This is a genomic window from Castellaniella sp. S9, from assembly GCF_027257175.1.
GTDB lineage: Bacteria > Pseudomonadota > Gammaproteobacteria > Burkholderiales > Burkholderiaceae_B > Castellaniella.
Window position 1 is genome coordinate 57,672 of record NZ_JAPFGD010000010.1, and the last position, 90,573, is coordinate 148,244.

Consider the following 90,573-nt stretch of genomic DNA (forward strand, 5'->3'; position numbering starts at 1 on the left):
GGTCGGCAGGTCGGCGCGGCGCGTCATCAGCGCCGTCGATGCGCGGTGCTCGAGCCCGCCGTAGCCGTCTCCTGTGGCCATGACCATGAAGACATAGCGTTCGGCGCTGTCGAGGAAAGGCACGCGCCGCGTCAGGGGTTCGAAGAACTCGATCTGCGCGGCGCAGATGCGCCGCACGTCGGCGGCGATGCGCGCCAGGTCCAGGTTGGGCAGGACGCCGGTGAACACCATGTCGTGGATCGCCCCGTGCACCTCGAAGCTCACGCACTGCGGCGTGCCGATCTCGACCGGATGGTCGATCAGCGCGTCGTAGTCGGGCGCCAGGTACAGGCCGAAGCCGCGCGGCCGGGCGCAGCCCGGATGGCCATGCGCGGGCGGCAGGCTGGTGTGGACGCGCCAGCCGCGCGCGTGGGCGGGCGGTGTGAGCTCGAGCAGGCAGGGGCGGTCCTCCTGGCCGTGGACGGCGAGGAACAGGCTGGTGCCGTTGAAGAACGCATGGCTTTCGTCGAAATGGGCGCCGCGCACCGACAAGTCCCAGGCGTAGACGACGTACTCGACCTCCAGCGGGCCCGCGGACGGCGCGCAGCGCCAGGTGTGGCTGTCGGTCTTGCTGACCTCGACCGGACCCTGCGGGCCGCGTACGTGCAAGGTTTCGATCTGTCGGGCAAAATCACGGATCAGGTAGCTGCCGGGGATCCAGGCCGGGAGGCTCAGGGCCTGACCTTCGGGCGCGGCTTGCGGTATCGTGAGGCGTATGGCGTATCGGTGCCCGGCGGGGTCGGCCAGGCGCACGCGGTAGCGGATCAGATCGTTTTCCATCCCGATAGTTTACATTTGGAGGCATTATGAGCGAGTCGCTGGTGAAAGTTGAAGTCCGGGGCCGGGTGGGCATCCTCACCCTGAACCGTCCCAAGGTCCTGAATGCGCTGAACAACGCGGTGATCGACGAGCTCGCCGACGCGGCGCGGGCCTTCGACGCCGACGATGGCATCGGCGCCATGGTGCTGACCGGCAACGAAAAGGTTTTTGCCGCCGGCGCCGATATCGGCGCCATGGCCGAATGGTCGTACATGGATGTCTACAAGGCCAATTACCTTGCGGGCAACTGGGACGCGTTGCGCCATATCCGCAAGCCCATCATCGCGGCGGTCGCCGGCTATGCGCTGGGCGGCGGCTGCGAGCTCGCCATGCTGTGCGACTTCATCATCGCGGCGGACAATGCGCGCTTCGGCCAGCCCGAGATCAAGCTCGGCGCGATCCCGGGCTATGGCGGCACGCAGCGCCTGCCGCGCGCGGTCGGCAAGGCCAAGGCGATGGACCTGGTGCTGACGGCGCGCATGATGGACGCCGCCGAGGCCGAGCGCGCCGGCCTGGTGTCGCGCATCGTGCCGCCCGAGCGCCTGCTGGACGAGGCCGTCGAGGCGGCCACCGTGATCGCCTCCATGTCGCTGCCCTCGGTGATGATGGCCAAGGAATGCGTCAATCGCGCCTTCGAGGGTACGCTTGCCGAGTCGCTGCTCTTCGAACGCCGCACTTTCCATGCGCTGTTCGCCACCGAGGATCAAAAGGAAGGCATGCGCGCCTTCGTGGAAAAGCGCAAGCCCGACTTCAAGCACGGCTGATCGAACTGGGTTAAAATAGCTGGCCTTTTCAGGGGCAAGTTTGAACGCAACCTGAAAACACAGCTATAATTCAATAGTTTGACCATTGCGCGGCGCGCGATCTTTTTACGGTCCTTTGGGCTTTAAAGAACGTGCGCCGGTACGGCCAGGGAATGGACGCACACAGCACAACAGGGGGCGACGGCCAGGGGCCGGATGCACCCGAGGCCCTGGTCCTGACGGACCAGGAACGCGCGATCATCGCCAGGCGGGCACGGGTCGGATTGCTCCGGGCATTGGGCGCGCAGGCATTCACGGGGATGCTGGTGGTCCTGGTGTCCTGGGGCGTTGCAGGTTTTGACGCAGGGGCTTCCGCCTTCGCTGGGGCGGCGGCCTATTTTGTACCCAACGCGCTGTTCGCCTTGCGGCTGCTGCTCGGGTACTTCGGGCCCCGGCGCCCGGGATCCCTCGCCTTCTTCTGGGGCGAGGCGCTCAAGCTCCTGGCAGCGGCGGGCGTGGTGGTCCTGGTGGCGTGGCAGGCGGGGGATCGGCTGGTGTGGCCGGCGTTCCTGCTGGGCCTGCTGGGCGTCATGAAGGGGTACGTGGTGTTGCTGGCGATGCGCCGCATGCCATGACATTGGTTTTCGTTTAAGGGCATTCAGATGACCGACGTAGTTTCGACGCCTCAGTCCGAATATATTCAGCACCACCTGGTGCACCTGAACAACATCGGCGAAAAGCAAGCCGTCATTGCGAACTTCGACGTCATCAACTACGACTCCCTGTTCTGGTCCATCCTGATGGGTGCGATCGTCGTCTATTTCCTCTGGCGCGCCGCGAGCCGGGCCACCACCGACGTGCCGGGCCGTTTCCAGATGTCGGTCGAGATGCTCGCCGGCATGGTCCACGAGGAAGCCAAGGGCATCATCCCCAACGAGACCACGCGCAAATTCGCCGCGCCGCTGGCCTTGACGGTGTTCCTCTGGATCACCCTGATGAACGCCCTGGATCTCATCCCCGTCGATTTCATCCCCTGGATCCTCAAGATGACCGGCCTGGGGGCGCATCATGGCGACCCGCTGTACTACCACCGCATCCTGCCGACCGCCGACCTGAACATCCCGATGGGCATGTCCCTGGGCGTGCTCGTGCTGATGCTGTACTACGGGATCAAGATCAAGCACCCGGGCGGTTTCGTCAAGGAACTGTTCACCGCGCCCTTCCATGCGCACGGCGTCGCCGCGCTGATCCTGGCCCCTTTCAATTTCCTGCTGAACCTGATCGAGTATGCCGCGAAGTGCGTTTCGCTGGGCATGCGGCTGTTCGGCAACATGTATGCGGGCGAACTGCTGTTCATGCTGATCGCCCTGCTGGGCGGCGCCTGGACCGGAATGAATGCTTACAGCCTCAGTCTTGGGTTCGGACACGTGCTGGCTGGTGCGGCATGGGCGATCTTCCACATTCTGATCGTGCTGCTGCAGGCGTTCATCTTCATGATGCTGACGCTGGTCTACGTGGGGCAGGCCCACGAAGGCCACTAGTAATTCGCCCGGGTCCGCCCGGGCGGGCTCGCGGGGCTCGCCCTGCACTCTGGTTCTTGATTTCCTGATTAATACACAACGTTTACTTACCAAGGAGTTGTTATGACCAACGTTGCATTCGTTGCTCTTGCTTGCGGTCTGATCATCGGTCTGGGTGCCATCGGCGCTTGCATCGGCATCGGTATGATGGGTGGCAAGTACCTCGAAGCCTCCGCGCGCCAGCCCGAACTGATGAACACCCTGCAAACCAAGATGTTCCTGCTGGTCGGCCTGATCGACGCCGCCTTCCTGATCGGCGTCGGCCTGGCCATGCTGTTCGCCTTCGCCAACCCCTTCGTGGGCTGAGGTCCGGCGATGGCCCGCAGCGTGCGGGCCAGGCTGTCGTCCGGACGGCGCTTGCGCCTGGCGGACGGCTTGGTTCGGTGTCTCGCGGAATCGCCGCGGGACACACAGGGTAAATAAGGGATACGACCGTGAATTTAAACGCGACTCTCTTCTTCCAGATGATCGTGTTTTTCGTTCTGGGCTGGTTCACGATGAAATTCGTGTGGCCGCCCCTGACGAAGGCAATGGATGATCGTCGCCAGAAAATCGCCGATGGGCTGGCCGCCGCCGAAAAAGGCAAGGCCGACCTGGCGCAGGCTCAGGCACGCGTCAGCCTGATGGAGGCCGCCTCGAAGACGGAAAACCACGCGCGTCTGGCCGAGGCCGAAAAGCAGGCCGCGGCGCTGATCGACCAGGCCCGTCGCGAAGGCGAGGCTGAAAAGGCGCGTATCGTGGCGCAAGCCCGCCAGGATGCCCTCCAGGAGGCCCAGCGCGTGCGCGAGGGCCTGCGGGGCGAAGTGGCCGTGCTGGCGGTCAAGGGCGCCGAACAGATTCTTCGCCGCGAAGTCGATGCGAAGGCGCACGCCGAGCTGCTCGACCAGCTCAAGGCGCAACTCTGAATCAGGGCGAGTCATGGCTGAACACTCTACAATTGCGCGGCCTTACGCCGAGGCCTTGTTCGAATCGGTGCGCGACGACGCGCGCGGGCTGGAATACTGGTCCGAGGTGATGTCGCTGCTGGCGCAGGTCTCCGGCATGGAGGACGTGCGCGAGGCCCTGGGCGATCCCCGCCTCGAGGACGCCCAGCGCATCGACCTGCTCACCGGCCTGGTGCCGCAGGCGCTGCCCGAGCAGGCGGCGAATCTCGTCGCCCTGGTGGTCCAGAACGGCCGCGTCGAGGTTCTGCCGCAGATCGCCGAACAATTCGAGCTGCTGCGCAACCGCCACGAGGGTACGGCACTCGCTCGCATCTCCAGCGCCTTCCCGATGGACGAGGCGCAGGTGGCCTCGCTGGTCGCCGGTCTGGAAAAGAAATTCGGCCTCAAGCTCAAGTCCGTGGTCACGGTCGATCCGGACCTGATCGGCGGCGTGCGTGTCGCGGTGGGCGACCACGTGCTCGACACTTCCGTGCAGGCCAGGCTGGCCAGCCTGCGCGATTCGCTGGCCGCGTGATGGCGGGCCACATAACAGGATTCCAGGAGTCTTACCATGCAACTTAACCCGTCCGAGATCAGCGAACTGCTGAAATCCCGCATCGAAGGCCTGGGCGCGTCGACCGACGTCCGCACGCAGGGCACGGTCGTTTCCGTCACCGACGGCATCACCCGCATCCACGGCCTGTCCGACGTGATGCAGGGCGAAATGCTCGAATTCCCCAACAATGTCTACGGCCTGGCCCTCAACCTCGAGCGCGACTCCGTCGGCGCCGTGATTCTGGGCGACTACATCGGCGTGTCCGAGGGCGACTCGGTCAAGACCACCGGCCGCATTCTGGCCGTGCCGGTCGGCCCCGAGCTGCGCGGCCGCGTGGTCGACGCGCTGGGCAACCCGATCGACGGCAAGGGTCCGATCGAGGCCAAGGAAACCGACGTGATCGAAAAGGTCGCGCCGGGCGTGATCGCGCGCCAGTCCGTGTCGCAGCCGCTGCAGACCGGCCAGAAGGCCATCGACTCGATGGTGCCCATCGGCCGCGGCCAGCGCGAACTCATCATCGGCGACCGCCAGACCGGCAAGACCGCCGTCGCGGTCGACACCATCATCAACCAGAAGGGCAAGGGCGTCACCTGCGTGTATGTCGCCATCGGGCAGAAGGCCTCCACGATCAACAACGTGGTGCGCAAGCTCGAGGAACACGGCGCGCTGGAATACACCATCGTGGTGGCTGCCGCCGCCTCCGAATCCGCCGCCATGCAATACCTGGCCGCCTATTCGGGCTGCACCATGGGCGAATACTTCCGCGACCGCGGCGAGGACGCCCTGATCGTGTATGACGACCTGACCAAGCAGGCCTGGGCCTATCGCCAGGTGTCCCTGCTGTTGCGCCGCCCGCCCGGCCGCGAAGCCTACCCCGGCGACGTGTTCTACCTGCACTCGCGCCTGCTCGAGCGTGCCGCCCGCGTCAACGCGGAATACGTGGAAAAGTTCACCAACGGCGCCGTCAAGGGCCAGACCGGCTCCCTGACCGCCCTGCCCATCATCGAGACGCAGGCGGGCGACGTGTCCGCCTTCGTGCCGACCAACGTGATTTCCATCACCGACGGCCAGATCTTCCTGGAAAGCGACCTGTTCAACGCCGGCATCCGTCCCGCCATCAACGCCGGGATCTCGGTGTCGCGGGTGGGCGGCTCGGCCCAGACCAAGGTGATCAAGAAGCTTTCCGGCGGCATCCGGACCGACCTGGCCCAGTACCGTGAACTGGCGGCCTTCGCGCAATTCGCCTCCGACCTGGACGACGCCACCCGCCGCCAGCTCGAGCGCGGCAAGCGCGTGGTGGAACTGCTCAAGCAGCCTCAGTACCAGCCGCAGCAGGTCTGGGAACTGGCCGTCGCGCTGTATTCGGTCAACAACGGCCACCTCGACGACCTCGAGGTCGGCCAGGTGCTGTCCTTCGAGAAGGCCCTGAAGGATTACCTCAAGTCCAAGCACGAAGCCCTGATCCAGCGCATCGAAGACGTCAAGGAACTCTCCAAGGAAGACGACGAAGCGCTGGGCGCCGCGATTCAGGAATTCAAGAAGCACGGCACGTTTTAAGCAGCGGTCCGAGGGGCCCGGGCTCGCGCCCGCCCCGGTCTGCCCAGACAGGAAAGTGTAATGGCCGGAATCAAGGAAATTCGAACCAAGATCAAGAGCGTGCAAAACACGAGCAAGATCACCAAGGCGATGGAGATGGTCGCCGCATCCAAGATGCGCAAGGCGCAGGAACGGATGCGGGCCGGGCGCCCCTATGCGCGCAAGGTGCGGGCGATCGCGTCCCACCTGATGCAGGCGAACCCTGATTACACCCACCCTTACATGGTCGAACGCGCCAAGCTCAATGCCGTGGGCATCGTGCTGGTGACCACCGACAAGGGCTTGTGCGGTGGCCTGAATACCAACATCTCGCGGCTGGTGCTGGCGCGGATCAAGGAATTCGAGCAACAGGGCGTGCGTGTGCAGGCGACGGCGCTGGGCAGCAAGGGCGCCGGCCTGCTCAATCGCATCAGGGCCAACGTGGTGTCCTCCGAGGTGCAGCTGGGCGATGCGCCCAACCTCGAACGTCTGATCGGCGCCATCAAGGTCCAGATCGACGATTTCATCGCCGGAAAGATCGATGCGGTGTACCTGGCGAACACCCGGTTCGTCAACACGATGCGGCAGGAACCCAGCTTCATCCGCCTGCTGCCCTTGCCGACCGGCCTCGAGGATCCCTTCCAGTCCGACTCCGAGGGCGAGGAGCGCCTCGAGACCAAGTACGGCTGGGATTATCTCTACGAGCCCGATTCCAAGACCGTCATCGACGATCTGCTGATGCGCTACGTCGAGGGCCTGATCTACCAGGCGGTGGCCGAGAACATGGCCTCGGAGCAATCCGCGCGGATGGTGGCCATGAAGGCGGCCTCGGACAACGCCAAGAAAGTCATCGGCGACCTCCAGCTGGTCTACAACAAGACCCGCCAGGCGGCCATCACCAAGGAAATTTCGGAAATCGTGGGCGGCGCCGCCGCTGTCTGATCTTCGGACACCCGGGCAACCCAAGGATATTTAGCAAGGACTAGACATGAGCAACGGTACCATCGTTCAGTGCATCGGCGCAGTGGTGGATATTCAGTTCCCCCGCGACAACATTCCCAAGGTGTACGACGCACTCACCCTGACCGACGAGTCTTCCGACTATGCGGAAAAAGGCCTGACGTTCGAGGTCCAGCAGCAGCTTGGCGACGGTGTCGTGCGCACCATCGCCATGGGCTCCAGCGACGGCCTGCGCCGCGGCATGGCGGTCTCCTCCACCGGCGCGCCGATCTCGGTGCCCGTGGGCGCCGGCACCCTGGGCCGCATCATGGACGTGCTGGGCCGCCCCATCGACGAGCGCGGTCCGATCGCCTCGGACGAAAAGCGCGCCATCCACCAGGACGCCCCGAAATTCGACGAACTCTCGCCGTCCGTCGAGCTGCTGGAAACCGGCATCAAGGTGATCGACCTGGTGTGCCCGTTTGCCAAGGGCGGCAAGGTCGGCCTGTTCGGCGGCGCCGGTGTGGGCAAGACCGTCAACATGCTGGAACTGATCAACAACATCGCCAAGGCGCACAGCGGCCTGTCCGTGTTCGCCGGCGTGGGCGAGCGCACCCGCGAGGGCAACGACTTCTATCATGAAATGTCGGATGCCGGCGTCATCAAGCTCGACGACCTGCCCGAATCCAAAGTCTCGATGGTCTTCGGCCAGATGAACGAGCCCCCCGGCAACCGCCTGCGCGTGGCCCTGTCCGGCCTGACCATGGCGGAAAAATTCCGCGACGAGGGCCGCGACGTGCTGTTCTTCGTCGACAACATCTACCGCTATACCCTGGCCGGCACCGAGGTGTCCGCGCTGCTGGGCCGCATGCCCTCCGCCGTGGGCTACCAGCCGACGCTGGCCGAGGAAATGGGCAAGCTCCAGGAGCGCATCACCTCGACCAAGACCGGTTCCATCACCTCGATCCAGGCCGTGTACGTGCCGGCGGACGACTTGACCGACCCGTCGCCCGCCACGACCTTCCTGCACTTGGACTCGACCGTGGTGCTGTCGCGCGACATCGCCGCGCTGGGGATCTACCCGGCCGTCGACCCCCTGGATTCGACCAGTCGCCAGCTGGATCCCCAGGTCGTCGGCGAGGAGCACTACAACGTCGCGCGCGGCGTCCAGCAGACGCTGCAACGCTACAAGGAACTGCGCGACATCATCGCGATTCTGGGCATGGACGAACTGTCGCCCGAGGACAAGCAGGCCGTGGCTCGCGCCCGCAAGATCCAGCGCTTCCTGTCCCAGCCCTTCCACGTGGCCGAGGTGTTCACCGGCTCGCCTGGCAAGTACGTGCCGCTGTCCGAGACGCTGCGCGGCTTCAAGATGATCGTCGAGGGCGAGTGCGACGCGCTGCCCGAGCAGGCGTTCTACATGGTTGGCTCGATCGACGAGGCATTCGAGAAAGCCAAGACCCTCCAATAAGGATTGCAAATGGCTACTCTCCACGTTGATGTGGTCAGTGCGGAGGAATCGATCTTCTCCGGCGAGGCGACTTTCGTCGCCCTGCCGGGAGAATCGGGCGACCTGGGCATCCTGCCGGGCCATACTCCCCTGATCTCGCGCATCCGCCCCGGCACGCTGAAGGTCAAGCTGGCCGGCGGCGGCGAGGAAAACATCTTTGTCGCCGGCGGCATCCTCGAGGTCCAGCCGGGTTCGGTGACCGTCCTGTCCGACACCGCCATCCGCGCGGCCGACCTGGACGAGGCCAAGGCGGTCGAGGCGCGCCAGCGCGCCGAGGAAGCCCTGCGCAACACCAAGGACAAGGCCGACATCGCAGTCGTCGAGGCCGAACTCGCCATGCTGGCGGCCCAGGCCGCCGCGGCACGCAAGCTCAGCCACAAGCGCAGCTCGCACTGATACGGTTGATCCGATCGTGCCCGCCGTTTCGTCGGGCCAGGAAAAACGCCCCGCGGATTGGACCCAGCCAATCCCGGGGCGTTTTCATAGACAGTTTGCCGGCGTGTCGTCGGGGGTGACGGCGTAGTCCTGCCGGGCGGTGGGCAATTCCCCCAATGCGTTCAGCCCCTCACCCTTCGTTCGGCCCTTCACTCCTCGTTTAGCGATGTCGCATACGCTGCGCCGGCGCCAGCCATTCGCCCCGGCTGTCGTTTGCGATGCTGCGGCCCGACCGGTCGGTGTAGTTGACCAGGTACGGAGGATCGGTGAGGACCAGATCGACACAGCGATCTGGGAATGTGGGCATGACGGCGAGACAATCTTGGGAAACCTCACAGCCAGTAGACCACCCTCCCATAAAAGTTGCATGTAACGTGGCGACCATATACAATGTTGCATGTAACGAAATCGGGAGCTACTATGGCCGCCACACACGTGAACACTCGCGTTCAAAAGCATCGCGCCGCGCTGCGCATGGCCGGACTGCGGCCGGTGCAGATCTGGGTGCCCGATACCCGGCGCCCTGGCTTTGATGAAGAATGTCGCCGCCAGTGCCTTCTGGCCGCTCAAGCAGACCAGGCGGACGTCGATCTACAGGAATTCATGGATGATGCCCTGTCCGACGTTGACGGTTGGACTGAATGATGGTGGGCAGGCATGCACGCGGTGATTTCGTGGCAATTGCCGTGCAGGGGGACTTCGGCAAGCCGAGACCAGCGCTGGTCATTCAAGCTGCTCAATTCAGTGAACACACCAGTGTCACGGTCCTGCCCGTATCCAGCACGCTGGTCGCAGCTCCATTGCTGCGCATCACCATCGAGCCGACCACGGAGAACGGACTGCAGAAGCGCTCTCAGGTCATGATCGACAAAGCGGTGACAGTCAAGCGGGAGAAATTAGGTCCGCCCATTGGACGCATCGATGCCGATGTCATGGTGGAGGTTGAGCGGTGTTTGGCCGTGTTTCTTGGAATTGCCAAGTAGAATAGAGGCAAGCGCAATAGCTGGTGAGTCCAAGTGACAATAGTGCTTGCCGTCGAGCTTCGGTTCCGCCAAAAGCGGAGGTAACGGATTCCAGACTACGGGGCCCCTTCACTGGGGCCTTCGTTTTTTATGTGCGCCCAGGAGTGCGTTCTTACCTGGGGAACCCTCGTTTTGTGCCTGAAAGGGTGCCTCAACCAGCTGGCCGTCGGCTTGGCGTGCCAGCAAAGTGCCTGCTGACGGTTCGTTTTCGACGTTGAGAAAGGGAGATGGTTGAAACAGCTTGAACTGCATGGCGCGCTCCTGACGGATCCGGGCAGCAGGGCCGCATACCCCACACGACGCGTAATGCATTGATATTGAAGGTGTTTGTCGGAAAATGTATAATCAAAGGATGGACAAACGCGCACACTTCGGCGGCGCCGCGGCCGCGCTGGCACTCTACGCGATACGGTCCTCGAGGCGTGCTGCGCGGCGTCGACGCACGTCGGTCACATCGGTTTTTGTGCAGCGCGCGCTCGCGCGACGCGCGGGAGTCGTTTTCCGACCGTTGTACGTCGACCGGTGGGCCGAGGCGGTCACACGCCTGGCCGGTGATGAGATCCGCAGCGACGCGACCGACAATCGTCTCGTCGCATTGGCGCGGGCGGGCAGGATCTCGGGCGCCGAGCAGCTGCGCCTGCTCGCAGCACATCATCGCAGTGTCCGAGGCGTTTGACCACGACGGCCCAGCCCCCTGGCTGACCCACGACGTGCGCCCCGCGCACGGCGCCAGCTACCGAGACATCCCCGCCTCCAGCGCCCCCGTCAGCGCCTGGTGAAACGACGCCAGCCGGCCCTGCAGGCGGGCGCGTCGGGCCTCCCAGGCCGCCAGCCGGGCTGGGTCGGACGTGGGTGCGGACCATGGCGACGCTGGAAAGAAGGGATCCTCGCGCCAGCGCGGGACGATGTGCCAGTGCAGGTGCGGGACCTGGTTGCCCAGGCTGGCGAGATTGATCTTGTCGGGATGCAGGCAGCCGCGCAGCGCGTCCTCGACCAGCCAGACGGCGCGCATCAGCTGCGCGCGGGCGGCGGCGTCCAGATCGGACATCTCGGCGGTGTGGGCGCTCCAGACGACGCGGGTAAAGCCGGGGATCGGCGTGTCGTCCACCCGCAAGACGCGCAGGGTGTCGTTGCGCCAGAGGGTGCCGGGCAGATCCGCCGCGCACAGGGGGCAGGCCGCATCGGTCCTGACGGCATCCGCCGTGCCGGCAGCCCCGCAAGCCCCGGAATCGGGCTGGGCGGGGCGGCTCATTGGGCGAAGAACAATTCGAACAGTGCCGCGCCCGGATCCTCGGCGCGCATGAAGGCCTCACCCACCAGGAAAGCCTCGACGCCGTGTTCGCGCATGAGGGCGACGTCGGCCGGCGAGAGGATGCCGCTTTCGGTGATGACGCGCTTGCCCTCGGGGATGTCGGCCAGCATGGCCAGGGTCGTGTCCAGGGAGGTGTCGAAGCTGCGCAGGTTGCGGTTGTTGATGCCCAGCAGCGGGGTGTGCAGCGCAAGGGCCAGATCGAGTTCCGCGCGGTCGTGGACCTCGACCAGGACGTCCATGCCCAGCTCCAGGGCCACGGCCTCGAGTTCGCGCAACTGGTCGGGTTCCAGGGCGGCGACGATCAGCAGGACACAATCGGCGCCGAGGGCGCGCGCATGGATGACCTGATAGGGATCGATCAGAAAGTCCTTGCGCAGCACGGGCAGCGTGCAGGCCGCCCGCGCCTGGCGCAGGTAGTCATAGCCGCCCTGGAAGTACTGCACATCGGTGAGCACGGACAGGCATGCGGCCCCATGCGCGGAATAGCTGGCGGCGATGTCGGCCGGCCTGAAGTCCTCGCGGATGACGCCCTTGGAGGGCGAGGCTTTTTTGATCTCGGCGATCACCGCGGGCTTGCCCTGGGCGATCTTGTCCTCGATGGCGCGTGCGAAGCCGCGCAAGTCTTTGCGGCTCTTGGCTTCGCGCATGAGTTCGGACTCGCTGCGCATCTGGCGCGCGGTGGCGACTTCCGTCTTCTTGGTCTCGAGGATGCGGGCAAGGATGTCGGTCATGATGCGAATCGTTCGGTATGGCGGCGGAATTGCTCGAGCTTGTCGCGGGCGGCGCCGCTGGCGATGAGTTCGAAGGCCTGCCGGATGCCCTCGTGGATCGAAGGCGCGCGATTGCCAGCGTACAGGGCGAGGCCGGCGTTCAGGCCCACGATATCACGCGCGGCCCCCGGGGTGTTGTCCAGCACCTCGCGCACGATTCCTGCGGACGCCTCGCGATCGTCGACCTTGAGGTTGCGGTTGGAGACCATGGACATGCCGAAATCCTCGGGGTGGATTTCGTACTCGCTGACCTTGCCGTCCTTGAGTTCGCCCACCAGGGTGGAGGCCCCCAGGGAGGCTTCGTCCATGCCGTCCTTGCCGTGGACGATCAGCACGTGGCGCGAGCCCAGCCGCTGCAGCACCCGGACCTGGATGCCGACCAGGTCGGCGTGAAAGACGCCCATGAGCTGATTGCCCGCGCCGGCGGGATTGGTCAGCGGGCCGAGGATGTTGAAGATCGTGCGCACGCCGAGTTCCTTGCGCACCGCGGCGACGTTCTTCATTGCGCCATGATGGGCCGGTGCGAACATGAAGCCGATGCCGGTCGCCTCGATGGATTCGGCGACTTGTTCAGGGGTCGCGGTGATGCGAATGCCCAGGGCCTCGAGGACGTCGGCGCTGCCTGAGGAGGAGGACGCACTGCGCCCGCCGTGCTTGGCGATCCGGGCGCCGCCGGCCGCGGCCACGAACATGGCGGCCGTGGAGATATTGAAGGTGCGCGAGCCGTCCCCCCCGGTGCCGCACATGTCCAGCAGGTCGTCGGGGTCGGGCACCTGCACGGTCAGGGCGAATTCGCGCATGACCTGGGCCGCCGCCGTGATCTCGCCCACGGTTTCCTTCTTGACGCGCAAGCCCATGATCAGCGCGCTGGCGATCTGCGGGCTGAGTTCGCCGCGCATGAGCATGCGCATGAGCTCCAGCATTTCGTCGTGAAAGATTTCCCGGTGCTCGATGCAGCGGACCAGGGCTTCTGTGGGAGTGATGATGGGCATGGGGATGTCCTTGTTCTTGGTCTTGGAGGAAGGGGTCAGAGTTCCAGGAAGTTCCGCAGCAGGGCGTGGCCATGCTCGCTGAGGATGGATTCGGGATGGAACTGCACGCCGTATACGGGCAGGGTCTTGTGGGCCACGCCCATGATCTCGCCATCCGCGGTCTCGGCGGTGACCGCCAGGCAGTCGGGCAGCGTCGCGCGTTCGATCGCCAGCGAATGATAGCGGGTGACCGTGTAGGGCGAGGGCAGGCCGGCAAAGACGTCCGTTCCCGTGTGGGTCACGGGCGAGACCTTGCCATGCATGATTTCACGCGCACGCACGATGGTGCCGCCATAGGCGGCGCCGATGGCCTGGTGGCCCAGGCAGACGCCCAGGATGGGCTTGCGGCCCGCGAAATGGCGAATGAGGTCGACCGAGATGCCCGCCTCGCTGGGCGTGCAGGGGCCTGGCGAGACGCAGATCCGGTCGGGGTCCATGGCCTCGATCTCGTCGAGCGTGACCTGGTCGTTGCGCACGGTGTCGACCTGCGCGCCCAGTTCGCCGAAGTACTGCACCAGGTTGTAGGTAAAGGAATCGTAGTTGTCGAGCATCAGCAGCTTCATGGTCGGGTCGTCCTGGTCAGTGTCGGCAAACGGGCACGCGCGCCGACGCCGGTCGCGGAAGCTGGATGATGCGGGGGAAGGGCGATACGGTCATGGTCTTCCTTGGTTCAGGAGCCGCCGCACCGGGAGACAGATTCGTAGAGACCTTTGCCTGCCAGAACGGCGGCAAGGTTGCGATGAATCACGCACGGAGATGCCGCCTCCTAGGGGAGGCGCCACCAAGTCGATGCATGCATGGTCGCGTGGGAGTTCATGCCGCGATTTTACCGTGGGAAGACACATCTGTCGATATGGCGGGATGCGGAACGTAGGGCAAGCCATCATTTGTGGTATTACCAATTTTCGACTCGCAGGCTACCCGGCTCCCTATGATAAAGGATTGACCGTATAAATATCAGCCTTCTATAATCGGCAGAATTTTTAATGAAAGAGTCAAATGGTCAGGCCTTTTTCAAAATGAATGAGCGGCTTGCCGAGGGTTCAAGCTTGAGGGTTCGAGCCGCCATGCGCCTCTCGGACCGTCTTGCCGAACAGTTGCTGGCCCTGATCGACGAACAGGGCCTGGCGCCGGGCGACCGCCTGCCGGCGGAGCGCCGCTTGGCGCAGGATCTGGGCGCCTCGCGCCCGTCGGTGCGCGAGGCCATCCAGCAGTTGGCCAGCCAGGGCGTGTTGCGCAGCCGCCATGGCGGCGGAACCTATGTGCAGGCGCTGCCGCCGGCCGCGGGGACCGGTGCTCATCATCCCCTGGCGGGTGCGCTCGATGAGCTGGTGTCGGTCGATCCCGAGTACCGGTATGACGTCCTCGAGGCGCGCCACGCCCTCGAGGGTGGGACGGCGTGGCACGCGGCCTTGCGCGCCACGGCCGAGGACAAGGCCCGGATCGAGGCCCGTTTCCAGGACATGCTGCGGTTCCAGGGCAGCGGGGATCCGGACTTGTCCGCGCAGGCCGATGCCCAGTTCCACCTGGCGATTGCCGAGGCCTCGCACAATGCGGTGCTGTTGCAGATGATGCGCAGCATGTTCGAGTTGCTGCGCGCGACGGTGACGGAAAGCCGCCAGCGCCTGTATACCCTGCGGCATACCAGCCGGCAACTCACGGCGCAGCACCGCGACTTGATGGACGCGATCTTGCGAGGGGATGCCGAGGCCGCCCGGGCGACGGTCTGGCAGCACCTCGAATACGTGCACCACAGCGTGCGCACCCTCGACGAGGACGAGGCGCGCCGTGCGCGCTCTTCCCGCCTGCCACCCTTCCCGGAGCGACCATGATCATTTCCGCGTCCACCGACTACCGCCGCGCCGCCCAGCGCCGTGTGCCGCCTTTCCTGTTCCATTATGCGGATGGCGGGGCGTATGCCGAATACACCTTGCAGCACAATGTCAGCGACCTGGCCGGCGTGGCCTTGCGCCAGCGCGTGCTGAACGACATGTCGCAGCTGGATCTGTCCACACGCCTGTTCGATGAAACCCTGTCCATGCCGGTGGCCCTGGCGCCCGTGGGCCTGACAGGGATGTATGCCCGCCGCGGCGAGGTGCAGGCGGCGCGGGCCGCGGATCGCAAGGGCATCCCCTACACCCTGTCCACCGTGTCGGTGTGCCCGATCGAGGAAGTCGCCGCCGCCATCGGGCGGCCGATGTGGTTCCAGCTCTATGTGCTGAAGGATCGCGGCTTCATGCGCAGCGTGCTCGAGCGCGCGCAGGCCGCGGGCGTTTCGACGCTGGTGTTCACCGTCGACATGCCGGTGCCGGGGGCCCGCTATCGCGATGCCCATGCGGGGATGAGCGGCCCGCGCGCGGCCTTGCGCCGCTATGTCCAGGCCGTCATGCACCCGCGCTGGGCCTGGGACGTGGGCCTGCGGGGCCGTCCGCACGACCTGGGCAATGTGTCCAAGTATCTGGGCAAGCCCACCGGGCTCGAGGATTACATCGGCTGGCTGGGCGCGAACTTCGATCCCTCGATTTCCTGGAAGGATCTGGAGTGGATCCGGGAGTTCTGGAAGGGGCCGATGGTCATCAAGGGCATCCTGGACCCGGACGATGCGCGCGATGCCGTGCGCTTCGGCGCCGATGGCATCGTGGTGTCCAATCACGGCGGCCGGCAGCTGGACGGCGTGCTGTCCACGGCCCGCGCATTGCCCGCGATCGCCGATGCGGTCAAGGGGCAACTGAGCATCCTGGCCGATTCGGGCGTGCGCACCGGACTGGACGTGGTGCGCATGCTGGCGCTGGGGGCCGATGCCGTGTTGCTGGGCCGGGCCTGGCTCTATGCGCTGGCGACGAACGGCGAGGCGGGCGTCGCCAACCTGCTGGACCTGGTCGAAAAGGAAATGCGCGTCGCCATGACGCTGACCGGCGCGCGCACGATCGCCGACATCACCCCCGAATTGCTGGCGCGCGCCTGAGCGCCCCCGTGGGGGGCAGCAAGCCGCAGGCGCAGCGTGGGGGCTGTCTTCAGATTGGCTCGTCCAGGCCGAATTGCACCTGTTCGGCGGCGCGCAGCATGGCGCGCGCCTTGGCCTCGGTCTCCTGCCATTCTTTCTCGGGATCGGAATCCGCGACGATGCCGGCGGCGGCCTGGACGTACAGCATGCCGTCCTGGATCACGCCGGTCCGGATGGCGATCGCCAGGTCCATCTCGCCGCCATAGCTCAGATAGCCCGCCGCGCCGCCATAGATGCCCCGGCGCACGGGTTCGAGTTCGTCGATCAGTTCCATGGCGCGGACCTTGGGCGCCCCGGTGAGGGTGCCCGCGGGGAAGGTGGCGCGCAGCACGTCCATGTTGCTCATGCCTTCGTTGAGCTCGCCGCGCACGTTCGAGACCAGGTGCATGACGTGTGAATAGCGCTCGATCGTCATGGTGTCGGTGACTTCGACGCTGCCGACCTTGGAGACCCGTCCGATGTCGTTGCGGGCCAGGTCGATCAGCATGACATGCTCGGCGCGCTCTTTCGGGTCGGCCAGCAGCTCCTGTTCGAGGTGCTGGTCTTCTTCGGTGGTGGCGCCGCGCTTGCGGGTGCCCGCCAGGGGGCGGATGGTGACCAGTTCGCGCTCGCGGCCTTGGTCGACGTCCTTTTCCTGGCGCACCAGGATCTCGGGCGAGGCGCCCACGACGTGGAACTTGTCGAAGTTCCAGTAGTACATGTAGGGCGAGGGATTCAGCGAGCGCAGCGCACGGTACAGCGACAGCGGCGCGTCGCGGAAGGGCTTGGCGATGACCTGGCCGACCTGGACCTGCATGAGGTCGCCCGCGGCGATGTAGTCCTTGGCCTTGCGCACAGCGGCCAGGTAGTCGTCCTTCTTGAAGTCGCGCTGGGCCGTGGTCTGCATGCTGGCGTAGGCATAGGGAATGACCACGGGGGTGCGCAGCTTTTCGCGCAGGGTCTTGAGGCGGCGCTTGGCCAGCGCGAAGGCCTCGGCCTGTTGCGGATCGGCGTATACGATCAGGTAGGTGCGGCCGGCCAGGTTGTCGACGATGACGAGCTCGTCGACCTGCATCAGCATGATGTCCGGCGTGCGGTCGTCCTGGCCGGCCGGCCCCGGCTTGACGCTGGGTCCCAGGCGCGGCTCGATGTGGCGCACGGCCTCGTAGCCGAAATAGCCCGCCAGCCCCCCCGCGAAGCGGGGCATGCCGGGCCGCAGGGCGACGCGAAAGCGCGCCTGGTAGGATTCGATGAAGGCCAGCGGGTCGCCCTCGTGGGTCTCGACGACCTGGCCTTGGGTGACGACCTCCGTGATGTTGCCGGTCGCGCGCAGGATGGTCTTGGCGGGCAGGCCGATGAAGGAATAACGGCCGAAGCGCTCGCCGCCCACCACGGATTCCAGCAGGCAGCTGTTGCGCCCGCCCTCGGGGCCCGCGTGCGCCAGCTTCAGATAGATGGCCAACGGCGTGTCCAGGTCCGCGTAGGTCTCGGCGATCAGGGGGATCCGGTTGTAGCCCTGGGCGGCCAGCGCATTGAATTCGATTTCTGTCATGGGACTCTCTGTAGGGTTTGCATACAGGCCGGGACAGGAATCAAAAAAGCCCGGCCGTCGTTCGGATCCGGGCTGTCTGGGATGGGCGGCGCAATGTTGCAAGCGTGCGCCGGGTGATCGCATTACCCGGAATACGGACGCCACCAGCGCCATGCGGCGCCGGTGGTGATCGGGTAATAGCGGATCGTGTTCATGCGTTTTCGGTCAGGGGCGTGGCATCGGCGGCCCATTGGGCGGCCGACACGAGGGAATCCACTATAGCATCCACCGGTAAAGTCTGCACGGGGCGGCCCTCGTTGTAGCCGTAGGGCAGGGCCAGCACGCGGACGCCGGCGGCGTTGGCGGCCTCGGCGTCGTTGATCGAGTCGCCGATGAACAGGGCCTCGCCGGGTTTGACGTCGAGGAGCCGGCAGGCGTGCTGGACGGGCATGGGGTCGGGCTTGCGCCGTTCGCAGGTGTCGCCGCAGACGACGGCATCGAAGAAATGCGCGATGCCGTATTGTTCCAGGAGAGGGCCAGTGAACTCGGTGAGCTTGTTGGTGACGACGGCGAGTTTGGCGCCACTGTCGCGAAAGGCCTGCAGGCCTTCCAGGGCCTCGGGGAAAAGCCGCGCGCGCCGGCCATTGAAGGCGCGGTAGTGATCGCGGTAGCGCGCCATGCCCCGCATGACGGTCTGGACGTCGGCGGGCTGGCCTTCGTGGGACAGCGCGCGAATCACCAGATGCTCGAAGCCCTGGCCCACGTAGGTGGCGAGAATGTCCTCGGCGATGGGGGGCAGGCCCATGTCCTGGCGCATTGCATTGGCAGAGTCGGCCAGGTCGGGGATGGTGTCCAGGATGGTGCCGTCGAGATCGAACAGGATTGCGGTGAATTGCATGGCGAGGGTTGGAGACGAAGTGTTCCGGCCGCGGGCTGAGCCAGCCACGGCATGGAGGTTTGATCTGCAAACGTCATCGTAGCATTTGTTGCAGCGCGAGGCAGTACTGGCACGGCATGGCGGGATGACGCCTGGGCGGCATGGTGTCAGCCGTGCCGCAGTGCATCGCCCTGGGCGATGCCGGCCCGCAGGTCGCTGATCACCCGGGCGTAGTCGGGCTGGCCGAAGATCGCCGAGCCCGCTACGAAGGCATCCGCGCCGGCTGCGCGGATCGCGGCGATGTTGTCGACCTTGACACCGCCGTCCACCTCGAGCGCGATCGCCTGGCCGCCGTCTTCGCGCCAGCGGTCGATGCGCTGCCGCGCCTCGGAGAGCTTGGCCAGCGTGCGGGGGATGAAGGCCTGGCCCCCGTATCCCGGGTTGACCGACATCAACAGCACCAGGTCGAGCTTTTCCATCACGTGATCCATCCAGGCCAGCGGCGTGGCCGGGTTGAAGACGAGGCCGGCCCGGCAGCCCTGGTCGCGGATCAGGGACAACGTGCGGTCGACGTGGCGCGAGGCCTCGGGGTGGAAGCTGATGATGTCGGCCCCCGCCTTGGCGAAGGCGGGGACGAGTTCGTCGACGGGTTCGACCATCAGGTGGACGTCGATGGGCGCGGTCGTGTGGGGGCGCAGGGCGGCACAGACCATGGGGCCCACCGTCAGGTTGGGGACGTAATGGTTGTCCATCACGTCCAGGTGGATCCAGTCGGCGCCCGCGGCGACGACGGCGCGGACCTCTTCGCCCAGGCGGGCGAAGTCCGCCGAGAGCAGGCTGGGCGAGAGACGGGCGGGAGGCAGTTCGGTCATGGTTAAATGGCGTCCGGATATGTCATGATTGTGGCTTGTGCCGTGTCGTGCGGCCATTTTAGAGCACCCGTCTGCCGATGAAGAAAATCCTGCCCGCCCTTGGCATCCTGGCCCTGCTGGCCGCGTGTTCCTCGGTCCCCCTCGAAGAACCCGGCGCGCCCGCGCCCGGCGCCCCTGCCGAGGACATCGCCCTGCGGCCCCTGGTGGTGCCGCCGCTGTCGGCGCTGCCCGAGACGCCCGCCCGCGCCTTGCAGGGCCGGTTCGCGGCGGCCGATTGGTCTGGTCTGCCGGGCTGGCGCGAGGACGACCTGCGGCATGTCTGGAAGGCCTTTCTCAACAACTGCAAGGGCCTGATGCGGCCGGTGGCGGGCACCTTGTCCCAGCCCGCCCGCGCGGCGCCCCGCGTCTGGCAGCCCGTCTGCGAGGCCGCGTCCCGCACGGGGCTTGCGCCCGAGTCGGGGGGCGAATCCGTGCGCGCGTTTCTGCAGGCGCATCTGCGGCCCTGGCGGGTGCTGGATGGGGCCGGGCGGCCGGCCAGCGGCACCGTCACCGGCTATTACGAACCCCTCATCCGGGCCTCGCGCCGGCAGGGGGACGCCTATCAATGGCCCCTGTATGCGCCGCCCGCGGATCTGCTCACCATCGACCTGGGGTCGGTCTATCCCGAGCTCGCCGGCAAGCGCATCCGCGGCAAGCTCGTCGGGCGTCGCGTGGTGCCTTACGACACCCGTGCGCAAATCGCCGCCGATCCGTCGCGCCAGCCGCCGGCGATCGTCTGGGCTGATGACCCGGTCGAGGCCTTTTTCCTGCAAATCCAGGGCTCCGGGCGCGCGCTCCTGCCCGACGGCACGGTGATTCGGCTGGCCTATGCCGACCACAACGGCAGGCCCTATGCCTCGATCGGGCAATGGCTCGCGCGCCAGGGCGAAATGCCGCTGGCCCAGGCCTCCATGCAGAACATCAAGCGCTGGGCGCGCACGCATCCGGATCGCGTCCAGCAGATGCTCAACGTCAACCCGGCGATGGTGTTCTTCAAGGAAGAGCCGGTCGTCGATCCGGAACTCGGACCCAAGGGGGCCTATGGCATCCCCCTGATGGCGCAGCGGGCGATCGCGGTCGATGCCGGCTTCGTGCCCTTGGGATCGCCGGCCTACCTCGCCACTCAGTTGCCTGGGGGCGCGGGACCCTTGCGCCGGCTGGTGTTTGCCCAGGATACGGGCGCTGCGATCCGCGGTGCGGCGCGCGCGGACTTTTACTGGGGATTCGGCGACGAGGCGGGGCAGCAAGCCGGTCGCATGAAGCAGGCCGGCCAGATGTGGGTCCTGTGGCCCGCGGCGGCGGGCGCGCCGACTGCGCGCTGAATCCGTCGGCGGGGACGGCGCGCGGCCCGTGCCCGCCGACGGCGCGGCGCGTTAATATAGCCTGATCATGAAAAAGGAATCCATCATCGTCTGCGGAACCGGGATCGCGGGGCTCGCCTGCGCCCTGGGTCTTGCGCGCGAAGGCCATTCGGCCAGCCTGCTGGGCCCGCGCCATGAGCCGCCGCGCCAGGATCCCGATACCTACCATCCCCGGGTCTATGCCTTGTCGCCCGCCAGCCAGGCGCTGCTGCAGCGCCTGGGCGCCTGGCGCCTGATGGATGCCGCGCGGATCACGCCGGTCGAGGCCATGGAGGTCTATGGCGACGGCGGCGGCGCGCTGGATCTGTCCGCCTGGCAGGACGCCCGCGACACCCTGGCGTGGATCGTCGAGTCCGGCGAGATCGAGCGCGCCTTGCAGCAGCTCGTCCACGTCATCGGCGTGCCCTGGTTCGAGGATGGGTTCGAAGGCTTGGAGGCCCTGCAGGCTGGGGTGCGCATCCGCACGAGCGGCGGCAAGGTGATGCAGGCCGGGCTGCTGGTGGGTGCCGACGGCGCGCGTTCGCGCGTGCGCGAGGCCGCCGGCATCCATCATCGCTACACGCCGTACGGCGACATGGGCGTGGTCGCCCACCTCGATGCCGAGATCCCCCATCAGGGCAAGGCCCTGCAATGGTTCACCGGCGACAGCGTGCTGGCCCTGCTGCCCATGCCCGATACGGCCGACGGCCCGCAGGTGTCCATGGTCTGGTCGCTGCCCGAGGGCCGCGCGCGCGAGTTCCTTGCGCTGGACGCCGAGGCCCGGCAGGCCTTTCTCGCCGGCCGGCTGCTGGCCATCACCGGCGCGCGCCTGGGCCGCTTGCGCATGCGCAGCCAGCCCCACGGATTTCCGCTCAGCCTCGAACGCACGGGTATGGTCGGGTCGGCGGTCGCCCTGGTAGGCGATGCCGCCCATCGTGTACACCCCCTGGCGGGCCAGGGGCTGAACCTGGGCCTGGGCGACGTCGAGGCGCTGATCGAGATCCTGCGCGCGCGCGAGCCTTTCCGCGCGGTGGGCGAGCCGCGGGTGCTGGCCCGCTACCGGCGCGTGCGCGCCGAGCCGGTCCTGGCAATGGGGCTGGTGACCGACGGCCTGCATCGCCTGTTCGGCGCCGAATGCACGCCGGTTGCGTGGGCGCGCAACGAAGGCATGCGACTGGTCGACCGCCTTCCCTTCATCAAGCGCCGCCTGATCCGCGCAGCCGCGGGCCGGTAGGGCCGCCCTCCATCGTTTAGCGTCGCCCCCCATCGTTTTCACTGAGGTTCATCATGCGAGTTTCTTTCTTGTTGCCGGCCGTGCTGCTGGCGTTCAGCGCGCAGGCCGCGGCGCAGTCGGCCGACCAGGTGACCCGCACCCAGGATGCGCAGGCATCGACCGAGGCGGCATCACAGCGTTCGGGGGACAAGGTCCTGAGCACGGCCGCTCTCGAACCCGCCGAGGCGCAGTCGGTCCGTCAGCATTTCGAGGCGCGGTTCCCGGGCATCCAGGTGACCCTGGTGCGCGCCACCCCCCTGGCCGGAATATACGAGGTCCAGGTGGGCATGGACCTGCTCTATACCGATGCCGATGCCAACTATGTGCTGCAGGGCTCGCTGATCGATGCCCGGGCGCGCAGGGACCTGACGGCCGAGCGTGTCGAGGTGCTGCAGCAGGTGGCTTTCGACAGCCTGCCGCTGGACAAGGCGATCAAGCAGGTCAAGGGCGACGGTTCGCGGCAGGTCGCGGTGTTCGAGGATCCGAATTGCGGCTATTGCAAGCAGCTGCACCGGACATTGCGCGACGTGGACGATGTGACGGTCTATACCTTCCTGTTCCCGATCCTCGCGCCCGACTCGACGACCAAGGCGCGCGACATCTGGTGCGCCGACGATCCGGCGCAGGCCTGGAAGGATTGGATGCTGGATGGCAAGGTCCCGGCCACGGCGCAGTGCGAGACGCCCATCCGGGAAACCCTCGCCCTGGGCCGCAAACTCAATGTCCAGGGCACACCCGCCTTGTTCTTTGCGGACGGGTCGCGGATCAACGGTGCGCTGCCGCTGGCGGCCCTGCAAAAGAAACTCGACGCGCTGGGCGGCTGAGGCCGCCCGCACGGCGACCGGGCGGCACCGCCCGGCCCGCCATCATTTCAGCAGCGTCCAGGCCCCGTTCTTGACGGTGATGAGCTCGCGGCCGCGCTCGTCGAATCCGCTGTGATCCTCGGGGCTCATGTTGTAGACGCCCTGCGTGGCCACCAGTTCGCGGGTGTGCTCCAGCGCATCGCGCAGGGCGGCGCGGAATTCCGGGGTGCCCGGTTGAGCGGACCGGGCCGCGATCGGGAGAGCGTGCTGCAGCAGCAGGCCGGCGTCATACACGTTGGCGCCGAAGGTCGCGGGGCGTTCGCCGTACATCGCCTCGTAGCGCTGGATGTAGTCCTGCGCGATGGCCTTGGACGGGTTGCTGTCGGGCACCTCGGGCAGCACCAGCATCAGGCCGGCAGCGAGGATGGTGCCTTCGACCGCCTGGCCGCCGAGTTTCAGGAAGGCCGGCAGCGCGGCGCCGTGCGTCTGGTAGAACAGGCCCTGGTAGCCCTGTTGCTTGAGTGTGGTCTGCGGCAGCGCGGCCGCCGCCCCCGTGCCCGCGACGAGGATGGCGTCGGGCCGGGCGGCGAGCAGCTTCAGCGCCTGTCCCGTGACCGAGCTGTCCGAGCGCTGATAGCGCTCGGAGGCGATCAGATCCAGGTGGTTCCGGGCGGCGAGCGCGCTGAACACCCGATGCCAGTCGTCGCCGTAGGCATCGCCGAAACCGATGAAACCGACGGTCTTGATGCCGCGGCGGACCATGTCCTCGACCAGCGCCCGGGCGATGATGTCGGTGTTCTGCGTGGTCTTGAACGCCCATTTCTTTTGATCGTCCATCGGCAGCACGATGGAGGCGGCGCCCACGGGCGCCAGCATCGGCGTGCCGGATTCCGCGGCGAACTGCAGCACGCTCATGGAGTTGGGCGAACCGGTCGGCCCGATCAAGGCGTCGACCTTGTCCTCGTTGATGAGTTTCTTGAACGCCGTGACCGTTTGCGTCGGATCGCTGGCATCGTCCAGGGCGATGTACTGGATATCCAGGTCGCCGGCCTTGGTGGGCAGCAGCGGCACGGTGTTCTTTTGGGGGATGCCGACCAGGGCGGTGGGCCCGGTGGCCGAGGCGACCACGCCGACCTTGACCTGTGCGAGGGCCGGCTGGATGCCGAGGGCGCCCAGCAGGGCGAGGGCGATGACGAGGTGTCGAGCAGCCACGGTGTTCTCCGGGAAAGGGCACGTGACTGGATTGTAATCAGAATTCCGTCCATTCTTCCGTCGAAGGCGCCGGGGCGCGCAGGGCGACCGGCGGCTGCGCCTTGGCAGGTGCGGCGGGCGCGGGCTTGGGGCGCTGCGGCGGCGGGCTGACGACTTTCTCGGGTGGGGTGGGCAGGCGCGCGGGCTGGGCGGCGGCGGCCGGGTCGGCGGGTTCGGCCTGGGCGGTCGGCCCCGCGGCCTGGCCGCTGAGATGGAAGGTGGCCACCAGCCGCGCCAGCGCGTCGGCCTGCTCCTGCAGGCTGGTGGCCGCCGCGGCGGATTGCTCGACCAGGCTCGCGTTCTGGCGCGTGACGTCGTCCATTTGGGTGACGGCCGCGTTGACCTCCTCGATGCCGGTGGTCTGCTCGCGGTTGGCCGCGCTGATCTCGCCCATGATATCGGTGACGCGGTTGATGCCCGCCACCACCTCCTCCATGGTCTTGCCGGCCTGGGCGGCCTGCTCGTTGCCCGCGGCGGTGGCCGAGACCGAAGCGTCGATCAGCGCCTTGATTTCCTTGGCCGCCGAGGCGCTGCGCTGGGCCAGCGCCCGCACCTCGGAGGCCACCACGGCGAAGCCGCGGCCTTGCTCGCCGGCGCGCGCGGCCTCGACAGCGGCATTCAATGCCAGGATGTTGGTCTGGAAGGCGATGCTGTCGATCACGCCGATGATGTCGGCGACCTGCTGGGAGGTGGTGTTGATCTGGGCCATGGTCTTGACGACCTGGGCGACGACGCTGCCGCCCTCGGTGGCGATGTGCGAGGCCGAGCTGGCCAGGGTGTTGGCCTGCTGGGCGTTGTCGGCGTTCTGGCGCACGGTGGCGGTGAGTTCCTCCATGGTGGCGGCGGTCTGGGCCAGGGAGCTGGCCTGCTGCTCGGTGCGCGAGGACAGATCCAGGTTGCCGGAGGTGATCTGGGCGGCGGCCGAGGCGATGGAGTTGGCGCCGCTGCGCACCTCGCCGACGGTGTCGTTGAGACCGCGCACCATGCTGCGCAGGGCGTGTTCGAGGCTGGCCAATTCATCCTTGCCCCGGGGGTCGACGTGCTGGTCGAGGTTGCGCTTGGCCACGGCCTCGGCCACGCCCACGGCATGGTGCAGGGGCCGGGTGATCGAGCGTGTCACGCGCCAGGCGAACAGCGGCCCCAGCAGCAGCGCCAGCAGCGTGGCGGCGCCCAGGATGATCATGCCCAGGCGGTTGGCTTCCTGCGAGGTGAGGAACAATTCGTGGACGTATCGGTTCTGGAACGCGCTGAGCTTGTCGATCTCGGTGATGTACTGCTGGGTGAGCAGGGGCATTTCCTTGTTGAAGAAAGTGTCCGCCTTGGCGTATTCCCCGTGGTCGAGATTTTCGAAGGCCTGTGTCCGCCCCTCGACATAGGTATTCTGGGTCTGGAGGACCTGCTGGTAGAGGGCGGCCGCCTCGGGCTGCTGGAGCAGGGGTTCGAGTTCTTTGCGGATTTGCGCGCCCCGTTCGTCGGACGTCTGCAGGCCTTGCTTGAACACGGCCAGCACGTCGGGGTTGGTCAGGTTGGCCGCGGCCAGGGCCTGGTTGGCGTTGACCTCGACCTGGCGCGCCCATTGCAGGATCAGTGCGTTGGCCTTCTGGCGGCCCTCCAGGTTCACGTTGGATGCGGTGCCGTCCATCATGCGCCACAATCCGATGCCGGACATGATGACGAGCAAAATGATGATGAATCCGAAGCCCAGCGCGAGCCGGGTACCGATCTTGATGTTCCTCATGTCATCCTCGTGGAGTGGGTCGGCCTGTTGCCTCCACGGGTCAACGGCACCCCGCGGCCGTTCTTTATGCATGAACGATGAACTTTCCGCGAACGCCTCGGGTGGCGCTCCGGGCACGGACGAGCGGCGCGGGTCGGAATTGATGTAGGCTGGTGCCGGGTTTCCCTTCATTGTCCAGGAGTACGCCATGGGTACGATTTCATTATTGATCGGCGGCCAAGGCCGCCAGGCCGCCGGAGGCGGGACCTTCGAGCGGCGCAATCCCCTCGATGGCGCCGTGGCCACCACGGCGCCGGCCGCCACGCCAGCGGATGCCCGCGCCGCGGTCGAGGCCGCGGCCGCCGCCTTTGTCGAGTGGTCCCGCACCGGGCCGGGGCGGCGGCGCGACCTGCTCGCCCGCGCCGCCGACGCCCTCGAGGCCAAGTCGTCGGCTTTTGCCGATGCCATGGCGGCCGAGACCGGCGCCTCGGCCATGTGGGCGGGTTTCAACGTCCAGCTGGCCGCCGGCATGCTGCGCGAGGCCGCGGGCCTGACCACGCAGGTCGGCGGCGAGGTGATTCCTTCGGACGTGCCCGGCAATCTGGCCATGGGGCTGCGCGTGCCCGCCGGCGTGGTGGTCGGCATGGCGCCGTGGAACGCGCCCGTCATCCTGGGCGTGCGCGCCGTCGCGGCGCCGCTGGCTTGCGGCAATACCGTGGTGCTGAAAGGCTCGGAAATGTGCCCGGCCACGCATGGCCTGATCATCGAGGCCCTGCAAGAGGCCGGCCTGCCCGACGGAGTGGTGAACTTCATCACCAATGCGCCCTCGGATGCGGCGGCGGTGGTCGAAGCCCTGGTCGCGCATCCGGCGACGCGCCGCGTGAATTTCACCGGCTCGACCCGGGTCGGGCGGATCATCGCCAAGCTGTGCGCCGAGCATCTCAAGCCCGTCGTGCTCGAACTGGGCGGCAAGGCGCCGCTGGTGGTGCTGGATGATGCCGACCTGGACGTCGCCGTCAATGCCGCCGCCTTCGGGGCCTTCGCCAACTCGGGGCAGATCTGCATGTCGACCGAGCGCATCATCGTCGACGAACGCATCGCCGATGCCTTCGTGGCGCGCCTGGCCGAAAAGGCCAGCGCACTGCCGGTGGGGGATCCGCGTCAGGGGCCGGTCGTGCTGGGATCAGTGGTGGACATGGCCACCGTGCATCGCTGCAACGAGATGATCGACGATGCACTGGCCAAGGGCGCCACGCTGTTGTGCGGCGGCAAGTCCGACGACACGCTGATGCCGGCGACGCTGCTGGACCGTGTCACGGCGGACATGCGGATCTATGGCGAGGAGACCTTCGCCCCGGTCAAGGCCATCGTGCGCGTGGCGGACGAGGACGCGGCGGTCGCCTGCGCCAACGACAGCGCCTATGGCCTGTCGGCCGCGGTGATCGGCGCGGACGTGGCGCGGGCCCTGCGCGTGGCCGGCCGGGTGCAGTCGGGCATCTGCCACGTCAATGGCCCCACGGTCCACGACGAGCCGCAGATGCCGTTCGGCGGCGTCAAGGACAGCGGGTATGGCCGCTTTGGCGGCAAGGCCGGCATCGAGGCCTTTACCGAATTGCGCTGGGTCACGGTCCAGACCTCGCCGCGCGAGTATCCTTTTTAAGGCGAGGCCTCACGCGGTGCGCCCGCCGTCCACCGGCAATTCGACGCCGGTCACCATCGAGGCCGCGTCCGAGGCCAGGTAGACCGCCGCGCCGGCGATGTCCGCGGCGGTGGACAGGCGCCCCAGCGGAATCGTCGCCAGGAAGCGTTCACGGTTTTCGGGGGTGTCGGGCATGCCCATGAAGGCCTCGGTGAGGCCTGTGGCGCCCAGCACGGGCAGGATGGCGTTGACCCGGATGCGATCCGGGCCCAGTTCCAGGGCCATGGACCGGGTCAAGGTGTTGACCGCGCCTTTGGTGCCGTTGTACCAGGTGAGGCCCGGCCGCGGGCGGATGCCGGCCGTCGAGCTGACGTTGATGATGCAGCCGCCCGTGCCGCGCGCCCGCAGGCGCGGAACCAGCGCGCGTGCCGTCAGGTAGATCGATTTGACGTTCACGGCGTAGATCCGGTCGAAGGTGTCCTCGTCCACGTCCAGCATGGGCTGGTTGCGATGGGTGATGCCCGCATTGTTGACCAGGATGTCGGGCGTGCCGAAGGATCGCACGGCATCCTCGATCATGCGGTCGACCTCGTCGGCCCGGCTGACGTCGCACAACAGGGGCAGGGCTTGTTCCTCGAGTTCGTCGGCGATGCGCCGGATGCCCTCGGGGCGTATGTCGGCCAGCACCACGTGCGCGCCTTCGCGCGCAAAGGCGCGGGCGATGCCTTCGCCGAAGCCGCTGCCGGCGCCGGTGACGATTGCGATTCTTCCTTGCAACAGGCTCATGATGGCTCCTGGCTTGTGGATGTGGGTTCGTCGTCCTTGGGATAGCCGGTCGGATGACGGGATTGCCAGCGCCAGGCGTCCTCCATCATCCGGTCCAGGCCGAGCCCCGCCCGCCAGCCCAGTTCGCGCCCGGCCTTGGCGGGATCCGACCAGCACTGGGCCACGTCGCCGGGCCGGCGCGGGGCGATCTCGTAGGGCACGGGCCGCCCCGAGGCGCGCTCGAAGGCCTCGATCATCTGCAGCACCGAATAACCCGTGCCGGTTCCGAGGTTCCAGGCGTGGATGCCGGGATGCGCGGCGAGGAAGTCCAGGGCGGCGACGTGGCCGCGCGCCAGGTCGACCACATGGATGTAGTCGCGCACGCCCGTGCCGTCGGGCGTGGGGTAGTCGTCGCCGAACACGGCGAGGCGCTCGAGCCGGCCGACGGCGACCTGGGCGATGTAGGGCAGCAGGTTGTTGGGAATACCTTCGGGATCCTCGCCGATCAGGCCGCTGGGATGGGCGCCCACCGGATTGAAGTAGCGCAGCAGCGCGATCGACCAGCGTGGGTCGGAGGCCGCCAGGTCGCGCAGCAGGTCCTCGACCATGCGCTTGGATTGGCCATAGGGATTGGTCGGGACGCCGATCGGGCAGGCCTCGGAGATCGGCATCCGGGCGGGATCGCCGTAGACGGTCGCCGACGAACTGAATGCGAGGCGGTAAACCCCGGCGCGCGCCATGGCCTGGCACAGCGCGATGCTGCCGCCGACGTTGTTGTCATAGTAGTCCAGGGGACGGCGGACGCTCTCGCCCACGGCCTTGAGGCCGGCGAAATGCACGACCGCCTCGATCGGGTGCTGGGCGAAGATGCGGTCCAGCAGGCGCGCGTCGCGCACGTCGCCCTCGACCAGTTGCGGCGTGCGGCCGGTGATCCGGGCCACGCGCCGCAGGGAGGCCCGTGAACTGTTGGCGAGGTTGTCCAGCACGATGGTTTCGTGCCCCGCCTCCAGGAGTTCGACGACGGTGTGCGAGCCGATGTAGCCGGCGCCGCCAGTGATGAGCAATGCCATGGGGATATCAAGGAAAGGGAGGGACCGCCGTGTGGGCGGCGTGGGACCCGGCCGCGCGGCCGGCCGATGGTGTGCGCTGGGCGGTCAGCCGATAGACCGACGTATCCAGGCGATCGAGCCCCCGTTCGGCAAAGCGCGGTTCTTGTTCGAGAATGCTGCGGGTCTCGAGCCTGTCGATGCGCCAGTCCGGCGTGTACAGTCGATGGACTTCGTCCTCGCCGACGGCAAACGGCGGGCCGTCCATCCGGGCCTGCGCGTAATCCAGCGTCAGCAGCAGCCCGCGGCAGCCGTTCGGCAGGCCGCCATAGACATGGTCGGCGTAGTGCCGCCGCATGTCGGAGGGCAGCGCAATCAGCGCCGCCCGGTCGTAGCAGCCGCCGCATTCGGCCAGGGTCGCGGCATCCAGGTCGAAGACATCGCCGCAGATGAACTCGATGCGTCCGGCGCTGTAGTGGCGCCCCAGCACGGAATCGCGAATCGAGGGCGCCAGCCTCTGTTCGGCAAAGAATTGTTCGACGGCGATCGCCGAGATTTCGATGGCCAGCACGTGATGGCCTTGCTGGGCCAGCCAGGCCACGTCCAGGGATTTTCCGGCCAGCGGGACCAGTACGCGGCTGTCCGCCGGCAGGCCCAGCGCGGGCCAGTGCTTTTGCAGCAGCGGCATGACCCGGGACTGGTGAAAGCCGATCTGGCCTTGGTGCCAGCGCTGCTGCCAGAACTCCTTGTCCATCCCATGCCCCGTCCGGAAGTGTCGATCCATGCAGTGTAGCCCTCGGCCGCGGCCTTGTCCCGAGCCTGCGGCCGTGGCATGCCGATACAGGATCACACACAGCGAAACTTGAGACGGGGGTGTGCCTGAACCATCATGGAAGCATTGTCAATCTGCCTCAGGAGGTGTCATGAACCAGGGCATGAAAGCATTTCTGGGCGCTTCGGTGATTGCGTTGGGTCTGGCCGGCCCGATCGCCGTGGCGCAGGATGGGGTCGGCGCGAGCACCGCCGCGACCCAGGATGTCATCGACCGGCCGACCGACGACCAGCTGCGTCGCTATGCGGGCGCGGTCAAGAAGGTCAGCGCCGTGGCCGCCGAGTATCAACCGCAGTTGCAGGCCGCTACGACCGAGCCGGAACGCCAGGCGGTGCGTGCCGAGGCGGACCGGCACATGGTGGCTCAGGTCGAGGCCGACGGCATGAGTGTCGACGAATACAACGGAATCAGCCGCGCCGTCCAGCGCGATCCGGAACTGCGCAAGAAGGTCGAATACCTGGTCAACCAGTAGGTCGCCCGCCCCGGGGGCGGGCACCCCGGGGATTTCGGGCTACGATGGCGGCTTGATCGACTCGTGCCGCCTGTCCGATGCTGCCCGTCCTGGACCCTCTGTTTTATCTGCTGGCCGTGCCGGCTGTGCTGCTGGCGGGCATATCCAAGGGCGGCTTTGCCGGCGGCCTGGGCATGCTGGCCGTGCCGTTGATGGCCCTGGTGATCTCGCCGATGCAGGCGGCCGGCATCATGCTGCCCATTCTGTGCGTCATGGATGTCACGGGATTTCGCATCTGGGCCCATCGCTGTGATCGCGCCTTGCTGCTGCGCCTGCTGCCCGGCGCGCTCATCGGGATCCTGCTCGGTTCGCTGAGCTTTCATTTCGTCAGCGAGGCCATGCTCAAGCTGATGGTGGGCGGGCTGGCCCTGGCATTCACCCTGAACCATTGGCTCAAGGGCCGCCTGCGGGCGCCGCTGCGCCTGCCCGATGCGGCCAGCGCGACGATCTGGTCCGGGCTGTCCGGGTTCACGAGCTTCATGGCCCATGCGGGCGGGCCGCCCATCATGATCTACCTGTTGCCGCGCGGGCTCGATCGCGCCGTGCTGGTGGGCACCGCGACGATCTACTTCGCGGTGGTCAATTACGCCAAGCTGCTGCCCTACGCCCTGCTGGGTGAACTGGACGTGCGCAACCTGTCCACCTCGCTGGTGCTCGCGCCGCTGGCTGTGGTGGGGGTCAAGCTCGGCGCCTGGCTGCATGAGCGCATGGATCCCCAGGTTTTCTTCCGCGTCCTGTATGCCTTCCTGTTCCTGACCGGCATCAAGCTGTGCTGGGACGGCCTCGGCTTTTAGGGCGCGCCTGCCCGTTTTCAAAACACGGATGACGCTCGCGACGCGGGCTAGGTGTTTATACCTAATATGTTGTACATATATTTCCAATATGCTAGTCTGAATCGACGCCGGCCATGGTCTGTGCTCGGTGCAGTAGGGCGTTCTCAGTCATAAAAGAATTTTTGAAGAATTGAAAAATCCGAAAGGGAGAAAACGATGAAAATCAAGCAGTCGTTTCGTTTGACCGGCATTGCGGCCACCTTGTTTCTGGCGACGGGCCTGTACTCTGGCAGCGCGGTGTCCCAGGAAGTGAACTGGCGCGCCGTGAGCCACCAACTGCCGGGGACCGCCCGCTTCGATGGCACGGTCAAGCCGTTTGCCGAATGCGTCAGCGCGGCATCCGGCGGCCGGATGAACATCCAGGTCTTCGGCGGCGGCGTGCTGCATCCGGTCAGCGAAAGCCTGGACGCCGTGCGCAATGGGGTCGTGCAAATGGGGATGATCTGGTCCGGATACTGGGCGGGCAAGAACCCCGTCTTTGCCCTGGCCGGCAGCCGCCCGGGCGATCCCATCAATTCGTTCAGCGAAAACTTCTATCGCGCCGAAAAGCTCGAGCCCATCGTCGCAGCCGCCTATGAAAAGGAAGGCGTCAAGAGCCTGGGTGCGTTCGACTTCGGTCCGGCTGAAATACTGAACTCCGTGGTCGAAGTGCGCAGCCTGGAGGACTTCAAGGGCAAGAAGGTTCGCGCGGGTGGCATCGGCGCCAGCTACTACACGGCGCTGGGCGCCTCGGCGGTCACCCTCACGGGGACCGAGATTTACCAGGCGCTGCAGCTCGGCACCGTCGACATGGCCGAATACAATGACTGGCTCGTCAACAAAGAGATGGGCTTCCATGAGGTCAGCAAGTACGTCATCGAGCCCGTCCTGCATACCGGTGCCACCGATGACAAAGAGCTGATCGTCAATCCCGATGCCTGGGAGAAGCTGCCCGATGATCTCAGGGGCGTGGTCTACGCCTGCAGGGACCAGGCACGGTACCTGTCTGCGATCAATTATGACATCGGCAATCAAAAGGCCAAGAACGAATGGCTTGCGGGTGGTGTACAGATCATCCAGCTGCCCGAGGCCGACGTGCTGGAAGCGCGCAAGATCGGCGCCAAGGTCATGCTTGAGTTCGCTCAAAAGAGCCCCGAGGCGGCCGAATACCTCAAGACCTATGCCCAAGTCCTGACTGATCTTGGCTATACGGAACTGGCGGAAACCTTGACCGCCAAGTAAGGTTGGATCTTTTGGGTAGCGCAAGGGAGCTTATATGACTGAAATCACGGTAGGCATACTGGGAATCGGCCGGCTGGGGGAGGCGCTGGCAAAGGCGGTCCTCCTGCACCCGGGGATAAGCTCCCTTCGCGTCAGCCGGCGAAATGCCGGGCGAGTGGAAAATCTGGTCAAGCAGGACTCGCGCGTCCAGCCGACCGATCCGGAACAGATGATCGACGAGTGCGATTATGTGATCCTTGCCTTGCTGCCCGATGTGGCGCGCCAACTGCTGCCGACCCTCAAATTCGAGGCGCGGCATCACATCATCAGCGCCATCGCCGAAATCAGCCACACGGAACTCCAGGCGCTGACCCAAGGCGCCGGTAGTGTGTGCCGCTTGCTGGCCCTGCCGGCTATCGCGGGCGGACAACAAACCTTGCCCATGTATCCCCACAGCGCATCGGCGGAGTTGCTGTTCGGACAACACAACCATCTGTTTCCAACCTCAAGCGAAAAAGAGTTCCTGACGCTCTGGTCGACCACCGGGATCTTGTCCGCCGTCATGATGGTCGGGAAGGTTGCCGCAGACTGGATGGCCGCCGCCGGCATCGATCCGAAACGGGCGGATAGCTACGCCAGAATACTATTCTCGGAGGTTTACGGGGCGACCGCGGATGGGATCGACCATGGCATCGAGCACGTGTCGACCCCGGGCGGCTTGAATGCCATGACCTACCAGTATCTAAAGGACACTGGCTGCGAGGGTCATGTGAGGGACAACCTCCAGAACATTTTCAATCGCTTGCTTGCAAACAACAAGATCACGCCTGAGTAAACGGGTCTGCGCAACGGCCCGCAGACAGCCTTTCCGGTTCAAATTCGTCACGAAGTTTCGACGCGCGTGCTTTAGGCGCACTTTCTAAAGACAGGCATCCAAATGAATAAATTCATCCAAGCGGTCGACGGTCTGTCGGAATATTCCGGGCGGATTGTCGCGTATCTGATCATCCCCCTGATCCTGACGATCGTCTATTCAACCCTGATCAGGTTTTTTTTCAATATCGTGGTGGACTGGGCGTTTGAAATGTCCATGTTCATGAACGGCATCATGGTCATGGTGGGCGGCGCGTACACTTTGAAGTACAAGGCGCACGTGAGGGTCGACGTGATCACGCATTATCTGGGGCCGGCCATGAACCGGCGCCTGGACATCCTCAGTTTCGTCATCATCATCGCCGTCTGCCTCGTGCTGACCTATTTTGGCGGCAAGGCGGCCTGGGCCTCGACCCTCAGGCTTGAATACTCGTCCCTGCAAACCCCATTCAACCCCCAGATCTGGTGGTACAAGTGGTTCATTCCATTCTCCGCCAGCTTGCTGGCCCTGCAGGCGCTGGTCGAGTGCATGCGGACGATCAAGAGTAAAGACCAATAAGGCACCTGGGGGAATTTTCAGCTATGGATGGCAATACGATTTCATTGTTCATGTTCGTGGCACTGCTCGGGGTGCTGGTTCTGGGCATGCATATTTCTTTCGGCCTGTATGCGGTGGCGATAGGCTTCACCTATTTTCTGTGGGGCACTCCGGCCCTGAATACGACGATCATGTCGATATGGGGGATGATGAATAACTTCCCGCTCGTCGCCGTGCCGCTGTTCATATTCATGGCAATGATCATGGAGAAATCCGACCTCGTCGCCGACATGTACGATTGTTTTTACAAGTGGTCGGGATCCGCATTCAGGGGGGGCTTGGCGATTGCGACGATCTTTGCCGGCGCCCTGATCGGCGCGGTATCGGGTGTCGTCGCCGCCGGCGTGATCGGCCTGGGTGTCATTGCCTTGCCGCAGATGGCCAAATACGGCTACGACCGCGGCGTCAACATGGGCTCGATCCTGGCGGGCGGCACGTTGGGCCAGATCATACCGCCGTCGCTGGTCATGATCATCTATTGCGCCGTCAGCAACGTGTCGGTGGGCAAGCTGTTTGCCGCGGGCGTCAGCGCCGGCCTGCTGCTGGTGGCCTTGTTCAGCATCTATATCCTGGTTCGCGCCTATATACAAAAGGACTTTTGCCCCGCGCTGCCCGCTGACAAGACGGTGAGCTGGAAGGAAAAATTCATCTCGCTGCGTGTCCTGATCCTGCCGGGCATCCTGATCGTGGGAACCGTGGGCTCCATTCTGTCCGGCATGGCGACCCCGACGGAAGGGGCGGGCTTCGGGGCGTTCGGCGCCGTCTTGTTCAGCATCATCACCGGGCGCTTCAAGTTTCGCATGCTCAGGGACACCATGTTCGAGACGCTCAAGGTGTCCAGCATGATCGCCTGGATGGTGGGGGGCGCCGCCAGCTTCAGTTCCGTGTTCGCGGGCATCGGCGGCAATCAGGTCATCACCAATATGGCCATGAACATGCCGGGCGGCAAATGGGGTGTCTTGCTGCTCTTTGTGGCCTTTATATTCGTGCTGGGCATGTTCCTGGAAACCATGGCGATCATCCTGCTGGCGGCGCCCATCGTGTCTCCCATTATTGTGCAGCTTGGGTTCGATCCTCTGTGGTGGGCCATCATTTTCATGACACTGCTGCAGGCGGCCTATCTGACGCCGCCATTCGGCCTGTCGCTGTTCTATCTCAAGGGCGTCACGCCGCCGGACATTCGCCTTGCGGATATTTATACGGCGTCCCTCCCATTTGTCGCCATGCAGATGGTCGGTGTGGCCTTGATCATCCTCTTTCCGGTCATGGGGCTGTGGCTGCCATGGATGCTGTACGGGCAGTAGCCGAAATAAATAGCCGGGCCCATGGCCCGGCGCTTGCAAACACAGAGGCCCGCACGCCAAGACGTGCGGGCCTCTGTGTTTGCAGGACCGATTAGATTTCTATGACCCGATGGGTGAACGCGGCCAGGCTGTCCATCAGGGCATCGGCACCGTCCGAGGCGGCGGTCGCGTCGCCGTTGAAGATGCCTTCGGCCAGCATCAGGTGACAGGCGGCGCCGCGCTCCAGGTCGCCCTCATGCTGGAAGGCATACCAGAAACGCCGGCATTGGATGATCATGGGCACGATGGCCTGCACGGCATATGGATTGCGACAGGCCTCGTGGTTCACGCGGTCCAGGGCTTGGTCGGCGTCCATGTAGCCCGCCAGGTCGCCCTGGCGGGCGCTTTCCACCATGTCGCGTGCGCAGTTCAGCAGGGCGTCGCGCTGGCCTCGGGTGGCGCGCTTGGCCGACGCGACGGCGATGAGGCGCTCAAGGACGCGGCGGGTTTCGATCAGCGTCAGGTGCTCGGCGATGCGGATCTCGCTGACCCGCAGGCCCCTGCGGGGCTGCTGTTCGATCAGGCCGCTGGCCACGAGCTGCATCAGCGCCTCGCGGATGGGTGTGCGCCCCAGTCCGGTAATCTGGATCAGCTCACTCTCGACGATGGGTTGGTTCGGCTCGAGCTTGAGCGTGGCGATCATGGTTTCGATGGCGTCGTAGGCGGTTTCGGTTGCGCGAGTCTTGACGGCCGGTGCTCCGTGAGGCATTGGTTTTCCTGCGTGGGATATCTTGTTATCTGTATGTGCCGGATATTTTTCCTGGATATCCATGTCATCCCTTCGATTTTACGCCATGCCAGGGGTTCGGGGCCCCGGTCATGGCTGGATGCCCCATTGGAACGGGTCGTCCTCGTGCAGAATCAGGCTGCCTTGCGCGCTGATGTGCGCACGCCCGCGCACTGTCGGGATGATGGTCTCGCCGTCGATCCTGTAGCTGGCCTCGAATTCGCTGCCGATGATGCTGGCCTGCCGCCAGATCTGGCCGGGTTCGAGCGTGCCGTCGGCAGCCAGGCAGGCCAGCTTTGCGCTGGTGCCGGTGCCGCAGGGCGAGCGGTCATAGGCCTTGCCGGGACACAGCACGAAATTGCGGCTGTCGGCCCGATCATCAGCGGCGAACAATTCGATGTGATCGATCAGCGCGCCGTCCCGGCCGCAGACGCCTTGGTCTTCCAGCGCCTGGCGCAATGCCCAGGTGAATTCGGTGAGCGCCTCGATATTGTCGCTGGCGATGCGTTGGCCGTGATCGCTCACGAGGAAGAACCAGTTCCCGCCCCAGGCGACGTCGCCCGTGATGCGGCCATGTCCCGGCAGGTCCACCTCGACGGCGTGATGCAGCCGGTAGGAGGGGACATTTTCGATACTGACGGATCCGTCGCCGAGCAGGCTGGCGGCGACATTGCCGACCGGTGTTTCAATGACATGGCGGCCCGTTGCGATGCGTCCCAGGTAGGCCAGGGACGCGATCACGCCGATGGTGCCGTGGCCGCACATGCCCAGGTAGCCGGTGTTGTTGAAAAAGATGACCCCTGCCGCGTGTGCGGGGTCGACCGGCTCGCACAGCAGGGCGCCGACCATGACATCGCTGCCGCGCGGCTCCAGCACCGTGGCCCTGCGCCATGCGTCGTAGCGTTCGGACAGGATGGCCTTGCGCTGGGCCATGCTGCCTTGGCCCAGTGAGGGGAAGCCATCCAGGACGAGCCGCGTAGGCTCGCCGCCGGTGTGGGAATCGAGAATGGAGATGCATGCCATGTTCGGCCCCTGGTGCGGAAAGTTGGATCAGCTATTGACGTACCAGATGGTCTTGATCTGCTGGTACTGGTCGAGTGCCTCCATGCCCTTGTCGCGCCCGCCGAAGCCCGATTGCTTGTATCCGCCAAAGGGCGTCGTGATGTCGCCTTCGGAAAAGCCGTTGACGGACACGGTGCCCGCGCGGATCGCCGAGGCGACGCGCTGCGCCCGCCGGACATCCAGGGTATAGAGCGATGCGGCCAAGCCGTAAGCACTGTCGTTCGCCAGGCGGATGGCTTCTTCTTCGGTCTCGAAGGTCGTGACGGCCAGGATCGGACCGAAGACCTCCTCGCGGAACAGGCGGGATTCGGGTTTCACATCATCGAAGATCGTCGGTTCGATATACCAGCCGCTGCCCAGCTCGCTGTGGACGCGTCCGCCATGGGCCAGGCGCGCGCCTTCGCTGACCGCCTCGTCCATGAAGCTGCGCACCTTGTCGAAATGGGCGCGTTCGACCATGGGGCCGATGTGGGTCGCTGCGTCCGTGGGCAGGCCCACCTTCCATTGGCCGAGCCGGTCCTTGAGCTTGGCGAGCAGCGCATCCTTGATGCTGCTGTGGGCGATCAGGCGCGAGCCGCAGCTGCAGTTCTCGCTCATGTTCCAGAACGCCGCGGCCAGCACGTGGTCGAGGATGTCGTCCAGGGCCGCGTCCTCGAAAATCACCTGGGGGCTCTTGCCGCCGCATTCCAGGACGATCTCCTTCAGGTTGCTCTCGGCCGAGTACTTGAGGAAGTAGCGCCCCACCTCCGTCGAGCCGGTGAAGGACACCATGTCGACGTCCATGTGGCGGCCCAGGGGTTCGCCGGCGGATTCGCCCAGTCCGGTGACCAGGGTCAATGTGCCCGGCGGGATGCCGGCCTCGTGGGCCAGCTGCGTCATCCGGTAGGCGCTCAGCGAGGTCAGCTCGGCGGGCTTGACGATGACGGCGTTGCCCGCGGCCAGTGCGGGGCCGACTTTCCAGGCGTACATCAGCGCGGGGAAGTTCCACGGCAGGACCACGCCGACCACGCCGATAGCCTCCTTGACGATCAGACCCAGGGCATCGGACCCGGTTGGGGAGATGCGCCCAAAGCATTTGTCGATGGCTTCGGCGTACCAGCGCAAGGTATCCAGCGTGGCGGGCAGGTCCGTGTTCAGGCATTCGCTGATCGGCTTGCCGGCGTCCACGCAATCCAGCGCGGCGAGTTCTTCGGCGTGCTCGGTGAGCAGGTCGGTCCAGCGCAGCATGATCTGCTTGCGCTCGGCCGGGGCCAGGCGCGACCACTCGCCGGATTCGAAGCTCTTGCGCGCCGCGAGGACCGCCGCGTCGACATCCGCGCGGGCGCCATCGGCGATGTGCCCGATCGTGCTGTTGTCGATGGGTGTCGTGTTGACGATGCGTGCCGTGCCCGCCGCATGTCCTGGAATCAGGTGGCCGGCCCACAGGGAGCCTGCGCGTGCCTGTTCAAAGATGGTTTGCACAATGGGGGACATGTCGACTCCTTAGTGTTTGTAGGCGTCCAGGAGCTGCTGGAAGGCTTGGGCTTGCCCGGCGGTCAGGGGGGCCAGGGGCCGGCGGATTTCACCGGGTTCGATGCCATGGCGCTTGGCGGCCAGTTTGGCTTTCTGGTTGAAATCGCTGGATTCCATGTCGTGGATGACCGGATACATGGCGGACAGGAGATCGCGGACCTCGTCCAGCCTGCCGGCCTTCGCCGCCTCGATCATGGCCACTTGCTCGGCGGGGAAGACGTTGGCGCTGCCGCTGATCCAGGCGCGTACGCCCCAGAACAGGAAGTCGGCCGCCTGCTCGTCGCAGCCGCACACGACTTCGAAGTCGGGGAGCTTGGCCTGGATCAGGGCCAGGGCCCGGCCGAAATCGCCGCTGCTTTCCTTGATGCCGACGATATTGGGGACTTTGGCGAGCTCGACGACGGTGTCGAACTCCAGGTCCACGCCCACTCGGTCGGGGAAGTTGTACATGATGATGGGCAGCGGCGTCGCCGCGGCGACCTCGCGGAAGTGCGTGATGACGCCATCCTGGCTGGGCAGGCAGTAGGGCGGGGCGGTCAGCATCAGGCCGTCATAGCCCAGTTCCTCGGCCTGCTTGGCGCGCTCGATGGAACCCTGGGTCGAAAAGGCGCTGATGCCCGCCACCAGGCTGACGCGGCCCTTGCCGACGGCGGCGATGGTTTCCATGACCTGGCGGCGTTCTTCTTCGGTGAACGCATAGTATTCCCCGGTCGTGCCGCAGGCGATGAGGCTGGTCACGCCCTGAGCAATGAAGTGCTCGGCGAGTTTGGCCAAGGCCTGGGTATCGACACCGCCATCGCGGGTGCTGGGGGTGATCATGGGGACGAAAACACCTTCGAGTTTCATGGTATGGCTTCCTTGTTGTGGAAAGTATTTCTCACCTGTGAATGCTTGGATCAGGGAGGCGAAAACCTGGTGTAACCCAGTTGAAAAAGAGCGTGAATCAAGGCCTGGGCGCGTCAGTGTCCGCGAAAGCGCCCTGGCCGATAGGGCGCGAGCGGGATGGCCGGCGGCTGGTCCAGGGCGATATCGCGTACCATCCGCGCCGTGGCCGCCGCCTGGGTCAGGCCCAGGTGGCCATGGCCAAAGGCATAGATGAAGGCAGGCTGGCGCGCCGACCGTCCAATGGCGGGCAGCGTATCCGGCAGGCTGGGCCGAAAGCCCATCCATTGTTTGCCGCCTTCGGCCTTGAGGCCTGGCAGGAATGCCTGGGCTTTCCGTAGCATGGTCGCCGAGCGGCGAAAGTCGGGCGCCCGCGAGAGGCCGCCGAACTCCACCGCGCCCCCGATGCGCAGGCCGCAGCTGAGCGGCGTGACGACGAAACCGTGCTGGCTGAAGGTCAGCTGGCGGCGCACGTCGAACGCGCCGGCCGGCAGCGTCGTGTTGTAGCCGCGCTCGGTCTCCAGCGGAATGCGGTCGCCGATCTGGCGCGCGAGGTGGTGTGACCACGCGCCCGCGGCGATGACCGTCTGCTGGGCGTCCAGCGTCTGCCCGTCGTCGAATGTGAGGCGCGTGCCGGCCGGGCCGCCGCCGATGGCGACCACCTCCCGTTGCAGGTAGACGGCGCCCCGGTCCAGGGCGCTTTGACCCACCGATACGGCGAATTCATGGGGGTCATCCACGGTCTGCCAGCCGGGGATGAAGGTGCCGTGGGTGAACCGGGGCGCGAGGCCGGGCTGCAGTTCGGCCAGGGCGTCGCCCTGGACATGGCGGATCTCGATGCCGTTTTGCTCGCGCCAGCGGGCCCCGGCCAGCGAAGCCTGGAATTCGCGTTCGCCCTCGTAGAGTTCCAGCGCGCCGTCCGAGTGCACCTGGGGTGCGAGCCCAGTGCGCAGCAGCATGGCGGACATTTCCTCGCGCGCCAAGGCCATGAGCTGGACCTGTGCCGCGACGGCGGCGTGAAAACGGTCGGCGCGGCTGGCGCGCCATAGGCGCAGCAGCCAGGGCGCAATCTGAGGCAGGTAGCCCGGTGGGATGGACAAGGGGCCCAGCGGATCGAAAAGCCATTTGATCGCCTTGCGGATCAAACCCGGCGACGCCAGGGGCATGATCTCGGCGAAACCCAGCGCCCCGGCATTGCCGAAGCTCGCTTCCAGCGCCTGGCCCCTGCGGTCGATCACCACCACGCGCTGACCGGCTTCGGCCAGGCTCAGCGCCGTCGTCAGTCCGACGATGCCCGCGCCGATGATGGCGACACTGTAGTCCGTATGCGTCAATTCACGTCTCCCTGAGCTTGCTTCCTTTTTCTGATGCGCAAGTAGGTCGATATTTACATATATGCTCGCAATATGCAAGCAATATATTAAAAACGAAGCCGCTCTCCTGGATATCCCTGAGTTGCGGCGGGATGGCGGTGTGAGGCTGCGAGCAGCCTGGCGGAATCACGCCGTGGGCTGACGTGTGGGGGTCAGTTCAGGGGCGCCTTTATTCCAGGGCCCAGCGGCGTGCCATCATGGCGCGTTCCAGCTGGCCGATGTATTGCTGGATGGCGATCTGCTTGTTGGTCCCGAGGTTGAAGTATTTGCAGGCCACGGTCTGCGTGGCCTTGCCGCTCTCGGGCGTGATCTCGGCGGTGCGCAGGACGCGCAGGCCGACTTCGATGGTCTGGACGCCGGGCATGTCCAGGCGGCCCATGTAGATTTTACCGACGGTCTCGCCCAGCAGGTGGTCTTTGTCGACCAGGCGCAGGCCGCCCGCACTGATGTCGTGCACGGGGAAGACGGCCTTGGCGCCCTCCATGGGCGGATCCAGGACCGTGAAGACGGCCGGATTCTTGGTGGGCACCTCGACGCGAAAGAACTCGCGCCGTTGCAGGCGGTACAGGCTTTGGGGCCGTGCCATGAGGAACGCCGGGCTGTCCTCCCATTGTGTGGGCGACAGGGTGCCGTGGAACTCGATCAGGATGCGGTCCAGTGTGGCCTGGAAGCGCACGGACGGTGCCGCCAGCAGCCGGGTGTTGACGTCGGCGGCCGCGGCATTGTCCAGGTACAGATCGCCCGAGGCCCCCTCGATGTCGAGGATGGTCGAGATCACCGCCGTGGCGTGGTCGGGCACGTCCAGGCGCACCAGGGTGCGCTTGCGCCGCAGGGCGTTCAGGATCGACTGGATTTCGAGGGGCTGAGAGACCAGGTACTGGTCGTCGCGTCTGTGCATGGCGGCATCGGGCGTGGATCGGGGCGGCTTATTCTACTCGACGCGTCCACGGGCGCCGCCGCCGCATGGCGGCGACGGCGCCCGTGGGCTCATTCGAGGGTCTTGACCATGTCCTCCAGGACTTTCTTGGCGTCGCCAAAGACCATCATGGTCTTGTCCATGTAGAACAGCTCGTTGTCCAGGCCCGCGTAGCCGGCCGCCATCGAGCGCTTGTTGACGATGACGGTGCGCGCCTTGTAGGCCTCGAGGATGGGCATGCCGGCGATCGGCGAATTGGGATCGTTCTTGGCCGCCGGGTTGACCACGTCGTTGGCGCCCAGCACCAGCACCACGTCCGTCTGGCTGAACTCGCTGTTGATGTCGTCCATTTCGAACACCTGGTCGTAGGGGACCTCGGCCTCGGCCAGCAGCACGTTCATGTGGCCGGGCATGCGGCCGGCCACCGGATGAATGGCGTACTTGACCGTGACGCCCTGGTCCGAGAGCTTGGCCGCCAGTTCCTTGAGGGCGTGCTGCGCCCGGGCCACCGCCAGGCCGTAGCCCGGGACGATGGTGACCGATTCGGCGTTGCTCATGAGGAAGGCGGCATCGTCGGGGCTGCCCGACTTGACGCTGCGCTGGGCGCCGTCGCCGGCCCCGGCCGCCGCGGAGGGCTCGGCGCCGAAGCCGCCCAGGATCACGTTGAAGAACGACCGGTTCATCGCCTTGCACATGATGTAGGACAGGATGGCACCCGACGAACCCACCAGCGAACCGGCGATGATCAGCATGGGGTTGTTGAGCGAAAACCCGATGCCCGCCGCCGCCCAGCCCGAGTAGCTGTTGAGCATCGAGATCACCACGGGCATGTCCGCACCGCCGATCGGGATGATGATCAGCACCCCCAGGACGAAGGCGATCGCCGTCATCAGCACGAAGGGCAGCCAGGACTGCGTGGCCATGAACCAGAAGCCGCAGGCCAGCATGGCGACGGCCAGGGCCAGGTTGAGCATGTGCTGGCCGGGGAAAACCACCGGAGCGCCCTGGAACAGGCGGAACTTGTATTTCCCCGATAGCTTGCCGAAGGCGATCACCGATCCCGAGAACGTGATCGCGCCCACGAAGGTGCCGATGAACAGTTCGAGCCGGTTGCCGGTGGGGATGGGCGCGCCGGCCGCCGCGATGCCGAAGGCGTGCGGTTCGGCGACCACGGCGATGGCGATGGCCACGGCCGCCAGGCCGATCATGCTGTGCATGAAGGCGATGAGCTCGGGCATCTTGGTCATTTCGACCTTGCGCGCGAGCAGCGTGCCGACGGTGCCGCCGATCAGCAGGCCGAGAACGACGCGTCCCAGGCCCAGCGCGCCCGCGCCGTCGCGCGCGAGGCTGATGATCAATGCCGCCGTGGTGAGGATGGCGATGGCCATCCCGACCATGCCGAACACGTTGCCGCGCCGCGAGGTCGTTGGATGCGAGAGGCCCTTGAGCGCCTGGATGAAGCAGACCGAGGCGACCAGGTAAAGCAGGGTGACGAGGTCCATCGAGATCATCGCTGGCCTCCCTTGCGTTCCTTTTTCTTGAACATCTCGAGCATGCGCTGGGTGACCAGGAAGCCGCCGAATACGTTGACGGCGGCCAGTGCCACGGCGAACACGCCCATGGATTGGGCGAGCGAGCCTTCGGTCAGGCCGGTGGCCAGCATGGCGCCGACGATGACGATGGCCGAGATGGCGTTGGTGACCGCCATCAGCGGGGTATGCAAGGCGGGGGTGACGTTCCACACCACGTGGAAGCCCACGTAGACGGCCAGCACGAAGATGATGATGTTGACGAGTGTCGGATTGACGGCTTCCATTAGGCGCTCCTGAGAACCTGGCCGTCCTTGCAGACCATGCAGGCTTTGATGATCTCGTCGTCCTCGGCCAGGGCCGGGCGGCCCTCGGCGTCGGCGACCAGCTTCATGAAATCGAGGATGTTGCGGGCATACAGCGCGGATGCATCCGTGGGCAGCAGGGCCGGCAGGTTGGCGAGCCCGACCAGCGTGACGCCGCCGTGCCGCACGATCTGGTCGCGCACCGAGAGCGGGCAATTGCCGCCGCGCTCGACCGCAAGGTCGACGATGACCGAGCCCGGCTTCATGGCCTCGACCGTTTCCGGCTGGATGAGGGTCGGCGCCGGCCGCCCCGGGATCAGGGCGGTGGTGATGACGATGTCGGCCTGCTTGCAGCGCTCGGCCACCAGGGCCGCCTGGCGCGTCATCCAGGCCGCGGGCATGGGGCGCGCGTAGCCGCCCACGCCCTCGGCGATCTCGCGTTCCTCGTCGGTTTCGTAGGGCACGTCGATGAACTTGGCCCCCAGGGACTCGACCTGCTCGCGGGCGGCCGGACGCACGTCCGAGGCCTCGACCACCGCACCCAGGCGGCGCGCCGTGGCGATGGCCTGCAGGCCGGCCACGCCGGCGCCCAGGATCACGGCGCGCGCGGCCTTGAGCGTGCCGGCTGCCGTCATCATCATCGGGAAGATGCGGCCGTAGTATTGCGTGGCCAGCAGCACCGCCTTGTAGCCGGCCAGGTTCGCCTGCGAGGACAGCACGTCCAGGCTCTGGGCGCGGGTGATGCGGGGGGCGGCCTCCAGCGCGAAGGCCGTCAGTCCCGCCTCGGCCATGGCCTGCAGGTTGTCGCGGTCGAACGGATCGAGCATGCCCACGAGCAGGGTGCCGCGCCGCATCTGCGCGCGCTCGGCCGCATCGGGCGCGCGCACCTTGAAGACCAGTTCGCTGGACAGCGCCGTGGCCGCATCGACGAGCTGGGCGCCGGCCTGCTCGTAGTCCGCGTCCGGATAGTGCGCGGCCTCGCCGGCGCCCCGTTCGATGCGGACGTCGTGGCCGGATTTGACGAGCTTTTTGACGGTCTCGGGCGTGGTGGCGACACGGGTTTCGCCGGGTGTTGTCTCGCGTGGGATCCCTATCTGCATGGTCCCCCCGCCGCTGCGCTGTTCATTGGACGGTTCCTCCTGTGATGAATTATCGGCTGGCGGCCAGTGCCTGGTCCAGGTCGGCCAGGATATCGTCGATGTGCTCGATGCCGATCGACAGCCGGATCATATCCTCGCCCACGCCGGCGCTGGCCAGTTCCTCGGGGCTGAGCTGGCGGTGCGTGGTCGAGGCCGGGTGGCAGGCCAGGGACTTGGCGTCGCCGATGTTCACCAGCCGCAGGATGAGCTGCAGCGCGTCGATGAACTTGGCGCCGGCCTCGATCCCGCCCTTGATGCCGAAGGACAGGATGCTGGCCGGCGGGCCGCCCATGTATTTGCGCGCGAGGGCGTGCTCGGGGTGGCTTTCGAGGCCCGCGTAGTTCACCCAGGCGACGTTCGGGTGCGCATCGAGGAAGCGCGCCACCGCCAGTGCGTTGCTGTTGTGGCGCTCCATGCGCAGGGCCAGGGTCTCGATGCCCTGCAGGATCAGGAAGGCATTGAAGGGCGACAGGGCCCCACCGGTGTTGCGCAGGGGCACCACGCGGCAGCGCCCGATGAAGGCCGCCGGACCGAAGGCCTCGGTGTAGACCACGCCGTGGTAGGACGGGTCGGGCTCGTTGAGCATGGGGAAGCGGTCCTTGTGCTCGGTCCAGGGGAAGGTGCCGCCGTCGACGATGGCGCCGGCGATGCTGTTGCCGTGTCCGCCCATGTACTTGGTGAGCGCATGCACCACGATGTCCGCGCCCCATTCGAAGGGCCGGCACAGCGCCGGCGAGGCCACGGTGTTGTCGACGATCAGGGGAACGCCGTGGCGGTGGGCGGCCTGGGCGATGGCCTCGATGTCGACGATGTTGCCGGCCGGATTGCCGATGGTCTCGCAGAACACCGCCTTGGTCTTGCCATCGATCAGCGCCTCGATCGCGGCCACGTCGTCGTGCGGCGCGAAGCGCACCTCGAGCCCCTGGCGCGGGAAGGTATGGGCGAACAGATTGTAGGTGCCGCCGTAGAGCTTGCTGGTCGCGACGATATTGTCGCCGGCCTGGGCGATCGTCTGGATGGCGTAGGTCACAGCGGTCATGCCCGAGGCGACGGCCAGCGCGGCCACGCGCTTTTCGAGGACGTCAGTCGTCGGGTTCATGATCCGGGTATAGATATTGCCTGCGACCTTCAGGTCGAACAGGTCGGCGCCGTGTTGCGTGTCATCGAAGGCATAGGAGGTGGTCTGGTAGATGGGCACCGCCACCGCCTTGGTCGTGGGGTCGGGCGTATATCCGGCGTGAATGGCGAGGGTGTCGAATTTGTGGCTCATTGGGGTGTCCTGTCGTGTTCCGGGTCTGGCGCCGTGAGGGCGAACGTTCAATCGTAACGGCTACGAACCCTCATGGGCAGAAATTTCTTGAATGTCTTTATTCCTACGGGTTATATACAACAGTCCAGACACTGCTGTCGATAGCAGTGGAAGGCGAAACAAGGTGTATGCGAGCCGCCTGGGCGTCGTACGCAGCCGCGCCATGGGTTAGCATGCTGGAGTATTGCCTGCTGGACGGCGGGCCGTAGCCATTGGGTGAGCGCAGGATTCATATGAATGTTTGGTTGAAGCGGATCGTATTCGGTCTGGTCGTCGTCGTGATCGCCGCGACCGTCGGGCTGGCCATTTTCCTGTTGACCTTCAATCCGAACGCCTACAAGGACAAGCTCCAGAGCCTCGTCTACGCCCATTATCAGCGCACCCTGACGATCGACGGCGACATCAGCCTGTCCCTGTTTCCGCGTATCGGCCTGTCGGTGGGCGACGTGGCCCTGTCCAACCGCGACGGCAAGGATGTCTTCGTCTCCATCGAGAGCGCGCGCTTTGCCGTGGCGATCTGGCCCTTGCTGTCCAACCGGCTGGTGGTCGACCACGTGGCGGTCAATGGCCTGAAGGCCTGGGTCACCCGCGATGCCGAGGGCCGGTTCAACTTCAGCGATCTGATCGGCTCCGAGGCGGCGGCCGGCGCGCCGTCCGCGGCGGGGGTGGCCGTGGCGCCGGTGGCGTTGGCGGCCGGCGCCCAGCGTGCCGAGCTGGACATCGATATCGCGGGCCTGGAGCTCAAGGATGGCCAGGTCCACTACCTGGACCAGCGCGACGGCATGTCGGCCACGATCACCGGTATCGAGGCGGCGACCGGCCGGGTGACCTACGACCAGCCCTTCGACGTCTCGGTCAAAGGCGACCTGGCGGGCCACGATCCGGCGCTGGATGCGCATTTCGAGGCGCAGGCGCTGCTGCGGCTGAATCCCGCCGTGAGCGGCTACGGGGCCCAAAAGATCAACGTCCAGTTCACGGGGCGCGCCGGCAACCTGGACAAGGCCGCGGCGGCGCTCAGGGGCAACCTGGCCTACAACGGGACCGAGCGCACGTTCTCCGCCGGAAACCTGGAGCTGACGGTGTCCGGCGACGTGCTAGGCGCCCATCCCGTCAGTGGCCTCAAGGCCACCCTGTCCGCGCCCCGGATCCGGCTGGACCAGCGCAACGCCGAGCTGCAGATCGACAAGCTCGCGCTGCGCGCATCCGGCAAGGACGAGCTGGGCGACGTAGAGCTGGCGTTCGATGCGCCCGCGCTGTCGATTTCGCCTGAGTCCGCGCAGGGCGACCCGGTGACGGGCACGGTCAAGGTATCCGGCAGGAACACGCTTGCGCTCGCCTTCAAGCTCGAGGGCCTGTCGGGCAATGCCAACGAGCTGCGCCTGCGGACGATGACGCTGGACGGCGGCATCACTCAGGGGGATCGGCTGACGCAGCTGCAGCTCACCTCGCCCCTGACCTGGGACCGGTCGCTGCGCAAGGGATCGCTGTCGGCGATCAAGGGCGACCTGAGCATCCGGGATGCGGCCTCCGAGGCGCCCGTGTTCGAGTTCCCCTTGATCGGCAGCGTCCATCTGGACCAGGTCAAGGACACTCTGGATGCCGACATCAACGCGGTGATCGAGGGCGGCCAGTTCGGCTTCAAGTCCCAGACGCAGCGACTGGCCGACCCGCAGACCCGGTTCGCGCTGACGGCCGATCGGCTCGACCTGAACCGCTGGCTGGCGCCCCCGCCCAGTCCCGCCAAGGCGGAAAAGGGCGCCGCAAAAGCGGCCTCCGACGGCGAATCGGCCGCTGAGGCATCCCCGGCGCCGTCCGCGCCGCAGCCGGCCCAGCAGGCCGCGGACAGCGAACGGATCGACCTGTCCTTCCTCGAGGACCAGGACATTGCGGGCACCATCGCGATCAACGACTTGCGCGTCCGTGACGTCCAGTTGCGCGACTTGTCGGCGAACCTGAGCGTCCAGAACGACGCGCTCGAGGTCTCCAAGCTCGCGGCCAAGCTTTACGAGGGCACCCTGACCGGTGGATTCAGCGCGACCGCCGACCAGGCGTTCGCCGCGCAGCTGGCGCTCGACAAAGTGGCGGTCGAGCCCTTCATGCGGGCCCTGATCGGCCAGGGCCACCTGTCGGGCACCGCGGGCGCGCGCGCCGACGTGCGTGCCCGCGGCGCCACGGTCGATGACCTCCTGCGCTCGTTCGAGGGACGCGTGACCTGGCAGGTTCGCGACGGCGCCGTGCACGGCATCAGCGCCTCGCAGTCGCTGGAGGACGCCTCGGCGGTCCTGCTCAACGTCCTGAAGGGCCAGCCCGGCTCGATGCACAACCCTTTCGAGGCGGGCCGCCGCACGGCCTTCAGCGCGTTTGACGGCCGAATCGATTTCCAGCGGGGGCAAGGAAAGGTGTCCAAGCTCTCGCTGGTCTCCGATCTGGTGCGGGTCAGCGAGGACAAGCCGGCCCTCATCGACCTGCCGGGGCGGCGGCTGGATCTCATGCTCAAGGCCCAGGTCACCAGCCGGCCGCCCAAGGCGCTGGCCGGCGTCATCGGGCCTTTGCTGGGCGCCACCGTGCCGGTGCGGATCTCGGGGCCATTCGAACACCTGGCCTATGGCGTGCAGTGGTCGAGCGTGCGCAACCAGGCCATCAAGGACGCCCTCAAGACGGGGCTGATGGATCTGCTCCCCAGCGGCATCGTCCCACCGGGGGCGCCCTCGGGCGGACAGGCCGCGCCCCCGCCGCCGGCCGAGCCGGCCAAGGCGCCCGATCCCGTCAAGCGCATCGGCGAGGCCCTGAAGGGGCTGCTCGGCCAATAGGCGGCATGATTTCCGTATTCCCTTGAACCCGAAGAGACTGTTTTCCGATGACCACTCGAGCCAGCACCCCCATCGCCGCCTGCCAGGCGTTGAATGATCCCGACGCACTCGCCTACGATAGGCGCTGGCTCGTGGTCGACGAGAACGGCCAGTGGCTGGATGCGGCGCGCGCCGATGGCCTGTCGCGCATCGAGCTCGGCATCCGCTTCGGCTACCTGGTGCTGCGCGCGCCGGGCATGTTGCGCCTGGACATCCCGATGGACGTGATCGAGGATGACGACAGCGTCGTGGGCGAAGCCCGGGTGGACGCGCAGGCGGTGCGCGTGGTCGACGAGGGTGAGCTGGCGGCCGCCTGGCTGACGGAACTGCTGGGCAGGCCCGCGCGCCTGGTCAAGGTCCATCCCGAGGCGGATCCGGTCGCCTGGCCCTGAGCCTCGGCGGTCGGGCCGGCGTGGGTCCTCGGGCGGCGCCGTTCAGGCGTCGGTGGCGTCCCGGCTTTCGCGCAAGGCCTTGGCCTTGCCGTGCAGCCAGCGCTCGACCGAGGGAAAGACGAACTTGCTGACGTCGCCGCCCAGAATGGCGATTTCGCGCACGATCGTGCCCGAGATGAACTGGTATTGATCCGACGGAGTCATGAACAAGGTCTCGACCTCGGGCAGGAGGTGGCGGTTCATGCCGGCCATCTGGAATTCGTACTCGAAATCCGACACGGCCCGCAACCCGCGCACGATCACGCGGCCGTCCTGTTCGCGGACGAAGTCCTTGAGCAGGCCCGCGAAGCTGTGCACTTCGACGTTGGGGTAGTGGCCCAGCACCTCGCGGGCGATCTCGACACGCTCCTGGACGGTGAAGAACGGACGCTTGTTCGGGCTGTGGGCCACGCCGACCACCACCCGGTCGAACAGGCTTGCGGCGCGCCGTACGAGATCCTCATGGCCTCGGGTCAGCGGATCGAAAGTTCCAGGATAGACGGCGGTGATCATTCGGTCTCCGTATCGTTGTCGTTGGCGGGCGGCCCGCCGCGGGATGGCGGGCGCCGTATTTCAGGATTATTCAATGTTTTTTGCATTGCAGCAAACTGGAAGAGGCCGAAGTGGACCTGGCCCGCACGGGCCTGCCGCAGCGGGCGTAAAGCCGGGGGAACGTCCGCCACGGCCTGCCCGGATTCGATGTACACCAGCCCGTCCGGGCGCAGCGCACGGCCCAGCAGCGGCCAGAGCCGCTCGAGCCAGCCGTGGTGAAACGGCGGATCCAGCAGCAGCAGATCATAGTCCGGCATGCGCTGTGCCCGCAGGAAAGACAGCGCATCGCCCGCATGGATGCCGATCCGTTCGGCCTCGAGGCGGGCCTGCAGCGCGCGCAGGGCCGCCAGTGCGGCGGGCGCGCTCTCGACGAGCTGTGCACGGGCAACCCCGCGCGAAGCCGCCTCGAAGCCCAGCGCGCCCGTGCCGGCGAACAGGTCCAGCACGCGCTTGTCGGCGAACTCGCCGCCCCAGAAATGGGCCAGCCAGTTGAAGAGCGTCTCGCGCACGCGGTCGGGCGTGGGCCGCAGGTGCTCGACCTGCGCCACCGGAATCGGCGTGCGGCGGTATTCACCGCCTACAATACGGACATGGTGTTTTTTCATGCAGCGCCCGGCGCTCGGCCGGGCTTCGTACAATTGCTGGATCGACTAGTGTAAATCGTATGTTCAGCTTTTTTAAACGCAAGAAACCCGCGGAAGACGCGCTCGACGAGGTGATTGCCGCTCCCGAGGCGCCGCCCGACGAGGCGCGCCTCGCGCAGGCCCTGGCGTCGATGCAGGCTGCCGCAGACGCGCCGCCGCCCGGCGAGGCTATCGCCGAACCCGGCGTCGCGGCCGAGGCGCCCGCCGAACCCGTCCAGCCGCCCGACGCGTGGTCCGACCGGCCCGATGCGGCGGCCCCTGCGGACCTGGCCGCGGCCGAGGCGGGTTCCTGGCTGTCGCGCCTGCGGCGCGGCCTGTCGCGCACCGGTCAAAGCATCGGCGGGCTGTTCGTGGGCGTCAAGGTCGACGAGTCCCTGTTCGACGAGCTCGAGACCGCACTCATCATGGCCGATGCCGGCGTCGAGGCCACGCAAACGCTCATCACCGCCTTGCGGGCGCGGGTGCGCAAGGATCGGCTCGAGGATCCGGCGGCGGTCAAGGCGGCCCTGCGCGACATCCTGGCCGAGCACCTGCGGGTCCTGGAAAAGCCCTTCGTGGTGGGCGAGGCCGCGCCCATGGTCGTGATGATCGCCGGGGTCAACGGCGCCGGCAAGACCACCTCCATCGGCAAGCTCGCGCACGCGCTGCAGGCGCGCAAGGCCAGCGTGCTGCTGGCCGCGGGCGACACGTTCCGCGCCGCGGCGCGCGAGCAGCTCGTCGCCTGGGGTGCGCGCAACAACGTGACCGTGATCGCCCAGGAGGGCGGCGACCCGGCAGCGGTCGCGTTCGACGCGGTCAACGCCGGGCGCGCCCGGCGGGCCGACGTGGTGCTGATCGATACCGCCGGCCGCCTGCCCACGCAGTTGCACCTGATGGAGGAACTCAAAAAGATCAAGCGCGTGATCGGCAAGGCCGATGACGCCGCGCCGCATGAGGTCTTGCTGGTGGTCGATGGCAATACGGGCCAGAATGCGATATCCCAGATTCGCGCCTTCGACGCCGCCTTGCAGCTCACCGGCCTGGTGGTGACCAAACTGGACGGTACCGCCAAGGGCGGCACGCTGGCGGCGGTCGCCGCCGGCAGCCAGGGCGTGCGGCCGATTCCCGTCTACTGGATCGGCGTGGGCGAGGGCATGCATGACCTTCAGCCTTTCGTCGCCACCGAGTTCGCCGACGCCTTGCTGGGCGGCCGGGCCTGAAAGCCCCGTCGCGGGGCGGTTAAAATGTTCGATTCCCTTTAAGGTCTCTTATGAGCGCAAGCACCGACGCCGAATTCGAGGCGGCGCAATCCTTCGAAATTTCCCCCGTCCCCGAGATCGTCGCCGAATTGCGCGCCGGGCACATGGTGATCCTGGTCGACGAGGAGGACCGCGAAAACGAAGGCGACCTCGTCATGGCCGCCGACTTCGTCACGCCGGATGCGATCAATTTCATGGTCACGCACGCCCGCGGCCTGGTCTGCCTGACCTTGACCCAGGACCGCTGCCGGCAGTTGCAGCTGCCGCTCATGGCCAACCAGAACGGCACGCGCTACGGCACCAACTTCACGGTATCGATCGAGGCCGCCGAAGGGGTGCAGACGGGGATTTCCGCCGCCGACCGGGCGCGCACCATCCAGGCGGCGGTGGCGCGCGACGCGCGTCCGTCCGACCTGGTCCAGCCGGGCCATATCTTTCCGGTGCGCGCGGTGCAGGGCGGCGTCCTGGTGCGCGCGGGCCACACCGAGGCGGGCTGCGACCTGACGGCCATGGCGGGCTTGACGCCGGCGGCCGTCATTTGCGAAATCCTCAAGCCCGACGGCAGCATGGCGCGCCTGCCGGACCTCAAGGTCTTCGCCCGCCGGCATGGACTGAAGATCGGCACCATCGCCGATCTGATCCAGTACCGCGGCGAGCACGAGTCCATGATCGAACGGCTGGCCGAGCGCGACGTGCGCACGCCCTGGGGCGAGTTCCGTCTGGTTGCCTACAAGGACCTCGCCTCCCACGCGCCGCACCTGGCCCTGGTCCACGGGCGGATCGATCCCGACGACGAGACACTGGTGCGCGTCCACGAGCCCACCAGCGTGCTCGACCTCTTGTGCGAGGGGCCTACGCGCCACAGCTGGACCATTCCGGCCGCTCTGAACACAATACGCGAGGCGCCCAGCGGCGTGCTGGTCATGATGAACTGCGAAGGCATCGAAGGCCTGATGTTCGGCCAGCTCGATGCCTGGAACCGGGGCCTGGATGCGCAAGTCCCAGGCCGCCAGGGCGACGGCGGGCGCAGCGGCCTGCGCACTTTCGGCATCGGCGCCCAGATCCTGCGCGACCTCGGCGTGGGCCGCGCGCGTCTGCTGGCCCGGCCGCGCAAAATGCCCAGCATGGCGGGTTTTGCGCTGACCATTACGGGTTACCATAGTGAACCCGGCGACTCTTGCGCCAACACTTGATGATGGATGCGCGACTATGAATCCTTACGTGATGACTCCCGACATGAATGGGGAAGGCCTGCACATCGGCATCGTGCGCGCCCGTTTCAACGCCGAGATCGGCGAGGCCGAGCTCGCAACCTGCCTGAACGAACTGGCCGCGCTCGGCGTGGACGAGCGCGACGTCATGGTCGTGAGCGTGCCCGGGGCACTCGAACTCGGCGTCGCCCTGGCCCAGATGGCCGAGACCTTCGAATTCGATGCGCTGATCGCACTGGGCGCGGTGATCCGCGGCGAGACCTACCACTTCGAGCTCGTCAGCAATGAAAGCGCCGCGGCCATCAGCCGTATCGCCCTCGAGACCGGCATCCCGGTGGCCAACGGCGTACTCACCACCGACACGGACGAGCAGGCCCAGGCGCGCGCCGCCGACAAGGGCCGCGATTGCGCGCGTGCCGCCGTCGAGATGGCCAACCTGGTCGCGGCCCTCGAGCCCGAGTCCGAGGATGACGACTACGATGAGGATGATGACGACGACGAGGATGATGACGAGGACGTCGAGGACGCCGATGACTGATCCCCGGGCGGCGCGCGCGGGCCGCGGCAATGCGCGTAGCGCGCGCCGCATGGCGCGCGAATTCGCCCTGCAGGGCATCTACGCCTGGCTGCTGCGCGGCGGCGAAGACCTGGGCGAGCTCGGCGAGATCGATGCCCACGTGCGCGACGGCGAGAATTTCGGCGATGCCGACATCCAGTGGTACCAGACGCTGCTGCAGGGCACGGTATCGCAGGCCGACGCGCTGCGCGAGCGCTTCAAGCCCTACATCGACCGCACGATCGCCGAGCTTTCGCCCATCGAGCACGCGATCCTGCTGATCGGCAGCTTCGAGCTCGTCCACCACGTCGAGGTTCCGTACCGGGTGGCCATCAACGAGGCCGTCGAACTCGCCAAATCGTTCGGCGGCACCGACGGATTCCGCTTCGTCAACGGGGTGCTCGACAAGCTCGCCGCCGATGCGCGCGCGGCCGAGGTCGGGGCTGGGACGCGGCGCTGAAGCGGCTGGGGCACACCCATGCGGTCCGACAGTGAATTCGACCTGATCGCCCGGTACTTCTCATGGCCGGCGCCCGCGGGCATGCTGGGCGTGGGCGATGACTGCGCCCTGCTGCCGGTGTCGCATGGCTTCCAGATGGCCGTCAGCAGCGACATGCTGGTCGAGGGCCAGCATTTCTTTGCCGACGTCGACCCGGCCGACCTGGGATACAAGGCCCTGGCCGTCAATCTCTCCGACCTGGCGGCCATGGGCGCGCGTCCCGTGGCCTGCACGCTGGCGCTGTCGATTCCGCGCATCGACCATGACTGGCTGAAGGCCTTCTCGGAAGGCTTCCAGACGCTGTCGCGCCAGGCGCAATGCCCCTTGGTGGGCGGCGATACCACGCGCAATCCGGCGGGCGTGGTGATCAGCGTCACCGTGATGGGCGAGGTCCGCCGCAACCATGCCCTGCGCCGCGACGCGGCCAAGGTCGGCGACGACATCTGGGTGACCGGCCACCTGGGCTCCGCGGAACTGGCCTTGCGCATGCTGCAGGGCCGGCTGCCCGCCGACGCGGCGCGTCTGGCCGCCGCCCGCCCGGTGCTCGAGCGGCCCTGGCCGCGGCTGCGCTTTGGCCAACGGCTGGCGGGCATGGCGCATGCCGCTTTGGACATTTCCGACGGGCTGTTGCAGGACCTGGGCCACATCCTGCGCGCCAGCCAATGCGGCGCCGACCTCACGTTCGATCGCATTCCCGCCGCCCCCGTCCTGGACGGACTCGACGAGGCGCTGCGGCGCGACATGATCCTGGCGGGCGGCGATTGCTATGAACTGTGCTTCACCGCCTCGCCCAAGCGGCGCGAGCAAATCCAGGCCACGGCGCGCCTGCTGGACGTGCCGGTGTCGCGCATCGGCGTGGTGGTGCGCGGCGACGCCCTGCGGGTGCTGGATGCCGACGACAACCCGCTGCCTCACGGGCCGGGCGGCTACGACCACTTCCGGGCCGCCGGCACCCCCTGACGATCATGGCGCATCGGGATCCGCGCGATTCGCCCGCAGCGCCGACCGCGGCCTGGGTGTTTTCACGTCCCGACCGCCTGCTGGCATTCGGCCTGGGGGCGGGCCTGTTGCGTCCGGCGCCCGGCACCTGGGGCACCCTCATGGGCTGGCTGCTCTGGGTCGCCGTGCTGGGCCGCCTGCCCGATGCCTGGATTGCCGGCGTCCTCGTCCTGGCCTTCGCGCTGGGATGCTGGGCCTGCCAGCGCTGCGGCCGCGCGCTTGGCGCGCCGGATCACGGCGGCATGGTCTGGGACGAGGTCGTCGCCTTCTGGCTGGTCCTGTGGCTGACGCCGGGCGGCATCTGGATGCAGGCGCTGGCCTTCGTCCTGTTCCGGCTCTTCGACATCCTCAAGCCGCCGCCCGTTCGGACCTTCGACCGGCGGCTCAAGAACGGTTTCGGCGTGATGCTGGACGATATACTGGCGGCGGCCTATACGCTGCTGGTCGTGGCGGTGATCGTGCGCATGGGAGGCGGATGATGGGCAACAGGGAACTCGAAACTCTCGCGGGCGAGGTCGGCGCGGCATTGCGGGCCGCAGGCTGGGTCTGCGCCTGCGCGGAATCCTGCACCGGCGGGCTGCTGGCGGCGGCCCTCACCGCGCGGCCGGGCTCCAGCGCCTGGTTCGATCGCGGCTTCGTGACCTACAGCAATGCCGCCAAGGTCGAGCAATTGCGCGTCGGCAACGATACGCTGGAGCGTTTCGGCGCCGTCAGCGAGGAAACCGCGATGGAAATGGCAGCGGGCGTGCTGGCCACCGCGCGCGGCGCCCACCTGGCGCTGTCCACCACCGGGATCGCCGGGCCGGACGGCGCCACGCCGGGCAAGCCCGTCGGCATGGTGTGCTTCGGCGTCGCGCGGCGCGCCGGGCCTGGAATCGTCACGCGCGCCGTCACCCATGTCTTCGAAGGCGACCGCGAGGCCGTTCGCCAGGGTGCCGTGACCTTCGCCTTGCGGCTGGCCCTGCAGGACATCAAGCAGGCTTGAGGCGCCGCGCCGTCCTGCCGGCCTCAGTGCCCGTCGATCAGCGCCAGCCGGATGGCGCTGCGCGTGGCGCGGGCCGCCTTGGCCGCCGCCTCGGTCCAGTCCTCGCCCCGGCCGGCATACAGGATGGCGCGCGACGAATTGATCATCATGCCCCGGCCCGCCGGCGTGCGGCCCGCACGGACCGTGGCGCGGATATCGCCGCCCTGGGCGCCGATGCCCGGCACCAGCAGCGGCATGTCGCCCACGCGCTGGCGCACCAGGCCGATCTCCTCAGGATAGGTGGCGCCCACCACCAGGGCGCACTGGCCCGTCGTGTTCCACACCCGCGCCACCTGGTCGGCCAGGTGCAGGTACAGGGGGGTGCCATTGGCCAGCCGCATGTCCTGCAGGTCGGCGCCGCCGACGTTGGAAGTGCGGCACAGGATGATGACGCCCCGGTCGCCGTAGTCCAGGTAGGGCTGGATCGAGTCCCGCCCCATGTAGGGGTTCACGGTCACCGCGTCGGCACCGTAGCGCTCGTAGGCCTCGCGCGCATATTGGGCCGCCGTGCTGCCGATGTCGCCGCGCTTGGCGTCCAGCACGATGGGCAGTGCCGGATGATGCTCGCGGATGTGGCGGCACAGGTCCAGCAGCTGGTCTTCGGCCCCTTGCGCGGCGAAATAGGCGATTTGCGGCTTGAAGCCGCAGGCGTAGGGCGCCGTGGCGTCCACGATCGCGCGGCAGAACTCGAACACCGCGTCCGGCCGCCCCGCAAGTTCCGCCGGCAATCGTTGTGGATCGGGGTCCAGGCCCACCATCAGCAATGAATCCTGGGTTTCCCAGGCGCGATTCAGTTTTTCGATGAAGTTCATGTCGGGCGGTGATCGGTATCGATCGGTTGGCGGTTGATGAGGGATGCGCGCCGTGCCGTTCAGGCCGGCCACCAGCGCGGGACCAGGATGGACATCCAGACCGCCCCCGTCAGCAGCAGCGTCAACAGCACCGCCGCGCTGCCCAGGTCCTTGGCCCGGCCCAGCAGCGGATGATGGTCCGCGCTGACGGCATCGGCCAAGGCCTCGATGGCTGAATTGACCAGCTCGACCACCAGCACCAGCACCAGCATGCCGGCCAGCAGCAGGCGTTCGGTGGTGGAATTGCCCAGCCACAGGCCCAGCGGGATCAGTATGGCGGACAGCGCGACCTCCTGGCGGAACGCCGCCTCATGGCGCCACGCCGCACCCAGCCCCTGCAGCGAATAGCCGAAGGCGCGCACGATGCGGATCAGGCCGCCGGTGCTCTTGTAGGGTGAGGATTGGGTCATGATGGCGCCGATGGGGGACGTGTCGGCATTGTAATGGAAGGGGGGCGGTGGCACGGCGCCCAGATTCTAGGGCGCTGCTGTGAAGGCTTCGTTGCGTTGCGCGGATCGTCGCGAATGCTCGCGACGTCAGCTCAGCGTGATGTCGGCGGTGCTGGCCGGTTCGCCGTAGATCATGACGAATGCATCGCTGCCTCCCGGCAGGCTTGCGCTGCCGTTGCCTTCCACGAACTTCAGCGCCTGCCACTGGTCATCGTACAGCCGCCAGGCGCGTGCGCCTGCCACGGTCAGTGCGGTGGCGGTGGTGCTCAGTTTGCGAGGCTCGGAGTAGCCCTCGGCTCCCATGACGATGGCTGTCGTCGTGCCTGTCGGCACCGTGGGAATGGTGCCCACGGGCCGATAGCGATAGCCGCCGAAGACCAGCCATTCTTCGCCCCCTTGCGACTCTACGATCAACTCGTACAGGTCGCGGCCGAAGTTCACCGGGATCTTCATGAACTGGCGGGTGCGTTCGTCAGTATCCGGCAGCAGCGGTTGGCGTCCGTCGATTTGCACATATCCCGGCAGTTCGGTGATGTCGCTCAGGACCACCCCGGGCGAGTCGGTACTGAGCATGGTCGAGGATTCATGCTCGTTGACCAGTACCCAGCGTTTGCCCACCCGACCCTGCCAAGCCGCCGGGAGGGCTGGTGCAGCGGCAATCTGCTGGCCGTATGGCATGGAATTCCAGTAATGGCTGCCCTTGTTTGCAAAGCGCATGATCAGATAGCGGTAGGGGCCGCTGTCGGCGATACGAAAAGACCGGGGCGAGCCCTCGGCGGAAAACCAGCCGTCCTCGCGCAGGCGCAGCCCGGCGGCAACCGTCGTCCAGCCGCCGGACTCGTAGCGCGCCAGCGTGACCGAGCCATCCCCGTTCTTGACCGCCCGGCTGACACCCTCGAAGCTGCCGTAGTACCCTGCAATGGCGTCGAGCGCCGCGTCGCTGGCCGTCACCGCCGGAGAAAGCGTCGTTGGCAGGGCTTGCGGCAATTGCGGCAGCAGCCGCTTGTCGACCAGGGCGTGCAGCAGGATGCGTTCGGCCAGGGCGCCTGCGCCGTAGGCCAGGCTGGTGCCGGTGATCATCACGGCCAGCCCGGCCTCGGGCATCACGAAAAAGTCGCTGCCGAAAAATGTCGTGCCGCCGTTTTTTTCCCAACACGCAAAGCCGACTGCGCGCAGGCCGGGGTGGTCGGCATTGTCCCACCCCAGGCCCCATTTCCATTGCGGGGTCGGATTCAGCGTGACGCCGGTCGTCTGGTCGCGGCCCATTTCCGCCACGGCCGGGGCCGATAGAATCCGCCGGCCCTTGAACTCGCCCTGCTGCAGGAACATCAAGGCCAGGTTCATCATCTCGGTGGGCGTGCTGCTCAGGCCGCCGGTGCCGTAGGCATTGACGTATTCCTGTCCTTGATCGACGCCCATGAAGCGCGCGTGCGCAACGCTGCCGGCGGGATAATGGGCCAGGGGAAAGCGGCTGAGGTCCATGCCCAGCGGCTGCAGGATTTCCTGGGAGACAAAGACCGCGTAGGATTTTCCGCTGACGGCCTCGACGACGCGTTCGGCCATGGTGAAGCCGTCGTTGCAATACACGGCCAGCTCGCCCGGTGTGTGCTTCAGATGCTCGCCGGCCAGTACGGTCTGCGTACGGCGGGCGTAGCCCGGCAAGGGTTGGAACGAGAATATATCGTTGTAGTTCGCCCCCGGGAATCCCGACGTGTGGCTCAGCAGCATGCGGACCGTCACGTTCGCGTACTCCGGCGACAGCATCAGGAAATCGTGCACGTAGGTATCGACCGGCTTGTCCAGGTCGACCTGGCCGCGATCCACCAGGATCATCACTGCCAGGGCGACGAAGACTTTGCTGACCGAGCCGATGTTATATAGGGTGTTGACTCCGGCGGGCTGGCGGCTGGTGTCGTCGATCGTGCCGAAGGCCTGTTGCCAGACGAGGCGCGGGCCGTCGATCAAGGCCACCGAAACCGACGAGGTGTCCGTGTCGCCCATGGCCTGGACGATCGCGGCCTGGCCGTCCCGGATGGTGGCCGAATAGTCGACCTGGCCGGCGCCGGAATCGGAATTGTCGCAGGCCGCCAGCGGCCCCAGCATCGATCCTGCCAGTGCGGCTTGCAGGACGCCGCGGCGTCGCGGCGAGGCCGGGGCTGCGAGGTCATGAACGCGTGGACTGTCGTCGGCGGCCATGAGACCTCCTGTTTGAGGTTTGAAATGAAAAGTGTATAGATCGTAGCATTCGTGACAGCCATGCCACAACGGGCGTGCGTGGGGCCGGCGGCGCAATGAAAAAAAAACCCCCGGCGCGGTGATCGCGTCGGGGGTTTGCCTGGGTACTGCCGGGTTGCGGCCGATGCACAGGCATCGGCCGCGGCGGGAAAGGCTTAGAAGCCGCCCATGCCGCCCATGCCACCCATGCCGCCCATGTCGGGCATGGCCGGGGCCGGCTTGTCCTCGGGCAGTTCGGCCACGGCGGCCTCGGTCGTCAGCAGCAGGCTGGCGACGGAAGCGGCGTTTTGCAGCGCCGTGCGGGTGACCTTGGTCGGGTCGATCACGCCTTGCTCGACCAGATCGCCGTACTCGCCGGTGGCGGCGTTGTAGCCGTAGTTGCCTTCGCCTTGCTCGACCGCATTGACGATCACGCTGGCTTCGTCGCCGGCGTTGCTGACGATGGTGCGCAGCGGCGATTCAATGGCGCGCAGGACCAGCTTGATGCCGGCGTCCTGGTCGGCATTGTCGCCCTTCAGCTTGGCAACGGCCGCCTTGGCGCGGATCAGGGCCACACCGCCGCCGGGGACGATGCCTTCCTCGACCGCGGCGCGCGTGGCGTGCAGGGCGTCCTCGACGCGGGCCTTCTTTTCCTTCATTTCGACTTCGGTCGCGGCGCCGACGCGGATCACCGCCACACCGCCGGCCAGCTTGGCGACGCGCTCTTGCAGTTTTTCACGGTCGTAGTCCGAGGTGGCTTCCTCGATCTGCGCGCGGATCTGCTTGACGCGGGCCTCGATGTTCTTGCCGTCGCCGGCACCGTCGATGATGGTGGTGTTTTCCTTGGCAACTTCGATGCGCTTGGCCTGGCCCAGCAGTTCGAGGCTGGCCTTTTCCAGCGACAGACCGGTTTCCTCGGAGATCACCGTGCCGCCGGTCAGGATGGCGATGTCCTCGAGCATGGCCTTGCGGCGGTCGCCGAAGCCCGGCGCCTTGACGGCGGTGGTCTTGAGGATGCCGCGGATGTTGTTGACGACCAGGGTGGCCAGGGCCTCGCCCTCGACGTCCTCGGCCACGATCAGCAGCGGACGGCTGGACTTGGCGACTTGCTCGAGCACGGGCAGCAGGTCGCGGATGTTGCTGATCTTCTTGTCGAAGATCAGGATGTACGGGTCATCCAGAACGGCGACTTGCTTGTCGGGGTTGTTGATGAAGTAGGGCGACAGGTAGCCGCGGTCGAATTGCATGCCCTCGACCACGTCCAGTTCGTTTTCCAGGGACTTGCCGTCTTCGACGGTGATCACGCCTTCCTTGCCGACCTTGTCCATGGCGTTGGCGATGATCTCGCCCACCGAGGCGTCGCTGTTGGCCGAGATCGAGCCGACCTGGGCGATGGCCTTGCTGGTGGTGCAGGGCTTGGAGAGCTTGTGCAGTTCGTCGACGGCGACGGCGACGGCCTTGTCGATGCCGCGCTTGAGGTCCATCGGGCTGATGCCGGCGGCCACGTACTTCAGACCTTCCTCGACGATCGATTGGGCCAGCACGGTGGCGGTGGTGGTGCCGTCACCGGCATTGTCGGAGGTCTTGGAGGCGACTTCCTTGACCAGTTGGGCGCCGATGTTCTCGAACTTGTCCTTCAGTTCGATTTCCTTGGCGACGGACACACCGTCCTTGGTCACGGTGGGGGCGCCGAACGAGCGGTCCAGCACCACGTTGCGGCCCTTGGGGCCCATGGTGGTCTTGACGGCGCTGGCCAGGATGTTGACGCCACGGACGATGCGCGAACGGGCATCGTCACCAAAGTAGACTTGCTTTGCAGCCATGTTGAAATTCCTTGAATTGAGTGCGGTGGGCGAGACTTACTGGATCACGGCGAGGATTTCGTCCTCGCGGATGACGAGGACTTCGTCGCCATCGACCTTGACGGACTGACCGGCATACTTGCCGAACAGCACCTTGTCGCCGACCTTCACGTCGACGGGCAGGACCTTGCCGTCCTCGGTGCGCTTGCCGGGGCCGACGGCCAGGACTTCACCTTGGTCGGGCTTCTCGGCCGCGCTGTCAGGGATGACGATACCCGAGGCCGTGGTGCGCTCGTTGTCCAGACGCTTGACGATCACGCGATCGTGCAAAGGACGCAGTGCCATGGAGGAACTCCTAGAAAGAATTGAAGGAAAAACGAAAAAGCGCGGGGGATGCCGAGCCGCGCGAGGCGCTTGTTAGCACTCATCCCCGTCGAGTGCTAATTATAGGGACGATGTGCGGAGTTTCAAGGGGGTGGGGGGTTCAGCGGAGGGGGATTTATATGTATCTAATTGAAACATTTTGTGTGGCCGGCGCTGATTCTCGAGGATGCATGACGCTTCGGCTCACGCCGGCTTGAACACCATCAGGTAAAAGATGGCGAGAAAGGCCCCGAGGGCCGGGAATCCGAGGATGAACCAGGCGCGAAAGTAGCGCCTGAACTCAGCCGACAGGCCCTGCCCGGCTCGCAGGCTTGCCGCGGCGCTGTCACGCATCAGGATTTGCAGGCGCACGACCGGCACCCAGCAGGCGATCGCCACGGCATACAGTGCGATCGACCAGGCCAGCCATGGCGTGTCGAGGGGAATCCGCAACAGGCGTACGAGGTACCACCCCGTGAGCGGCTGGGCGATCGCGGTGGTGGCGGTGAACAACCAGTCGGCCGTCACGACATGGCGGGCGACGGTCGCCACGATGCGCGTGTCGCCGCTTCGCACCACGCACAGCAGATAGAAGGCAGTGCCGACTCCGGTGCCGAACAGCAGGGTCGAAGACAGAATGTGCAGAAGCTTGAGGACCAGGTATTCCATCAGTCTCCTGTCCGGGAATCATGAAGGTAGAGCAGGCCCAGCACGGCGAGGATAGGCAGGTTTTTGGTGATGGGACCAAAAGGGTGCAGCCAGTGCTCGGGCAACTGAATGGTGATGATCAACATGTAGACCAGCACGAGGCATGCCTGCGCGAGCCATAGCAGGCGGGCGCGGCGTCCTCGCCAGGCCAGCGTCAGGATACCGAAGGCCAGGTCCAGGCTTGCGGCGCCATAGAGCGCGGCCGGTGCCAGTGCCGCCGGCATGCCCGCCTGCAGCAGCAGCGCCAGGCTGTCATGGACGGGATAGAGGCCGAACGACACGGCCGCCGTCCATAGCCAGACCAGCGCGAGGCTGAGGCGCAGGACCGGCGTGATGTTCTGCGATATGGCGAGCGCCCGGGCGCCCGCCCGGTCCTCGCGCCGCACGAAATCGCGGGGCGGCATCGGTGCGCGGCCCAGCAGGCGCGCAAAGGCCGCCGGATCGGCGGTGTTGCCGCGCGCCAGCATGGCCAGGCTGTCGCGGTTGAACAGGCGGCTGCCGGATGCGCCCGCCAGCCAGACCGCGGCGCGCGCCGCCGCCCGCGGCATCGCCACGATCCATTGGGAGCCGGCCATGCCGAGCCCGGTGCGCAACGCGGCCAGGTAATCGCGCAGCATGATCGGCCGGGGACCGCAGAAGGCCACGGTCCGGGTGCCGCGCGTGGGCGCATCCAGCAGCGCGACGATGCCATCCACGACGTCATCGACATGCACTGGCTGGATGGCTTGCGTGCCTCCGTCCGGCAGGGCCAGCGCCGGCAGCACGGCGAGCCGATCGAACAGCCTCGCGCTGGCCCCGTCCTTGCCGTAGACCAGGGAGGGCTGGACGATGAAGGCCGGCATGCCGGCTTCTCGCAGCACATCGTCGGCCGCTCTCTTGCTCAGGTGAAAGTCCGTGCGCGCCCCCGAGTCCGCGCCCAGCGCGGAGAACTGGATGACGCGGATGCCGCGGCGGCGCGCGGCGGCAAAGAGAGCGGCCGGCGCCTGTACGTGGACCCGCTCGTAATCCTCAATGGCGGCCGCCTGGAGCTGGCGGCGCTGGCGTATCGGCGCCGGAAGCGGGGTTGACGGCATCCTGCGGCGACACGGCGCCAAGCCGAGGGCGGCGGTCAATCGAGACAGGCATGCGCCCCGCGGGCGATCGCCGTTGCCAGGCCTCGAATGGTTTTGGGCTGCGCGAGGCGAGCCTCCTCGGCGGGGTTGACGATGACCCCCGCCTCGATCAGGACGGCCGGCATGCGCGCGCTATGCAGCACCACCAGGCCGTCGTATCGGTGCACGCCACGGCGGCGGTCCAGAAACGGCCGGTTCTCGCCGGCAATCGGCTCGGCGTGATAGGCGGAGGGGTGCTCTCCGGCCTCTCGCAGCGCCTCGCCGATGGCTTGCGCGCAGCGCAGGCTGCGCACGGGCTGCGGATTGCGCATGGAGACAAAGACCGAATAGCCGGCGAATTCGCCCTGGCGGCCGGCGTCGATGTACCGCGGCTGGATGGAGTCATGGTGGATGGACACGAACAGGTCGGCGTCCGGCGCAACCGCCGGGCGTGCGGCCAGCGCGATGCCATCCTCCCCCGGGACGATCCGCGTCACCCGATCGCCGAGGGCCGCCAGGGCGCGGGCCAGCGCGGCGGCCAGGTCCCGGTTGTACAGGTACTCGGCCCGTCCGCTTGCGGCGCGCGCGCCCGACTGTCCCGGCGTATGGCCCACGTCCACCAGGATATGCGCCGCCCGGGCCGGCAGGGCGCAGCACAGCATCAGCAAGGCGCAGGACGGCAGGTGCCGGCGGCGACCGATCATGGCATCTTCCTGGCAGGGTACCGATGAGGACACCAGTCTAAAGTGTTGGACGGCCCTATGGGAATATTGCAGCCGGACCGCTCGGCCGGAAGCCGGGGGCCGCGTAGGCCCGGCGGCACACGCTAGGCCGCCATCTGCTGACCGGTGTCGCGGCGAAAGACCAGGGCGGCCTGGGCAAGGTTGCGCGTCTGGTCGTCCATGGAGGATACCGCCTGGGCGGACTGTTCGGCCATGGCGGCGTTGCTCTGGGTCAGGTCGTCGAGCAGGCCGAATGCCTGGGCAATGTGGGACACGCCTTCGGACTGCGCGACGCTGGCTTCGCTGATCTGCGTGATCAGCGCCCGTACCTGCCGGCTTTGTTCGAGGATCCTGGACATGGCCGCGGCGGCCTCGTGAGCGTGGGCGGCGCTGCTTTGGGCGATGTGCACCACGTCTTTGATCAATGCGGCGATCTCACGCGCCGAGGTGGCGCTGCGCTGTGCGAGTGCGCGAACCTCGGCCGCCACCACCGCGAAGCCGCGCAGCTCCTCGTCCTGGAAGATCGGCGCGGCATTGGCGCGCACCCAATAGTGGTCGCCGTTCTTGCGGCGGTTCTTGATCACCGCAGTCCAGGATCTCCCCTGGCGGAGGGTATCCCAGAGATCCTGGTAAGCCTGGGGCGGCACGTCTGGATGGCGCACGATGTTGTGCGCCTTGCCGAGGAGTTCCTGGTAGTCGAATCCGCTGACCTGGACGAATGCGGCATTCGCATACGTGATGCGTCCCTTGGTGTCGGTGGCCGACAATAGCGTTTCATGTTCCGGGAAGTCGTATTCCCGTTGTGTGACCGGAAGGTTTTTGCGCATGGCGCTCTCCGTGTGCTGTGGGGGGGTGTTTTAGGTTTTAAATATCAATGTATTCAAATGGTTATGCGTGTTTCCGTGGGCCTGCCCGGCGGATCATAGCGCGATTATGTGAAAAACGGATGATCTTGTATTATGCGAATAGGGCATATTTCTGCAGGCAGGACGGAAAGGGCCTGACGATAGCCTTAAACAATCGCATCAATAAAAACAATCAATTTTACTTATATAGTCAGGGCGCCTAAACTAGTTCTGTTGCCGAATTGGCCAACCACTGAACAAGGAGTAGCAATGTCTCTGATCAACACCAAAATCAAGCCCTTCAAGGCCACCGCCTACCACAACGGCAAGTTCGTCGAGGTCAGCGATGCGACCGTCGCGGGCAAGTGGTCCGTGTTCGTGTTCTATCCGGCCGACTTCACTTTCGTGTGCCCCACCGAACTCGAGGACCTGGCCGACCATTACGCCGAATTCCAGAAGCTGGGCGTCGAGGTCTACAGCGTGTCGACCGATACCCACTTTGCCCACAAGGCCTGGCACGATACGTCCGAAGCCATCAAGAAGGTCACCTATCCGATGATCGGCGACCCCACCCACGTGCTGTCCAAGAACTTCGATGTGCTCATCGAGGAAGAAGGCGTTGCGCTGCGCGGCACGTTCGTGGTCAACCCCGAGGGCGAGATCAAGGTGCTCGAGATCCACGACAACGGCATCGGCCGCGACGCGTCCGAGCTCCTGCGCAAGGTGCGGGCCGCGCTGTACATTGCCGCCCACCCGGGTGAAGTCTGCCCGGCCAAGTGGGAGGAAGGCGCCAAGACCCTGACCCCTTCGCTGGACCTGGTCGGCAAGATCTAATCCCAGGGCCGCCCGGCTCGAAGGTCCGCCGCGTCCGCGGCGGGTCATTTCCCTCCCCACGTTTCATTGGACCAGGCGGTGCCGGGCGGCACGGTCCGGGGATGTTCGTCCAAACAAGAGGTGATCACAATGCTGGATGCAAGTCTCAAAGGTCAATTGGGAACCTATCTCGAACGGGTGACGCACGCCATCGAGTTGCGCGCCTCGCTGGATGCCGGCGTCAAGTCCCAGGAATTGCGCGCCTTTCTCGAAGACATCGCCAGCCTGTCCGACAAGATCACCCTGGTCGAGGGTGATTCGGGCGCAGGCCGCGTGCCCTCGTTCGCCATCGCGCGCACGGGCTCCGACATTTCGGTGGCCTTTGCCGGGATCCCGCTGGGCCACGAATTCACGTCGCTGGTGCTGGCGCTGCTGCAGGTCGGCGGCCATCCGCCCAAGCTCGACGATGCGGTGGTGGAGCAGATCCGCGCCTTGCAGGGCGTGCACACCTTCGAAACGTATTTTTCGCTGTCCTGCCAGAACTGCCCGGACGTGGTCCAGGCCCTGAACGCGATGTCGGTGATCAATCCCGACATCCGCCACGTGGCGATCGACGGCGCCTTCTTCCAGGGCGAGGTCCAGGATCGCGAGATCCTGTCCGTGCCGGCCGTGTTCCTGAATGGCGAGCTCTTTCACCAGGGCCGCGCGGGTGTCGAGGAAATCCTGGCCAAGCTCGACGTCGGCGACGACGCGGCCAAGGTCGAGGCCCTGAATGCGCGCGACGAATTCGACGTGCTGGTGGTCGGCGGCGGGCCGGCGGGCGCCGCGGCGGCCGTGTACGCGGCCCGCAAGGGCATCCGCACCGGCGTGGTGGCCGAACGCTTCGGCGGGCAGGTGCTCGATACGATGGCGATCGAGAACTACATCTCGGTGCTGGAGACCGAGGGCCCCAAATTCGGCGTTGCGCTGGAACAGCACGTCAAGGCCTACGAGGTCGACATCATGAACCTGCAGCGCGCCACCGGGCTGGTGCCCGGCAAGTCGGTGCAAGTCGAATTGGCCAGCGGCGCGACCCTCAAGGCCAAGACCGTCGTGCTGTCGACCGGCGCGCGCTGGCGCGAGATCAACGTGCCCGGCGAACACGAATACCGCAACCGCGGCGTGGCCTACTGCCCCCATTGCGACGGCCCCTTGTTCAAGGGCAAGCACGTTGCGGTCATCGGCGGCGGGAATTCCGGCGTCGAGGCGGCGATCGACCTGGCGGGCCTGGTGGCCCACGTGACCTTGATCGAATTCGGCGACGCGCTGCGCGCCGACGATGTGCTGCAGCGCAAGCTGCGCAGCCTGTCCAACGTCACCATCCTGACCTCGGCGCAGACCACCGAGATCCATGGCGACGGCAAGCGCGTCGTGGGCCTGACGTACAAGGATCGCGGCACGGGCGCCGAGCATCGCGTCGAGCTCGAGGGCGTTTTCGTGCAGATCGGCCTGGTGCCCAATACCGAATGGCTCAAGGGCATCGTGGAACTGACCCCGTACGGCGAAATCGTCGTGGACGCGCGCGGCCAGACCTCCGTGCCCGGCGTGTTTGCCGCAGGGGATGCGACCACGGTGCCGTACAAGCAGATCATCATCGCCGCCGGCGATGGCGCGAAGGCCGCGCTCAGCGCCTTCGATCACCTGATCCGCAGCTCGGTCGGCGAAGACGGGGAAGCCGTCAAGGCCGTGGCCTGATTGCCCGGCCGCCGCGACCCGGCGGCCGGACCGCTACAATAGCGCCCTGGGATCGTTTGAATGGATCAGGGGATGCGATGAGCGGCAAGATCAGGGTGGGTATCGTCGGCTACGGCAATCTGGGGCGTGGGGCCGAGCAGGCCGTCGCGCTGACGCAGGACATGCATCTTGCGGCGGTATTCACGCGCCGGGACCCCGCCGGGGTGGCCTGCGTGGATCCCGGCGTGCCGGTGCTGGCCCTCGACGAGGCCGGACACTGGCGCGACCGCATCGACGTGATGCTGCTGTGCGGCGGCTCGCGCCAGGACCTGCCCGAGCAAGGCCCGCGGATGGCCTCGCTGTTCACCACGGTCGACAGTTACGATACGCACGCGCGCATTCCCGAGTATTTCGCCACCATGGACGAGGCCGCGCGCGCGGCGGGCACGGTCGCCATGATCTCCATCGGCTGGGATCCGGGCCTGTTCTCCATCAATCGGCTCCTTGGCGAGGCCATCCTGCCCCGGGGCGCGACCTACACGTTCTGGGGCAAGGGCTTGAGCCAGGGCCACTCGGACGCGCTGCGCCGGGTGCCCGGCGTGCAGGCGGGGGTGCAATACACCATCCCCTCGCCCGAGGCGATCCGCCGGGTGCGCGAGGGCGAGCAACCCCAGCTTTCCACGCGCGAAAAACATACGCGGGAATGCCATGTCGTGCTCGCCGCAGGCGCCGACGCGGATACCGTGCGCGAGGCGATCGTCACCATGCCGGATTATTTTGCCGACTACGACACGACCGTGCATTTCATCACCGCCGAGGCGTTGGCGCGCGACCACGCCGCCATGCCGCATGGCGGTTTCGTGATCCGTAGCGGCCAGACGGGCGACGGCACTCGCCAGCACCTGGAATTCTCGCTGAAGCTCGACAGCAATCCCGCGTTCACCGCAAGTGTCCTGGTGGCCTATGCGCGCGCTGCGCACAGGATGCGCACGCAGGGCGCGCGCGGTGCGCGCACCGCCTTCGACGTGGCGCCGGGGCTGTTGTCGCCCCGCGACCCGGCGCAATTGCGTCGCGATCTGCTCTGACACGGGCAATGCGTCCATGCTGTCCCAGTATGGCGTCCTGGACCTCTGGACCTACGTGGCGGGCACGGTGTTCATCATCCTCCTGCCGGGGCCGAACTCGCTGTTCGTGCTGGCCACCGGCGCCAGCCAGGGCGTGCGCGTCGGCTATCAGGCGGCGCTGGGCGTCTTTATCGGGGATTCGATCCTGATGGCATTGACGGCAGCCGGCGCGGCCTCGGTGCTGCGTGTGCTGCCGATGCTGTTCATGGCGCTCAAGACCCTGGGGGCCTTGTATCTGTGCTACCTGGGTTTGAGGCTGTTGGCGTCGGCCTGGCGGCCGGCCGCCCCCCAGCAGGCCCGCGCGGTCGCGGTGGGCAGCGGCAGCCGGTTCCGCAAGGCCTTGCTGCTGAGCCTGCTCAATCCCAAGGCCATCCTCTTCCTGCTGTCGTTCTTCGTACAGTTCGTCGATCCGGCCTATCCGCATCCGGCCCTGTCCTTCCTCATCCTGGCGGCGATCCTGCAATGCCTCAGCGTCCTCTACCTGTCGCTGCTGATCTTCGGCGGCGCGCGCCTGGCGGACGCCTTCCGGCGCCGCCCCGGGATGGCGCGCCTGGGATGCGCGGCAACCGGCGGCCTGTTCCTCTGGTTCGCCGGCCGCCTGGCTTTCGAGGACTGAGCCTGCGATCGGCATCACGCTGCGGTAATATTGCGCATTCGCGCGCAATGATGGCCAGGCGCGCAAAACAAGGCACGCGCGCGCGTTGACCGGCCCGATGGGCCTTTTCGCGGGTTTTTTCTCCTGGACGCCTTAAGGGTTTATCCCTTTAGGTGCCGCTGCGCTTACTGAGTAGAATTTTTCGCATCTCAGGTGCTTTACGGATGATTCGACCAGGATGACGCCATGCCGCCCCGCCTTGCCCTAGACAACATCAGCAAGTCCTATCCCACTGTGCGGGCCAACGATGGTGTCAGCCTGGCCGTGCAGCCCGGCGAGATCCATGCCGTGCTGGGGGAAAACGGCGCGGGCAAGTCCACGCTGATGAAAATCATCTACGGCGTGGTGCGGCCGGACTCGGGCACGGTCCAGTGGGACGGGCGGCCGGTGCAGATCAGCAGTCCGGCCGAGGCGCGGGCGCTGGGCCTGGGCATGGTGTTCCAGCATTTCTCGCTGTTCGACACGCTGACCGTGGCCGAGAACATCGCCCTGGGCTTGTCGGGCGATACCGACATCCATGCGCTGGAGCAGCGCATCGCGGATACGGTCGACCAATACGGGCTGGAACTCGAACCGGGACGCCACGTGCATACGCTCTCAGTGGGCGAGCGCCAGCGCGTCGAGATCGTGCGCGCGCTGCTGGGCGGGCCCCGCCTGCTGATCCTCGACGAGCCGACCTCGGTGCTGACGCCGCAGGCGGTGCGGCGCCTGTTCGACATCCTGCGGCAATTGGCCGACGAGGGCTGCAGCATCCTGTATATCAGCCACAAGCTCGACGAGATCCGCAGCCTTTGCCACACCTGTACGGTCATGCGCGCCGGACGCGTGACCGGCCAGTGCGATCCGCGCCTGGAAACAGAGGCCGGCCTGTCGCGCTTGATGATCGGCACCGAATTGCCCACTATTGCGCGCACGCCGCGCGAGGCCGGTGAGGTGGTGCTGCAGGTCCGGGGCCTGAATCTGCCGCGTGCCCATCCCTTCGCCACGCCGCTGCGGGACGTCTCCTTCGAACTGCGCGCGGGCGAGATCCTCGGCATTGCCGGCGTCTCGGGCAACGGCCAACAGGAACTGATGACGGCGCTCTCGGGCGAGGACGTGCGTGCAGCCGCGGACAGCGTCCGGATCGATGGCGAGGCGGCCGGCCAGCGCACGGCGGCCTGGCGCCGGGGGCGCGGGCTGGCTTTCGTGCCCGAGGAACGCCTGGGGCGCGGCGCCGTTCCCGAGCTTTCGCTGGCACGCAACATCCTGTTGTCGCACCAGGACGGCGCCACGGTGTGGCGCGGCTTCGTGCGCGAAGGCGCGGTGCGCGCACTGGCCGCGGGCATCATCCAGCGTTTTCGCGTCAAGGCGCCGGGCCCTCAGGCGCTGGCCGGCAGCCTGTCGGGCGGCAACCTGCAAAAATACATCGTCGGGCGCGAGGTCGTCCGGCGCCCGCGCCTGCTGCTGGTCGCGCAGCCCACCTGGGGGGTGGATGTCGGCGCGGCCGCGCAGATCCGCGGCGAGCTTCTCGCCCTGCGCGACGCGGGCTGCGCCATCCTGCTGATTTCCGAGGAACTCGACGAACTGTTTGAAATCTCGGACCGCCTGGTCGTCATCGCCAAGGGGCGCATATCGCCCTCGGTGCCGATCGGCGAGGCCCAGCGCGAGCAGATCGGCCAGTGGATGAGCGGGCTGTGGCCCGGCGCCGAGGCCGGAACCGACGTCGAGACCGCCGACCTGGAGGCGGTCCATGCTTGAACTGATTCCCCGCGCGGAACCCTCGCGCCTGATGTCCTGGCTGTCGCCGGTCCTGGCCGTGATCCTGACCGCCGTTTGCGGGGCCATCATGTTCGCGGCGGTCGGCAAATCCCCCGTCGAAGGCCTGGCGGTGTTTTTCCTCGAACCGATCAGCAGCCTGCGGGGCTGGTCCGAGATCGGCGTCAAGGTGGCGCCGCTGCTGCTCGCCTCGGTCGGCCTGGCGTTGTGCTTTCGCGCCAATATCTTCAATATCGGCGCCGAAGGCCAACTCGTGCTCGGGGCCATCGTGTCCGGTGCCGTCATCCTGCATTTCGATGACGGCACGGGCGGCGGCGGGGCCGGGATGATTGCGCTTGCCCTGTTGGCCGGCGCCGTGGGCGGGGCCTTCTGGGCGGCCATCGTGGCGTGGCTGCGCGATCGCTACAACGCCAACGAGATCCTGGTGTCCCTGATGCTGGTGTATGTGGCCGAGCTCCTGCTCAGCTACCTGGTGCACGGCGTCATGCGCGATCCGGATGGTTTCGGCTTTCCCCAGTCGCGGCTGTTCGACGACGGCTTCCTGCTGCCGGTCTGGCCGGGCACGCGGCTGCACCTGGGGGTGCTGCTGGCCTTGGCCGCCTCGCTGCTGGCCTGGCTCCTGTTGTCGCGGATGTTCGCGGGCTTTCGCCTCACCGTCGGCGGCCTGGCGCCGCTCGCGGCCCGCTACGCGGGCTTTTCCTCGCGGCGCGCACTGTGGGGCTGCCTGCTGTTTTCAGGCGCGCTCGCCGGGGTGGCGGGCGCGTGCGAGATCATGGGGCCGATCGGCCAGCTCACCCCCTCGGTGTCGCCCGGCTACGGTTTTGCCGCGATCATCGTCGCTTTCGTCGGGCGCCTGCATCCGCTGGGCGTGGTGTTCGCCAGTTTCGTCATGGCGCTGTTCTACATCGGCGGCGAACTCTCCCAGACTCGCCTGGGCATGCCCAGCGCCATCACCGGCATCTTCCAGGGCATCTTGTTGTTCGCGCTGCTGGCCTGCGACGTGCTGATCTACAAGCAATTCCGCTGGAGGCGCGGCGCGGCCGCTATGATTCGTGGAGGCAGGCCCTAGACCATGGACGCACTCGCTCCCCTGATCGCCGCGTCGATGAACGCGGGAACCCCCTTGATGCTGGCGGCCCTGGGCCTGTTGATCAATGAAAAGGCCGGGGTGATCAACCTGGGTTCGGAAGGCATGATGCTGGTGGCCGCGGCGCTGGGCTTCGCCGTCACCGTGCATTCCGGCAGCCCCGCCACGGGCTTCCTCGCCGGCGCCGTGGCCGGCGCCCTGCTGGCCGGCGTATTCGCCTGGCTGACGGTGTGGCTGGGTGCCAACCAGGTGGCCTGCGGCCTGGCCTTGTCGCTGTTCGGCGTCGGGGCCTCGGCCTATATCGGGATCCCCTACGTGGGCGCCACGATCCAGGCCTCCAGTTGGGGCATTCCGGGCCTCGAGCATATTCCGTTTTTCGGCCCGGCCCTGTTCCAGCACCACCCGATGGTGTACGGGGCGCTCCTCCTGTGCGCGGCCCTGGGCTATTTCCTCTATCGCACACGCGCCGGGCTGGTGCTGCGCGCCGTGGGCGAGTCGCCCGAATCGGCCCACGCGCTGGGCTACAAGGTGCGCCGCATCCGCCTGGCGGCGCTGCTGTTCGGCGGCGCGTGCTGCGGCCTGGCGGGCGCATTCATGTCGCTGGTCTACACGCCCATGTGGGTCGAGGGCATGGTGGCCGGCCGCGGCTGGATCGCGCTGGCGCTCACCCCGTTCGCGACCTGGCGCCCCGCTCGCGTGCTGGTGGGCGCCTACCTGTTCGGCGGCATCACCATCCTGACTTTCCACATGCAGGCGCTGGGGGTGCCGATCGCCTCGCAACTGCTCTCCATGCTGCCGTACCTGGCTACCATCCTGGTGTTAGTGCTCATCTCGCGGAACGTCAACTGGATCCGCATCAACATGCCCGCATCGCTGGGCAAGAACTTCAACCCCAATTCCTGAAGGAACGATCATGAAGGGAACCATGCTCCGCAAGACCCTCTATGCCCTGACGGCCGCCTCGGCCGTCGCGCTGGCAAGCCCGGCGGCCGCCGAACCGCTGAAGGTCGGTTTTGTCTATGTCAGTCCGATCGGCGAGGCCGGCTGGACCTGGCAGCAGGACATCGGCCGCCGCGAAATGGAGGCCGCCCTGGGCGACAAGGTCAAGACCCAATACGTCGAGGACGTCCCCGAGGGCGCCGACGCCGAGCGCGTCATCCGCGACCTTGCCCAACAGGGCAATCAGCTGATTTTCACCACGTCCTTCGGGTACATGAACCCGACGATCAAGGTCGCCAAGCAATTCCCGGACGTCAAGTTCGTGCACTCGACCGGCTACAAGACCGCGCCCAACGTCGCCACCACCAATGCACGCTTCTACGAAGCCCGCTACGTGGCCGGCATGCTGGCCGGCAAAATGACCCAGACCAAGGTCGTGGGCTACGTCGGCGCCTATCCGATCCCCGAGGTGCTGCAAGGCATCAATGCCTTCACCCGCGGCCTGCGCAGCATCCAGCCCGACGCGCAGGTGCGCGTCATCATGGTCAACAGCTGGTTCGACCCGGGCAAGGAACGCGACGCCGCGCTGGCGCTGCTGGACCAGGGCGCGGACATCGTGACCCACCACACCGATTCCACCGCCACGGTGCAGGCCGCCGAGGAACGCGGCAAGTACGCCATCGCCTACCACTCCGACATGTCGAAGTTCGGGCCCAAGGCGCAGTTGGGTGCGGTGACCCATCACTGGGGCCCCTACTTCACCAAGGAAGTCCAGTCCGTGCTGGACGGCACCTGGAAGTCCAACCAGGTCTGGGGCGGCTTCAAGGAAGGCATGGTCGCCCTCGAGGGATTCGGCCCCGCTGTCGACGACGAGCTCAAGACGTTCCTCAAGCAGCAAGAGGACGCCATCGCGGCCGGCACCCTGAACCCGTTCGCCGCGCCGATCAAGGACAACGAAGGCAAGGTGCGCCTGGCTGACGGCGCGCTGGACGACAAGGGCCTGAACGCCATGGACTACTACGTCGAGGGCGTGGTCGGCAAGCTCGGCAAGAACTGAGCCGCGCTCGTGCCGGAACCGCCCAGGCGCTGAACGCCCGGGCGGCACGGGGCGTCCCGCAAAGTCCCGGGATGCTCCCGGGATAGTACACTGGCGACCGGGGGGCGATGCCGCCCCCACTGGGGCGGAGGCCGACGCGTGCCTTCGCAGGGGCCAGTTGCCATGCCTGGCCAAGCATGGAAAAACACGTTTTTGGTGGACTATCGAATGAAACCCTCATTTTCTCGAACCCTGGGCGTCGCGGCCGCTTCGGCGCTCTTGCTGGCCGGGTCGGCGGCCTGGGCCCACAGCCACGGCGATGCCCATGGCGCCTCCCACGGTGGCGCGCATGGCGCCATGGAATCCGCGGCGGGCCTGCCCGCCTCGGCAACGGTCAGCGCGCGCGATTGCTGGATTCGCCAGCTGCCGGCGCCGACTCCGTCGGGCGGATTCCTGGTGGTGCATAACGGCGGCGATCAGCCGGCCGTCCTCAAGGGCGTTTCCTCGCCGGATTACGGCATGGTCATGCTGCACCAGACCACCGAGGAAAACGGCCTGAGCAAGATGTCCATGGTCCACGAGGTCTCGATCCCGGCGGGACAGGACCTGGATCTGCGCCCCGGCAGCTATCACATCATGCTCGAGCAGCCGCGGGATGGGCTGAAGATCGGCGACCACGTGCGCGTGGATTTCGCCCTTGGCAACGGCGAAGGCTTCGCCGCGACCTGCGAGGTCAAGCCCGCCAAGGCCATGAGCCACTGAGGGCTCAGCCGGTCGCCCCGAAGAACGCCAGGCAGGCGCGATTGAAGGCGCGCGGATTGGCGAGATTCATGCCGTGCGCCGCCAGGCGGATGACCTCCCGGCGCGCGTGCGGCAGGGCGGCCTGCAATTGATCCTGGCGCGTTCCGTAGCGCGCCGGGCTGTCTGATCCGCCCAGCAGCAGGACGGGGCACTGAATGCGGCGGATCTCCTCGAGGTGCACCGGCCGGTTCGCCTCGAGGACCTGTGACAGCAGGGTCGCCGCGTTGTCGCGCACCATCTGCTTGAACCAGCCCACCATCTTGCGCCAGGTGCCGGCGCCGTTGACGGTGTCGATGAACTGTTCGGCCGCGGCGTCCACCTCTCCTTTTTCCAGCAAGGCGACGGCGGGGGTGTAGAAGACCGGCGTGGGCGCCTCATGGGCGAATCTGAAGCCCGGATCGGCCAGCGTCAGCGTCTTGCAGTATTCCGGCGCCCGCAGCGCGAGCTCCACGGCGACCTGCGCGCCGCGCGAGTGGCCCAGCACGTGCACCGGCCGGCCTTCGCCCAGGGCGCGCGCCAGCGCGATCATGTCCTCGGCGTGGGTGGCGATGCCATAGCCGGGATCGGGATGCGTGCCGGCACGCGGCCAGCAGCCTCGCAGGCTCGCCGCCGCCACGCGGTAGGATTCCCCCAGTTGCGGAATCTGCCAGCGCCAATAGCGGTAGTCGCACAGCGAGCCGTGGATCAACAGGACGACCTCGCCCGCGCCCGCCTCGGTGTAGTCGATCGGGAACGGACTCTGCAGCGTGGCCTGTGCAAGCGTGGGGGCGCGGACCATTACAGCAGCTTCATGCGGCTCTTGGCGGTTTCAGCGGCAGAGGTATTGGGATAATCCTTGATGATGCGCTGCAGGCTGGCCTTGGCGCCGGCGAGGTCATTGATTTCGATCTGGCTGGCGGCGGCGACCAGCAAGGCGTCGGGTGCGCGTGGATCCTGCGGCCGGGTCTTGACCAGATCCTGCATGGTCTGGACCGAACCCTTGAAGTCACGGGTCGCATATTGGCTGCTGCCCAGGTAGAACCGGGCGTCGCCCGACAGTTCGCTGTCCGGATAGGCCTGGGTGAAGGCGGCAAAGGCCGTTGCGGCCTCCTTGTACTTGCCGCTGCGGTACTGGTCGGCCGCCGCCTGGTAGGCTGCTTGTTCCTGCGGGTCGGCGGTCTGGCGGTCCTGCGGCGCGTTCTCGGGCTGGTTGCCGGTGGGCGGGCGGCGCGTCAGATGCTCGAGCTGGCCGCGCATGGAAGCGAGCTCGTGGCGCAGCATGTCGATCTGATCGGCCAGCTGCAGCCGTGCCTGCTGGTTCTGCTCGTTGATTTGCTTGATCTGCGTCCGTAGCTCGAGGATGGCCCACCGGGCCTCATCATCGGAGAACGCATGTGCCGGTGCGGTCGCCAGTGCCAGTGCGATCGTCAGGCCGGCGGTGAATGCCGTGCCCAGGCGCGGGATGAATGCTTGCATGTCGAATTCCGTCCAAATAAAAAACGCCGCGGCGGGAACCGCCACGGCGTTGCTGCGGCAAAGCCGGAATCAGCGCTGATAGTTGATGTCGGCGCGGCGGTTCTCGGCGTAGTCGGCTTCGGTGTTGCCCAGCGCCTTGGGACGCTCCTTCCCGAAGCTGATGGCCTCGAGCTGGTTGGCATTGACGCCCAGGAGGGTCATCATGCGCGCCACGGCATCCGAACGGCGTTGGCCGAGAGCCAGATTGTATTCGGTGCCGCCGCGGGCGTCAGCATTGCCTTCGATGCGCACCTTCTGGCCGGGATGGCTGGTCAGGTAGTTGGAGTGCATCTCGACGACGCTGCGATATTGCTCGGGGATGGAGTAGCTGTCGAATTCAAAGTAGACCGAGCGTTGTTGCGCTAAGGGACTTTGCGGATTGAACGGATCCATGACTTGTCCCGTGGACGCCGAATCCGAGCCTGCAGCTCCGGTGCCGGACTGGTCCAGCGGTACGGAGCTGCAAGCCGCCAGGGAGGCGGCGAACGCGGCTATTGTCAGGGTCCTGGTGATGCGCGAGCTCATTTAATTTCCTTTCAAGAAGAGTCACACGAAAATCGCTTAGTCAGTAAACGGGCCCCAGGTGGGTTCGCGGACTTTGCCGCTCAGGGAGGAGAGTTTCTGCTTGACACGTCCGTCGGTCGATGTGACCGCCAGCACGCTCTGGCCACCCTGGATCGAGCTGTACAGTATCTGCATGCCATTGGGCGCGTAGCTGGGGGATTGATCGTCCGGTCCGGCGGTCAACAGCTGTTCCGATCCCGTACTCAAGGCCATGGTCGCTATCCTGAAAGCACCGTTTCTTCGTGTAACGTACACCAGTTGGCTGCCGTCGGGAGAGACGCGGGGTGAAATATTGTAACTGCCGGAGAACGTCAAGCGCTGGGCGTCTCCGCCCGCGGCGGGGACCTTGTAGATCTGGGGGTTGCCGCCACGGTCGCTGGTAAACACCAGCGAATCGCCGTCGGGCGTGAAGCGCGGTTCGGTGTCGATCAGCGGCGAACGCATGACGCGGCGCAGGTCCGAGCCGTCGGCGTTGATGGTGTAGATCTGCGAGATCCCATCGCGTGAAAGGACGATGGCCAGGCGGTTACCGTCGGGCGACCAGGCCGGTGCGCTGTTATTGCCCTTGTAGTTGGCCACTGGCGCACGCTGGCCGGTGGCCAGGGTCTGGATGTAGATGACCGGCTTGCCGGATTCGAAGCTGACGTAGGCCAGGCGGCTGCCGTCGGGCGACCAGGCCGGGGAAATGATCGACTGGCGCGACCGCAGCATCACCTGGGGATTCTGGCCGTCGGCGTCAGCAATTTGTAACTCATAGCCGTTGCCGGTCTGCAACACATAGGCGATGCGCGTGGAAAACACCCCCCGCACCCCGGTGATCTTTTCATAGATCCTGTCGGCGATCCGGTGCGAGATCCGGCGCAGCTCGGCCTCGGTGCCGCTGAAGGCGACCTTGTCGAGTTCGGCCTTGCGCGCATTGTCCACCAGGCGATAGCTGACCGTGTATTGGCCGCCGTCCTGGGTGACCGAGCCGAAGGCCAGATAGTCGGCTCCGCGGGCCTGCCACTCGTCGTGGGACACGGTGCTTTCCAGGTCCAGTGTGGCGCCGGCCGCGCTGATCAGCCGGAACTGGCCCGAGCGCGTCAGGTCCGCGCGTATGATCTCGGGCACCTGGGTGTTGCCCGAACCCGAGAAATCGGCGATCGCAATGGGGTATTGCGTGGCACCGACGCCCGAGATATCGACGCGCAATTGGGCTTGGGCGGCTGGTGTTCCTACGGCCGCCACGAACAGGAAGGACAGGCCCGCGACCGCGGCGCGCCGCCAGAGGCGTGTCGCGAAGCCCGAGGCAATGGATAAGGTCATGAGTGCGATCTCCTAGTCGTACATGCGGTAATCAACATCAATATACGACGGATACTTACCGCTCGGAGGTTTGGGGAAGGGCGAGCATGCGAGAATGCCCTGACGGACGGCGATGTCGAAGCGCTGGTTGCCGGACGAACGCCGGATGTCCACTTTCAGGACGCCTCCGTGGGCATCCAGGTAGGTACGGTATTGCACCGTGGGGTTGACGGTGCCGTTACGCGCGGGCACGTCATAGATGACGCCCGGTTTGACGCAGCGGCGTACGGCTGCGGCATAGCCGTCGCTGCCGCCTCCGCCGCCTTGCTGGTTGCGATCGGCGGTGCCGCTGGGGATGCCGGCAGCCTCGAGGGCGGAGCCGCGCATGGCTTCGCGTAGCGCCTCGCGCTTGGCGGCCGCCTCCTTGGCAGCCTTTTCCTTGGCGGCTTTCTCGGCAGCCGCTTTTTTTGCAGCGGCTTCCTTGGCGGCTTTTTCCTTGGCCGCCTTCTCGGCGGCCGCTTTCTCTGCCGCAGCCTTTTCAGCGGCGGCTTTTTCCTTGGCGGCTTTCTCAGCAGCAGCTTTCTCTGCGGCCGCCTTCTCGGCCGCGGCCTTTTCCGCGGCGGCTTTCTCAGCGGCGGCTTTTTCGGCAGCGGCTTTCTCAGCGGCGGCCTTTTCTGCGGCGGCTTTCTCAGCGGTAGCCTTTTCTGCAGCGGCTTTCTCGGCCGCGGCCTTTTCCGCGGCAGCTTTTTCGGCAGCAGCCTTCTCAGCAGCGGCTTTTTCAGCGGCGGCTTTTTCGGCCGCAGCCTTCTCAGCCGCTGCTTTTTCGGCGGCCTGCCGCTCCGCCTCGGCCTTTGCCTGGGCAGCCTGTTCCGCGGCCAGTCGTTCTTGTTCTTCGCGCAGCTTGCGTTCTTTTTCCAGGGCGATCTCGGCCTCGGCCTGTGCCTTGGCGGCTGCTTCGGCGCGGGCCTGGGCCTGGGCGAGGGCCTGCGCCTGCTGCTCGGCCACGGCGCGTGCTTCGGCCAAGGCCGCTTCCTGTGCGCTGTTGTCCGGGGGCGTGGGTTGTGGCTCAGGCTCGGGTTCTGGTTCCGGCTCTGGCGTGGGTTCCGGCTCTGGCTCCGGCTCGGGTTCAGGCGTGGCTTGTTCGACCGGCGGCGCGGCTTCGGCCACGGTCCCTTCCGCCCAGAGCTCGATCTGGACCGGCCCGGGATTGTCGGGTGCCGAGTTGAAGCCCACGATCATCAGGGCGATGACCAGGCCATGCGCGAGCAGCGAGTACGTCAGGCCGCGGCGTTCTTCGCGCCGCCCGTCGTCCGATCCGTCTGCCTGTCTGGAAAAGCGTTCAAAGAGTTTCATGAGCCTGTGGGTTTCTGTCGCGGCAGCGTTCCGTCTCGGGGACGCCGGCGCCGCGTCAGCGCGTTTGTCCGGTGGCGGTCTGGTTCACGAGCAAGCCCAGGCGGGTGATGCCGCCGGCGCGCAACTGGTCCATCACCTGCATCACGGACTCGTAGGGCACCTTGCCGTCCGCGGAAATCACCACCGGCGTATCGGCCGTGGCCATCGCCTGGACCTCGGGCACCAGGTTGCCCTTGTCGACGGGCCGGAACGATGCGCCCGAATCGCGCAGGCGCATGCTGAGCGCGCCATGTTCGTCGATCTGGACCTCGAGGGGTGTGACGGGTACTTCCGAGGCGGTGCCGACCGAGGGCAGCTCGATCTGGCCCGGCGTGATCATCGGTGCGGTCACCATGAAAATCACCAGCAGCACCAGCATCACGTCGATGTAGGGCACGACATTGATGTCGTTCTTGAGTCGCCGTGGCCTGCGGTCGCGCAGCGTTCCCATGTCAGTGCACCTGGCGCTGGAGGATGTTCAGGAACTCGTCGACGAAACTGTCGAAGCGCAGCGAGAGGCGGTCGATCTCGTTCGTGTAGCGGTTGTAGGCGACGACGGCCGGGATGGCGGCGAACAGGCCGATGGCGGTGGCGATGAGCGCCTCGGCGATGCCGGGAGCCACCGCCGCGAGCGTGGCCTGCTGCATGGTGGACAAGCCCATGAAGGCATGCATGATGCCCCAGACGGTGCCCAGCAGCCCGACATACGGGCTGACCGACCCGGTCGAGGCGAGGAAATTCAGGTGTGATTCGAGGCTGTCCATTTCGCGCTGGTAGGCGGCCCGCATGGCGCGGCGCGGCGCATCCAGCAAGGTGTCGCCTCGGGCCGCCGAGCGGCGTGCCTTGATGAACTCCGTCATCCCCGCATCGAAGATCCGTGCCAGCGCCCCGTGCTCGTCGCGGCGCGAGGCGATCGCCTGTTGCAGGACGGTGAGGTCGCCGCCGGCCCAGAAGTCGTCCTCGAAGCGGCGGGTCTGCGCATCGGCGCGCTTGAGCGCCGCGCGCTTGCTGAAGATATACGTCCAGGACAGGATGGAGACGGCCAGCAGGATCAGCATGACGATCTGAACCGGAATGCTGGCGTTTGCGATGAGGGACAGCAGCGACAAATCGCTTTGGGCTTGCATGGTTAGTTTCTGGCCTTTTCCAGTAAGTTCCTGATGGATGAGGTCATCCGCACGGGTTTGAAAGTTTCGGCGTGTACGGCACAGACTTGGACGTCGCCCACAGCGAGTAGTTCCTCGCCGCGCCGGGCCTCCTGGGTGAACAGGAGGGCCGAGGCGCGGATGTCGGCCACCACGGTATGGATGTCGATCCTGTCGTCCAGGCGCGCCGGGCGATGATAGGCCACCTCTGCGCGCCGGACCACGAACATCACACCTTCGCGTTCGGCGAGCACGCGCTGATCCAGCCCGAGCGCCCGCAACCATTCCGTGCGCCCGCGTTCAAAGAACTTGAGGTAGTTTGCGTAGTAGACGACACCGCCTGTGTCGGTGTCCTCGTAATATACGCGAATGGGCAGGATGGCGGGCCTGTTGGGGAACTGGGAATCCATTTTTTCGTTAAGCCGTGTGACTATGCCCATCCGTGCGAAATGCCCACGAAGGGCGGCCGCGGCTCAGAGGGATTTTAGAGTATCCAGTATGAATGCGACAGCCTCGCCGGGCGCCACCCGGTGGGCGTCGCCCCCGCGGCGCGCCTGGATTTCGACGACCCCGTCCTTGAGGCCGCGCTCGCCCAAGGTGACGCGCAGGGGCACGCCGATCAGCTCCCAGTCGGCGAACATGATGCCCGGCCGGGCGTCGCGGTCGTCGAGGATCACGTCCACACCGGCGGCGCCCAGGTCACGGTACAGGGCCTCGGCCGTGTTGCGCACGGTTTCATTTTTGCCGATGCCGATCGGGCACAGCACCACCTCGAAGGGCGCCATGGCGCGCGGCCAGATGATGCCGCGCTCGTCGTGGTTCTGCTCGACCGCGGCCGCCGATATCCGGGTGATTCCGATGCCGTAGCATCCCATCTGCAGGAGGGCCGGCTTGCCGTCGGTCTCGAGGAAGGTGGCGTTCAGCGCGCGCGAGTACTTGTCGCCCAGGAAGAATACGTGGCCGACTTCGATGCCGTGCTGGATCGACAGCGCGCCCCCCTGGGGATCCGGATCACCCGCCACCACGTTGCGCAGGTCGGCGGTGGCCGCCTCGGGCAGGTCGCGCCCCCAGTTCACCCCGGTGTAGTGGTAGCCTTCCTCGTTGGCGCCGCAGACGAAATCGCCCATGTGGGCCACCGTGAGGTCGGCGATCACCGTGACCGCGCCGTCGCGCAGCCCGATCGGCCCCAGGTATCCGGGCGGGCTGCCGAAGGCCTCCAGGATCTCGGCCTCGGTGGCGAAGCGGTAGCCGTCCCGCAAGCCCGGCAGCTTGCCGACCTTGACCTCGTTGAGCTCGTGGTCGCCGCGGATCAGCAGCAGCCACACCCGCGCCGGCCCTTCGGCGGGGTCGGTGGCCAGCACGATGGATTTGACGGTGCGCGTCAGCGGCAGGCCCAGCTGCTCGGCCACGATCTCGCATTTCGGCGCCTGTGGGGTGGCGCGCTTTTCCAGGGGTTCGCGGGCGGCCTCGCGCTCGGGGATCAGGCAGGGCGCCGGCGCCAGCTCGATGTTGGCCGCGTAGTCCGAGTCCGGGTTGTACACGAGCAGATCCTCGCCGGTCTCGGCGATGACCTGGAACTCGTGGCTGCGTGAACCGCCGATCGAGCCGGTGTCGGCCGCCACCGCGCGGAAGGCCAGGCCCAGACGCGAGAAAATGCGCTGGTAGGCCGCGTACATGGCGTCGTAGCTGGTTTGTGCGCTGGCCTCGTCGCGATCGAAGGAATAGGCGTCCTTCATCGTGAATTCGCGTCCGCGCATCAGGCCGAAGCGCGGGCGGCGCTCGTCGCGGAACTTGGTCTGGATGTGATAGAAATTGACCGGCAGCTGGCGCCAGCTATGGATTTCGTTGCGCGCGATGTCGGTCACGACCTCCTCGGAGGTGGGCTGCAGCACGAAGTCGCGCTGATGGCGGTCCTTGATGCGCAGCAGCTCGGCGCCGTATTGTTCCCAGCGGCCCGATTCCTCCCAGAGCTCGGCGGGCTGGACCACCGGCATCAGCAGTTCCAGGGCGCCGGCGCGGTCCATTTCCTCGCGCACGATGGTTTCGATCTTGCGCAGCACCTTGAGGCCCATCGGCATGTAGGTGTAGATGCCCCCGGCGACCTTGCGGATGAGCCCCGCGCGCGTCATCAACTGGTGGCTGACGATCTCGGCATCCGCGGGCGCTTCCTTGAGGGTGTTGAGGTGGTACTTGCTGGCGTGCATGGTAGGGTTTCCGGTTGATACGTATAATCGACGGTAATTGTATTGAATTCATTATCGAGGTGGCCCCATGCTGGATCGAGAAGGCTACCGTCCTAATGTCGGCATTATCCTCGTAAACCAGAAAAACGAGGTTTTTTGGGGTAAACGCATCCGGGAGCATGCCTGGCAGTTCCCGCAAGGCGGCATCAAGCACGGCGAAACCCCCGTGCAGGCGATGTACCGCGAGCTGCACGAGGAAGTCGGCTTGCGTCCCGAGCACGTACGGATATTAGGGCGGACGCGCGACTGGCTGCGCTATGACGTACCGGATCATTTCGTGCGCCGGGAATTGCGAGGACACTACAAAGGACAAAAGCAGATCTGGTTCCTGCTGCGCATGGTGGGGCGCGACTGCGACGTCAGCCTGCGCGCCTCCGACTCGCCGGAATTCGACGCCTGGCGCTGGAATGCGTACTGGGTGCCGCTGGAGGCGGTGATCGAGTTCAAGCGCGAGGTCTATACGCTGGCCCTGCACGAACTCTCGGGCCTGCTGTTTCGCCGCACCACCGAGAACCGCTACCTGCGGCACCGGGGCGCGCGCTCGCCGGCCAAGACGACCGCGCGCGAGGCCTGAGGGCGGGGTTATGATTGGGCTTTCGGATACGCCCTCACATACGCTCACATAAGGTTTGAACGCATGCTCCAAGACCTCGACTCGCTGGCCGAGCGCATCGGAAAACTGGTTCAGGCGGCCCGCCAGCTTCAGGCCGAGCGCGGCACCTTGCAGGCCCGCATCCGCCAACTCGAGCAGGAATGCAACGCCCTCAAGGACCAACAGGTCCGCGAGCAGGACGAATTCACCCGCATGTCCGAGCGCGTCGCGCGCCATGACCATGAATTGCAATCCGTGCGCGACGAGGCGCAGGCGGCCCGCGCGAGCCTCGAGGACCAGGTGCGCCTGCAGCAGGGGCAATCCGATGCCATGCGCGAACGCCTCGAACACGCCGAGGCCGACCGCGACAAACTGCGCCGGGTGGCCCGGGGCGCCCAAGAGCAGATCGACCTGATCCTAGAGCGCCTGCCGGGCGCGGAGTAACCGTCATGGAACGCGTAGACGTCTCGATTCTGGGCCGCGATTATTCGCTGGCCTGCTCACCGTCCGAAAAGGACGCGCTGCTGGCGGCCGTGCGGCACGTGGATCAGCGCATGCTGGCCATCAAGGGCACGGGCAAGGTCGCCAGCAACGAACGCATCGCCGTCATGGCGGCCATCCAGATCGCCGGCGAGCTTTTGAACATGCGCGCGCCCGACGGTCCGCTCAGCAATATTGCCTTGGGCGATTTCAAGGGTAAAATTGATGCCATGAACGACATGCTCGACCAGGTGCTCGGGCCTGCCGCTTGATATGGATGTTTCCGGACGCCGCGCCGCGTCCGACAGGTTAGTCCCTGCCGTGTTCGTGACTTGGCCATACATTCCTTGAACCAATGCTAATTGGCATAGGTTGCTGGATTGACAGATGGGCGAGCTACCTTCACTGGATAGCCCGAAGTCTGACTGAAGGCGACCACCGTGAACCTCAGGTTCCGGGATGCCGGCCTAGACGGCACAGGCGGGGCGTTTCTCGAGAGCTCGTCGACAACGACGGGCTTTCGTCTTTTCAGGAGTTATGAATGTATCCAAGCAAGGACAAACGTAAGGGTCTGCTGTCGCTGCTGCCCGCCCTCATCCTGGCCGGCGCCGCACTGGGCGCCGCGGCGCCGGCGGCCGCCCATGGCGATGGGCCTGATGGACGGCGTGACCACGGTCCGCGGGCCAGCCTGCATGCCCAGGCGTCCTCCGAGGTCGCCCAGGACACAGTGCGGATTATGCTGGCCGCCGACCTGCGGGCCGACACACAGACCGACGCCGCCGAGGCGCTCAATACCCGCCTGGATACCGTCATGCAGCAGGCCAAGGGCCACGAGGGCATCGAGGTGCGCAGCGGCGGCTATCGCATCTGGCCGTCGACGGGGCAGGACGGCAAGATCGCCGAATGGCGCGGGCGCGCCGAGATCATCCTGACGTCCAAGGATTTTGCGGCGGCCTCGCAGCTGGCCGCCGATCTGGGTGACCGCATGCCGATTTCAGGAATCTCGTTCTCGGTGTCGTCCGAGACGCGCGCCGCCACAGAGCAGAAACTGCTGGTCCAGGCCGTGGATGCCTTCAAGACACGCGCGCAGGCCTTGACCGATGCGCTGGGCTTCGCGTCCTACCGCTACGACTCGATCGACCTGGGCGGCAGCGGTGAATCCGTGCCCAGCCCCATGCCGCGCATGATGATGGCCAAGGCTGCGGACGCGGTGGCCGCGCCCCTCGAAGGCGGCACCGAAACCATCAGCGTGGCGGTCAGCGGGACGATCCGGCTGCAGCCCGCCAGTACAGCAGCAGGCCAATGACGATCATGGGCAGCGACAGCAGCTGCCCCATCGACAATCCGCCGGCCAGCAGGCCCAGGAAAGCGTCCGGTTCCCGAGTGAATTCGACCAGGAACCGGGCCGTGCCATAGCCCATCAGGAATACCGCGCTGACCTGGCCGGCGGGACGGGGCTTGCGCGCGAACCACCAGACCAGTGCGAACAGCGCCAGGCCTTCCAGTCCCATTTCGTAGAGCTGCGAAGGGTGGCGTGCGAGGCCGTCCTGCGCGTGCGGAAAAATCATGCCCCAGGGCAGGTCCGTGGGCCTGCCCCATAATTCGCCGTTGATGAAGTTGCCCAGGCGGCCCGCCGCCAGGCCCAGCGGAATCAGCGGCGCGATGAAATCCCCCAGCTCGAGCAGCGAGCGCTGCCGCCGGCGCGCAAACAGCAGCAGGGCGACAATGACGCCCAGCAGGCCGCCGTGGAAAGACATGCCGCCTTCCCAGACCCGCAGGATCGCCAGCGGGTTGGCCAGGTAGTCCGAGAATTTGTAGAACAGCACATAGCCCAGGCGCCCGCCCAGTATCACCCCCAGCACGCAATAGAAGATGATGTCCTCGAGGTCGCGCAGGTCCAGGCCGCAGGGATGGTGCCGGATGCGCCAGCGTCCCAGCAGCCAGGCCAGGCCGAAGCCCGCCAGATACATCAGGCCGTACCAATGGATGGCCAGCGGGCCGAGCTGCAGGGCAATGGGGTCGATCTGGGGGAATGGCATGTCCGTCCCGGCGGCGAAAAAATTATCATGGATAATAACGCGATCGGCCCGCGGCTCCGCGCCGCGGGATGGATTGGAATCGAGTCATGAGGATGTCGATGTCGAAGCTCCGGGTGTGCGCGCTCATGCTGGCTGCGTTCTGTTCAACGGCCCATGCCGAGACCACGACCCATCAAGGCCGGGATCTGGCGCGCGCGCGCCAATGCCTGGGCTGTCACCAGGTGGACGCCCGCCGGGTGGGCCCGCCGTTCACCGCCATCGCCGCCCGTTTTGGCGGCCAGCCGGGTGCGCGGGATCATCTGGCCGACGTCATACGCAGGGGCAGCACCGGCCAATGGGGAGCGATCCCCATGCCGGCCCAGCCCCAGGTCAGCGCCACCGACGCACAGCGCCTGGCGGCGTGGATTCTGTCCCTCGGCGACGGCCGGTGAGGATGTCGCCGCGCGTGCGCGCGGCATGATCTTCGGAGGAAAGATGGAAACGGCAATATTCGGTGGCGGCTGCTTCTGGTGCATGGAGCCCGTCTTCCAGGCGCTCGACGGCGTCGATGAGGTGCAGCCGGGGTACTGCGGCGGACACGTCGAGCATCCCACGTATGAGCAGGTCTGCAACCAGGACACCGGCCACGTCGAGGTGGTGCGCGTCACCTTCGATCCGGCGCGGGTCCGGTACCGCAGCCTGCTCGAGGTCTTCTTCGGCACGCACGATCCCACCACGCCGGATCGCCAGGGCGGCGACGTCGGCCCCCAATACGCCTCGGTGGTGTTTTTCACCGGCGAGGCGCAGCGCAAGGAGGCACAGGCGGTCAAGGACGAGGTTCAGCAGGCGCTGGGTGTGCCCGTCTGCACCCGCATCGAGCCGGCCGGTCCATTCTGGCCGGCCGAGGCCTTGCACAAGGATTACTATCGCCGCAATCCCCAGCAGGGCTACTGCCAGGTGGTCATCGCGCCGAAGCTCGCCAAGTTTCGCAAGCGCTACGCCGCCTTGCTGCGGGATTAGCCGCCCCGCTAGAGCTAGAGCCTCAGCAGCCTCGCCAGCGGGGCGCCGGGCAGCGTCAGGCGCGCCACCCCGGCGAGGACGGCCAGGGTAAAGACCGAGCGGATCACCAGGATCACCCAGATGTCCGCGCCCAGCGTGAGGATCAGCAAGGTGTCCTCGATCAGGGCGTGGCATAGCGATAGCCAGGACAGCGCCAGCAGGCGTGTGCGCGGGCTGTAGCCCTCGCGCTCCGTGGCTTCGATGATGAGGGCGCCGCCGTAGGCCAGCCCCAGCAGCACGCCGACGGTGGTCAGGGGCGCGGCGCGCTCCTCGAGCCCCGACAAGCGCAGCACCGGCGTCAGCAGGCGCGTCACCAGCCGCGTGATTCCGAGCCGTTCGAAGACATCCAGCAGGCACACCAGAAAGACGATGACCGCCAGGATCATGGCGAGCGATGTGATGGAAGACAGCAGCCAGTTCCAGAAGTCGGGCGTGCCGGCGGCCAGTCCGGCGTCGCGCTGCATCCAATCCAGGGAGACCGGCTGCTGCAGCCAATCCAAGGCGTTGCAGGTCCAGGCCACCCCGGCCCCGTACACGGCGCCGATGGTCACCCGCAGGGCGCCGGTGAACAGCGCACTGGCCCCGGCGCGCCGGACCACGGACTGCTCCGTGGGCATATTGTGGGCGAACAGCATCATGGCCCCCAGCGCGCTGATCTCCGCCACGTTCATCTGCACGCCGCCCGAGAGGGCGGCCAGCGTGGCCATGCCGCCATAGATGTTCGTCAGGACCGTCGTGGCCCACACGATGCCGGCTTCGGGCGGCAGGCCCAGCAGCGCCATGGCCGGCCCGATCGCATGCCCCACCCAGGCGATCAACCCCAGACGTTCCGCCACGTAGACGATGATCATCACGGGCACCATGATGCGCGCGATGGTCAGGAACATGCGCAGGCTGCGCCGCCGGATGGTGTGCAGGTAATTCAGGATGGACATCATGGCGCGACCCGCGCGGCGAGCTGAAGTTCCGGCGATTGTAGTCGCAGGCCGGATGGCGGCGCGGGATGCCGTTTCGATTGATATAGAGTAAAACTATCGCCAATCAATAAATATTCAAATTTATTTAATCTCCGTCTTCTCCTAGACTGCTTCCATGCGCATCGCGGGATGCGCGCAGCCAGCCCGGCACCGGCGCGATCGGACCGGCTTGGACTCACCAGGAGAAAGAACCATGAAGAAACTCACCACGGCCGCGGGGGCTCCGGTCGCCGATAACCAGAACATCATGACCGCGGGGCCTTGCGGACCGGCCTTGCTGCAGGATGTGTGGCTGATCGAAAAGCTCGCCCACTTCGATCGCGAGGTCATCCCCGAGCGCCGCATGCACGCCAAGGGCGCCGGCGCCTACGGCACCTTCACGGTGACCCGCGATATGACCCGGTACACCCGCGCGGCGATCTTTTCCGAGATCGGCAAACAAACGCCGATGTTCGCGCGTTTCTCCACCGTGGCCGGCGAGCGCGGCGCCGCGGATGCCGAGCGCGACATCCGCGGCATCGCCATGAAGTTCTACACTGAGCAGGGCAACTGGGACTTGGTGGGCAACAACACGCCGGTATTCTTTTTCCGGGACCCGCTGAAGTTCCCGGACCTGAACCACGCCGTCAAGCGTGATCCGGGCACCGGCATGCGCAGCGCCCAGAACAACTGGGAGTTCTGGACGGGCCTGCCCGAGGCGCTGCACCAGGTGACCATCGTCATGAGCGATCGGGGCATTCCCTCGGACTATCGCCACATGCATCTGTTCGGCAGCCACACCTATAGCTTCATCAATGCGGACAACGAGCGCTTCTGGGTGAAGTTCACCTTCAAGAGCCAGCAAGGCATCCGCAATCTCACCGACGCCCAGGCCGCCGGGCTGATCGGCCGCGACCGCGAAAGCTCGCAGCGTGACTTGTATGATTCGATTGCCCGCGGGGAATGTCCGCGCTGGACGATGTACGTGCAGATCATGCCTGAGAAGGACGCGGGCTCGTATCGTCTCAACCCCTTCGACCTGACCAAGGTCTGGCCGCACGGCGACTATCCGCTGATCGAGGTCGGCGTCCTGGAGCTCAACCGCAATCCCGACAATTTCTTTGCCGAAGTCGAGCAGGCGGCTTTCACGCCGGCGAACGTGGTGCCAGGCATCGGCTTCTCGCCGGACCGCATGCTGCAGGCGCGCCTGTTCTCGTACGGGGATGCGCAGCGCTATCGCCTGGGGGTGAACCACCATCAGATCCCGGTGAACGCACCGCGCTGCCCTTTCCACAGCTACCATCGCGACGGCGCGATGCGGGTGGACGGCAATCATGGCGGCATCACCGGCAACGAGCCCAACAAGGCCGGCGAGTGGGCCGAACAGCCCGAGTACCGCGAACCGCCTTTGAGCATCGAGGGGGCGGCCGATCACTGGAACCATCGCGAGGACACGGATTACTTCTCGCAACCCGGCGCGCTGTTTCGCCTGATGTCGCCCGAGCAGCAGCAGGCGCTGTTCGACAACACGGCGCGCGCCATTGCGGGGGTCAGCAAGGATGTGCAGGACAAGCATGTCGAGCACTGCCGGCAGGCCGATCCGGCCTACGGCGCGGGGGTGGCCGCAGCCATCCAGGCCCTGGGCTGAGGGGCCTCCTGAACCGCCCGGCGCGGGTGATGCGCCGGGCGGGCGCTGCGCCGAGCTTCGGGGGCGGCCCTGATTTCGGGTTTTTCGTCCCTGATTTGCCCCTTTTCAAAATGGTGTGCTATAGTCACGCTTCTTCGCAGCCGGGGCACCCGGGTTAACCCGGTAAGACGGGTTGGGTGCACGATCCAAGGGATTGATTTGATTGATCTTTTGGGGCGGATGGCGAAGGCGGCGCAAGCCGGGCGGATTGGGCACTTGACAGGGTAATCTGGATAGTTCATAATTTCGCTTCTGTGCTGATTGCGGCACAACTGCTCTTTAACAACTTAACAGCCGATAAGTGTGGGCGCTTGAGGGATCAGGCGTGCAGACGATCATCGCGGGCTTATCCAG

Annotated in this window: 97 protein-coding genes and 1 other RNA gene (1 of these 98 cut by a window edge); 51 read left to right on the forward strand and 47 right to left on the reverse strand. The window is 66.4% G+C overall.

The annotated features are described in order from the left end of the window. Window positions 1-825, reverse strand: the beginning of a protein-coding gene (locus tag OOZ48_RS15770) for a M61 family metallopeptidase (RefSeq protein WP_442867602.1). 954 nt of this gene lie to the left of the window's left edge; only the first 825 of its 1,779 coding nucleotides appear in the window; it begins with the start codon at window positions 823-825; the stop codon falls past the left edge of the window. A 20-nt stretch (window positions 826-845) separates the two neighbouring features. Between OOZ48_RS15770 and OOZ48_RS15775 the strand changes: the two genes are divergently transcribed. The 10 genes from OOZ48_RS15775 (at window position 846) to OOZ48_RS15820 (ending at window position 9,080) form a co-directional block, all read left to right on the forward strand. After that, window positions 846-1,622 carry an enoyl-CoA hydratase gene (locus OOZ48_RS15775; protein WP_269499778.1) on the forward strand — a complete coding sequence of 259 codons (777 nt, stop codon included), beginning with the start codon at window positions 846-848 and terminating at the stop codon, window positions 1,620-1,622. A 152-nt stretch (window positions 1,623-1,774) separates the two neighbouring features. Next, window positions 1,775-2,236, forward strand: coding sequence for an ATP synthase subunit I (locus OOZ48_RS15780; RefSeq protein WP_269499779.1), 462 nt, complete (start codon window positions 1,775-1,777; stop codon window positions 2,234-2,236). Window positions 2,237-2,263: 27 nt separating this feature from the next. Next, window positions 2,264-3,142, forward strand: a complete 879-nt coding sequence (gene atpB / locus OOZ48_RS15785; RefSeq protein ID WP_269499780.1) for a F0F1 ATP synthase subunit A — start codon at window positions 2,264-2,266, stop codon at window positions 3,140-3,142. 102 nt (window positions 3,143-3,244) lie between these two features. Continuing rightward, complete coding sequence (atpE, locus tag OOZ48_RS15790; protein ID WP_043684944.1) at window positions 3,245-3,487, forward strand: F0F1 ATP synthase subunit C; 243 nt, start codon at window positions 3,245-3,247, stop codon at window positions 3,485-3,487. Window positions 3,488-3,615: 128 nt separating this feature from the next. After that, window positions 3,616-4,086, forward strand: a complete 471-nt coding sequence (locus OOZ48_RS15795; protein ID WP_269499781.1) for a F0F1 ATP synthase subunit B — start codon at window positions 3,616-3,618, stop codon at window positions 4,084-4,086. 13 nt (window positions 4,087-4,099) lie between these two features. Beyond that, window positions 4,100-4,639 carry a F0F1 ATP synthase subunit delta gene (locus OOZ48_RS15800; RefSeq protein ID WP_269499782.1) on the forward strand — a complete coding sequence of 180 codons (540 nt, stop codon included), beginning with the start codon at window positions 4,100-4,102 and terminating at the stop codon, window positions 4,637-4,639. Window positions 4,640-4,675: 36 nt separating this feature from the next. Then, a complete protein-coding gene (gene atpA / locus OOZ48_RS15805; protein WP_269499783.1) occupies window positions 4,676-6,217 on the forward strand; it encodes a F0F1 ATP synthase subunit alpha in 1,542 nt (513 codons plus the stop codon). Window positions 6,218-6,277: 60 nt separating this feature from the next. Further along, complete coding sequence (gene atpG, locus OOZ48_RS15810) at window positions 6,278-7,177, forward strand: F0F1 ATP synthase subunit gamma (protein WP_269499784.1); 900 nt, start codon at window positions 6,278-6,280, stop codon at window positions 7,175-7,177. A 46-nt stretch (window positions 7,178-7,223) separates the two neighbouring features. Continuing rightward, window positions 7,224-8,645 carry a F0F1 ATP synthase subunit beta gene (gene atpD / locus OOZ48_RS15815; RefSeq protein ID WP_269499785.1) on the forward strand — a complete coding sequence of 474 codons (1,422 nt, stop codon included), beginning with the start codon at window positions 7,224-7,226 and terminating at the stop codon, window positions 8,643-8,645. Window positions 8,646-8,654: 9 nt separating this feature from the next. After that, window positions 8,655-9,080, forward strand: coding sequence for a F0F1 ATP synthase subunit epsilon (locus tag OOZ48_RS15820; RefSeq protein ID WP_269499786.1), 426 nt, complete (start codon window positions 8,655-8,657; stop codon window positions 9,078-9,080). 199 nt (window positions 9,081-9,279) lie between these two features. On the opposite strand, the gene OOZ48_RS15825 is transcribed toward OOZ48_RS15820, so the two are convergent. Then, a complete protein-coding gene (locus OOZ48_RS15825) occupies window positions 9,280-9,426 on the reverse strand; it encodes a hypothetical protein (RefSeq protein ID WP_442867603.1) in 147 nt (48 codons plus the stop codon). 113 nt (window positions 9,427-9,539) lie between these two features. Between OOZ48_RS15825 and OOZ48_RS15830 the strand changes: the two genes are divergently transcribed. Together OOZ48_RS15830 and OOZ48_RS15835 are read left to right on the forward strand one after the other, a co-directional pair. Next, window positions 9,540-9,764 (forward strand): antitoxin MazE family protein, encoded by a 225-nt coding sequence (locus OOZ48_RS15830; protein WP_269499787.1) that lies wholly within the window; start codon window positions 9,540-9,542, stop codon window positions 9,762-9,764. Next, on the forward strand, window positions 9,761-10,102 hold the full coding sequence (locus OOZ48_RS15835) for a type II toxin-antitoxin system PemK/MazF family toxin (RefSeq protein ID WP_269499788.1): 342 nt from the start codon (window positions 9,761-9,763) through the stop codon (window positions 10,100-10,102). Before OOZ48_RS15830 ends, OOZ48_RS15835 begins: the two co-directional genes overlap by 4 nt. Before the next feature lie 108 nt (window positions 10,103-10,210). Here the strand turns inward: OOZ48_RS15835 and OOZ48_RS15840 are convergent, their stop codons facing one another. After that, entirely contained in the window at window positions 10,211-10,393 is a 183-nt protein-coding gene (locus tag OOZ48_RS15840) for a hypothetical protein (protein WP_269499789.1), read from the reverse strand. Between the two features lie 100 nt (window positions 10,394-10,493). Between OOZ48_RS15840 and OOZ48_RS15845 the strand changes: the two genes are divergently transcribed. Next, window positions 10,494-10,817 (forward strand): hypothetical protein, encoded by a 324-nt coding sequence (locus tag OOZ48_RS15845; protein WP_269499790.1) that lies wholly within the window; start codon window positions 10,494-10,496, stop codon window positions 10,815-10,817. A gap of 57 nt (window positions 10,818-10,874) precedes the next feature. On the opposite strand, the gene OOZ48_RS15850 is transcribed toward OOZ48_RS15845, so the two are convergent. Genes OOZ48_RS15850 through OOZ48_RS15865 form a run of 4 tightly spaced genes read right to left on the reverse strand, consistent with a single transcriptional unit; the run spans window position 10,875 to window position 13,817 of the window. Further along, window positions 10,875-11,393 (reverse strand): HIT family protein, encoded by a 519-nt coding sequence (locus OOZ48_RS15850; RefSeq protein WP_269499791.1) that lies wholly within the window; start codon window positions 11,391-11,393, stop codon window positions 10,875-10,877. Next, window positions 11,390-12,184 (reverse strand): indole-3-glycerol phosphate synthase TrpC, encoded by a 795-nt coding sequence (gene trpC, locus OOZ48_RS15855; protein ID WP_269499792.1) that lies wholly within the window; start codon window positions 12,182-12,184, stop codon window positions 11,390-11,392. The genes OOZ48_RS15850 and trpC overlap by 4 nt, the downstream gene beginning before the upstream one ends. Further along, the gene (gene trpD, locus OOZ48_RS15860; RefSeq protein ID WP_269499793.1) at window positions 12,181-13,215 is read right to left on the reverse strand and encodes an anthranilate phosphoribosyltransferase; all 1,035 of its coding nucleotides are present in this window, start codon (window positions 13,213-13,215) and stop codon (window positions 12,181-12,183) included. The genes trpC and trpD overlap by 4 nt, the downstream gene beginning before the upstream one ends. A 35-nt stretch (window positions 13,216-13,250) precedes the next feature. After that, on the reverse strand, window positions 13,251-13,817 hold the full coding sequence (locus OOZ48_RS15865; protein WP_269499794.1) for an anthranilate synthase component II: 567 nt from the start codon (window positions 13,815-13,817) through the stop codon (window positions 13,251-13,253). 504 nt (window positions 13,818-14,321) lie between these two features. On the opposite strand from OOZ48_RS15865, the gene lldR reads away from it, so the two are divergent. Both lldR and lldD read left to right on the forward strand, forming a co-directional pair. Continuing rightward, on the forward strand, window positions 14,322-15,086 hold the full coding sequence (gene lldR, locus OOZ48_RS15870; RefSeq protein ID WP_269499871.1) for a transcriptional regulator LldR: 765 nt from the start codon (window positions 14,322-14,324) through the stop codon (window positions 15,084-15,086). Then, on the forward strand, window positions 15,083-16,219 hold the full coding sequence (gene lldD / locus OOZ48_RS15875) for an FMN-dependent L-lactate dehydrogenase LldD (RefSeq protein ID WP_269499795.1): 1,137 nt from the start codon (window positions 15,083-15,085) through the stop codon (window positions 16,217-16,219). Before lldR ends, lldD begins: the two co-directional genes overlap by 4 nt. 49 nt (window positions 16,220-16,268) lie before the next feature. Here the strand turns inward: lldD and trpE are convergent, their stop codons facing one another. From trpE to rpe, 3 genes are all read right to left on the reverse strand, one after another. After that, window positions 16,269-17,789 (reverse strand): anthranilate synthase component I, encoded by a 1,521-nt coding sequence (trpE, locus tag OOZ48_RS15880; RefSeq protein WP_269499796.1) that lies wholly within the window; start codon window positions 17,787-17,789, stop codon window positions 16,269-16,271. A gap of 190 nt (window positions 17,790-17,979) precedes the next feature. Then, window positions 17,980-18,666 carry a phosphoglycolate phosphatase gene (locus OOZ48_RS15885; protein WP_269499797.1) on the reverse strand — a complete coding sequence of 229 codons (687 nt, stop codon included), beginning with the start codon at window positions 18,664-18,666 and terminating at the stop codon, window positions 17,980-17,982. Window positions 18,667-18,812: 146 nt separating this feature from the next. Continuing rightward, window positions 18,813-19,517, reverse strand: coding sequence for a ribulose-phosphate 3-epimerase (gene rpe, locus OOZ48_RS15890; protein ID WP_269499798.1), 705 nt, complete (start codon window positions 19,515-19,517; stop codon window positions 18,813-18,815). A gap of 77 nt (window positions 19,518-19,594) precedes the next feature. Here rpe and mltA point away from each other — a divergent pair, with 77 nt between their 5' ends. The 3 genes from mltA (at window position 19,595) to OOZ48_RS15905 (ending at window position 22,993) form a co-directional block, all read left to right on the forward strand. Then, on the forward strand, window positions 19,595-20,878 hold the full coding sequence (gene mltA, locus OOZ48_RS15895) for a murein transglycosylase A (RefSeq protein WP_269499799.1): 1,284 nt from the start codon (window positions 19,595-19,597) through the stop codon (window positions 20,876-20,878). A gap of 67 nt (window positions 20,879-20,945) precedes the next feature. Next, window positions 20,946-22,130, forward strand: a complete 1,185-nt coding sequence (locus OOZ48_RS15900) for an FAD-dependent monooxygenase (protein WP_269499800.1) — start codon at window positions 20,946-20,948, stop codon at window positions 22,128-22,130. Between the two features lie 53 nt (window positions 22,131-22,183). Then, window positions 22,184-22,993: a DsbC family protein gene (locus OOZ48_RS15905; protein ID WP_269499801.1), complete on the forward strand. Its 810-nt coding sequence runs from the start codon at window positions 22,184-22,186 to the stop codon at window positions 22,991-22,993. A gap of 42 nt (window positions 22,994-23,035) precedes the next feature. Here OOZ48_RS15905 and OOZ48_RS15910 read toward each other — a convergent pair whose 3' ends face one another. Beyond that, a complete protein-coding gene (locus OOZ48_RS15910; protein WP_269499802.1) occupies window positions 23,036-24,184 on the reverse strand; it encodes an ABC transporter substrate-binding protein in 1,149 nt (382 codons plus the stop codon). A gap of 37 nt (window positions 24,185-24,221) precedes the next feature. Next, window positions 24,222-25,961: a methyl-accepting chemotaxis protein gene (locus OOZ48_RS15915; RefSeq protein WP_269499803.1), complete on the reverse strand. Its 1,740-nt coding sequence runs from the start codon at window positions 25,959-25,961 to the stop codon at window positions 24,222-24,224. A gap of 187 nt (window positions 25,962-26,148) precedes the next feature. Between OOZ48_RS15915 and OOZ48_RS15920 the strand changes: the two genes are divergently transcribed. Beyond that, the gene (locus OOZ48_RS15920) at window positions 26,149-27,600 is read left to right on the forward strand and encodes an aldehyde dehydrogenase (protein ID WP_269499804.1); all 1,452 of its coding nucleotides are present in this window, start codon (window positions 26,149-26,151) and stop codon (window positions 27,598-27,600) included. A gap of 9 nt (window positions 27,601-27,609) precedes the next feature. On the opposite strand, the gene OOZ48_RS15925 is transcribed toward OOZ48_RS15920, so the two are convergent. Genes OOZ48_RS15925 through OOZ48_RS15935 form a run of 3 tightly spaced genes read right to left on the reverse strand, consistent with a single transcriptional unit; the run spans window position 27,610 to window position 30,144 of the window. After that, on the reverse strand, window positions 27,610-28,365 hold the full coding sequence (locus tag OOZ48_RS15925; protein WP_269499805.1) for an SDR family oxidoreductase: 756 nt from the start codon (window positions 28,363-28,365) through the stop codon (window positions 27,610-27,612). Continuing rightward, window positions 28,362-29,414, reverse strand: coding sequence for a UDP-glucose 4-epimerase GalE (gene galE / locus OOZ48_RS15930; RefSeq protein WP_269499806.1), 1,053 nt, complete (start codon window positions 29,412-29,414; stop codon window positions 28,362-28,364). The genes OOZ48_RS15925 and galE overlap by 4 nt, the downstream gene beginning before the upstream one ends. A gap of 7 nt (window positions 29,415-29,421) precedes the next feature. Next, window positions 29,422-30,144, reverse strand: a complete 723-nt coding sequence (locus OOZ48_RS15935) for a thiopurine S-methyltransferase (RefSeq protein ID WP_269499807.1) — start codon at window positions 30,142-30,144, stop codon at window positions 29,422-29,424. A 181-nt stretch (window positions 30,145-30,325) separates the two neighbouring features. Here OOZ48_RS15935 and OOZ48_RS15940 point away from each other — a divergent pair, with 181 nt between their 5' ends. From OOZ48_RS15940 to OOZ48_RS15965, 6 genes are all read left to right on the forward strand, one after another. After that, entirely contained in the window at window positions 30,326-30,694 is a 369-nt protein-coding gene (locus OOZ48_RS15940) for a DUF4168 domain-containing protein (protein WP_269499808.1), read from the forward strand. A 77-nt stretch (window positions 30,695-30,771) separates the two neighbouring features. Further along, window positions 30,772-31,527, forward strand: coding sequence for a sulfite exporter TauE/SafE family protein (locus OOZ48_RS15945; protein WP_269499809.1), 756 nt, complete (start codon window positions 30,772-30,774; stop codon window positions 31,525-31,527). 195 nt (window positions 31,528-31,722) lie between these two features. Continuing rightward, window positions 31,723-32,787, forward strand: a complete 1,065-nt coding sequence (dctP, locus tag OOZ48_RS15950) for a TRAP transporter substrate-binding protein DctP (protein WP_269499810.1) — start codon at window positions 31,723-31,725, stop codon at window positions 32,785-32,787. Window positions 32,788-32,821: 34 nt separating this feature from the next. Then, window positions 32,822-33,601, forward strand: coding sequence for an NAD(P)-binding domain-containing protein (locus OOZ48_RS15955; RefSeq protein WP_269499811.1), 780 nt, complete (start codon window positions 32,822-32,824; stop codon window positions 33,599-33,601). Window positions 33,602-33,703: 102 nt separating this feature from the next. Next, window positions 33,704-34,198, forward strand: coding sequence for a TRAP transporter small permease subunit (locus OOZ48_RS15960; RefSeq protein ID WP_269499812.1), 495 nt, complete (start codon window positions 33,704-33,706; stop codon window positions 34,196-34,198). Between the two features lie 50 nt (window positions 34,199-34,248). Further along, the gene (locus OOZ48_RS15965; protein WP_269499813.1) at window positions 34,249-35,541 is read left to right on the forward strand and encodes a TRAP transporter large permease; all 1,293 of its coding nucleotides are present in this window, start codon (window positions 34,249-34,251) and stop codon (window positions 35,539-35,541) included. Window positions 35,542-35,632: 91 nt separating this feature from the next. Here OOZ48_RS15965 and OOZ48_RS15970 read toward each other — a convergent pair whose 3' ends face one another. The 10 genes from OOZ48_RS15970 to OOZ48_RS16015 all read right to left on the reverse strand — a co-directional run bounded on the left by OOZ48_RS15970 (window position 35,633) and on the right by OOZ48_RS16015 (window position 46,295). Then, window positions 35,633-36,289, reverse strand: a complete 657-nt coding sequence (locus OOZ48_RS15970; protein ID WP_269499814.1) for a GntR family transcriptional regulator — start codon at window positions 36,287-36,289, stop codon at window positions 35,633-35,635. A gap of 108 nt (window positions 36,290-36,397) precedes the next feature. Continuing rightward, window positions 36,398-37,330 carry a 4-hydroxyproline epimerase gene (locus OOZ48_RS15975; protein WP_269499815.1) on the reverse strand — a complete coding sequence of 311 codons (933 nt, stop codon included), beginning with the start codon at window positions 37,328-37,330 and terminating at the stop codon, window positions 36,398-36,400. A gap of 27 nt (window positions 37,331-37,357) precedes the next feature. Then, window positions 37,358-38,842 carry an aldehyde dehydrogenase gene (locus tag OOZ48_RS15980; protein WP_269499816.1) on the reverse strand — a complete coding sequence of 495 codons (1,485 nt, stop codon included), beginning with the start codon at window positions 38,840-38,842 and terminating at the stop codon, window positions 37,358-37,360. A gap of 9 nt (window positions 38,843-38,851) precedes the next feature. After that, entirely contained in the window at window positions 38,852-39,727 is an 876-nt protein-coding gene (gene dapA, locus OOZ48_RS15985; protein ID WP_269499817.1) for a 4-hydroxy-tetrahydrodipicolinate synthase, read from the reverse strand. 113 nt (window positions 39,728-39,840) lie between these two features. After that, window positions 39,841-41,097 carry an NAD(P)/FAD-dependent oxidoreductase gene (locus tag OOZ48_RS15990; protein ID WP_269499818.1) on the reverse strand — a complete coding sequence of 419 codons (1,257 nt, stop codon included), beginning with the start codon at window positions 41,095-41,097 and terminating at the stop codon, window positions 39,841-39,843. A 208-nt stretch (window positions 41,098-41,305) separates the two neighbouring features. Then, window positions 41,306-42,034 (reverse strand): flagellar brake protein, encoded by a 729-nt coding sequence (locus OOZ48_RS15995; protein WP_269499819.1) that lies wholly within the window; start codon window positions 42,032-42,034, stop codon window positions 41,306-41,308. A gap of 89 nt (window positions 42,035-42,123) precedes the next feature. Continuing rightward, window positions 42,124-43,563: an NAD(P)(+) transhydrogenase (Re/Si-specific) subunit beta gene (locus OOZ48_RS16000; protein ID WP_269499820.1), complete on the reverse strand. Its 1,440-nt coding sequence runs from the start codon at window positions 43,561-43,563 to the stop codon at window positions 42,124-42,126. Next, complete coding sequence (locus OOZ48_RS16005; protein ID WP_269499821.1) at window positions 43,560-43,868, reverse strand: NAD(P) transhydrogenase subunit alpha; 309 nt, start codon at window positions 43,866-43,868, stop codon at window positions 43,560-43,562. The genes OOZ48_RS16000 and OOZ48_RS16005 overlap by 4 nt, the downstream gene beginning before the upstream one ends. Then, window positions 43,868-44,986, reverse strand: a complete 1,119-nt coding sequence (locus OOZ48_RS16010; RefSeq protein WP_269499822.1) for a Re/Si-specific NAD(P)(+) transhydrogenase subunit alpha — start codon at window positions 44,984-44,986, stop codon at window positions 43,868-43,870. The genes OOZ48_RS16005 and OOZ48_RS16010 overlap by 1 nt, the downstream gene beginning before the upstream one ends. A gap of 49 nt (window positions 44,987-45,035) precedes the next feature. Then, entirely contained in the window at window positions 45,036-46,295 is a 1,260-nt protein-coding gene (locus OOZ48_RS16015) for a bifunctional O-acetylhomoserine aminocarboxypropyltransferase/cysteine synthase (protein WP_269499823.1), read from the reverse strand. Window positions 46,296-46,567: 272 nt separating this feature from the next. On the opposite strand from OOZ48_RS16015, the gene OOZ48_RS16020 reads away from it, so the two are divergent. Both OOZ48_RS16020 and OOZ48_RS16025 read left to right on the forward strand, forming a co-directional pair. Then, window positions 46,568-49,144, forward strand: coding sequence for an AsmA family protein (locus OOZ48_RS16020; RefSeq protein ID WP_269499824.1), 2,577 nt, complete (start codon window positions 46,568-46,570; stop codon window positions 49,142-49,144). Window positions 49,145-49,191: 47 nt separating this feature from the next. Next, the gene (locus OOZ48_RS16025; protein WP_269499825.1) at window positions 49,192-49,575 is read left to right on the forward strand and encodes an MOSC N-terminal beta barrel domain-containing protein; all 384 of its coding nucleotides are present in this window, start codon (window positions 49,192-49,194) and stop codon (window positions 49,573-49,575) included. 42 nt (window positions 49,576-49,617) lie between these two features. Here the strand turns inward: OOZ48_RS16025 and coaD are convergent, their stop codons facing one another. Beyond that, window positions 49,618-50,127 carry a pantetheine-phosphate adenylyltransferase gene (gene coaD, locus OOZ48_RS16030; RefSeq protein WP_269499826.1) on the reverse strand — a complete coding sequence of 170 codons (510 nt, stop codon included), beginning with the start codon at window positions 50,125-50,127 and terminating at the stop codon, window positions 49,618-49,620. After that, a complete protein-coding gene (locus OOZ48_RS16035) occupies window positions 50,124-50,771 on the reverse strand; it encodes an RsmD family RNA methyltransferase (protein WP_269499827.1) in 648 nt (215 codons plus the stop codon). The genes coaD and OOZ48_RS16035 overlap by 4 nt, the downstream gene beginning before the upstream one ends. A gap of 59 nt (window positions 50,772-50,830) precedes the next feature. Here OOZ48_RS16035 and ftsY point away from each other — a divergent pair, with 59 nt between their 5' ends. Genes ftsY through OOZ48_RS16070 form a run of 7 tightly spaced genes read left to right on the forward strand, consistent with a single transcriptional unit; the run spans window position 50,831 to window position 56,298 of the window. Then, window positions 50,831-52,009, forward strand: coding sequence for a signal recognition particle-docking protein FtsY (gene ftsY / locus OOZ48_RS16040; protein WP_269499828.1), 1,179 nt, complete (start codon window positions 50,831-50,833; stop codon window positions 52,007-52,009). A gap of 50 nt (window positions 52,010-52,059) precedes the next feature. Then, window positions 52,060-53,241, forward strand: a complete 1,182-nt coding sequence (ribBA, locus tag OOZ48_RS16045; protein ID WP_269499829.1) for a bifunctional 3,4-dihydroxy-2-butanone-4-phosphate synthase/GTP cyclohydrolase II — start codon at window positions 52,060-52,062, stop codon at window positions 53,239-53,241. A 16-nt stretch (window positions 53,242-53,257) separates the two neighbouring features. Then, window positions 53,258-53,797, forward strand: coding sequence for a 6,7-dimethyl-8-ribityllumazine synthase (ribH, locus tag OOZ48_RS16050; RefSeq protein WP_269499830.1), 540 nt, complete (start codon window positions 53,258-53,260; stop codon window positions 53,795-53,797). After that, window positions 53,790-54,275 (forward strand): transcription antitermination factor NusB, encoded by a 486-nt coding sequence (gene nusB, locus OOZ48_RS16055; protein WP_269499831.1) that lies wholly within the window; start codon window positions 53,790-53,792, stop codon window positions 54,273-54,275. Before ribH ends, nusB begins: the two co-directional genes overlap by 8 nt. Before the next feature lie 18 nt (window positions 54,276-54,293). Next, window positions 54,294-55,274: a thiamine-phosphate kinase gene (gene thiL, locus OOZ48_RS16060; protein ID WP_269499832.1), complete on the forward strand. Its 981-nt coding sequence runs from the start codon at window positions 54,294-54,296 to the stop codon at window positions 55,272-55,274. Between the two features lie 5 nt (window positions 55,275-55,279). After that, on the forward strand, window positions 55,280-55,792 hold the full coding sequence (locus tag OOZ48_RS16065) for a phosphatidylglycerophosphatase A family protein (protein WP_269499833.1): 513 nt from the start codon (window positions 55,280-55,282) through the stop codon (window positions 55,790-55,792). Next, complete coding sequence (locus tag OOZ48_RS16070) at window positions 55,792-56,298, forward strand: CinA family protein (RefSeq protein ID WP_269499872.1); 507 nt, start codon at window positions 55,792-55,794, stop codon at window positions 56,296-56,298. The genes OOZ48_RS16065 and OOZ48_RS16070 overlap by 1 nt, the downstream gene beginning before the upstream one ends. 23 nt (window positions 56,299-56,321) lie before the next feature. Here OOZ48_RS16070 and pyrF read toward each other — a convergent pair whose 3' ends face one another. The 9 genes from pyrF to OOZ48_RS16115 form a co-directional block, all read right to left on the reverse strand. Next, window positions 56,322-57,149, reverse strand: coding sequence for an orotidine-5'-phosphate decarboxylase (gene pyrF, locus OOZ48_RS16075; RefSeq protein WP_269499834.1), 828 nt, complete (start codon window positions 57,147-57,149; stop codon window positions 56,322-56,324). A gap of 59 nt (window positions 57,150-57,208) precedes the next feature. Further along, window positions 57,209-57,598: a diacylglycerol kinase gene (locus tag OOZ48_RS16080; RefSeq protein ID WP_269499835.1), complete on the reverse strand. Its 390-nt coding sequence runs from the start codon at window positions 57,596-57,598 to the stop codon at window positions 57,209-57,211. 126 nt (window positions 57,599-57,724) lie between these two features. Further along, complete coding sequence (locus OOZ48_RS16085) at window positions 57,725-59,833, reverse strand: serine hydrolase domain-containing protein (protein WP_269499836.1); 2,109 nt, start codon at window positions 59,831-59,833, stop codon at window positions 57,725-57,727. 194 nt (window positions 59,834-60,027) lie between these two features. Beyond that, entirely contained in the window at window positions 60,028-61,674 is a 1,647-nt protein-coding gene (gene groL / locus OOZ48_RS16090; protein WP_269499837.1) for a chaperonin GroEL, read from the reverse strand. 36 nt (window positions 61,675-61,710) lie between these two features. Then, on the reverse strand, window positions 61,711-61,998 hold the full coding sequence (locus tag OOZ48_RS16095) for a co-chaperone GroES (RefSeq protein WP_269499838.1): 288 nt from the start codon (window positions 61,996-61,998) through the stop codon (window positions 61,711-61,713). A gap of 222 nt (window positions 61,999-62,220) precedes the next feature. Continuing rightward, on the reverse strand, window positions 62,221-62,685 hold the full coding sequence (locus OOZ48_RS16100; RefSeq protein ID WP_269499839.1) for a DUF2269 family protein: 465 nt from the start codon (window positions 62,683-62,685) through the stop codon (window positions 62,221-62,223). Beyond that, window positions 62,685-63,797, reverse strand: coding sequence for an SDR family oxidoreductase (locus OOZ48_RS16105; protein ID WP_269499840.1), 1,113 nt, complete (start codon window positions 63,795-63,797; stop codon window positions 62,685-62,687). Before OOZ48_RS16105 ends, OOZ48_RS16100 begins: the two co-directional genes overlap by 1 nt. A 35-nt stretch (window positions 63,798-63,832) precedes the next feature. Beyond that, entirely contained in the window at window positions 63,833-64,519 is a 687-nt protein-coding gene (locus tag OOZ48_RS16110; RefSeq protein WP_269499841.1) for an N-acetylmuramoyl-L-alanine amidase, read from the reverse strand. 122 nt (window positions 64,520-64,641) lie between these two features. Continuing rightward, on the reverse strand, window positions 64,642-65,364 hold the full coding sequence (locus OOZ48_RS16115; protein WP_269499842.1) for a methyl-accepting chemotaxis protein: 723 nt from the start codon (window positions 65,362-65,364) through the stop codon (window positions 64,642-64,644). Between the two features lie 288 nt (window positions 65,365-65,652). On the opposite strand from OOZ48_RS16115, the gene ahpC reads away from it, so the two are divergent. The 9 genes from ahpC (at window position 65,653) to OOZ48_RS16160 (ending at window position 75,266) form a co-directional block, all read left to right on the forward strand. Continuing rightward, window positions 65,653-66,216: an alkyl hydroperoxide reductase subunit C gene (gene ahpC, locus OOZ48_RS16120; protein WP_269499843.1), complete on the forward strand. Its 564-nt coding sequence runs from the start codon at window positions 65,653-65,655 to the stop codon at window positions 66,214-66,216. A gap of 129 nt (window positions 66,217-66,345) precedes the next feature. After that, window positions 66,346-67,929, forward strand: a complete 1,584-nt coding sequence (gene ahpF / locus OOZ48_RS16125; RefSeq protein ID WP_269499844.1) for an alkyl hydroperoxide reductase subunit F — start codon at window positions 66,346-66,348, stop codon at window positions 67,927-67,929. 77 nt (window positions 67,930-68,006) lie between these two features. Continuing rightward, window positions 68,007-68,993: a diaminopimelate dehydrogenase gene (locus OOZ48_RS16130; RefSeq protein ID WP_269499845.1), complete on the forward strand. Its 987-nt coding sequence runs from the start codon at window positions 68,007-68,009 to the stop codon at window positions 68,991-68,993. A gap of 16 nt (window positions 68,994-69,009) precedes the next feature. Beyond that, window positions 69,010-69,648: a leucine efflux protein LeuE gene (gene leuE / locus OOZ48_RS16135; protein WP_269499846.1), complete on the forward strand. Its 639-nt coding sequence runs from the start codon at window positions 69,010-69,012 to the stop codon at window positions 69,646-69,648. A 225-nt stretch (window positions 69,649-69,873) separates the two neighbouring features. Further along, window positions 69,874-71,424: an ABC transporter ATP-binding protein gene (locus OOZ48_RS16140; protein WP_269499847.1), complete on the forward strand. Its 1,551-nt coding sequence runs from the start codon at window positions 69,874-69,876 to the stop codon at window positions 71,422-71,424. Beyond that, window positions 71,417-72,511, forward strand: a complete 1,095-nt coding sequence (locus tag OOZ48_RS16145) for an ABC transporter permease (protein WP_269499848.1) — start codon at window positions 71,417-71,419, stop codon at window positions 72,509-72,511. Before OOZ48_RS16140 ends, OOZ48_RS16145 begins: the two co-directional genes overlap by 8 nt. A gap of 3 nt (window positions 72,512-72,514) precedes the next feature. Beyond that, entirely contained in the window at window positions 72,515-73,432 is a 918-nt protein-coding gene (locus tag OOZ48_RS16150) for an ABC transporter permease (RefSeq protein ID WP_269499849.1), read from the forward strand. 10 nt (window positions 73,433-73,442) lie between these two features. Next, a complete protein-coding gene (locus OOZ48_RS16155; RefSeq protein ID WP_269499850.1) occupies window positions 73,443-74,525 on the forward strand; it encodes a BMP family ABC transporter substrate-binding protein in 1,083 nt (360 codons plus the stop codon). Window positions 74,526-74,732: 207 nt separating this feature from the next. Further along, entirely contained in the window at window positions 74,733-75,266 is a 534-nt protein-coding gene (locus tag OOZ48_RS16160; RefSeq protein WP_269499851.1) for a copper chaperone PCu(A)C, read from the forward strand. Between the two features lie 4 nt (window positions 75,267-75,270). Here the strand turns inward: OOZ48_RS16160 and OOZ48_RS16165 are convergent, their stop codons facing one another. From OOZ48_RS16165 to OOZ48_RS16205, 9 genes are all read right to left on the reverse strand, one after another. Continuing rightward, window positions 75,271-76,083: an alpha/beta fold hydrolase gene (locus OOZ48_RS16165; RefSeq protein ID WP_269499852.1), complete on the reverse strand. Its 813-nt coding sequence runs from the start codon at window positions 76,081-76,083 to the stop codon at window positions 75,271-75,273. Further along, window positions 76,083-76,760 (reverse strand): tol-pal system protein YbgF, encoded by a 678-nt coding sequence (ybgF, locus tag OOZ48_RS16170; protein WP_269499853.1) that lies wholly within the window; start codon window positions 76,758-76,760, stop codon window positions 76,083-76,085. The genes OOZ48_RS16165 and ybgF overlap by 1 nt, the downstream gene beginning before the upstream one ends. A gap of 69 nt (window positions 76,761-76,829) precedes the next feature. Continuing rightward, entirely contained in the window at window positions 76,830-77,324 is a 495-nt protein-coding gene (gene pal, locus OOZ48_RS16175; protein WP_269499854.1) for a peptidoglycan-associated lipoprotein Pal, read from the reverse strand. Between the two features lie 36 nt (window positions 77,325-77,360). Then, complete coding sequence (tolB, locus tag OOZ48_RS16180; RefSeq protein WP_269499855.1) at window positions 77,361-78,668, reverse strand: Tol-Pal system beta propeller repeat protein TolB; 1,308 nt, start codon at window positions 78,666-78,668, stop codon at window positions 77,361-77,363. Window positions 78,669-78,680: 12 nt separating this feature from the next. Continuing rightward, window positions 78,681-80,000 carry a cell envelope integrity protein TolA gene (gene tolA, locus OOZ48_RS16185; protein ID WP_269499856.1) on the reverse strand — a complete coding sequence of 440 codons (1,320 nt, stop codon included), beginning with the start codon at window positions 79,998-80,000 and terminating at the stop codon, window positions 78,681-78,683. A gap of 55 nt (window positions 80,001-80,055) precedes the next feature. Next, entirely contained in the window at window positions 80,056-80,490 is a 435-nt protein-coding gene (locus OOZ48_RS16190) for an ExbD/TolR family protein (protein WP_269499857.1), read from the reverse strand. A 1-nt stretch (window position 80,491) separates the two neighbouring features. Then, window positions 80,492-81,166 carry a protein TolQ gene (gene tolQ / locus OOZ48_RS16195; protein ID WP_269499858.1) on the reverse strand — a complete coding sequence of 225 codons (675 nt, stop codon included), beginning with the start codon at window positions 81,164-81,166 and terminating at the stop codon, window positions 80,492-80,494. 2 nt (window positions 81,167-81,168) lie between these two features. Continuing rightward, window positions 81,169-81,594: a tol-pal system-associated acyl-CoA thioesterase gene (gene ybgC / locus OOZ48_RS16200; protein WP_269499859.1), complete on the reverse strand. Its 426-nt coding sequence runs from the start codon at window positions 81,592-81,594 to the stop codon at window positions 81,169-81,171. 63 nt (window positions 81,595-81,657) lie between these two features. After that, on the reverse strand, window positions 81,658-83,388 hold the full coding sequence (locus OOZ48_RS16205; protein ID WP_269499860.1) for a proline--tRNA ligase: 1,731 nt from the start codon (window positions 83,386-83,388) through the stop codon (window positions 81,658-81,660). Window positions 83,389-83,455: 67 nt separating this feature from the next. On the opposite strand from OOZ48_RS16205, the gene OOZ48_RS16210 reads away from it, so the two are divergent. The 5 genes from OOZ48_RS16210 (at window position 83,456) to OOZ48_RS16230 (ending at window position 85,805) form a co-directional block, all read left to right on the forward strand. Further along, on the forward strand, window positions 83,456-84,001 hold the full coding sequence (locus OOZ48_RS16210) for an RNA pyrophosphohydrolase (protein WP_269499861.1): 546 nt from the start codon (window positions 83,456-83,458) through the stop codon (window positions 83,999-84,001). Window positions 84,002-84,064: 63 nt separating this feature from the next. Further along, a complete protein-coding gene (locus OOZ48_RS16215) occupies window positions 84,065-84,463 on the forward strand; it encodes a hypothetical protein (protein ID WP_269499862.1) in 399 nt (132 codons plus the stop codon). A gap of 5 nt (window positions 84,464-84,468) precedes the next feature. After that, complete coding sequence (locus OOZ48_RS16220) at window positions 84,469-84,771, forward strand: cell division protein ZapA (RefSeq protein ID WP_269499863.1); 303 nt, start codon at window positions 84,469-84,471, stop codon at window positions 84,769-84,771. 38 nt (window positions 84,772-84,809) lie between these two features. Further along, window positions 84,810-84,990: non-coding RNA, 6S RNA (gene ssrS, locus OOZ48_RS16225), on the forward strand. A gap of 50 nt (window positions 84,991-85,040) precedes the next feature. Continuing rightward, complete coding sequence (locus OOZ48_RS16230; protein WP_269499864.1) at window positions 85,041-85,805, forward strand: SIMPL domain-containing protein; 765 nt, start codon at window positions 85,041-85,043, stop codon at window positions 85,803-85,805. On the opposite strand, the gene lgt is transcribed toward OOZ48_RS16230, so the two are convergent. Further along, window positions 85,756-86,538 (reverse strand): prolipoprotein diacylglyceryl transferase, encoded by a 783-nt coding sequence (gene lgt, locus OOZ48_RS16235; protein ID WP_269499865.1) that lies wholly within the window; start codon window positions 86,536-86,538, stop codon window positions 85,756-85,758. The genes OOZ48_RS16230 and lgt overlap by 50 nt on opposite strands. A 98-nt stretch (window positions 86,539-86,636) precedes the next feature. Here lgt and OOZ48_RS16240 point away from each other — a divergent pair, with 98 nt between their 5' ends. Together OOZ48_RS16240 and msrA are read left to right on the forward strand one after the other, a co-directional pair. Beyond that, window positions 86,637-86,969 (forward strand): c-type cytochrome, encoded by a 333-nt coding sequence (locus OOZ48_RS16240; protein WP_269499866.1) that lies wholly within the window; start codon window positions 86,637-86,639, stop codon window positions 86,967-86,969. A 43-nt stretch (window positions 86,970-87,012) separates the two neighbouring features. Further along, the gene (gene msrA / locus OOZ48_RS16245) at window positions 87,013-87,537 is read left to right on the forward strand and encodes a peptide-methionine (S)-S-oxide reductase MsrA (protein ID WP_442867601.1); all 525 of its coding nucleotides are present in this window, start codon (window positions 87,013-87,015) and stop codon (window positions 87,535-87,537) included. A 14-nt stretch (window positions 87,538-87,551) separates the two neighbouring features. Here msrA and OOZ48_RS16250 read toward each other — a convergent pair whose 3' ends face one another. Next, the gene (locus tag OOZ48_RS16250; protein WP_269499868.1) at window positions 87,552-88,514 is read right to left on the reverse strand and encodes a nucleoside recognition domain-containing protein; all 963 of its coding nucleotides are present in this window, start codon (window positions 88,512-88,514) and stop codon (window positions 87,552-87,554) included. A 232-nt stretch (window positions 88,515-88,746) separates the two neighbouring features. On the opposite strand from OOZ48_RS16250, the gene OOZ48_RS16255 reads away from it, so the two are divergent. Beyond that, entirely contained in the window at window positions 88,747-90,180 is a 1,434-nt protein-coding gene (locus tag OOZ48_RS16255; protein WP_269499869.1) for a catalase, read from the forward strand. The last annotated feature ends 393 nt before the right edge of the window (window positions 90,181-90,573 follow it).

Bases quoted from the DNA above. Each gene is read 5' to 3' on its own strand.
- dctP (WP_269499810.1), top strand. From the start codon at position 31,723: ATGAAAATCAAGCAGTCGTTTCGTTTGACCGGCATTGCGGCCACCTTG.
- OOZ48_RS15800 (WP_269499782.1), top strand. From the start codon at position 4,100: ATGGCTGAACACTCTACAATTGCGCGGCCTTACGCCGAGGCCTTGTTC.
- ybgC (WP_269499859.1), bottom strand. From the start codon at position 81,594: ATGGATTCCCAGTTCCCCAACAGGCCCGCCATCCTGCCCATTCGCGTA.
- OOZ48_RS15915 (WP_269499803.1), bottom strand. From the start codon at position 25,961: ATGAGGAACATCAAGATCGGTACCCGGCTCGCGCTGGGCTTCGGATTC.
- OOZ48_RS16130 (WP_269499845.1), top strand. From the start codon at position 68,007: ATGAGCGGCAAGATCAGGGTGGGTATCGTCGGCTACGGCAATCTGGGG.
- OOZ48_RS15980 (WP_269499816.1), bottom strand. From the start codon at position 38,842: ATGTCCCCCATTGTGCAAACCATCTTTGAACAGGCACGCGCAGGCTCC.
- OOZ48_RS15940 (WP_269499808.1), top strand. From the start codon at position 30,326: ATGAAAGCATTTCTGGGCGCTTCGGTGATTGCGTTGGGTCTGGCCGGC.
- OOZ48_RS15975 (WP_269499815.1), bottom strand. From the start codon at position 37,330: ATGGCATGCATCTCCATTCTCGATTCCCACACCGGCGGCGAGCCTACG.
- OOZ48_RS15775 (WP_269499778.1), top strand. From the start codon at position 846: ATGAGCGAGTCGCTGGTGAAAGTTGAAGTCCGGGGCCGGGTGGGCATC.
- OOZ48_RS15845 (WP_269499790.1), top strand. From the start codon at position 10,494: ATGGACAAACGCGCACACTTCGGCGGCGCCGCGGCCGCGCTGGCACTC.
- OOZ48_RS16205 (WP_269499860.1), bottom strand. From the start codon at position 83,388: ATGCACGCCAGCAAGTACCACCTCAACACCCTCAAGGAAGCGCCCGCG.
- OOZ48_RS16160 (WP_269499851.1), top strand. From the start codon at position 74,733: ATGAAACCCTCATTTTCTCGAACCCTGGGCGTCGCGGCCGCTTCGGCG.
- lldR (WP_269499871.1), top strand. From the start codon at position 14,322: ATGCGCCTCTCGGACCGTCTTGCCGAACAGTTGCTGGCCCTGATCGAC.
- OOZ48_RS16140 (WP_269499847.1), top strand. From the start codon at position 69,874: ATGCCGCCCCGCCTTGCCCTAGACAACATCAGCAAGTCCTATCCCACT.
- OOZ48_RS16085 (WP_269499836.1), bottom strand. From the start codon at position 59,833: ATGGCCGCCGACGACAGTCCACGCGTTCATGACCTCGCAGCCCCGGCC.
- OOZ48_RS15970 (WP_269499814.1), bottom strand. From the start codon at position 36,289: ATGCCTCACGGAGCACCGGCCGTCAAGACTCGCGCAACCGAAACCGCC.
- OOZ48_RS15900 (WP_269499800.1), top strand. From the start codon at position 20,946: ATGAAAAAGGAATCCATCATCGTCTGCGGAACCGGGATCGCGGGGCTC.
- OOZ48_RS16165 (WP_269499852.1), bottom strand. From the start codon at position 76,083: ATGGTCCGCGCCCCCACGCTTGCACAGGCCACGCTGCAGAGTCCGTTC.
- OOZ48_RS16155 (WP_269499850.1), top strand. From the start codon at position 73,443: ATGAAGGGAACCATGCTCCGCAAGACCCTCTATGCCCTGACGGCCGCC.
- OOZ48_RS15850 (WP_269499791.1), bottom strand. From the start codon at position 11,393: ATGAGCCGCCCCGCCCAGCCCGATTCCGGGGCTTGCGGGGCTGCCGGC.
- OOZ48_RS16110 (WP_269499841.1), bottom strand. From the start codon at position 64,519: ATGATCGGTCGCCGCCGGCACCTGCCGTCCTGCGCCTTGCTGATGCTG.
- OOZ48_RS16065 (WP_269499833.1), top strand. From the start codon at position 55,280: ATGGCGCATCGGGATCCGCGCGATTCGCCCGCAGCGCCGACCGCGGCC.
- atpG (WP_269499784.1), top strand. From the start codon at position 6,278: ATGGCCGGAATCAAGGAAATTCGAACCAAGATCAAGAGCGTGCAAAAC.
- OOZ48_RS16070 (WP_269499872.1), top strand. From the start codon at position 55,792: ATGGGCAACAGGGAACTCGAAACTCTCGCGGGCGAGGTCGGCGCGGCA.
- ahpC (WP_269499843.1), top strand. From the start codon at position 65,653: ATGTCTCTGATCAACACCAAAATCAAGCCCTTCAAGGCCACCGCCTAC.
- OOZ48_RS15835 (WP_269499788.1), top strand. From the start codon at position 9,761: ATGATGGTGGGCAGGCATGCACGCGGTGATTTCGTGGCAATTGCCGTG.
- groL (WP_269499837.1), bottom strand. From the start codon at position 61,674: ATGGCTGCAAAGCAAGTCTACTTTGGTGACGATGCCCGTTCGCGCATC.
- tolA (WP_269499856.1), bottom strand. From the start codon at position 80,000: ATGAAACTCTTTGAACGCTTTTCCAGACAGGCAGACGGATCGGACGAC.
- coaD (WP_269499826.1), bottom strand. From the start codon at position 50,127: ATGATCACCGCCGTCTATCCTGGAACTTTCGATCCGCTGACCCGAGGC.
- atpA (WP_269499783.1), top strand. From the start codon at position 4,676: ATGCAACTTAACCCGTCCGAGATCAGCGAACTGCTGAAATCCCGCATC.
- tolB (WP_269499855.1), bottom strand. From the start codon at position 78,668: ATGACCTTATCCATTGCCTCGGGCTTCGCGACACGCCTCTGGCGGCGC.
- OOZ48_RS15830 (WP_269499787.1), top strand. From the start codon at position 9,540: ATGGCCGCCACACACGTGAACACTCGCGTTCAAAAGCATCGCGCCGCG.
- OOZ48_RS15965 (WP_269499813.1), top strand. From the start codon at position 34,249: ATGTTCGTGGCACTGCTCGGGGTGCTGGTTCTGGGCATGCATATTTCT.
- OOZ48_RS15920 (WP_269499804.1), top strand. From the start codon at position 26,149: ATGGGTACGATTTCATTATTGATCGGCGGCCAAGGCCGCCAGGCCGCC.
- trpE (WP_269499796.1), bottom strand. From the start codon at position 17,789: ATGACAGAAATCGAATTCAATGCGCTGGCCGCCCAGGGCTACAACCGG.
- OOZ48_RS16080 (WP_269499835.1), bottom strand. From the start codon at position 57,598: ATGACCCAATCCTCACCCTACAAGAGCACCGGCGGCCTGATCCGCATC.
- OOZ48_RS16145 (WP_269499848.1), top strand. From the start codon at position 71,417: ATGCTTGAACTGATTCCCCGCGCGGAACCCTCGCGCCTGATGTCCTGG.
- OOZ48_RS16230 (WP_269499864.1), top strand. From the start codon at position 85,041: ATGTATCCAAGCAAGGACAAACGTAAGGGTCTGCTGTCGCTGCTGCCC.
- OOZ48_RS16015 (WP_269499823.1), bottom strand. From the start codon at position 46,295: ATGAGCCACAAATTCGACACCCTCGCCATTCACGCCGGATATACGCCC.
- OOZ48_RS16025 (WP_269499825.1), top strand. From the start codon at position 49,192: ATGACCACTCGAGCCAGCACCCCCATCGCCGCCTGCCAGGCGTTGAAT.
- OOZ48_RS15840 (WP_269499789.1), bottom strand. From the start codon at position 10,393: ATGCAGTTCAAGCTGTTTCAACCATCTCCCTTTCTCAACGTCGAAAAC.
- tolQ (WP_269499858.1), bottom strand. From the start codon at position 81,166: ATGCAAGCCCAAAGCGATTTGTCGCTGCTGTCCCTCATCGCAAACGCC.
- ribBA (WP_269499829.1), top strand. From the start codon at position 52,060: ATGAGCGCAAGCACCGACGCCGAATTCGAGGCGGCGCAATCCTTCGAA.
- OOZ48_RS16215 (WP_269499862.1), top strand. From the start codon at position 84,065: ATGCTCCAAGACCTCGACTCGCTGGCCGAGCGCATCGGAAAACTGGTT.
- OOZ48_RS15905 (WP_269499801.1), top strand. From the start codon at position 22,184: ATGCGAGTTTCTTTCTTGTTGCCGGCCGTGCTGCTGGCGTTCAGCGCG.
- rpe (WP_269499798.1), bottom strand. From the start codon at position 19,517: ATGACCGAACTGCCTCCCGCCCGTCTCTCGCCCAGCCTGCTCTCGGCG.
- OOZ48_RS16000 (WP_269499820.1), bottom strand. From the start codon at position 43,563: ATGATCTCGATGGACCTCGTCACCCTGCTTTACCTGGTCGCCTCGGTC.
- leuE (WP_269499846.1), top strand. From the start codon at position 69,010: ATGCTGTCCCAGTATGGCGTCCTGGACCTCTGGACCTACGTGGCGGGC.
- lldD (WP_269499795.1), top strand. From the start codon at position 15,083: ATGATCATTTCCGCGTCCACCGACTACCGCCGCGCCGCCCAGCGCCGT.
- ahpF (WP_269499844.1), top strand. From the start codon at position 66,346: ATGCTGGATGCAAGTCTCAAAGGTCAATTGGGAACCTATCTCGAACGG.
- OOZ48_RS16115 (WP_269499842.1), bottom strand. From the start codon at position 65,364: ATGCGCAAAAACCTTCCGGTCACACAACGGGAATACGACTTCCCGGAA.
- OOZ48_RS15820 (WP_269499786.1), top strand. From the start codon at position 8,655: ATGGCTACTCTCCACGTTGATGTGGTCAGTGCGGAGGAATCGATCTTC.
- OOZ48_RS16240 (WP_269499866.1), top strand. From the start codon at position 86,637: ATGTCGAAGCTCCGGGTGTGCGCGCTCATGCTGGCTGCGTTCTGTTCA.
- OOZ48_RS16250 (WP_269499868.1), bottom strand. From the start codon at position 88,514: ATGATGTCCATCCTGAATTACCTGCACACCATCCGGCGGCGCAGCCTG.
- OOZ48_RS15780 (WP_269499779.1), top strand. From the start codon at position 1,775: ATGGACGCACACAGCACAACAGGGGGCGACGGCCAGGGGCCGGATGCA.
- OOZ48_RS15945 (WP_269499809.1), top strand. From the start codon at position 30,772: ATGCTGCCCGTCCTGGACCCTCTGTTTTATCTGCTGGCCGTGCCGGCT.
- OOZ48_RS15960 (WP_269499812.1), top strand. From the start codon at position 33,704: ATGAATAAATTCATCCAAGCGGTCGACGGTCTGTCGGAATATTCCGGG.
- atpD (WP_269499785.1), top strand. From the start codon at position 7,224: ATGAGCAACGGTACCATCGTTCAGTGCATCGGCGCAGTGGTGGATATT.
- trpC (WP_269499792.1), bottom strand. From the start codon at position 12,184: ATGACCGACATCCTTGCCCGCATCCTCGAGACCAAGAAGACGGAAGTC.
- OOZ48_RS15995 (WP_269499819.1), bottom strand. From the start codon at position 42,034: ATGCACAGACGCGACGACCAGTACCTGGTCTCTCAGCCCCTCGAAATC.
- OOZ48_RS15935 (WP_269499807.1), bottom strand. From the start codon at position 30,144: ATGGACAAGGAGTTCTGGCAGCAGCGCTGGCACCAAGGCCAGATCGGC.
- OOZ48_RS15865 (WP_269499794.1), bottom strand. From the start codon at position 13,817: ATGAAGCTGCTGATGCTCGACAACTACGATTCCTTTACCTACAACCTG.
- OOZ48_RS16095 (WP_269499838.1), bottom strand. From the start codon at position 61,998: ATGGCACTGCGTCCTTTGCACGATCGCGTGATCGTCAAGCGTCTGGAC.
- thiL (WP_269499832.1), top strand. From the start codon at position 54,294: ATGCGGTCCGACAGTGAATTCGACCTGATCGCCCGGTACTTCTCATGG.
- trpD (WP_269499793.1), bottom strand. From the start codon at position 13,215: ATGCCCATCATCACTCCCACAGAAGCCCTGGTCCGCTGCATCGAGCAC.
- OOZ48_RS16105 (WP_269499840.1), bottom strand. From the start codon at position 63,797: ATGCCGTCAACCCCGCTTCCGGCGCCGATACGCCAGCGCCGCCAGCTC.
- ftsY (WP_269499828.1), top strand. From the start codon at position 50,831: ATGTTCAGCTTTTTTAAACGCAAGAAACCCGCGGAAGACGCGCTCGAC.
- OOZ48_RS16010 (WP_269499822.1), bottom strand. From the start codon at position 44,986: ATGCAGATAGGGATCCCACGCGAGACAACACCCGGCGAAACCCGTGTC.
- lgt (WP_269499865.1), bottom strand. From the start codon at position 86,538: ATGCCATTCCCCCAGATCGACCCCATTGCCCTGCAGCTCGGCCCGCTG.
- pal (WP_269499854.1), bottom strand. From the start codon at position 77,324: ATGAGCTCGCGCATCACCAGGACCCTGACAATAGCCGCGTTCGCCGCC.
- galE (WP_269499806.1), bottom strand. From the start codon at position 29,414: ATGGCATTGCTCATCACTGGCGGCGCCGGCTACATCGGCTCGCACACC.
- OOZ48_RS16190 (WP_269499857.1), bottom strand. From the start codon at position 80,490: ATGGGAACGCTGCGCGACCGCAGGCCACGGCGACTCAAGAACGACATC.
- OOZ48_RS15885 (WP_269499797.1), bottom strand. From the start codon at position 18,666: ATGCAATTCACCGCAATCCTGTTCGATCTCGACGGCACCATCCTGGAC.
- OOZ48_RS16020 (WP_269499824.1), top strand. From the start codon at position 46,568: ATGAATGTTTGGTTGAAGCGGATCGTATTCGGTCTGGTCGTCGTCGTG.
- atpB (WP_269499780.1), top strand. From the start codon at position 2,264: ATGACCGACGTAGTTTCGACGCCTCAGTCCGAATATATTCAGCACCAC.
- OOZ48_RS16220 (WP_269499863.1), top strand. From the start codon at position 84,469: ATGGAACGCGTAGACGTCTCGATTCTGGGCCGCGATTATTCGCTGGCC.
- OOZ48_RS16035 (WP_269499827.1), bottom strand. From the start codon at position 50,771: ATGAAAAAACACCATGTCCGTATTGTAGGCGGTGAATACCGCCGCACG.
- ribH (WP_269499830.1), top strand. From the start codon at position 53,258: ATGAATCCTTACGTGATGACTCCCGACATGAATGGGGAAGGCCTGCAC.
- dapA (WP_269499817.1), bottom strand. From the start codon at position 39,727: ATGAAACTCGAAGGTGTTTTCGTCCCCATGATCACCCCCAGCACCCGC.
- OOZ48_RS16005 (WP_269499821.1), bottom strand. From the start codon at position 43,868: ATGGAAGCCGTCAATCCGACACTCGTCAACATCATCATCTTCGTGCTG.
- msrA (WP_442867601.1), top strand. From the start codon at position 87,013: ATGGAAACGGCAATATTCGGTGGCGGCTGCTTCTGGTGCATGGAGCCC.
- OOZ48_RS16100 (WP_269499839.1), bottom strand. From the start codon at position 62,685: ATGGAATACCTGGTCCTCAAGCTTCTGCACATTCTGTCTTCGACCCTG.
- mltA (WP_269499799.1), top strand. From the start codon at position 19,595: ATGAAGAAAATCCTGCCCGCCCTTGGCATCCTGGCCCTGCTGGCCGCG.
- pyrF (WP_269499834.1), bottom strand. From the start codon at position 57,149: ATGAACTTCATCGAAAAACTGAATCGCGCCTGGGAAACCCAGGATTCA.
- OOZ48_RS16255 (WP_269499869.1), top strand. From the start codon at position 88,747: ATGAAGAAACTCACCACGGCCGCGGGGGCTCCGGTCGCCGATAACCAG.
- OOZ48_RS16150 (WP_269499849.1), top strand. From the start codon at position 72,515: ATGGACGCACTCGCTCCCCTGATCGCCGCGTCGATGAACGCGGGAACC.
- OOZ48_RS16210 (WP_269499861.1), top strand. From the start codon at position 83,456: ATGCTGGATCGAGAAGGCTACCGTCCTAATGTCGGCATTATCCTCGTA.
- OOZ48_RS15925 (WP_269499805.1), bottom strand. From the start codon at position 28,365: ATGAGCCTGTTGCAAGGAAGAATCGCAATCGTCACCGGCGCCGGCAGC.
- atpE (WP_043684944.1), top strand. From the start codon at position 3,245: ATGACCAACGTTGCATTCGTTGCTCTTGCTTGCGGTCTGATCATCGGT.
- OOZ48_RS15955 (WP_269499811.1), top strand. From the start codon at position 32,822: ATGACTGAAATCACGGTAGGCATACTGGGAATCGGCCGGCTGGGGGAG.
- ybgF (WP_269499853.1), bottom strand. From the start codon at position 76,760: ATGCAAGCATTCATCCCGCGCCTGGGCACGGCATTCACCGCCGGCCTG.
- nusB (WP_269499831.1), top strand. From the start codon at position 53,790: ATGACTGATCCCCGGGCGGCGCGCGCGGGCCGCGGCAATGCGCGTAGC.
- OOZ48_RS15825 (WP_442867603.1), bottom strand. From the start codon at position 9,426: ATGCCCACATTCCCAGATCGCTGTGTCGATCTGGTCCTCACCGATCCT.